We start from the raw sequence: 115,343 nt of genomic DNA on the forward strand, positions 1-115,343 counted from the left end.
AAATCTTACCCCTATTCAGGGAAGAACTTAATTACAGATTAAATGTAAGAAAAATAGCCTTGAAGCCAGTGGTGGTAAGGGTTTGGGGGAGTTGAGGGGGAGGGAAGAACTTAATAACAGAAACACAACGTTGAAAGTCGTTGCATCAGATTTAACAAATGGTCGGATGATTGTGCTTCCCGATGATCTGCATTTGTATGGAAAAGATTGGAGAGAATTTTCGGTCGCCAAGGCATTAAGAATGAGCTGCGGAATACCATTTTTCTTTGAACCTGTAAGATTAAACAATGGGAATGGGGATTCCGTTTTTGTCGACGGAGGCGTGTTAAGCAATTTCCCTTTGTGGATCTATGATAATGGGAAAAGGATCCGTCCTTTATTGGGGCTGAAGCTCAGCAGTCCAGCCGCGGAAATTCCTCCCCAAAAGATAAATAACGGATTGAATTTATTTGAGGCATTGTTTAAAGCCATGATGAACGCCCACGATAACCGCTACATTTCCAGAAGACACGAAAAGAACATCATATTCATTCCGGTGGAGCACGTCCATGCAACCCAATTCGACTTGGATGAAGAAGCGAAGGAACATTTGATCCAATTAGGCAGATCAAAAACGGAACAATTTTTAAAAAGTTGGCTGCCAGTTGTATGACATTCACATAAAACAATCATTTTTTGAAATACTAAAAAATAAAAAAACGGATGGAGTGGTTGTTATGCCAAAAACAGATCGAGAAATCGCAGAAAAAATATTGAATGATAATCTGGTGGGGACAATGGCGACCATCGAGGGAGATAAGCCCCATTCCCGGTATATGGCGTTTTATAATGATAATTTTACATTGTACACAGTTACCAAAAAAGACACGCATAAAGTGGAGGAACTTTCAAAAAATCCTTATACCCACATTTTAATCGGTTATGACGGCAAAGGATTTGGAGATTCCTACTTGGAAATTGAAGGCAGGGTGGAAGTGTCTTCCGATGAAGGAATGAAGGAGAAAGTTTGGAATAAAGTGTTAAGATTTTGGTTTGATGGACCGGATGATCCGAACATGGTGGTATTAAAAATCGTCCCTTCACAAATAAAAATAATGAATTCAAAAGGGAAAGACCCAAAAATTATTCAATTATAATTTTTTTGAATAATGTTATATATGAATCATGATTTAATAGCCATGGTATATCATGAAAACAAATTATCATCCAAATATGGATGGTAATTTATTTTTTCTAATTTTTAATAAGCGAAGGTTCACAAAAATGCCATTGATTTTCAATAAAAAATGAATTTTTTGGGAAAAATAATAAAAAAATTTTTTGTAGTTTTTTTATAAAATATTATCATCTAATCTGCTTTTGTAATTTATTTTTGTTATTTTTCAAAGTTTTGTTCCGCTTTTTCTTTTATTTGAAGAAAAATCACTTACTAAAAAGTAGCTTTTTTTTCATATTTTTCTATAATATATAGGTGGAGGTGTAATTGGAAGGGGGACATCGAGTGCTAGAAACGAAATTGGAAAAAGAGAATTTATTTTTTTGGCTTTGCAGAATCGGCGAACAGTTCCAAACGGCCTTCCTCGTTTTAGATACTGTTAATCATCGTATTTTATATGCCAATAACATATTTACGGAATTAACAGGATACATAACAGATGATGTGAAAAATCAAACCTTTGAATCTATTTTACAGTTTGGCTCCACGGATTGGAACAGTAAAAGGGAAGTGTTGTGCCGGAGGAAAGATGGAAGTGCTTTGTTGATTGATGTATTGCGTCAACCGTTTTTTGATGATGAAGGAAACCACATATTTGATGTAATGATCTTTCATGAAAAGAATCATAAGATTCCAAATCAACTGGAATACATAGATCCAATTTCCGGATTAACCGACTACGAATTTTTCTTAAATCAATTGCAGAAGAAAATCGGGAAGAATACAACGGGCTTTGTGTTGTTGATACAGCCGACAAATTACCTTCAAATCATCCATTTTTTAAAGAATGCCCAGCTCTCTTTATTGCAAAAGGAAATCGAAAAGAGGATACGCAGCGAATTATCCGATATCGAAATCATCATTTCCAAAACTTCCGAAGCATCTTTAATTGTTTTCGGAATTTGCCATGAGGATAAAATTGAGCATTATACAAAAAAATTGTCAGAAATAAAGAACCAATCATTTATTATTAATCAAATGGAGTTATTTATCTCTTTCAATATTGGCGTGGTCTCATTAAGTTATTTCACAGGGAATATCCATGAATTGGTGCATTTTGCGGATATTGCCTTGAATGTGGCCAAAAAATCCCCCGGCAATACCATTGTATCTTACAAAGAAGAGTTTGGAATCGAAATTGAAAAAACAATGGAACTTCAAAACGAGTTGATTCGGGCAATTCAAAATAGGGAAATCGCTGTGCATTTGCAGCCAAAAGTGAAAATTGGAACCGGTGAAGTGGAAGGCTTCGAAGCGCTTGCCAGATGGCATTCCAAACTGTTGGGGGTTGTTTCACCCACCGTATTTATTGAAGTGGCGGAATCTCTTGGGCAAATCAAAGAGCTCGATTCCCTTATCATTGAACAAGTTCTTCAATGGCTCAGAAAGAGAAAAGAGAGAAATCAGCGTTTATATCAAGTGGCGGTCAATATTTCACCTTCCCATTTTTACACACCGACATTTGTTGAAGATTTAATCGGGTTGACAAATCTATATGGTATTGACCCGAAATATTTGAAACTGGAAATTACAGAAAGCATTTGTTTGGTTGATATTGAACGGGCAAACTCGATATTGCAAAGTTTGCAGAAGTTTGGTTTTGAAAATTCTGTCGATGATTTCGGAGTCGGGTTTTCATCATTAAGCTATTTGATGAATCTTCCCATTTCCGAAATTAAAATTGCCCGGAACTTTGTGAATAAAGTGCATGATGATAAAGGAAGAATCATTGTCCAGTCAATCATCCAAATGGCAAAAAATATGGGGCTGCATACAGTAGCTGAAGGAATAGAAACAAGGGAACAACTCCAATTAATACATAAAATGGAATGTCCGACAGCCCAAGGTTTTTATTTCTATAAACCGATGCCAATTGAGAATGTGGATCAATTAATAAAATAAGCCAAAGGGTTTATGCGGAGAGGAGAAAAACTCCTCTCTTTTTGTTTGAAATGAAACCTTTAAAAAATAGGAACCGTCACAAATGCTGAAGGAATTTTCTTTTTAATCAAAAGGTAAAGTGCTATACTAAAGAGCATGGATGAGCTTCGTTGAAAAGGAGGGTGCCGATGCGGAAGCTGTTAAAGAAATCAAACAACAAAGGAGATTCTCGTACGAGCCTTTCATTTCGAATGAACGTTCTGTTTATTTCGATTTTTATTTTGTTCTCGATTTTAATATTGCGTTTAGGTTATTTGCAAATTGTTAAAGGGGAAGAATACGTTCTGGAAGTGCAAAGAACGGAGGAAGTATCGGTTAATACGAGTTCACCCCGTGGAAGAATTTACGATCGGTACGGAAGAATTCTGGTCGATAATGAGCCCCAAAATGCCATTACATATACAAAATTTCCAAACACCAAACAAGAAGAAATGATTGAAGTGGCTGAGAAATTGGCGAAGTTGATCGACCAACCGACCAATCGGGTAACCCTTCGCGACAAAAAAGATTTCTGGATTATGAAAAATAAAGAAAAAGCCTATAAGAAAGTATCCAAAGAGGAAGAAAAGAAAATAAGGGAAAAATTTGAGGACGATAAAGAAGCGCAAGCTGAAATAGATCAGCTGGTGAGAGACCGTATCACGGACGAAGAATTGGCGGAGCTTTCCGATTTTGATTTGGAAGTGTTGGCGATTTACCGTGAAATGTCTTCAGGATATAATTTATCGCCACAGATTATCAAAAGCGAAAATGTATCCGATGAAGAATTTGCCCGCGTTTCTGAACGGTTATTCGAATTGCCGGGAGTCAATACGACAACCGATTGGAAAAGGGTTAAATTGAGCTCGTTGGCGGTTTTGGGCAGAACAACAGTTCCAAGCAAAGGGATTCCGAAATCCCAATTATATCATTATTTGGCCCGTGATTATTCCCGTAATGACCGGGTAGGGGAAAGTTATTTTGAATCCCAATATGAAGAATTGCTGCAAGGCCGAAAATCTGTCGTGAAAAATATTACGAACAGAAAAGGCGAAGTGATTGATACGGTTACAACCTTCGATGGTGAACCAGGAAAGGATTTAGTCACAACCATCGATATTGAATTGCAGGCAGCAGCGGAAAAAATTGTGGAACAAAAATTGCTTGAAGCGAAATCGAAAGGCGGCTCTTCCCTTTTAGATCGCGCTTTCTATGTCATGATGAATCCGAAGACCGGTGAAATCCTTGCAATGGTCGGCAAAAAAATTGAGAAGGACCCTGATACAGGAAAAACATATGTAGCAGATTATTCCTACGGCACATTTACAACGGCTTATGAAGTGGGGTCGACTGTAAAAGCAGCCACTTTATTGATGGGGTATAAAGAAGGGGTCGTTAAACCGGGTACGAGATTAATCGACCAACCGATCAAACTTGCCGGAACAGATCCCAAAAGTTCCATCTTTAACAGATCGGGAAGTATTCCAATGAATGATTTGACAGCATTGGAACGTTCTTCAAACTCCTATATGTTCCAAGTTGCCATGAAAATCGGCGGACTTAATTACCGGTATAATATGTCGTTGAAATCATTAAGAGACGATACTTTGCAAAGAATGAGAAACGGCTATGCCGAATTTGGTCTTGGCGTTAGAACAGGAATCGATTTGCCAAATGAATTCGCAGGATTCCAAGGAGAGATGGATACGCCAGGTAAAATATTGGACTTGGCAATCGGACAGTTTGATACGTATACGCCTTTGCAATTGGCCCAATATATTTCAACGATTGCCAATGGCGGATATCGGGTACAGCCAAGACTATTGAAAGAAGTCCGGGAGCCATCTGAAGATGGAAAAACGTTGGGTCCCCTTGTTGAAGAAGTTCAACCGAAAATCTTGAACCGGATTTCAAATCCCGAAGATGAAGTCAATTATGTGAAACAAGGGCTACGCAGAGTATATGTCGGCAATCAAGGGACAGCCCGCACTGCATTTGCCAATGCTCCTTATACAGCAGCGGGGAAAACAGGTACAGCGGAGGTTGTTTACTATGGACCTTTGCGGGAAAAATGGAGAACTCGTACAATAACGTTGACCCATGTTGGCTTTGCGCCTTATGAAAATCCGGAAGTTGCTTATGCCGTAGTGATTCCATGGGTGACGACAGGCGATACTTATACATCCTACAATAACCAAATTGCCCGTGAAATATTGGATAAGTATTTCGAATTAAAATATAAATATGAAAGTAACAAAATCACTGATCAAACAGTCAACAAAGAAATATTACCTCCAACAACGGACGAAAAAATTGATGAAGATACAGAAGAAAAAGTTGTCAATGAATAATTGGCCGCAGCACGATTGCTGCGGTTTTTTTATTTGCCATGTTTCCCCGGATTCCTACCGCTTTATTCTTTTATTAAAGTTTCGAAATTTACAATTTCTTAACATTGGGTTTATATCCTTTCAATAAACGGACGATAAAGTGGGAAATGTAAGGAAAACTGGATGAAAGATGGGGGAGATCGAGGATGAAAAAATGGAAATACGTATCATTGACGGCCGTTTTAGGTTCGGCTCTATTATTGGGAGCTTGTGCAGGGACTTCCAATGAAGAAGCTGAAAACTCAGGCAATTCGGCACAACAAAAGGAAAACGGAGAAGGACAAATCACAGGTTCCGTGATGGGGGATGGATCATCGACAGTCGCCCCGATTACAGAAGCGCTGGTGGAAGAATATGCTGCTGTGCAACCGAATGTACAAGTCTCTGTCGGTGTATCAGGAACCGGCGGAGGTTTTGAAAAATTCATTGCCGGTGAAACGGATTTTTCGAACGCGTCACGGGATATTAAAGAGGAAGAAGCGGCGGCTTTGAAGGATGCGGGCATTGAATATACGAAATTTGAGATTGCTTATGACGGGATTACAGTTGTCGTGAATTCGGAGAACGACTGGGCCACTGATTTGACGATCGATCAATTGAAAAAAATTTGGATTGAAGACGGAACTAAGAAAAAGTGGTCAGATATCGATCCATCATGGCCGGATGAAGAAATCGTATACTATGCGCCGGGAACAGACTCAGGCACCTTTGACTACTTTGATGAAATCATTTTGGATGGAGAAGATTTGGTCCGCTCAGCACAATTATCGGAAGACGACAATGTGATTGTTCAAGGCGTTGTTTCTGATAAAAATGCGATTGGATTTTTTGGCTATGCTTACTACCTGGAAAATAAAGACAAACTAAAAGCCGTTAGTGTCAATGGTGTGGAACCAACCAACGAAACCATCGAAAATGGGGAATACATTCCGCTTTCGCGTTCATTATATGTTTTTGTCAATGATGGGAAAGTCAAAGAAAATAAAGCTTTCTTTGATTTTATGAAATTTTCATTGGAAAACGCGGGGGATATGGCAGAAGCGGTCGGTTATGTTCGATTGCCGGATGAGAAATACGAAGAAGGGCTAAAAAGGTTGGAAGAATTAAAATGATTCTTTGGAATGTTTCGGGTGGAAGGAATCCCGCACTTTTCCTGCGCAAACAAAAAGGGGGGATGAATGGTGCAAAGGTCAGGAAACGGACAATCAATCCAACAATTGATAGCGAAGAACCAAAAAAGAACGTTCAAAAACATCATTGAAAAAGGGATGCCTTTATTCTTTATCATGGCGGCACTCATTTCAGTGATCACCACATTGGGAATTGTATTCACATTGATCTTTGAAACGATAGAATTTTTCAAAAGGGTTTCCATCGTTGAGTATTTATCCGGTACGGAATGGTACCCATTTTCCGGAAGCAACCCAACTTTCGGTGTTTTGCCGCTCGTTTTGGGAACGTTAAAAGTCACTATCATCGCAATTGCTGTGGCAGTCCCCCTTGGATTGGCGGTCGCCATTTATTTAACTGAATATGCGACGGACCGGACCCGTCGGATCATAAAACCGATTTTGGAAGTGCTGGCAGGGGTTCCAACCATCGTCTATGGTTTCTTTGCATTAACCTTTGTCACGCCGGTATTGCAGACCATCATTCCGTCGTTGAAGTTATTCAATGCGCTCAGTCCGGGGATTGTGGTGGGGATTATGATATTGCCGAGCATCATTTCTTTGTCAGAAGATGCCATGAGTTCCGTGCCCAATGGCATTCGGGAAGGAGCACTTGCACTTGGGGCGACAAAGCTCGAAGTCTCATTAAAAGTCGTCCTGCCTGCAGCGTTATCCGGTATTATGGCATCCATCGTATTGGGAATATCCAGGGCAATCGGCGAAACCATGATTGTCTCCCTTGCAGGGGGTGCTACACCGACTTTCGATTTTAACATCACCGGTTCCATCCAGACCATGACGGCCTATATCGTGCAAGTTTCTTCAGGGGATGCCGGTTTTGGAACAACGATCTATTATTCGATGTATGCGGTTGGATTTACCTTATTTATTTTCACATTAATGATGAATCTGGTCGCCCACTATATTTCGAAACGCTTCAGGGAGGAATATTGACATGGTGAAATATACCGATGAGACAATCGTAATGAAGCGTATACAAACCCGTTTGAAATGGAATAAAGTTTGGAAAAGGATTTTTTTCCTTGCGACGATGTTTGCCTTATTCATCCTTGTCGTATTAGTAGGAAGAATAGTTTTCCAAGGAATCGGATACTTCGATTGGGATTTCTTTAATCAGTATGCTTCCCGTTTCCCTGAAAAAGCGGGAGTAAAAGCTGCCTTCATCGGTTCGATCTTGTTGATGCTCGTTGTGGCTCCAACTTCCATTATTCTCGGAGTGGCTACAGCAATTTATCTGGAAGAATATGCGAAGAAAAATAAATTAAATGATTTGATTCGTACCAATATTTCCAACTTGGCTGGTGTACCTTCCATTGTTTTCGGTTTATTGGGTTTAACGATTTTTGTACGGATGTTCGGTTTAGGAAAAAGTGTCCTGGCAGCAGGATTAACGATGAGTTTATTGATTCTGCCCATCATTATCGTTGCTGCACAGGAAGCGATCCGGGCCGTTCCGAATGAGCAGCGGGAAGCTTCTTATGCGATGGGGGCGACGAAATGGCAGACCATCAGCCGTGTGGTGCTGCCGGCTGCCATCCCCGGAATTCTGACGGGAAGCATTTTGGCGTTATCCCGTGCTATCGGGGAAACAGCTCCATTGGTCGTCATTGGAATCCCGGTAATTGTACATTTCTTGCCAGACAGCTTATTGAGTGAATTTACCGCTTTGCCGTTGCAAATTTACGATTGGGCAAAGCGCCCCCAAGAAGAGTTTCAGCATGTGGCCGCCGCAGGAATCATCGTTTTGATGATGGTCCTCATCTTGATGAATTCAATTGCGGTGTATATCCGAAATAAATTCCAAAAACGATATTGAGGATGTGGGAAAATATGGTGCAAACGGTAATCAAAATGGAAAAGAAGACTGGCGGTATCGGAATAATGGAGAATCCGGGTGAGCGTCAAAATTTACATTCCATCGAGCGGATTTCGGTATTCCGTACGAACCATTTTAATCTATGGTACGGCAAACATCATGCGTTAAAAGAAATCAATTTGGCCATCAATGAAAATGAAGTGACGGCCATCATCGGTCCGTCCGGCTGCGGGAAATCCACCTTTATTAAATCATTGAACCGCATGGTGGAGCTTGTTCCGGCAGTGAAAACGGGTGGTGAAATATTTTATCGGGGGCGCAATATTTTTGATGAAGGGTTTGAAGTGGAAGAACTGCGCACAAAAGTCGGGATGGTCTTTCAAAAGCCAAATCCTTTCCCGAAATCCATTTACGATAACATTGCATACGGTCCAAGAATCCATGGAATAAAAAACAAAAAAATACTGGATGAGATTGTGGAAAAGTCGTTGCGCAAAGCAGCGATTTGGGAGGAAGTAAAAGATCGGCTTCACCACAACGCTTATGGATTATCCGGTGGGCAGCAGCAGCGTCTATGTATTGCGAGATGCCTGGCGATCGAACCGGATGTGATTTTGATGGATGAGCCGACATCTGCTCTCGACCCGATTTCCACATTAAAAATCGAGCAACTGATACTGGAATTAAAGAAGAATTATTCCATCATCATTGTGACCCATAATATGCAACAAGCGGCCCGCATTTCCGACAAAACCGCCTTTTTCTTAAATGGGGAAGTGGTGGAATATGGCCGTACGGAACAAATATTTTCAACACCAAAAGACCAGCGTACGCAAGATTATATCTCCGGCCGTTTCGGTTAAAGGTGAATCGGCCTTTGAATCACTGAAGTTATGTGCAAATAATATAGTGAACGATAATTTTTCAAAAGAGTTTTATTGAATAATCAAAAAATTTATAATAAAATATTTTCAACATAATAGAGAAGCAATGATGAAAAAGAGTAGTATTACGGATTTGCTAAAAGAGAGCTAGCGGTTGGTGCGAGCTAGCGCAAGCCGTAATACGAATGGGTTTTCTAGCTCCAGTGCTGAACCTTCAGTAGGTGCTGGCGTGTCGTTGGCGTTACCAACATGAGTGGACATAAGGTCTCTTATGTCAATAAAGGTGGTACCACGGCTTCCCGTCCTTTAACGTCGGGAAGCCTTTATTATTTTAAGTATAGATGAGTCGAGAGGAGAAAGTTGAGATGACAGTGGAGACAGTCAATTATGTAATGAAAACTTTGCAAGGGGATATGGTTACCCCAATTTCTGCTTTTCTCAGCATAAAGGGCAGAAATAAAGTGTTGTTTGAATCAGCCGCCAAACATGAAGAAAGCGGAAGATATTCCTTTATCGCCTTTGATCCGATTGCGGAACTGATCGGTGATAACCAACATTATTTGTTTAAGAAAAATGGGGAGGAAGAGAAGGTGGAAGGCACCGTCTTCCAAAAATTAAGAGAATTACTCCCGGTTTCAAAGGAACCATTTCCTTTTTCCTTTTTTGGCGGCGCAATCGGATACATTAGTTACGACACGGCTTTTTATAATGAAAAGATCGGTGATGTATTGCCGGATGAACTAAATATGCCGGATGTGCATCTGCTCTTCTATGATCGTTTTATTGTGATCGATCATTTACTGCAAAAAGTCGCTATCGTGGCCATTGATCTTTTTTCTGAAGGCAAAACGGAAGAAGAGTTGAATGGATACATCAGCGACATTGAAGAACAGCTGAAAAATGGTCCTAGTTTGATGGATGTTGAAAAATGCGAAATTCAGTTTCAGCCATCCATCGATAAAGAGACCTTCGTAAAAATGGTGAATCAGGCCAAAAAATATATTGAACGGGGCGATATTTTCCAAGTTGTACCATCCCAACGGTTTACGTCCAATTTTGAGGGAAATCCATTTTCTCTATATCGCCGTTTGCGCACTTCCAATCCTTCGCCTTATATGTATTATTTGGAATTTGATGACTATACGATTCTTGGAACTTCTCCTGAAAGCTTAGTGAAAATTACGGATGGCATCATCAAAACCAATCCAATCGCTGGAACGAAACCTCGAGGAAAAACGAAGGAAGAAGATGAAAGACTTGAACAAATCCTGTTGAACGATGAAAAAGAATTGGCAGAACACCGGATGCTTGTGGATTTAGGAAGAAACGATCTCGGCCGTGTATCCAAAATAGGCACTGTGCAAGTTTCGAAATATATGAAAATTGAACGGTATAAGTATGTGATGCATATCGTTTCAGAAGTGATTGGCGAATTAAGGGATGATGTTCATGTGGTGGATGTGGTGACGAGCTGTTTGCCTGCAGGAACGGTTTCCGGCGCCCCAAAAATCCGGGCCATGCAAATCATCAATGAGCTGGAGCAACAGAAACGGGGGATTTATGCAGGAGCGATTGGATATATTTCCATAAACGGCAATCTGGACTTGGCCATTGCCATCCGCACGATGATTGTGAAAGACGGCAAAGCCTACGTTCAAGCTGGAGCAGGCATTGTGTATGATTCCATTCCTGAGTCTGAATATGAGGAAACGATCAATAAAATGAAGGCGTTGTTGGAGGTAGAGCGATGATTTTATTAATCGATCATTATGATTCATTCACATACAACTTATATCAGCAAATTGCCGCTTTGGGAAAAGCGGTCAAAGTCGTCCGCTATGATGACATCACCATTGAGGAAATCCGTTCTTTACATCCTGAAGCGATTGTATTATCACCGGGCCCGGGAAATCCGGATGAGATTCCCCAAAGCGTGCAGCTTGTGAAAGAACTTTACAAGGATATTCCGATGATTGGCGTATGTTTGGGCCACCAAATCATCGGGGCCGCATTTGGCGGGGAAATTGTGCAGGCCAATCGGATCATGCATGGAAAAACTTCCTTATTAAATTATGAACGTAAAGGTTTGTTCAAAGAGTTTGATAACGAGGTGGAAGTGATGCGTTATCATTCATTGGTGATTGAACCATCGTCATTGAGTGAAGAGTTTGAGGTTGTTGCCACATCAAAAGACGACGGGGAAATCATGGCCATCCAACATAAACAGTATCCGGTTTACGGGGTGCAATTCCATCCCGAGTCGATAGGGACACCTGAGGGAACAAAATTGATGGAAGCTTTCTTGGCGGGTGTATGATATGAAAAAAGGGGACGCATTCAGATGGCGTCCCTTTCTTATTTATAAATATTTTTCAATTTCCTTTTCGAACTTGGAAGGTTTATCGATCGGCGCAAATCGGGCAACAACGTTTCCGTTCCGATCCACCAAAAATTTTGTAAAATTCCATTTCACTTTGGAACCTAAAACCCCTTTGCTTTGGCTTGTCAAAAATTGAAACAGTGGGTGGGCATTTTCCCCATTGACCTTAACGATTTCATGGATGGGGAAAGTGACACCGTAATTCAGGCGGCAAGCCTCCTCCGCATCTTTTGCCGATGATAGTTCCTGCTTGAATTGATTGGAAGGAAAACCTAAAACGACAAATCCCCGGTCCTTATATTTTTGATAAAGTTTTTCCAACTCTTCAAATTGAGGAGTAAAGCCGCAATGGGTTGCTGTGTTGACGATTAACATGACCTGCCCTTTGTAACGACTTAAAGGATACGTTTCTCCTCCTGCTGTTGTCACTTCAATATCGTAAATTTCCATAAGCTGCCCCCGCTTTCACTGTTCATTGTTGGATCTGCGACTTGTTAAGTTAAGTATAACAGCTAGCAGCAGAGAAAGGGTGATAAACGCACTGATAAATGCGATGACGCCATTCCATCCGAATAACGACCAGAAAACGCCCCCGGTTGTACCGCCCACGCTTGAACCGAAATAATAGGCGAACAAGTAAAGGGAGGAGGCTTGGGCTTTATTTTTCTTCGCCCGATGGCTGACCCAGGAACTGGCTATGGAATGGGAACCGAAAAAGCCGAATGTAAAAACAATGAGTCCCAAAATTTTTATGAGTAATGGAACCGGTAATGTTAATAGGGCACCTGACAGCATGATGAGGATGCCGGCAAAAAGCACTTTTCCGCGGCCGAATTGATCGGATAAACTGCCAAACCAGGCGGAGCTGAAGGTGCCCACCAAATAGACGATAAAAATCCAGCCGACGATGGTTGTGCTCAAATTGTACGGTTCGCCTAACAGTTTATAACTGATATAGTTGTATAATGTGACGAAACCGCCCATCAAGGTGAAGGCGATGCCAAAAAGGCAAAGCAGGCCCGGATCTTTTAAATGAGTGAATAATGATTTCGTTAAAGATTTCAATTGCAACGGTTTGGGTTCAAAATGCCTTGATGCCGGCAATGCCCATACGAAATAGATGCTGACCAATAAACTTAAAATGCCCAAAGAAAGCATGCCAATTTTCCAAGAAAACAAATCGGTCACCGTTCCCATAATGATCCGTCCACTCAGGCCGCCTACGGAATTTCCGCTGATATATAGCCCCATGGCAACACCGAGACTGGAAGGATCCATTTCCTCCCCCAAATAGGCCATGGCGATGGCAGGAATCCCTGCAAACACAATGCCTTGAATGATCCTTAATAATAGTAGGATTTCAAAGGAAGGGGAGAAAGCAAGCGCGATTGTAAGCAGTGATGCCGCAAAGATGGAAAAGGTCATCAGCCGTTTGCGCCCCCAGGCTTCCGATAAGGAACCAAAAAAGATCAGGCTGATGGACAGGGCAACAGTGGCAGTGGATAAGGAAAGGCTCGCCACAGCCGGTGAAACATGAAATTCCTCGGAAAATTGAGGAAAGACGGGTTGGGTAATATAAAGGTTGGCAAAAATGATAAATCCAGCCGCAAATAATGCCAGATTCGCCAATCGAAACTCCCGGGTTCCTTTTTGAATATACATGGTTCTTCGCCTCTTTAAATTTTGACATTTATTTGAACAAACGTTTTTATGTTCATTATAAAGGGGATTTCCTCAAATCGTAATTTTATAGTTTTTATCTTTTTTATAACTTTTGGTTATAAGAAAGTTTGGATGAATTTCAAGGTACCGTGAAAGGGATGATCCATTCTTTCGTGAATGATTAAAAAGCTAGCGTTTCATTCCTCATAGGAAAGCAAAAAAAGGTAGGGACTATGAAAAGGATGGAAAATCCTAAGCGCCGGATTTTGGAAAAAGCATAACGGACTTAGAGATGAATCCTTAAAAAGATTGCAGAGGAAGGGTTTTGATGAATTGGGAGATAACGAGTCACTGCAGAATGGGAAAATGATTTGACTTTGGTTGATTTATTTTTGGCGCTTTGATTCATTTTTATATTGTTGAGGAATGCACAGCGTCCACGATTTTTCGTGGGCGCTTTTTTCATTTTCATGCTATATTTTTACTAGGAAGTATGAAAAAAAGTTATAAGGGGATTGGAGCATTGGATATTCATTCACTCATTTATTTTCAAACCGTGGCAAAGTACGAAAATATGTCCCGGGCAGCTGAAATATTGCATGTCAGCCAGCCCGCTTTAAGCAAATCGATTTCCATGTTGGAAGAATATTTAGGGGTGGAATTATTCGACCGAAATGGGCGTTCCATTAAATTAAACCGTTACGGGAAGTTTTTCCTTGAACGGACCAACATTATTTTAAAAGAAATCGAGCGGGCGAAGGAAGACTTGGCGAATCTTGTTTCACCGAATTATGGAGAGGTCTCTTTAGGCTTTATGCATACATTGGGGCTAGAAGTGATCCCTTCTTTGATGACAAAAGCGAAGAAGCAATTCCCTCATATGCGTTTTCAGTTGACCCAAAGCAATTCGAGCGCCATCATGAAAAGATTGGAGATGGGGGAGCTGGATCTTTGTCTGGTTTCTTCTCTGGAAACGAGCAAAGACGTTCATTGGGAAAAATTATGGGAGGAAGAGTTGTATCTGATTGTGCCCAAACAGCATCCCCTAAAATCGCGAAAAAAGGTGAAAATTGCCGAATTTGCTGAAGAGCCGTTCATTTCCATCAAAAAAGGGAATTCATTGCGCAAATATGTGGATGAAGTGTTTCGGAGAGAAGGGTTTCAATTGAATGTGGCCTTCGAAGGGGAGGAAGTGCACACCATCGCCGGATTGGTTGAAAGCGGTTTGGGGGTTTCTTTGATTCCGCTGATCAAAGGGCTTGACCAATATGATGTACATATTATCAAAGTGGATGCAAAAGATTGCAAAAGGGAAATCGGCCTAAGTTATTTGAATAATCGGTATATGAGCGGAGCGGTCATCCAGTTTGCGGAATTCATCCGTGATTTTTTCAAAAATAAACCCCAAACAGATTCAACTTCATCTGTTCAGGGTTAATGCGTCATGAATCCGATTTTCGGGTGATCAAATTCGCGATTTCTTCAATGGACATGGACGAATTCACTTGATATTGCCCGATCTGAATGGAACGGGCGTATTCCGGCTGGGCCAAAAACAGTTCCATCTCAACGGCATTTTTGATAATGCCCATATCCTTCAATTTTTTTGCGATTTCATATGGTGTTTGTCCGGCATATATGTATAAAGTCCCCTCTTTTACATCTTTCTGTTCATTTTCAGGTGCACTTTCTTGCGAAGGGGTTTGATCCTTACCGCCTGATTCGTTTGTTTCATTGGAAGAGGTTTGCTTTTCATATTGTTTCAGTTGCTGTTTCGCTTCTTTTAATTGCGACTCCAGCTGGGCGATTTTTTCCTCATATTGTTCCATTTCGCCTGATGTGGATTCGGCCGGGTGCAAACGGTCCATTCCGGTATAAAGGATGCCGATCAAAATGCAAGCAATGCCGAACCCGCGCAAAGTCGACCGTTTCATGATTGACCTCCAGATTTAAGAATGTGAAGTACTTGTTCTTTCGATAATGTGGACAATTTGCATATTTCCTCAATTGGGTAACCTTGCTTATTCAGCTCGATCACCTGTTGCACCAGAATTTGATTAATCGGTTTATTCGACGTTTGCTTTTGTATATTTTGCTGTTGCGCCGGTACAGGTTTTTTTGCCGGCTTCACTTGGAATGAAGGTTCAAGCAGCAGTTCTTCTTCAACCGCCTTTAATCTTCTTTTGATTCCATTCATTTCTTGATAAAATTGAATCGACAATTCTTCGACATCCCGTTCTAATTTTTTGGATGTATCTTTTAGGAAAAAGGATGCAATAATAGAAATAATACCAATGATGATCAGTATTGTTGACAGTTCCACAGTCGTTCCTCCGAACTAATCCGTTTTTCAATTATTTTAACATAAGGCTGTTAATTAATAAATGATGCTAGATTTTTTTTCAATTTATGATATAATGACTTAGTCGTATAAATCATTGCATATATTACAATTCATGATATAGAGTGGGAGGGTTAATCATGCGTGTAAATATTACTTTAGCTTGCACAGAATGCGGAGAACGTAATTATATTACAACAAAAAATAAACGCAACAATCCAGAACGTCTTGAACTTAAAAAATATTGCTCTCGCGAGAAGAAAGTCACTCTTCACCGTGAAACGAAGTAATTTTTTTGCCAAAACCATTTACGGTTTTGGCTTTTTATGTATACGAAAAGGATTGATGATGTTTGAACAAAAAAGAATGGCGAAAAACGATAAAATCGGCTTTGAGCGAATTGTCCAATGAAACTTATCATAAATATTCATCGATGATTAAAGAACGATTGATGAACGAACCCTTCCTCAAGCAATGCGGAACGGTTGCGATTACGATTTCAAAGCCGCCTGAAGTCGAAACCCGCAAGATTATTGAAGAATTATGGCGTTTGGAAAAGCGGGTGGCTGTACCGAAATGCAATCCGGAAAGCCGCACGATGGATTTTTATGAAATTACAAGTTTCAGCCAACTGGAAACGGTTTATATGGATTTGGAGGAGCCGATCCCTTCCCAGACGGTTTACGTCTCTCCCGAAGAAATCGATTTGATGATTGTTCCGGGAATCGTATTCGATGCAAAAGGGTATCGAATCGGATATGGAGGGGGTTATTATGACCGCTATTTGCCAAAATGTAGCGGGCGTTTTATCTCACTGGCCTTTCATTTGCAGATTGTTGACGAATTGCCAAAGGAATCACATGATATACCGGTCGATATAATCATTACTGAAAAATCGGTTATAAATTGCGAACACAATCGGAGGGAGCAAAATGAAGACAATCCTTGATATTCGGAATTTGTTGAGACAATATGGATCGTTCATTTATACAGGGGATCGTATTGGCGACCTGATGATGATGGAAGATGAGATTCGTGAGTTATATAAGTCGCAAATTTTGGATGTAAAGGAATACCAATCCGCCTTATTGATCATCCGAAATGAAATTAAATTGGAAGAAGAGAGAAAAATGAACGTGAAATATTAAGAATTGCTAAAAATAGAAGAAAATCATGATTGACTATTATGGTTAAAAGACTTAGACTTGTTAAGTCGTTCTTCCAATGTGGCAGTGGAAAATCCACTGTGTTTTCTTTTTGGGAACCTTTTTGTAAAAAATACGTAAATATTTATGGATAAAAGCGGAAGGAAGGTAATATATAATTTTCATAACACATATTCTTTAATTTTAGGTATTGCTTTTCATTGATTAATAGTAAAAAAAGGATTAAGATATTATTTGTTTAAATTGGAATATATGAAGATTATGTAAATTTTGTTCTGGGGTTCTTTAAACCATCAAAAGGGGGATATAACATGAAGTCATGGAAATGGCCGAAACATTCAATTTTAATCATTGCCATTTTAGCGACTTGGATTAAAACTGCAATCGTTTATCGAACCAGCTTTGAATTTGATTTGGAAAATGGAATGCAAAAATTCATTTTATTTATAAATCCACTCAGCTTTTTATTATTTGCTTACGGATTATCTTTATTTTTCAAAACGGAAAAAGCCCGGAATCGATGGATTATCGGCACAAGCATCCTGTTAAGCATTGTGTTATTCGGAAACGTTGCCTTTTATCGATTCTTCAACGATTTCATCACGTTGCCGGTGCTATTCCAAACAAGCAACTTTGGGGAATTGGGAACATCCGTTGCTGAAATCCTTAACTTGAAGGATTTGTTATATTTCATCGACGTATTTATTATCCTGATTGCCGTGAAATATATACCGAAACTCGGAAGTTCTTATAGTGTGCGTAAAAATGTCCGTCGAGCTTATTTCGTTTTGGCTTTGGCAGTGCTGTTTTTAAATTTGGGACTTGCCGAAACAGAGCGTCCGCAACTATTGACTCGAAGCTTCGACCGTGAATTGCTTGTGAAAAACATCGGAACTTATAATTACCATTTGTATGATATTTATATTCAATCCAAATCTTCCGCTCAACGCGCTCTTGCCGATGGAAGCGAATTGGTGGAAGTGGACAACTATGTTCAAGCCAACCAGGCTGCTGTGAACGAAGATATGTTTGGCAAATACAAAGGTCGAAATTTGATTGTGATCCAGCTTGAATCATTGCAAAACTTTGTGTTGCAAAATGACATGAATGGTTATGAAGTGACACCGTTCTTGAATTCTTTGATTCACGATAAAGATACGTATTATTTCAGCAATTTCTATCATCAAACAGGGCTGGGAAAAACGAGTGATGCCGAGTTCATTTTGGAAAACTCATTGTTCGGGTTGGACCGCGGTGCCGTATTCTTTACACACAGCGGAAACACATTCAACTCCATGTCTGAAAAACTCGGGAAAAATGGTTATTACACTAGCGTCATGCACGCCAACAACAAATCCTTCTGGAACCGTGACATGATGTACCAATCATTGAAAATGCAAAAATTCTATGATATTACTTACTATGATGTCAACGATGAAAACTCAGTGAACTGGGGATTAAAAGATATTCCGTTCTTTGAACAATCTGTGGAATTATTGGCTGAACAACCACAGCCATTCTATACACGGATGATTACTTTAACAAACCACTTCCCATTCACTTTGGATGAAGAAGATAAAATGATTCCTGAATACAATTCAAATTCAGGTACATTGAACCGTTATTTCCAAACAGTTCGTTACATGGATGAAGCATTGAAATCTTTCTTTGAAGAATTGAAAGAAAAAGGTCTGTACGACAATTCCATCATTGTCATGTATGGCGACCACTATGGTATTTCAGAAAACCATAATAAAGCGATGGCCATGTATTTGGGCAAAGATGAAATTACGCCATATGATACGGCTTTATTGCAATCTGTTCCGTTGTTTATCCATATTCCTGGATCAGGGGATGGAAAAGTCATCGATAAAGTCGGAGGCCAAATGGACTTAAGACCAACCATTTTACACTTGTTGGGCATCGATACTTCAAACGACATGCAATTGGGCGCCGATTTGTTCTCTGACGAACATGAAGACTTTGTCATCTTCCGTGACGGCCGATTTGTAACAGATAAATACGTATATGCGGATGAAACATGTTTCGATCGTGCAACAGGGGAAGAAACGGATATTCAAGGTTGTAAGCCATATATTGAGCGGGCACAGAAAGAACTTGAGTATTCTGACAAGATTATCAATGGCGACTTGTTAAGATTCTATGATGAAGAAACAGGAAATTTATTATCAGATGCTGTGAAATAATAAAAAGGGATAGCTTGGTACATTCCAGGTTATCCCTTTTTTATTTTGGCCAAATAAAAAACGAGATACTTTATGTACCTCGTTTTTTATACTTTCATTATATTGCTGGTGGATAGCCTTGGTGAACGATAGTCATGATTACAAACCAACCAAAAACTATACCAGAAGCAAGTCCAAAAATGATAGCGAGTACATTTTTCGCTTTGATTGCGCGGAATGCAGCAACTAATGAAAGAATTGCAATTAAACCAAATAAAACCATTAATAAGTTCATTAAAATATTACACTCCTTTCGACATCCACAGAGTATGTCGGTAAAAGAATATTCCTACTCTATTTTATAGCAACGGTCATAAAATGTCGAGGTTAAAAAGTGACGTTTATTTGAACAACATAAATTATTTCATCAATGGAATTCAAATGGTTTCGGAATGTTCATTTTTTCCAAACCATTGTATAATACGCTAGAGGTGATGAAATTGTTGGATGTGAAAATATTGACTGTCGGACCTGTGCAGGCGAATTGCTACATCGTGAGCAATGAAGCGAAAGATTGCATCATTTTTGATCCCGGTGAAGAGGGGGATAGAATCATTTCGGCCATACAAGCCCAACAGTTGCGACCAAAGGCGGTCTTTTTGACTCACGCCCATTTTGACCATATTGGCGCTGTGGATGAAGTAAGGGAAGCTTTCAATATCCCTGTATACATCCATAAAGAAGAAGAGGATTGGTTGATGGATCCAAATAAAAACGGGTCCGGAAAATATGCGGCATTGCCAACCTATCGTTTGCAACCGGCTGATGTAATCATCGACAAAGAACAATCGTTTGAAGTGGCCGGCATGAGGTTTTCAGCCGTATTTACCCCTGGCCATTCACCAGGAAGCATTTCCTATATTTTTAAGGAAGATGGATTTGCCATTGTGGGCGACACACTGTTTCAAGGAAGCATCGGCCGGACGGATCTCCTCGGCGGTTCCATGGAAGTGTTGCTTTCATCCATTCATGAGAAATTGCTTGTGCTGCCTGATGACTTTATTATTTATCCAGGCCATGGCCCTTATACAACACCTGCCCATGAGATGGATTCAAATCCGTTTCTGCATGGATTTTAATTTGGGCAAAATAAAAAAGCATCGGATATCTCCGATGCTTTTTTGCTGTCCATTATTAATGTCCCGCACCAGGTACGTGTATAAATGTCGTGTAATAAGTGAAACCAGCAAAGAATATTGTCAAATATGCTCCGAAAATGTACATGTACATGCGTTCTGAAAGGTTTAAGAAGCCTAATAATAAGAATAATACCGAATTACCAACAAATAATAGCGAAACCTCGACCATATCGCCAAGGTAGAACATTACGGCGAAAATACCTGTCCAGAATGCTAAAACTTTATACATATTAGCCATGTCGATTCCCTCCTTTTTGTAGCGACACAATATTTCAATGTTTATTATAAATGATAATTGACAATATTGTAAACTGAATACTTCAATAGATTTGTGACAATCAAGTGTAAAATTTTACAACGCTATATTTGGCACATTGATTTCATACTTGCAAAACTCGCAATCATGAATCATGCTTTCAAATTGAACAAAACTGTTTTCTTCAAATAACGCATCGATTTGCCCTTTAATATAGGATTTATGAAGATCGCATATAATATCGCTATGTTCTGTGAGCTGGCTTCTGAAAGGGCAATTGTAGATTGTCAAAATGACTTTTTTTCCTTTTTCAGTATCCACGATTTTCGGAATGTACCCGACAAGTAAAGCCGCTTCGGACAACATTTCCACTCTGTCTTCAAAATTGATTGGCGAATTCATTTTTACAAGACGGGACCGCATTTCGCTGTATCCATCTTCATAACTGATTTTCTTCGCTTTTTCCAACCCTTCTTGGCCAAATTCATAAACAAGTTCAATCGCCCATTTGATCAAATGTTTGTCTTCCCGTTTTGGAAAACTCAAGTCGACTCCTTGTTCAGACACTTTGTAAATACGGCCGGGTCTTCCGCCTTTCCCTGATTTTAGAAAATCAGCGGTGATCAGGTTGATTTCCGCGAGTTTTGTTAAATGCAATCTTGCCACGTTCGGGTGGATGTTGAATTTATCTGCAATATCTTGAACGGTAAAAGATCTTTTTTGTTGCAACATGTATTCATATATTTGGAAACGAGTTTCATCTGCCAAAGTACTCGCAATTTTTAATGGATGCAACATTCTGTTATCCCACCTTTAGTAATATTATGCTACTACAATTGTATCTTTATTTTTAATGAAATGATAGTGAAAATGCATGTCCAATGAGGAAGAGTAGGAAAATATTCAAAATTTGTAATAAAATTTGTCAAAAACTTTTCGAAAACAAAGATTTCAGCAGGAAATTGGTCTGAAATAAAAATTTTCTGAAAAAGACTTTTCGGAATGGAGTCTTCATTTTATACTATATTAAAAACAGCGGTCACAATTTAGGTGCGGGAAGCAGGTGATCTGTTTGGATGTAGAGTCTGTCGTTGAGACAAAATCCAACCAGCTTTTGTTGAAGGCTTTGCATTTTGGAGCCAGCGACATTTATATTGAACCGGCTCCAAACCAATACATCATTCATTTTCGGAAATATGGAAAGCTGTTCCCTGCAGGCCATTACCCCATCCATTTAGGTGAACGAATCATCTCCTATTTCAAATTCAAATCTTCTTTGGATATCAGTGAAAAAAGAAAACCCCAAAGCGGGTCCTTTGAAGAATCGTTGAGTGACCATTTGTATGCCTTTCGGGTATCCACATTGCCTTCCGTTTATAAAAGAGAAAGCCTCGTGATTCGATTATTTCTTCAAAATGCCTCATATCCCATTTCTTCTTTATGTTATTTTCGCCATTCAGCAGAAAACTTATTACGATTGGTTTCAAATCATCAAGGGCTGATTTTGTTTTGCGGGGCGACCGGAACCGGCAAAACGACCACTCTGTATTCTTTGGCCAAATATTGCAGCGAAACATTGGGCAGGCATGTGATTTCGCTGGAAGATCCGGTGGAAAACAGCCAGTCCCATATGCTTCAAATTCAGGTGAATGAACGGGCGGGAATTACCTATGCCAGCGGATTGAAAGCGATTCTGCGGCATTCCCCCGATGTGATCCTGATAGGTGAAATCAGGGATGAAGAGACCGCTCAAATTGCCGTCCGCGCCTCATTGTCGGGTCATTTGGTGTTGTCCACCATCCATGCAAAAGATACGGTGAATTGCATCTACCGGCTACGGGATTTGAATGTTTCTTTGGAAGAAATTCGGCAAGCCGTGATAGCGATTATTGCGCAATGTTTAATACCAACTCAAGATAGCGATGGCCGAAAAGCCATATATGAAATTTTGGCCGGTGATTTTTTAAATGAAGCGATTAAAGCCGCCATGGAGGGAAAGGAGTACCGATTGCCTGTTGAACAAACGCTGGAGTATCAAATTACGTGGATTGATTCAGGAGAACACCATGCTACATCAAATAGGTAAAAGTGTCGATTTCCCTTTTTTCAAAAACAGGAAGGACAAAGTGCGCAACGTTCCATCCCTTTTAAAACGGATTGGGACATTAATGAAAGAAGGGTACACCTTTTCGGATGCTTTGTTCATGCTGCTTCCGTATCACGTGGATGATCCGGAAAAATGGAATGGCATGATGCAGCAACAATTCAACAGTGGTTCACGGGTTTCGGATATATTGAAATATTTTCCCATCCCCAAACATTTTCTGCTATTAACAAATATTGCGGAAGAGAAAGGGGAGTTGGCGGAATCGTTGCACCACATCAGCGGACAAATGGAATTTCAGCGGGAGATGGCAAGAAAAGTGGCCAAGCTGTTGGCATATCCGGTTTTTTTGATAACGATATTGGCAATCGTTTTTGTTATATTTCGGAACTATTTTTTGCCGAATATGCAACAAATTGCAACGTCCACCAATTCAGCGGGGATTGCCAGCTTAAAATTGGCCATGGTATTGCTTCATTTTCCGGATTTTCTGATTGCGGCCACAGTTGTCGGCGTGGTGTCAACAATTGGCATGATTCACTATATACGTAAACGTGATATTGCAGAGCAGTTGAACATGCTGCTTAAAATCCCTGTTGTCAATTATGTTTATAAATTGCATTTGACAAGACAATTTTCCCATTTGCTTGGAAGTTTATTGTTATCCGGTATTTCTCTTCAACATGCATTGTCGATCCTGGAAGAACAAGAAATGAGCCGGCATGTGTCTTATGTCGCCGCATTATTGAAACATAGGGTTATTTTCGGCGATTCATTGGGGGAAGCGGTGAAAATCCTCGGATTGTTTACACCCAAGTTTGATGAATTTATAAAGCATGGTGAAAGAAGCGGCCACCTGGGACGTGAAATGCTCATTTTCAGCGAATTGCTTGATGGGAAAATCCAATCGATGCTCAAAACTTGCATGGCAACCATTCAGCCGCTTTTCTTCATACTGATCGCCCTTTGCATTGTTGCGGCTTATATCAGCATGCTGCTTCCGGTATACGACCTGGTGGAAATCATGTGAAAGGGGTGCTGGAATGAAAAATCAGAAAGGTTTCACATTGATCGAGATGCTGATCGTGCTGTTTATCATTTCCATCCTGATTTTGATCACTGTTCCAAACATCATGAAACACATGAATACGATTGATGACAAAGGTTGCAAGGCGTACGTGCAGATGGTGCAGGGCCAGGTGGAATCTTACCGAATGGAACACAAAACCATTCCCACATTGGACGATTTGGTAGAAAAAGAATATTTGAAAGAAGGGATGGAGAAATGTCCAAATGGAATGGATATTGAAATTCAATCGGACGGAACGGTTAATGTGGCCAAAAATTGACGGGGAAGAATGGGAATGAAAGATGAGAAAGGCTTTACTTTGCTGGAAATGCTGTTAGTGTTGATGATTGTGTCATTGATTGGCATGATCGGTGTGACAATCCCGGTCAAAATGACGGAAAAAATGATTGTGGAACAGTTCTTCCACCAATTGAAACTGGACATCCAAATGGCTCAAATGTGGGCGCTCGAAAATGAGAAGGGCTGTTATGTTTCTTTTTCATCCTCGAACAGTTACCGGATATATCATCAAATGAATGACGTCCTCATCGAGAGAAAAATTCCGGATATGATTTCGATTAATGATTTCAGCAATTTGTCCACTCTATCCATCAATACAAGGGGCGGGGTAAAAAACTTCGGGACGATCACTTTTCAGACCCCGTACGGAGAAAAAAGCATCATCATCAACATCGATAAAGGAAGAATCCGTTATGTGGAATGAAAAAGGGGCCTCCCTGATTGAATCGCTGTTTGTCATCAGCATCCTCTTTGTTTTGATGGGTTTTCTTCCTTTTGTATATCAGCTCCAACATTCCCTTTACAATAAGACCCTGGAATTGCACGCTTCCGAAGTGGCTTATGAGGGAGTGCGTATTGCAAAGACAACCGGGATTAGTGAAGGGACAAAATGGATTGATCATGTGGAATTTCGTTGGACTTTCCAAAAAGATACGATTTGTGTTCATTTCACCAATCTGGATAAGGAACGATTGAAATGCATCGATGCCAATGGAGAGTACGAAACAATAGAAACGGCTTTACACTGATTGAGGCGCTTTTTCATCTGCTGACTTTCACCCTGCTCGCCCAGCTCATATTGGCCATATATTTATTGATACAACAATGGAACGATACCTTTCTTGCGGACGAACAGATAAAATGGGAAATTTTTATACAGGATTTTCAACAATATTTGATTGATATCGAGGATGTTTATTGGATGGCAAATTCTTTATACATAGTCGAATCACCATCGAAAACCCTCAAAATTAACAAGATTTCAGATGTCATCCGGCTGCAAGTAAACGGGCAGGGATATGTGCCGTTGCTCATTGGAATTCAAAATGCCGAGTTTGTCATCTCGGACAACCTGTTGACAGTGAAAGTCAGGTTTTTGAATGGAATAGAGAAGGAGAGAACGTTATTTGTCCAATATAAAAAATGAAAAAGGAGTTATGTATCCCATCGCCATCCTGCTGCTATTTTTTGTAATGTCTTTTGTAATGTTTTACAGCACATCCTATTTAACGCAATTTTCAATCATTAATTCATTGGAAAACGTCAATGTTCGTGCTACGATTAACTTATTGAATCGATAACTGGGAGTTTTGTGTAGAAAGGTGTCAAAAATGAGAAAAATATATTTGGTAGGATTCATGGGATGCGGAAAGAGTGCAATTGGACGCCAATTAAGCTATGTATTGCGGATGCCCTTTTATGATATGGATAAAGAGATTGTAAGGCAACAGGGGATGCCGATTCCTGAAATTTTTGAAAAATACGGAGAGGAGCATTTTCGGAATCTCGAAACGGAATTTTTGAGAAATTTCCGGGATGAAGCTTGTATTATTGCCACTGGCGGCGGGGTTGCGATGAGACCGGAAAACCGGGAAATCATGAGAAGGACAGGCCTCGTTTTCTTTCTGGATGCTCCTTTTGAAGATATTTACAACCGGATCAAAAATGATAAAAATCGCCCGATCGCCCAACGTTCGACAAAAAAAGAGCTGGAACGACTATTTTATTACAGAAGAAAATTTTATAAAAGAGCAGCCCATATCCGCGTCTTTACGCATAATCGAACAATCCGTCAAGTGGTAAATTACATGGCATTCCAAGTGAACCGTTTGAAAGGCGAATGAACATAAATTATATTTGAAAAATGTTCGCTTTTTATACAGGATTTTAAAAAAATGTTGCCTTACATCCTGTTCAATGTTAGGATATTGGCAAAGATATAATGATTGTTCAACTTGATAATGGCGGATGATTGTGCGGGGAGAGAACGTGTTTACGTCGCCGAAGGAGCAAGTAGGGGAACTATGAATCTCTCAGGCAAAAAGACTCGTACGGGACGCAACTCTGGAGAGCGCTGATTTTTCAGCCACCCAAGGGGAAAGCCTGCTTTTACAGTAGGTGTAACTTTCAGGTGAAAGGACAGAGAATTCCTAAAACAAGGGGATTTTCTGTCCTTTTTTACCTATATTAATTAATGAGCTTTTAAAGAGGATCCAGTAAAGGGAGGTTTCTTGATGGGAGAATTAAAAAGAACACCATTATTTGACGAGTATGCCAAATATGGTGCGAAAACCATTGACTTTGGAGGATGGGAACTGCCTGTCCAATTTTCATCGATCAAAGAAGAACATGAAGCTGTAAGAAAACGAGCAGGACTATTTGACGTATCCCATATGGGAGAAATCATTGTCGAAGGGAAAGATGCGCTCGGGTTCCTGCAAAAAATATTATCCAATGACATCTCAAAAATTCCTGTAGGTGGCGCACAATACAATGTAATGTGCTATGAAAATGGCGGGGTTGTTGATGATTTAATCGTATACAACCTTGGAAATGATCAGTATCTGCTTGTAGTGAATGCTGCGAATATTGAGAAAGATTTTGAATGGCTGAAAAAGCATGCCCAAGGCGAAGTGGATATTACAAACAAATCCGATGAATATGCCATGATTGCTCTTCAAGGGCCGCTTTCAGAAAAAATATTGCAAACATTGACGGAGGAAGAGTTGAAAGAAATAAAACCATTCCATTTCAAAGCTTCCGCAACGGTTGGCGGCTATCCGGTATTGCTTTCCCGCAGCGGTTATACAGGAGAAGACGGGTTTGAACTATATGGGGAGCCGAAAGCGATTGTGGCACTGTGGCATAAAATTTTAGGGGCCGGAAAAGAGGATGGACTCATTCCGTGTGGTCTTGGCGCCCGTGACACATTGCGCTTTGAAGCATGTCTGCCGCTTTATGGGCAAGAATTATCTGAATCCATCTCACCTCTTGAAGCAGGCATCGGCTTTGCGGTGAAACTTCAAAAAGAGTCGGATTTTATCGGCAAGGAAGCGCTGATCAAACAAAAGGAACAAGGGCTTTCAAGAAAACTTGTCGGCATTGAAATGATTGAAAAAGGAATTCCTCGCCATGGCTATAAAGTCTTTAAAGGTGACGCAGAAATCGGCGTTGTAACAACCGGAACACAAGTACCTTCCACAAAACGGAATTTGGGATTAGCCCTGTTGGATAGCCAATATGCTGATGTGGGCACAGAAGTGGATGTGGAAATCCGGAATAAGAAGGTAAAAGCGCAAGTGGTGCCGAAACCTTTTTATAAACGGGAAAAATAATTAATGGAGGTCAAAAAATGAAGCATCGATATCTTCCAATGACGGAACAGGACAAACAGGAAATGCTCGCTACCATTGGAGTGGAAAGCATTGACGATTTATTTGCGGACATTCCAGAAGAGGTGCGTTTTAAAGGGCTTTACAATATTAAAGAGGCAGTATCTGAATCTGAATTATTGAAAGAACTGAAAGCATTAGCAGATAAAAATACGAATACGGAATCAGCTGTTTCATTTTTGGGCGCAGGTGTATACAATCACTATAAACCTGCCATTGTTGATCATGTCATTTCCCGTTCGGAATTCTATACCGCTTATACGCCATATCAACCGGAAATTTCACAAGGGGAATTACAGGCAATTTTTGAATTCCAGACAATGATTGCGGAATTGACGGGAATGGATTTGGCCAACTCGTCCATGTATGATGGGGGAACGGCTCTTGCAGAGGCGGGAATGCTTGCCGCCGGTTCCACTAGACGGAAAAAACTTTTAGTGTCTGAAGCTATTCATCCGGAATACCGTGAAGTCGTGAAAACTTATGCCTATGGCCAATCCATTGAAGTGGTGACAGTGCCAACCAAGGATGGCGTCACAGATATTGAAGCGTTGAAAGAATTGATCGATGAACAAACAGCCGCGATTATGGTGCAATATCCAAACTTCTTCGGCCAAATTGAAGACATTAAAAAAATTGGCGAAATGGCCCATGAAGCGAAAGGATTATTCATTGTATCAGCCAACCCGCTGGCATTAGGCGTTTTAACACCTCCTGGAAAATTGGGTGCGGATATTACGGTTGGAGATGTGCAACCGTTCGGAATTCCTGAAAGTTTCGGAGGGCCGCATTGCGGTTATTTTGCCACAACGTCAAAATTAATGCGCAAAGTTCCTGGACGTTTGGTCGGACAAACGGTGGACCAGGACGGACGGCGCGGTTTCGTGTTGACGTTGCAAGCCCGTGAACAACATATTCGCCGGGAAAAAGCGACTTCAAATATCTGTTCCAACCAAGCCTTGCTTGCCCTTGCCGCTTCTGTTGCCATGACGGCTTTAGGCAAACGCGGCATCCAAGAGATGGCGAAGCAAAATATTGTAAAAACTCGTTATGCAAAAACGGCATTTGAGAAAGCAGGATTCACGGTTCCGTTCCAAGGGGCTCATTTTAACGAAATCGTTGTGAAAGTGAATAAGCCGGTGAGTGAGATCAATCAAAAATTATTGGAAAAAGGCATCATTGGCGGCTATGATTTGGGCCGCGACTATCCGCATCTTGAGAACCATGTACTGATTGCCGTAACAGAATTGCGTACGAAAGAAGAAATTGACCAACTCGTGCAAGAAATGGGGGCTTACAATGCATAACGAAAATCAACCGCTCATTTTTGAATTATCAAAAGAAGGCCGCATCGGTTACAGCTTGCCGGAATTGGATGTGCCCGAAGTGGAATTATCCGAATTGATTCCGCAAGAATATTTGCGTGAAGAGCCGGCCGAGCTTCCGGAAGTGTCTGAATTGGATATTATGCGCCACTACACTGCGCTGTCCCGCCGCAATCATGGTGTGGATTCCGGGTTTTATCCGCTGGGCTCATGCACAATGAAATACAATCCGAAAATAAACGAAGAAGTTGCCCGTTTCTCCGGATTTGCAAACATTCATCCATTGCAGGATGAATCTACAGTGCAAGGGGCAATGGAATTGATGTATGAACTGCAAACGGCTTTAAAAGAAATTACCGGCATGGATGAAGTGACATTGCAACCTGCTGCCGGCGCCCATGGTGAATGGACGGCGTTGATGTTGATCCGTGCCTATCATGAAGCGAATGGGGAAGGGCACCGGAACAAAGTGATTGTACCGGACTCTGCCCATGGTACGAACCCTGCCAGCGCTGCAGTTGCCGGATTCGAAATCATTACGGTGAAATCCGATGAAAACGGATTGGTCGATTTGGAAGATTTGCGCCGTGTCGTCAGGGAAGATACAGCGGCTCTCATGTTGACAAATCCGAACACGCTCGGTTTGTTTGAAGAACATATTGTCGAGATTGCCGAAATTGTTCATAGCGTCGGCGGGAAAGTATACTATGATGGAGCCAACTTGAATGCGGTTATGTCCAAAGCGCGCCCTGGCGATATGGGATTTGACTGCGTTCACTTGAACTTGCATAAAACCTTTACTGGCCCGCACGGCGGGGGAGGTCCAGGCTCCGGTCCGGTTGGCGTGAAAAAAGATCTAATCCCATTCTTGCCAAAACCGGTGCTTGTGAAAAAAGAAGATGGCACGTTCCATTTCGATTACGACCGTCCGCAATCCATCGGCCGGGTTAAACCATTCTACGGCAACTTCGGCATCAATGTGCGTGCCTATGCGTATATTCGCTCCATGGGTCCGGAAGGATTAAAATTGGTGACAGAGTATGCCGTATTAAATGCGAATTACATGATGAGAAGACTTTCGCCATATTTCGACCTGCCATATGATCGCCATTGCAAACATGAATTCGTTCTATCCGGACGCCGTCAGAAAAAACTGGGTGTCCGCACGTTGGATATTGCGAAACGTCTTCTTGATTTCGGCTACCATCCACCGACAATCTACTTCCCGTTGATTGTGGAAGAAGGAATGATGATTGAGCCGACGGAAACCGAATCAAAGGAAACGTTGGATGCTTTCTGTGATGCGCTGATTCAAATTGCAAAAGAAGCGGAGGAGAATCCTTCGATCGTTCAAGAAGCACCGCATACAACGGTTGTAAGCCGCCTGGATGAAACGCAGGCTGCAAGACATCCGGTTTTGCGTTATCAAAAGCAATAATAAAAAAATATCCATGAGGGCTTGACCTCATGGATATTTTTATTGAGAGATTTTGAAAAATAAAAATGGCAAAAAGTTATCATTAAAAATTTTTAAAAGTTAAACGAAATAGAAATTAAGTACAAAATTTTAATTTTTCGTTTTCACTTTTCCTGTCCAAGTTTTAAAACCGCCTTGAAGTTGATAAAGCTGGTTATAGCCCTTTTTCTTCAGGAAAAGCGCTGCCCGTGAACTTCTCGTCATATTTTGGCAATATAAATATACAGGAAGATCCGGACGAATTTCTTTGTAACGTTGACGCAATTGGGTGAAAGGAATGTTGCGTGCTCCCAGGATATGTCCCGATTCGAATTCCTTCGCTTCCCGAACATCAATCAGTTGGGCTTTGCGGTATCCTTTGATGAATTCCTCCTGCGTCAAATTTGTGACAGCCTTTTTCAAACGGAATGAGCTGACAACCACATAGATAATGATGACTCCTAGAATGATTGCAATTGTATATAATACTGTCGCCACTTCAAAATTTCTCCTTTCTATTTACATAGAACATTATAAATAAGAAAGTGGCATTCGTCCATTCAGTTTGATACAATGAGAAAGTTGTGAGGTGGGAAACGAATGAAAACGAAATGGTATTTTATTAATTCAGGACCATGCAGTCCGTCTTATAATATGGCATTGGACGAAGCGTTGCTTGATTTTCACAGCAAAAATGAAATCCCGCCGGTGATCCGGTTTTATCAATGGAATCCGCCGACACTTTCCATCGGTTATTTCCAAAAAGCGAAGGACATCAATTTGGAAGCGTTGGAAGAACAGAATATCGGGTTTGTCCGAAGACCGACTGGCGGACGGGCCGTATTGCACGACAGCGAATTGACGTACAGCATCATCGTGACGGAGCAATATCCGAACCTGCCTGAAACCGTAACAGAAGCTTACCGTTTTTTGAGCGAAGGTTTGTTGAAAGGGTTCCACAATTTGGGATTGGATGCTTATTTCAGCATCCCTGATACGGAAGAAAAACAAGATGCATTGAAAAAGCCGAAAAGTGCCGTTTGTTTCGATGCGCCTAGTTGGTATGAACTTGTTGTGGAAGGGAAAAAAGTCGCCGGAAGTGCGCAAACTAGACAAAAGGGCGTCGTTTTGCAGCACGGTGCGATTTTATTGGATCTCGATGAGGACAAGCTGTTGTCCCTGTTCAATTTCCCTTCCGAAGAGGCAAAAGAGCGGATGCGCAAACAATTGCCGGAAAGAGCCGTTGCAATCAACCGTTTAACAACACGGCGCATCACCATTGAGGAATGCATCCATGCCTTCAAAAAAGGTTTTGAAGAAGCTTTGCAAATAGAATTGATCCCATATGAACTGACTGAAGAACAAAAGGGATATGTGAGAAAATTGGAAGAAGAAAAGTATGCAAATGATGAATGGAATTTTAGAAAGTAATCAAAAATTATCCTTCAAAAAATGTGATTAAAATTTAATATTCCGCTACAAACATAGAAATTTCTAGGATTCATAGAAATTATTATTTGTCAACCCCTTGAATCGATTTTGGTTATGAGGTAATCTTTTCTAAGTAGCAGAACGAAACAATATATTGTATGTTCGTTTTGTTGGACATACAATATATTGTGTTTTATTGTTTTTATATAGGGTAATGATAGTTAAATTATATATGTGCTAAGGGAGGCTGGCAGATGGTAATGATAGATTCGTATACGACCATCCTCATTGATCAATTGAACAAAGATATTGAACAATTCCCGCAAGTTCACCCGATTACGCCGGACATGCATGTGACGCATAAAGGTGTTTCGAGACTTGTCATGATTGACCGATATTCCTTCAAGGATACGGAAAAAAAGACGTTAAAACCAGGCGATTTTGTTGTATTAACCATTAAGGAAGATCCAAAATTTCCAGCCCGCGGTTTAGGTTATATCCAATCAATCGATTGGAAAGAAAATAAAGCGGAAATTTTGATTGAAGAAGAGTACCGAAATGTGCTCGATGATCCGAAAGAACAAGAAACGGGCATCATTGTTCGATCCCTTGATATCATAGAAAAACCCCTTGAAATTTTTTATGAACAAATCGCGAAACGAAACGCAACCGGTTTGGCTGCCGTTGAGGAAACAGAAGAAAAACGCAGCGAATGGTTCCAAAAATTTTATGAGCAATTGGCTTCTTTAAAATTTGTGCCAGCTGGACGTGTTCTTTACGGTGCAGGATCCGGAAAACAAGTTACATATTTCAACTGCTATGTGATGCCTTTCGTTCCTGACAGCCGTGAAGGAATCAGCGAACATCGCAAAAAAGTTATGGAAATTATGAGCCGGGGCGGCGGTGTCGGTACGAACGGTTCAACACTAAGACCGCGCAACACACTTGCAAGAGGGGTTAACGGAAGATCGAGCGGTTCTGTATCATGGCTTGATGACATTGCGAAATTGACCCATCTTGTTGAACAAGGTGGATCCCGTTAAGACCATGGCGGGATTAAAATCTCGTGAATTGCTGGAACACCCTTAGAGCCTTGCACACCACAACGTAGCTGGCAACGGCAAGCGTGATGGTTTGAAAAGGGCAAGGATTGGGCAATCAGCAGCGAAGCATCTCTGGAAACGGAGATGAACGTTCAACGACTATTGAAATTTCCTACGGCACTCCAAACAATAATAAAAAGTATCTAATACAAGGTGGTACTTATAATGGGTGCTATGGAAAGAGTAAACCATAATCGACGGCAACGTGGTTATGGGGCACGAGACAAAGAGGAAAAAATCATACGGCTATGCTAAAAATGTCAATGCAATAACACCAAAACAAGGTTGTTATGAATTATGCATTAGTAGTATCAAGGATCTCAAAGCAATTTATAAAAAACTTTATGAATATGGAGACCTGAAACTTTATCGTAAATATGAAGAATTTTCCTCTTTGATGATATAGTCTGATCTCATGCGAAAGCATGAGAGGATGGCAGAAATGACCATCCCCGTTCATGATGAACGAGTAACAACCAGCGTGGAGCCCAAATGATTATGCTTGCCGACTGGCATCCGGATATTGTGGAATTCATCATTTCCAAAATGCAAAATCCGCGCATTTTGCGTTATTTGATTGAAAACATGGAAGATGAATCCATCATTCGCCATGCAAAAGAAAAATTGAAATTCACGCCATTGACTCCTCTTGAAGAAGCAATGTACCAAGGAATTGTCAACTACAAAAACATCCCCGGCTTGGGAGGATTCAGCGAGGCGGTCATCAAAGAAGCGGAAGCGAAATTGCGCGATGGCGGAACATACAGCGTACACAATCCGGACTTCTTAACAGGAGCGAACATCTCCGTCACAATTACCAATGATTTTATGGAAGCGGTGGAAAAAGACGAAGAATATCCGCTTCGATTCCCGGATGTGGAAACATATACGCCGGAAGAAATGGCCATCTACAATGAAAAATGGCATAAAATCGGGGACGTGAGAGAGTGGGAAGCTCTCGGTTACCGGGTGCGCACTTACCGGAAAATCCGCGCGAGAGAGCTTTGGAAACTCATCAACATTTGTGCGACTTATGCAGCTGAGCCTGGCATTTTCTTCATTGATAATGCAAATGAAATGACGAATGCCCGCGCTTACGGCCAAAAAGTGGTGGCAACAAATCCATGCGGTGAACAGCCACTGGCGCCATATTCCGTATGTAACTTGGCGGCCATCAATTTGGCGAACTTTGCATTGAAAGACCAAAAAACAGTCGATTTTGAAGCGTTGAAAGAAACGGTGCGTGTCGGCGTCCGCATGCAAGACAACGTCATCGATGCAACGCCGTATTTCCTTGAAGAAAACCGCAAACAGGCTCTTGGAGAGCGACGTGTCGGTCTGGGTGTAATGGGACTCGCTGATTTGCTCATTTACTGTGAAAAAGAATACGGTTCAAAAGAAGGAAATGAGCTGGTTGATAAAGTGTTCGAAACGATTGCAACAACCGCTTATGAAACCTCCATTGAACTGGCAAAAGAACGTGGCAGCTTCCCATTCTTGGTAGGAGAGACGGAAGAAGAAACAAAACGTTTACGAGAAGCTTTCATCAATACAGGCTACATGAAACGCATGCCTGAACATATTCGTCAAGGGGTGCTCGAACACGGCATCCGCAATTCCCACCTGCTTACGGTTGCGCCAACCGGATCAACAGGTACAATGGTGGGAGTGGCAACCGGTTTGGAACCTTACTTCTCCTTCACTTACTATCGTTCCGGCCGTTTAGGAAAATTCATCGAAGTGAAGGCGGAAATCGTCCAAGAATACTTGAGAGCGCATCCTGAAGTAGATGAACACAATTTGCCGCATTGGTTTGTGACGGCAATGGATTTGACACCGGAAGCTCACGCGGATGTGCAATGCATCATCCAACGTTGGGTGGATTCGTCCATCTCCAAAACGGTGAACGCGCCAAAAGGATATACGGTGGAACAAGTGCAAAAAGTGTACGAACGCCTATACAAAGGTGGAGCCAAAGGCGGAACGGTTTACGTGGATGGCAGCCGTGATTCCCAAGTATTGACATTAAAAGCGGAAATGACGCATGAAGAACAGTTAACATTTGAGGAATTGGAAGACGAAAAAATTGAAAAACCGGTTGTGCTAGTTGAAACGATTGCGCCGCTTCAACAAACAAATGTGAATATCGGTTCGGAAGTGGGCGATACATGCCCTGTCTGCCGTCAAGGTACGGTGGAAGAAATTGGTGGATGCAACACATGTACCGTTTGTGGCGCCCAATTGAAATGTGGATTGTAATAACTTGAATCATTAGAAAAAACTCCAAGATATAAATCCCCCTTTAGATTTCAATGGTCTAAAGGTGGATTTTTATGTTTAAAAAACAAAAGCAAAGATGGACTTTTTAGACAAGCCCTTTTTTTATTGAAAACTTCTCCAATCATCACGACTTGGTCCGGTTTTGTAATAGCTTTTACCTGGTTTATCGTTTGCAGGAATCCAAGTGTACTGATTGAGTATATTTTTCTTCCTTATCCTCCAATTATTTGCTGATCATAAGGGGTTTTTCGGCAAAAATTTTTTTAAAAAAGTTTTTAATTTTTTCATATCATTTTATTTCCACAAAAAGTTTATTTGTGATAAAACTAGTTTACAAGGGAGGAAATAATATGAAAGATTATAAAGAAATCGAACGGCAACTGCTCACCTTTTTATCGAAAGAACAAGTGACGACCAATGAAACGGTTCGGCAACTCCATGGTCAAGATGAGTCTTACCACACCCCGGCTTTGCCTGACATTGTAGTGTTTCCTCATACGACGGAAGAAGTGAGCAAAATTTTAAAAATCGCCAATGCATACGAGGTGCCTGTGACACCTTTTGGGGCAGGTTCCAGTTTGGAAGGACATGTGATTCCGTATGAAGGCGGCATTTCCATCGACTTCAATGAAATGAACCAAATACTTGAAATTGATCCGGAGAGCTTCATTGTCCGGGTGCAACCAGGTGTTCGGCGTTTGCAATTGAATAAGGAATTGAAAAAGTACGGTTTATTTTTCTCCGTGGATCCGGGTGCGGATGCAACATTGGGCGGAATGGCCGCAACGAATGCCAGCGGAACAACGGCCGTAAAATACGGGGTCATGCGTGATCAAGTCTTGGATTTGGAAGTGGTGCTGGCAAACGGCGACATCATCCACACAGGCAGCAAAGCGAGAAAATCCTCTTCCGGCTTACATTTGAATGGTCTCTTTGTGGGCTCGGAAGGAACTTTGGGTTGCATTACGGAACTTACATTAAAAGTGTACGGCATCCCTGAGTTTGAAGTGGCTGGCCGGGCGGTGTTCAAATCCACTCATGAAGCGGTGCAAGCAGTGACAGCTCTCAAACAGGCAGGCATTCCAATTGGACGGGTGGAATTCGTCGATGCGGAATCCATCCAAGTGGTGAATAAACACAGCGAAACCAATTATGTAGAAGCGCCGACTCTATTTTTAGAGTTCCAAGGTAATGAAGCGGGCCTTCAAAGCGATATCGAATTTGCCAAAGAAGTGTTGAAAGAATATGACTGCGAAGAGATTCAATTTGAAAAGGATACGGCGGCACGGAACACGTTGTGGCATGCACGGCATAATTTGGCTTATGCTTACAAACATGCCTTTCCTGGCCGCAAGCTCATGACGACGGACGTTTGCGTGCCGATCAATGAACTCGCAAACAGCATCGATTACGCCCGTTCTTTATTAAAAGAGTTGAACATTCACGGCGGTTTATTGGGCCATGTGGGCGATGGCAACTATCATGCATGCATTATGATTGATCTTGATGATGAAGAAGAAGTAGCCCGGGCGAAACAATTCAATGAATTGATTGTAACGGATGCCATCAAACGCGGCGGTACATGCACGGGGGAACATGGTGTTGGGGTTGGCAAAAAAATTTATCAGGAGATGGAACATAAAAATGCGTTGCAAGTGATGCGCGCGATCAAACAGGCGCTCGATCCGAAAGGCATTTTGAATCCAGGAAAACTTTTATAAAGTTTTTCATCTGATAAGCAGCAAATCACTTGATATATTAAAAGGCTTAGAAGCGGAGGAATTTCAGCTTCTAAGCCTTTTTTATCAATCATGATGCAACTGCATCGCGATTTCCGGATTTTTTTCTATTTCGTGGAGTTTTTTGAATGAAGCGATGGATACTTCCACCATTTCATCTTCCGGTTCTTTCGTCGTCAATAACTGCAACCATAATCCAGGGTAGCCCAAATAGCGCAATACCGGAATTTCCCTTAAAGAATTCGTAAATTGCAATACTTCATAAGAAACGCCCAAAACGACAGGGATCAACAAGATTCGGATGACCACCCGGAACCATAATGGGTCGACAGGGAAGAACAAATAAATGAACATCCCGATAATGACCGTAAATAAAATGAAGCTGGAGCCGCAACGGTAATGCAGTCTGGATTGTTTTTGGACGTTTTCAACCGTCAATTCAAGCCCGTTTTCATAACAATTGATGACTTTGTGTTCCGCTCCATGGTATTGGAACACCCGGCGAATAATCGGCGTTAATGAGATCAAATATAAATAAAGGAGAAGCAAAACGAGTTTAATGCCCGTTTCCAAAAAGATTTGCGGATATTTTCCCGAAATCCATGGCGAAAACAATTCAGCCAGAAATACTGGAACTAATGTAAAAACAAATTTGCCGAATAAAAATGAGAGAACTCCGACAATGGCTACGCCAAAAATCATTTCCAGTTTTGAAAATTCCTGGCCTTCCTGCTCTTCCCCCGGTTCCACATCATAACGGTCACTGGAGAATTGCAAATGTTTCGAACCGATTCCTGCCGATTCAATGATGGCGATATTCCCCCGAATTAACGGGATTTTTTTCAATTTTTGCATCCAAGGTTTTGACACTTTTTTCGCATAATAATATTCAATGGATTGATCGTTCCGGCGAATGGCGGAAACGGTATGTTCTTTTCCCCCGAACATGACACCCTCCAAGAGTGCTTGTCCTCCATAAACAGGTGTTTGATTGCTCAATGCTGACACCACTCTCTAACAATATTTCTTCTACTAACTTTTTTATTGTACTAAATTTTCAGCAAATGTACTACGGTTACGCATATGTTAATTTCATATTGGCAAAAATGTATAAAAAAAGGAGTGGATAACGTGCTGTTTTTAGCATTCATTACAAGTTTATTCGGATCGATCTTTCTGACATTGAGTTTAAAGATGTTATCCTTATTCAAATTCATTGAATGGAACCCGATCGGTTTTTCGAAAAAGTATCAACTTTTTGAAGAAAGCCACCCGTTCATCAGCTGGCTTTTTCTGGCGGTGGTTATTTTCGTCGTCAATTTCATCCTGTATTTGATTATGCAATATGTTCATAATGTGCCACCGTTTATCACTTCCCTTGTCATTGGCAGCCTTTTTGCCATCATTGTGGAATGGATCATATACGATTTGCCGGCTGAATTATATTCGTTTAAAAAATTGTCCATTCCTTTCATTGTAATGGTCGTAATGACAGCAAGGTTTTTATTTGAAACAGCTTCTTTCCACCATCAAGCCCAATTGGAACGAAATAGGTTGCCGTACAAGGAGTCTATGATAAAATAAAAGTGGGATTTTTCTCTAAAAAAGGGGAAGTGTACATGAAACTATTAGTGTTAAACGGACCAAATCTGAACCGTTTGGGGAAAAGGGAGCCTGAAATATACGGAACTGAAACATTGGATGATGTAAAAGAGCGTTGTGTGAAATTGGCAAAAGAATTTGATGCGGAGATTGAGTTCAAACAGTCCAATCATGAAGGGGATCTGATTGATTGGATTCATGAAGCAGAAGATACAGGCATCGAAGGAATCGTGTTTAACCCGGGCGCTTACACCCATACGAGCATCGCATTGCGGGATGCCATTGCAAGCGTGAAGGTTCCGGTTATTGAAGTTCATATTTCCAATATACATAAAAGGGAAGAATTTCGTCACAAATCCCTGCTTGCGGCCGAATGTGTCGGCCAAATCTGTGGACTTGGAACATTCGGATATGAACTCGCATTGCGCAAGTTTCTACAAGGATAAGGAAGGATAATGTTATGAACAGGCTCGAAAAATTGAGAAAAGAACTGGAAAACCATCAAGTGGATGCATTGCTTATCACCAATCCGTACAACCGGCGTTATATGACGGGGTTTACCGGAACGAGCGGAGCAGCCATCGTATCTAAAAATGATGCGGTGTTCATTACGGATTTCCGCTATACGGAACAGGCAAAAAAACAAGTGAAAAATTTCCGCATTATTCAACAGGAAGCTTCCATACTAAAGGAAGTAGCGAAAATTGTGGATGAGTGGAAAATCAAAACATTAGCTTTTGAAAAAGATCACGTCACTTACGGAGAATATGAAGCATATCAAAAACAGCTGAATGTGGAACTTGTTCCATTATCCGGTTTAATTGAAAAAATCCGCTTGATTAAGACCGATGAAGAGATTAAGATTATAAAGGTTGCATGTGAAATTGCCGATGCCGCATTTTCACACATTTTAACATTCATTAAACCTGGCGTAACCGAGCTGGAAGTATCGAATGAGTTGGAATTTTTCATGCGCAAACAGGGTGCAACATCTTCCTCTTTCGATACCATCGTGGCGAGTGGTCTTCGAAGCGCTTTGCCTCATGGAGTAGCGACGGACAAAGTCATTGAGAAAGGTGATTTTGTCACGCTGGATTTCGGTGCCGTATATAATGGATATGTTTCAGACATCACCCGGACCATTGCCGTTGGTCAACCAAGTGCGAAATTAGTAGAAATGTATAATGTTGTATTGGAAGCACAGTTGCTGGCGCTGGAAAAAATTGGGCCGGGCATGACCGGAATTGAAGCGGACAAAATTGCGAGGGATTTCTTGACAGAGAAAGGATATGGCGAAGCTTTCGGCCATTCCACTGGTCATGGAATCGGTTTGGAGGTCCATGAAGGTCCAGCTTTGTCTTTCCGTTCGGAACAAGTATTGGAGCCGAACATGGTTGTGACCGTTGAACCGGGGGTATATTTGCCTGGCATCGGTGGAGTGCGCATAGAAGACGACATTGTCATCACCGGGACTGGTAATGAAAGATTGACTCATTCGGACAAAGAACTAATTATTTTATAATGATGGAGGAATATTCATGATTTCAGTGAACGATTTTCGTACAGGATTAACAATCATTGTAGATGGAGAATTATACCGTGTACTTGACTTCCAACACGTAAAACCTGGTAAAGGTGCCGCTTTTGTTCGCTCCAAATTGCGCAACTTACGTAATGGTAACGTAGTGGAAAAAACATTCCGCGCTGGTGAAAAAGTGGAAAAAGCGATGATTGAAAACCGCAAAATGCAATATCTATATGCCAATGGGGATGCCCATGTATTCATGGATATGGAGTCCTATGAGCAAATTGAATTAAATGCAAAACAAATCGATTATGAATTAAAATTCTTGAAAGAAAACATGGAAGTGTTCATTATGACTTATCAAGGTGAAGTCCTTGGGGTTGAACTTCCAAATACAGTTGAATTAAAAGTGGTTGAAACAGAACCGGGCATCAAAGGCGACACTGCTTCAGGCGGTTCTAAACCTGCGACTCTTGAAACGGGTCTTGTGGTGCAAGTGCCATTCTTCGTGAACGAAGGCGATATTTTAGTGATCAACACTTCTGATGGCTCTTATGTATCCCGTGCCAACTAATTGGAATTCAATCTTCTGAATGGACGCGTTGTTTGCGTCCTTTTTTTATAAATGGGTGAACGATTTTTGGACGTGTTAAATGCACGTCCATTTTTTTATGTTCATTGGTCTATTTGATTGAACAAGCTCATATATTGCTTTCACAAGGAGGAGTCAAATGGAATTACAGGATGTATTAAGGGTGGCAGGAGTAGGACTCATCATCGCACTGTTGCATGTTTTTTTTGACCAGGTAGGGAAGAAGGAATTTACATTCTATATATTTTTCATCGCATATTTATATATGGCTGCAGAACTGATCAGATTCTTACGGCTTTTCTTTGGCGAAATCATGTTATTCTTCCAGTGGTTGACAAATTGACATATGACGATTCTCATATATGCCGTAATTCTGCTACTGATTTTGCTACTGATCAAAGAAACGGTTCCGAAACTTCATTCGCTCGTTGCCATCATTTTCTTTTTTATCATCTTGCATTTTCTAATATCCAAATCTGTACTTCCATTAATTGGACAAATCCTGTCATATGTGAATTCAGTGCCCTACGTTCCTCAACTCGTCTATTCCGCCTTGTTTTATCAATTAGGGATCTTTTTTAAAATGCTCTTTGATGAACAAGAGCATGAGACGATGGGGGAATTTGTGATGTTTTCGGTCCGGATCGTACTGCTCACATATTGGGTCAGTGAATTTGCCAAAGTGTTGTCAAGCTTTTCCTCAATATTAGATAAGCTTCAATAAGGGGCTTTCACATGGATGAACTATTAAATATTTTTATCGATCCATTAAAAATTGCAGGTAAATCCATCATACTTGTCATCACTTATACCATCTTATTTCTGATTTTAGAAGCTTTTGTACCGCAATTTAAAAAATGGGGAGATACATTATTCATTGTCGTCCTCGTGTTGACACTTGGACAAACTGTGATGGAAGCGTTCAGTTTAATGGGAGATATTGTGAATATTGCGAGTGACTTCTTTTTGTCAATCACTCCAATTCTTATGTCCATCATCGTTGTGTTGAATGCGGTCTTTTCCTTCATCGCCTGGAGTCCCATTGTCGTTGCGATTTTTGATTTTTTGATTGTGTTATGTCAAAAAGTGTTGATTCCAGGAATCGTCATCGCCATGCTGCTTGATTTTTGTACGAGATTTATCGGGGAAATGTCTTTCTCCAAAGCTTCCGATTTAATCCGGGGCACGGTCATGACATTGATCACCGCATCGTTATTGTTGATGGTCGCCTTTTTATCCTTTGCAGGAGTTGCCTTTTTTACAGTGGATAAAGCGATTGCGAGTCCTGTGAAAAAAGTCATAGAACAGACGATTCCAATTGTCGGGTCATTGATTGTGGAAGGTTTTTCGATATTCCAAAAATATCAATCTGCTGCTACAACTTTCGCTGGATTCAGTGCCATGACGGCCTTTTGGATCGCCGCTTTCTATCCTGCCGGGAAGCTTTTGATTCACGCGATGACTTTTAAAATTTTGGCTGCCATTGTTGAGCCGTTTTCAGGAGGCAACATCAGCGGGTTTCTCGATGACATTGGAAAGTCGCTGCTTGTCTTGTGCGCGACAGCGATTCTGTTGGGGATTGCTTTCGTCTTCATGTGGCTCATCTTAATGATCATCTTGCAGCTAGGAGTGGGTAAAAACTTTTGATCAAAATAATCTCCATTATATTAATCGGAAAATGTTTGCTGTTACTCGCTGAAGAAAGTGAGTTTATGGTTTATGTCAAACTGGCAACCTTCTTAATAGTCATCACAACTTTGTTGGAATTTCTGAAGCTGTAAAGCATAGAGCTTGTACTTCGTTCATACAATGTTTTGAGACGTTAGGGAAAGGGGGCGCTAAGAACGTGAGGTGGAAAAGAAATGGACAAAGTTAAACATCATACTGATTCCCATTGCAGTTCTGGCGTTCATTGCGTACATTTCTGTAACGAGTGATGCATCCAGCGAGCGATATGATACTGTAACCGCAGAAGGTAGACTTGAACAAGCTTTAAGTGAGATAGAAGGCGTTGGAAAAGTAAAAGTGTATTTTCATTACGATGAAAACCCTTCAAATTCGGAGGAGACATTAAGCAACTATTTCCGTTCAAGTAACAATACCAAAACTGTATCAGGATTGCTCATTGTTTCGGAAGGAGCAAAGGATCCAAAGGTCCAAAGGCAGCTTCTTGAAACGATCAGTAAAGTCATGCAAATGCCTGCCCACAGAATTATGATTGTACCGATGGAAAGTAAAGGAGATGAAAAATGAAGGTAAAAAGAAGAACTGTATGGCTATTGACATTATTAAGTTTAGCTGCTGTGATTTCAGTGTACTACGTATTTGAACCAAATCGTAATGTGGATTTATTGACAATCTTCACTGACGACACCCTTGAAGAAACGACATTAACAAGTGTAGATGAAGAATTAACAACGCCTACAGTATCAGAAAGTCATTTGTTTGAAGATTTAAGAATGGAAATCGCCAATGAACGGAGCCAATTAAGAGAGCAGTTGACACAAAAAATCGCCTCTGATGATTTAAGTGCGGAGGAGAAAAATGAAGCCTTTAACGAAATGAACGAACTGATCAAAAAAGAATCCGCGGAAGCGATGCTTGAAATGTTGATTGAATCCCTCGGCTATTCCGATGCATTGGTGCATGTAAAAGACGATAAAGTGCAAGTGACGGTATTATCCGATGAAATCTCAAAAGCGCAAGCAGATGAAATTATTTATCTCGTTCGACAAAAAGTGGATGATATTGACAATGTTTCCGTAAGTGTCCAATCCAATTATTATTAAAAGAAAATAATGTTAATAGAATTAATGTTGTATAACAGAAGGCGCACAGTGCTTCGTTTACGTAACGAAAGCACTGTTTTTTGCGCATTTTATAGAAAAATTAAAAATATTGTTTCAAATTTTGTCGAAAGGATATAAAATGTTTATTGTACTGAAAAAAAAAGAAGGGGTGTCTATCTTGTTTAAGGTACAAGAACTTCGTGAGATTATTAAACTAGTTGACTCATCATCTCTTGACGAATTCACTTATGAAGTAGATGGTGCAAAATTGAAATTAAAGAAAAATAAAGGTGTTGTGACAGAAGTCATCGCTCCACAAGCGCCGGCTGTTGTACAACAAGCTCAAGCTCAAGCAGCACCACAACCAAAAGAAGAACCAAAAGCTGAAGCAAAAGTGGAACCTAAAAAAGAAGAAGAAAAAGCTTCTGCTCCAGCAGCAAAATCAAGCAATTTAGATGATCCAACTCTTGTTAAAATCACATCTCCAATGGTAGGTACATTCTACCGCGCTCCATCTCCGGATTCACCTCCATATGTTCAAGTAGGTGACAAAGTAGAGCCGGATACAGTGGTATGTATCGTTGAAGCCATGAAACTATTCAACGAAATCGAAGCCGAAATCAAAGGTGAAATCGTTGAAATTTTAGCGGAAAACGAACAACTTGTTGAATTCGGTCAACCACTATTCCTAGTGAAACCTGCTGAGTAAGGGGTGCCCAAATGTTAAAAAAAGTATTAATCGCTAACCGTGGTGAGATCGCGGTTCGGGTTATTCGCGCTTGTAAAGAATTAGGGATTCAAACAGTAGCTGTTTATTCCGAAGCCGATCGTGACGCTTTACACGTAAAACTTGCGGATGAAGCATATTGCATCGGTCCAAAACTATCAAAAGATTCTTATTTAAGTTTCCCGGCCATTTTAAGTGTTGCTGAAAAAACAGGTGCCGATGGAATTCACCCAGGTTATGGATTCCTTGCTGAAAACGCTGACTTTGCGGAAGCCTGTGAAAATGCGGGAATTAAATTCATCGGACCTTCATCCAAATCCATCCGCATCATGGGTATTAAAGACGTTGCCCGTGCGGAAATGCAAAAAGCCGGAGTGCCGCTCGTTCCTGGTACAGGCATTGTGCCTGATATTGAAACAGGTAAAAAATGGGCAGCTGAAATCGGCTATCCAGTCATCATTAAAGCGACTGCCGGCGGTGGCGGTAAAGGTATCCGCGTTGCCCGTACGGAAGAAGAGCTTGTAAAAGGTATTGAAATCACTCAAAAAGAAGCGCAAGCAGCTTTCGGAAACCCTGGTGTATATTTGGAAAAATACATCGAGTTCTTCCGTCACTGCGAAATCCAAGTGTTGGCGGATGCCTATGGAAACGTGATCCATCTTGGTGAACGTGACTGTACGGTACAACGCCGCATGCAAAAATTGGTTGAGGAAGCGCCATCACCTGCCCTATCTGCGGAAAGACGCGCTGAGATGGGTGAAGCGGCTGTAAAAGCGGCAATTGCCTGCAACTATGAAGGTGCCGGAACAATCGAATTTATTTACGATTATAAAGAGGACAAGTTCTACTTCATGGAAATGAATACGCGTATCCAAGTAGAACACCCGGTTACTGAATGGGTTACTGGCGTCGATTTAGTACAACAACAATTAAAAATCGCTTCCGGCGAAAAATTGGCATTAAAACAAGAGGATATTCAATTAAAAGGATGGGCAATTGAATGCCGCATCAACGCGGAAAATGCTTATAAAAACTTCATGCCATCTGCAGGGACGGTTGAAACTTATATCACTCCTGGCGGCCCTGGAGTTCGCATTGACTCTGCGGTTTATCCTGGATATACAATTCCGCCATATTATGATTCAATGGTGGCAAAATTGATCGTGCATGCGGATACACGTGAAGAAGCGATTGCCCGCATGAAACGCGCATTAAGCGAATTTGTTGTAGAAGGTCCTGGTATCAACACAACAATTCCTTTCCATTTAGCACTTATGGATAACGAAGTATTCAAATCAGGAAAATTCAATACAAAATTCCTTGAAGAGAACGATGTATTGAATGCTAAAAAAGAAACTGTGAAAAATTAATTGATTAGTGGAGCCTTCCATCGCGAAGGCTCTTTTTATTATTTGAAATATTATTTCGACAAAATTCTTCGTTTATTATCCCCACAATCCCGAGCATTCCGGTTCCGCCCGCGTAAATGATTTGGATTCCCTCGCCATCATGCATGATTTTCGATTCCTTGTTCAAGATTTTCTATTAGGTTTTTCCCTTTTTTTCGTACTATACTTAGTTTAGTGAGAAAGGAGTGGAAACATGCTGCCAAAACTATCTGTCCTTGATTTGGCCCCCGTATTGGAAGGGGAAACGCCGGCCGATGCATTTCGCCATAGTCGCGATTTGATTCAGGTTGCGGAAAAAAGCGGATATCATCGTTATTGGGTTGCGGAGCATCATAATATGGAAGGGATTGCCAGTTCTGCAACGGCCGTACTGATCTGTTATTTGGCAAGCGCAACGAATAAAATACGCGTCGGTGCCGGGGGGATCATGTTACCCAACCATGCGCCGTTAGTCATTGCAGAACAATTCGGAACATTGGAATCCATGTTTCCCGGAAGAATTGATTTGGGGTTGGGCCGGGCACCCGGAACGGACATGTTGACCGCAAGAGCATTAAGAAGGGATGAAGCGGGTGCCTACCAATTTGATCAGTTGGTCGATGAGCTCATGAGCTATTTCGACGATGAACATCGTGCAGTCATCGCCGTTCCGGGCAAAGGAATACAAATTCCCGTTTGGCTATTGGGATCAAGTTTGTACAGTGCAAGACTTGCAGGAATTTTAGGTCTTCCTTTCGCCTTTGCCAGCCACTTTGCCCCGGATCTATTGGACGATGCCATCGATACATATCATCGCCACTTTACACCTTCCGAACATTTGGAATCTCCATATACCATGGTCAGCATCAACGCATTTGTAGGAGAATCTGATGAAGAAGGGGAATTTTTGGCAAGCACCCTATATCAACAATTCTTAGGCATGATCCGGGGGAAAAGAGGGAAAACGCCGCCTCCAACGGATATGGAAAGCTTATGGAGCGAGGATGAGAAAAAACATGTAATGCAAACATTGAAATATACCTTTGCCGGATCCAAAGAAACCGTATTTCGTCAAATAGGGGAATTTTTATCCCAGCGGAACAAACCCGTTGACGAAATCATGGTGAACAGTTCGATATACGACCAGGGAAAAAGAAGAAAATCTTATGAGCTGCTCGCCCAAATTTTCAAAGAACATTCATAGAATCTTTCGGAATTTCTTTGTTTAAGTACAGGAGAATAAAAAAATTTTGTATAATAATAAATACATCGGTTTGTGAAACTTGCATGGACAGTTTTGAAATGAAAAGAGAGGATGAAGAAGATGGCTGAGAAGACTGCAAAAGCGTTTGTACAACCAGCTCCTTCCGGAAAAGAGGAACTTGGAACGATTGAGGTTGCCCCTGAAGTGATCGAAGTAATTGCAGGTATTGCGACAAATGAAGTGGAAGGCGTTGCATCAACCCGCGGAAATTTCGCTTCCGGAGTCGCTGAACGCTTTGGAAAAAAAGTGCATTCCAAAGGTGTGAAAGCAACGATTACGGATGAAGGTGAAATCATTATCGACGTCTATTGCTCGGTGAAATTCGGCTTTTCGATTCCAAAAGTGGCAAAAGATATTCAGACAGCCATTCGCCAGGCAATTTATAATATGACATCCATTGAAACAAGCGAAGTCAATGTGCACATCACTGCCATTCAATTCGAAAGCAATGCCGATGAGGAATCTTCCTTATAGAATCAATATCAAACAACATCAAGGATGACCGGTTTTGGAATCCTTTGATGTTTTTTTATTGTCTTTTTTGAATGATTTTCGCCAATGGAAGTAAAATTTCCGCTGTTGAAAGGATTATGGAAGTTCATCGAGAATAAATTAGTAAATGAAAGAGGGAAATGCGGAAGGAGTAGACTTGTATGGAGAAATATATACTGGCTCTTGACCAGGGAACGACCAGCACAAGAGCCATTTTATTCAATCAAAATGGGGAAGTTGTCCATATTGCCCAAAAAGAATTTAACCAATATTTTCCGAATCCTGGATGGGTGGAACATGATGCGAATGAAATCTGGAGTTCCGTTTTATCGGTCATTGCACAAGTATTGACGGAAAAAAACATCCAGCCTGAGCAAATTGCATCCATCGGGATTACCAATCAACGGGAAACGACGGTCCTTTGGGATAAAAAAAGCGGAAATCCGATCTATAACGCCATCGTCTGGCAATCCAGACAAACGGCGGATATTTGCGACGAGTTGAATGAAAAAGGATATGGAGAGTTGTTCCGCGATAAAACCGGATTATTGATTGATCCATATTTTTCAGGAACGAAAGTGAAATGGATATTGGATCATGTGGATGGGGCAAGGGATAAGGCGGAAAAAGGTGAATTGCTGTTCGGAACCATTGATACTTGGGTAATCTGGAAATTGACGGAAGGCCTTGTACATGTAACGGACTATTCCAATGCCTCCAGGACATTGATGTATAATATTTACGAATTAAAATGGGATGAACAATTGCTTGACATATTGGATGTTCCTCTCTCCATGCTTCCGGAGGTCCGCCCGTCTTCGGAAATCTATGGATATGTTTCGAAAAAGAATTTCTTTGGTGTGGAGGTGCCGATATCAGGCATTGCCGGTGACCAACAGGCAGCACTTTTTGGCCAAGCATGTTTCATGCCGGGAATGGTGAAAAATACATATGGAACAGGCTGCTTTATGTTGATGAATACCGGCGAAAAAGCGGTCAAATCAAAGCATGGCCTTTTGACAACCATTGCTTGGGGCATCGATGGAAAAGTGGAATACGCATTGGAAGGCAGCGTTTTCGTTGCAGGTTCGGCGATCCAGTGGCTCAGGGATGGACTCCGCATGTTCCAGCATTCCAGTGAAAGCGAACGGTATGCGGAAAAGGTCGATTCCACGGAAGGGGTATATGTTGTCCCGGCATTTGTCGGATTGGGAACCCCTTATTGGGATAGTGAAGTGAGGGGGGCGATTTTTGGCTTGACGCGGGGCACGACGAAGGAACATTTTATTCGCGCCACTCTTGAATCGTTGGCCTATCAAACGAAAGATGTCTGCAGTGCCATGGAAACGGATTCGGAAATCCAGTTAAAATCATTGCGGGTGGATGGCGGAGCGGTGAAAAACAACCTGCTCATGCAGTTCCAGTCCGACATCTTAAATGTGCCTGTTGAACGCCCGTCCGTGAATGAAACAACCGCTTTGGGCGCGGCTTATCTTGCCGGTTTGGCTGTCGGTTTCTGGAAAAACAAAGAAGGGATTTCCAATCACTGGAATTTGGAACAGAGATTTGAACCCAATATGAGCGATGAAAAACGGGAAGCGTTGTATGATGGATGGAAAAAAGCTGTAAATGCAGCAAGAAGTTTTAAATAATATCTCTCCGAATAAAGCTCAAACTATGAAAGAAAACATTTGAGAGGAGAGAGAGACGATGAAAAAACCGATCCATGAAAGACTCACCGAGAAAAACAACGGGCTGACGAAAACCCAGGAAGTGCTTTACAGAAGGGATTTTAAACAGGCAAAAGAGACGGCGAAAAATATAGAAAATGAAAACAAAGTCAATATGTAATGTTGATGAAGCTCCATTTGTCGTTAGAGACGGATGGAGCTTTAAACTTCCAAATAATAAAATTTCAAAACCTGTTGAGCCCTTTTTTTGAAGTAATGTTATAATAGAAAATGTTGTATTTATAAGAAATTACGATTTGCTAATGTATTTTTTGCAAACAATAGTTATAATATGTACGAATGTTAGAAATAAAGGAGTTATTTTATGAAGCGGCACGAAATTCGTGAGAAAGCGTTGCAAGTTTTATTTCAATTGGATAATACGGATTTGACATTGGAAGAAGCCATCAGCCATGTTTTTGAAGAAAATCAGGAATTGGATCCTTTTTTCAAAAAGCTGGTTTTTGGGGTTCATGAAAATCTGCGAGAACTTGATGAAAAGCTGAAGGAAAAATTGGAGAATTGGTCGTTATATCGTTTGCCAAAAATCGAACGGACCGTTTTACGGATGGCATTATTTGAATTGTTATATATGGATGAAACACCTCCAGCGGTTGTGCTGGATGAAGCCATTGAACTTGCGAAAACCTTTGGGGAAGAAAAATCAAGCAAATTTGTCAATGGTGTGCTCTCTAAATTTGTAGAACAATCATGAGATAAACATAAAAATTTTCTTGCTGAAATGACGAAAGCATATATCGATTTTGGGGAGGAAAATAGAATGGCTCAACTAATCAACGGGAAAGAAATCGGAGAAAAAATACGTAAAGAGATTGCAGAACAGGTGTCTCAGTTGAAAGAGAAGGGAGTAACACCAGGATTGGCAGTGATTTTGGTCGGCGAAGACCCTGCATCCCAAACTTATGTCCGCAACAAACACCGTTCTTGTGAAGCGATCGGCATTTATTCTGAAGTCATTAAATTGCCTGAAAGTACAACGGAAGATGAATTGTTGGAAAAAATCCATGCATTAAATGAACGTCAAGATATCCACGGGATTTTAGTGCAATTGCCATTGCCAAAACATATCAATGAAGACAATGTCATCGCCGCAATTTCACCGGAAAAGGATGTGGACGGTTTTTCACCGATCAGTGTTGGGAAAATGATGTTGGGACAAGACACTTTCTTGCCATGCACGCCTTTTGGGGTAATGAAGCTGTTAGAATATTCAGGAATTGATATTGCCGGAAAACATGCGGTGGTTGTCGGACGCAGCCACATCGTCGGCAAACCGATGGGACAATTGCTTTTGCAAAAAGATGCAACGGTTACTTATACCCATTCAAAAACGAAAGACTTGCCTTCTATAACAAAACAAGCGGACATTTTGGTTGCCGCTGTCGGCCGTCCAAAATTTATTACGAAAGACCATGTGAAACCAGGGGCAGTGGTGATCGACGTGGGAATCAACCGCGATGAAAACAACAAATTGGTTGGAGATGTGGATTTTGAAGCGGTGGAACCGATTTGTTCCTATATCACGCCTGTACCTGGCGGAGTAGGGCCAATGACCATTACAATGTTATTGTATAATACTGTAAAATCAGCTGAAAAAACATTAGGCGACAAATAACGACGAAACAGGTACAATAAATGTGAAGCTGTTTTTCTAGGAAAACAGCTTTTCTAATGGTTGCATTGTTTGTACTATAACAGCTGGACAGAGGAGAGATTCTTGATGCCATCTTCCTATTTGACGGTGAAAGCTTTAACGAAATATATCAAAAGAAAATTCGATGCAGATCCGCATTTGCGGGATGTTTATGTGAAAGGCGAATTATCGAATGTCAAAATACATCCATCCGGACATATTTATTTTACGCTGAAAGATGATGCCGCACGGATCAACGCGCTCATGTTTCGTTCCCAGGCAAGTCTATTAAAGTTTAAACCGGAAGATGGCATGCAAGTGTTTATACGCGGAGATGTCAATGTTTACGAAGCCCTGGGTTCCTATCAATTGTACGTGCAATCGATGGAACCGGATGGTATTGGAAGCCTTTTCATCGCCTTTAACCAATTAAAAGAAAAACTATATAAAGAAGGGTTGTTTGACCCGAAATTCAAACAGCCGATTCCGAAATTCCCAAAGACCATCGGAGTTTGTACAGCCACATCGGGAGCAGCGATACGCGATATTTGTACAACGATCAAAAGAAGATATCCCCTGGCGGAAATCATCATTTATCCAACCCTCGTTCAGGGGATTGGTGCGGCGGAATCCATTGCGAAGAATATTCAGCTGGCGAACAGCCATGGATTTGCGGATATTTTGATTGTCGGCCGTGGTGGAGGCTCCATCGAAGATTTATGGGCCTTTAATGAGGAGATTGTCGCCAGGGCCATTTTTGAAAGCCGGATTCCGATCATCAGTGCGGTCGGCCATGAAACGGATACGACGATTGCGGATTATGTGGCGGATCTTCGTGCCCCGACACCAACAGCCGCTGCGGAGCTGGCTGTTCCGAACATTCAAGAGCTGTATCAAAGGATTTTGAGCTATCAATCCCAAATGCATCAAATTGTCAGAAGCAGAGTCGTTTATGAGCGGAACCGGCTGACGAAGTTGCAACAATCCTATCCTTTATCCCATCCGGAGAGATTATATCGGCCATTTACGGAACGGCTGATTCAGGCGGATCTGAATTTGCAAAGGGCCAGCCAAATGTATTTGATGAAAAAGAAAAATGAATTATCCCAGATGGAAGGCGCGCTAAAAGTCCATTCACCGCAAAATTCCATCGTCTATTATAAAAAGCAGGTGGAACAGCTTTCCAATATACTGACCCGGACGGTTTTTCAAGTATTGAACCGGAAAAAGGACAATTTCTTATTTACGGTTAGAACCCTTCAGGCTTTAAATCCATTGACAATTATGGAGAGAGGGTTTAGCGTAACATACAAAGACGGAAGGGTCGTTAAATCGATCTCTCAAGTAAAGATGGAAGATCATGTTTCAATTCAATTCCATGACGGGTTCGTGGAAGCCAAAGTGATGGAAATTCGAAAAAAAGTTGGTGAAAATAATGACTAAACAGACTTTTGCCGAGGCAATGACTGAATTAGAAGAGATTGTGCGAAAATTAGAACAGGGAGATGTGCCTTTGGAAGAAGCGATTGATTTATACAAAAAGGGCATGGAGTTATCGAAATTTTGTCATGAAAAATTGCAAAATGCGGAGGAACAATTGATTTCAATTGTGAATGAAAACGGTGACAAAAAGCCTTTCGAACCAACAAATGGAGAGGAATAATCTGATGAGCAATCGATTAAAAGATTTTATCAATGAACATTTGGAGAATATTAACCGCGAGATCGTCTATCAAGTGGAGCGGCTCGAAGCACCGCAAGCTTTGAAAGATTCTATGTTATACTCATTAAAAGCGGGAGGAAAAAGAATACGTCCCCTGTTTGTCGTAGCGGTTTCCGAAATGTTTCAGAACAAACAGAAGGAAGTCTATACGGTCGGGGCAGCCGTGGAAATGATTCATACATATTCCCTGATCCATGACGATCTTCCAAGCATGGATAATGATGAATTAAGACGCGGCAAACCGACAAATCATGTCGTATTTGGCGAAGCTATGGCCACTCTAGCAGGAGATGCATTAAATACGCTGGCATTTGGCGTTTTGGCGCGGATGGAAAATGTTTCTCCCGAGAAAAAGGTGGAACTGATCAATTTATTAAGCATTGCAAGCGGTGCGGAAGGCATGGTGGGTGGACAAGTTTTGGATTTGGACGGGGAGAACCGCCGACTGAATTTATCGGAACTTGAACACGTCCATCGGAATAAAACGGGTGCCATTCTGAGATTCAGCATCGAATCGGGAGCGGTGTTGTCCGATGCAACAATGGATGCGAGAAAAGCGTTAATAGAATATGCACATCATATCGGCCTCGCTTTCCAGATTCAGGATGATATTCTTGATGTGGAAGGCACATCCGAACAGTTGGGAAAAACGGCCGGAAAGGATGAGGAAAGCAACAAAAGCACATATCCGGCATTGCTAACATTGGAAGGTGCGAAACAGAAATTGCAGGAACATTATCAGTCCGCATTGAAGGCTTTGGACAACCTATCAGAAGATACGACTCTACTTAAAGAATTCGCAAATTATATTGTTTCACGGAATAATTAGAAGAAATTCAATTTGCTTTTGCCTGTGAATTTGCCTTGCTATAATGATGGAAACTTCCAAAGTGAATAAACTGAAGAAAAGGTGTGTGAGAGATGGATTTAACGAAAATTACCGGTCCATCCTTTTTAAAAAAGCTGAATAAACAGCAATTGGAAGAACTTGCCCAAGATATCCGGGATTTTTTAATCGAAAAATGCTCAAAAACCGGTGGACATATTGGACCAAATTTAGGTGTTGTAGAATTGACCATTGCTTTGCATCGTTCTTTTAACAGTCCTTTTGATAAATTTTTATGGGATGTGGGGCACCAGGCTTATGTGCACAAAATATTGACAGGGCGTGCCGGTCAATTTGATACCCTTCGTCAATATAAAGGGTTGAGCGGTTTCCCGAAACGGGCGGAAAGCGTCCACGATGAATGGGAAACGGGCCATAGCTCCACTTCCCTCTCCGCGGCAATGGGGATGGCCATCGCACGGGATATAAAAAAGGAAAATAATTATATTGTACCGATCATCGGCGACGGTGCTTTGACTGGCGGGATGGCGCTTGAGGCATTGAACCATATTGGACATGAAAAAAGAAGAATGATCGTCATTCTGAATGACAATGAAATGTCCATCGCGCCCAATGTAGGTGCATTGCACAATATTTTGGGCCGCCTGAGAACGGCGAAGGAATATTCCAAAGCGAAAGAAGAATTGGAATCATTGATGAAACGGGTGCCGGTGTTTGGAGGAAAACTGGCCCAAGCTGCTGACCGCGTGAAAGACAGCTTAAAATATTTGGTGATTTCCGGCGTATTCTTTGAGGAAATGGGCTTTAAATATTTAGGACCGATTGATGGCCACGACTTCGACGCTTTGGAAAAAACGTTGGAGTATGCAAAAAAAGTGGAAGATCGTCCGGTTCTCGTCCATGTGGTGACAAAAAAAGGAAAAGGATATAAACCGGCGGAAGAAGACCGGATTGGAACTTGGCATGGTACAGGTCCTTATAAAATTGAAACCGGAGCTTTTGTAAAAAACAATGCAAAAGGTCCTTCCTGGTCCAGCTTGGTTTCCGAAACGGTCCGGAAATTAATGAAAGAGGATAAGCGGATTGTTGCCATTACACCTGCAATGCCAGTGGGTTCAAAAATGGAAGGCATACAAAAAGATTTCCCTGAACGATTCTTCGATGTAGGGATTGCGGAACAGCATGCCGCAACAATGGCGGCAGGACTGGCAACGCAAAATATGAAACCGTTTTTGGCGATTTATTCAACTTTCTTGCAACGGGCTTATGATCAAGTTCTGCACGATATTGCGAGACAAAAATTGAACGTTTTCATCGGCATTGACCGTGCCGGGCTTGTCGGTGCGGACGGGGATACCCATCAAGGGGTCTTTGATATTGCCTTCCTGCGCCACATCCCGAATTTGGTCATCATGATGCCGAAAGATGAAAATGAAGGACAACATATGGTCAAAACGGCGGCTGAATATAACGACGGTCCGATTGTACTTCGCTACCCTCGCGGAAATGGTCTTGGAGTGCCGCTCGATGAAGAACTGCACTCGATTCCAATCGGTACATGGGAAGTGCTCAGAGATGGAAAAGATGCGGTGATCTTAACTTTCGGTACGACGATTCCAATGGCAATGGAGGCGGCAGAGGAACTTGCGAAACGGAATATCCATGTAAAAGTGGTCAATGCCCGTTTCATTAAGCCGTTGGACGATGAAATGTTGCATGAAATCATGAGCAAAAATATGCCAATCTTGACCATTGAAGAAGGGGTATTAAAAGGCGGTTTTGGAAGCGCCATTTTGGAATTCGCCAGCGACAATAAATATAACCATATTGAAATCGAACGGATGGGCATTCCGGATCGTTTTGTCGATCACGGCAGTGTAGATTTATTGTTGGAAGAATTGCACATCACGAAAGAAGAAACAATTGCCCGCATTGAATCATTAGTGAAAAATCAAAAACGATTAGGTAAAAAAACCGTATGACGAAAACGCCGAAAGAACGGGCGGATGTTCTGCTCGTGGAACGGGGATTGTTCGAAACCCGGGAAAAAGCAAAAAGGGCAATTATGGCGGGCATTGTTTATTCAAAAGAAGTGCGGATCGATAAGCCGGGGGAAAAAATCCCGGTGGATGCGCCGTTGGAAGTCAAAGGTGAACAGCTAAAATACGTAAGCCGCGGCGGATTAAAATTGGAGAAAGCTTTAAAGGAATTCGATTTAAACGTGGAAGGGAAATTGGTGTTGGACATCGGTGCTTCCACCGGCGGCTTTACAGACTGTGCCCTCCAAAACGGGGCAAAACATTGCTATGCGTTGGATGTAGGTTCCAATCAGTTGGCTTGGAAATTGCGCAAGGATGAACGGGTCACTGTGATGGAAAAAACGAATTTCCGTTATTCCAAACCTGAGGATTTTACAAAAGGATTGCCGGAATTTGCGACAATTGACGTATCCTTTATTTCCCTTTCACTCATCTTGCCGGTTTTATTTAATATTCTGATTCCAAATGGAGATGTGGTGGCTCTTGTAAAACCGCAATTTGAGGCAGGCAAAGAAAAAGTGGGCAAGAAAGGGATCGTCCGCGATCCGAAAACCCATCTGGAAGTGTTGGAAAACACGGCGAAGATGGCAACGGAGGTCGGTTTTATTGTAAAAAATGCGACCTACTCTCCGATTACCGGTGGGGAAGGAAATATTGAATTTTTATTCCATCTGCATAAACCGCAGGAAGGACAGGAAGCGACTCCATTTACCGATTTTAAGAAGGTTGTGGAATCGGCCCATCAAGAACTTGATTAAGAAAAATCAGGGAATGGCAAAGGTCATTCCCTATTTTTACTTGATGAATAATAACTTATAATGATAGTATAAATATACATTTATATTCATTAAGAGGTGCTATACATGAGTAAAGGTCAAAGGCATATGAAAATTCGGGAAATCATTGCGAATAATGAAATCGAAACACAGGATGAACTGGTGGCCGCTTTGAAGGAAGCAGGTTTCAATGTGACTCAGGCAACGGTTTCAAGAGATATTAAAGAACTTCATTTGGTGAAGGTTCCACTTCCGGACGGACGTTATAAATACAGTTTACCTGCAGATCAACGTTTCAACCCGCTGCAAAAACTGCAAAGAGCGCTGACAGACTCTTTTGTCAGCATTGATGGAGTGGACCATTTTTTAATGCTGAAAACACTTCCGGGAAATGGGAATGCTGTCGCGGTATTGATCGACCATTTGGAATGGCCTGAAGTATTGGGCACACTATCCGGGGATGACACGATTTTGATCATTGTACGGGAAGCGGGTTATCGGGAAATAATTAAAAAACGAATTTTAGATTTACTGTAATTCGAGGTGGTCCGTTTGTTAAAAGAGCTGAATATACGAAATTTCGCCATTATCGAAGAACTATCCGTAAATTTCGAAAATGGGCTGACAGTCTTGACTGGTGAAACAGGTGCGGGGAAATCGATCATCATCGATGCCGTCCATTTGCTCTGCGGCGGCCGGGCAAGCCAGGAATTTGTCCGCCATGGCGCAAAGAAAGCGGAATTGACGGGACTCTTCTTTGTACCAGACCGGCATCCCGCATTTGATAAATTGATGGAAGCAGGCATTGATCAAGAGGACGGGATAATCATTTTGCGTCGGGATATTAATGAAAATGGAAAAAGCATCTGCCGGGTGAACGGAAAACTTGTGCCTCTATCCGTTTTGCGGGAGATCGGTTCCACTTTGGTGGATATTCATGGCCAACATGAAAACCAGGAATTGATGGACGAGAAGCGCCATATTGATTTGCTCGATCAATTTGCAGAAAAACAATTGCGGCCGATCAAACAAAAATATCAGCAAATGTATGATAAATACCGGTCATTAAAAAGAGAAGTGGATGCAATCAATATCAATGAACAGCAAATCGCCCAACGCATCGATTTATATCAATTCCAAATCCAGGAATTAGAAGAGGCCAAATTGTCCGTCAAGGAAGAAGAAGAATTGCTCGAAGAACGAAAGCGATTGCAAAACTTCCATAAAATTTACGAACATGCCGTCCAAGCTTATGAAGCGATTTCAGGCGAAATGAAAGGACTGGATTGCATCGGTGAAGCGATGGGGGCATTGGAAGATATTGTTCCGCTGGACGAGCAATTCAATGATTCCTTTGAAGCTGTATCCTCTTCCTTTTATTCGCTCCAAGACGCTTCTTACCAAATCAAAAATATCATCGACGAGCTCGAATTTGATCCCGAGCGTTTGAATGAAGTGGAATCGCGGCTTGCCCAATATCAAATGCTGAAAAGAAAATATGGAAGCACAGTGGAAGAGATTATTACATATTATGAGAAAATTAAGGAAGAATTAAACACCCTTTTGAATCGGGATGAAGCCATCCAGCAAAAAGAGCAGCAGTTGAGAAAAATGGAAGCGGAATTGGAACATTTATGCGATGAATTGACGAAAGTGCGAAAAAAATGTGCGGCCACATTAAGTGAAGCCATCATGAACGAACTTCGGGATTTACATATGGAGAAGGCAAAATTTATCGTTCAGTTTGAGCGTTTAAATAATTTCGACAGTAATGGGAAAGACTATATATCATTCTATATATCCACCAATGTTGGCGAACCGCCGAAATCTTTGCCAAAAATTGCTTCTGGCGGCGAGCTGTCGAGAATCATGCTTGCATTAAAAACCATTTTTTCGTCGAAATCCCAAATTACATCCATCATTTTTGATGAAGTGGATACTGGTGTGAGCGGTCGGGTAGCACAAGCGATCGCTGAAAAAATTTCAAATATCTCATTGAATTCCCAAGTTTTATGTATTTCCCATTTGCCACAAGTCGCCGCAATGGCGGACCAACATTATTTAATATTGAAACAAGTGGAAAAAAACCGGACCTATACAACGGTCAAAAAAATTGAAGATGAAAAACGGGTGGAAGAAATCAGCCGCATGATGAGCGGTGCAGAGATTACCGAATTGACCCTCCAACATGCCCGGGAATTATTAAAATTGGCCAATGAAAAGAAAAACGAAATCCGTAAATCCGCATCAAAAAATCCAATATCCACCTGAAAATGACGAAAAAAGCGGGAATGCTGCATTTGCAAATTTTGAAAGTACCTATGCGACAAATATTTACCTCACATTATTAAAAGGGCAGCTACACATAGTAATGTTACAAACATTTTAGGAGGTGGATTATGAAATGCCGTTTGCGTAATTTGCTGGCGTATCTTGTGCTCATCATCGCCCTTTTATCACCTTCTGCTGTAGCCGAAGCGAAAAAATTGATACCGATGGGCGAATCGATCGGAATTCAGTTGGAGCTGCCTTTTATATATGTCGCTCATGATGTATTGTTACCGAATGGTCAATGGTTGAAAAAAGGGGATATGATAACGGAAGTCAATGGAAAGCAGGTTGATTCCATCGAAGAGTTGAAGGAATCGTTTACAGAAGGGGAAATCACTCTTTCCATTGAAAAAGGGTCGAATCAAAAAAGAAGCATTACGTTGACCAATGAACAGGCCAATAATATTCTCCCCTTTTTAAAGGATGAAACGGACGGCATTGGCACATTGACCTTTTTGGATCCCGAGTCGAAAGAATATGGGGCATTGGGGCATCAAATCATTGACGGGGTTTTAAACAGACCACCTGAATTTACAGATGGTTCTATTTTTTTAGCCTCCATTGAGCAAATAAAAAAGTCCAGTCCCGGGAATCCCGGATATAAAATATCTGTCATCAATACGGATGATATCCGGTTGGGGGATATTTCCTCCAATGACATATACGGCATTTTTGGACATTGGGAATCTGACATAAAACAAAATATGCGTAAACCGATTGAAATTATGCATGATGATGAAATTCAATTGGGGAAGGCGGAACTTCTTACGGCCATTGAAGGTTCAAAAGTCGAATCATTTGCAATTGAAATCGTGAAAATCGAAGACAACTTTTTGCAATTTAAAATAACGGACGAGAAACTGTTATCAAAAACCGGCGGCATTCTACAAGGAATGAGCGGAAGCCCGATTATACAGAAAGGCAAATTTGTCGGCGCTGTAACGCATATGTTTGTCGAACAACCGGACCGTGGTGCGGCCATCACCCTATCTGAAATGTTAAAAAAGAAGCCGGACTGATACGAAAAGACTATACCGATGGAGTCGGTGTAGTCTTTTTTTGATTTTTTAATTAATAAATTGTATTCCGATAATTTTACTTGGCTCAGAATTTGTCAAATCCAATAGAAACATTACGACCACATGCTTATTTTTCTTGATATGAAAGGTTTTTCTAAAAAAATGTCGAAAAGAATATTGTCAAGTAAACGAAAACTATGACATATTTATTGTAATATAAAATGGAAAATGGTTTTTGGGAAAAGGTTATTAAGGGGGAATTGGTTCAATGTCAAAAATTAAAGTGGCAATTGCCGATGATAATCGAGATTTAGTGAAAACAATGGAACAATACTTCGAAAATCATTCGGATATTGAAATAGTTGCTACTGCTTCTAATGGAAAATTGTGTCTGAATATGTTAGAAGAATGCAAACCGGATATATTGTTGCTGGATATCATCATGCCTCATTTGGATGGGTTGGGCGTGCTTCAGGAGATGCATAAGGACGATCGTTTCCGCGATACACAAGTCATCATGTTGACGGCATTTGGACAAGAAGATGTGATGAAACAGGCCGTTACATACGGAGCTTCCTACTTCATGTTAAAACCGTTCGAATTTGATCAACTTGTTCAGAAAATTATGCATTGTGCAGGTCAAAAAAGGGAATCCATCAAAAGACATAGCGTACTGCAGCCTGAAACAAGCAGTAAAGTCAATCAGCGTCAATTGGATACAACCATCACATCCATTATCAAGGAAATTGGAGTTCCTGCACATATCAAGGGGTATGCATATTTGAGGGAAGCCATTCAAATGGTATATCACGATATAGATTTGCTCGGTTCTGTGACAAAAATTTTGTATCCTGAAATTGCGAAGAAGTTTGGCACTACTCCTTCCCGGGTGGAGAGGGCAATCCGCCATGCAATTGAAGTGGCATGGAACCGGGGAAATTACGAATCGATTTCACAAATGTTCGGATACACAGTGCATCATTTGAAATCAAAACCGACGAACAGCGAATTCATCGCCATGATTGCGGACAAAATCCGCATTGAGCTTGTGGCGTCATAACGAAAGTTTTGATCAAGGTTTTGGATGTCTTTGCATCCGACTAAAGAATGATTTTCAATGAACGGATTTATAGTAAATTTTTTATATTTATATAATAGAATCATTCCTTTTTAACGGGTCACCTCTTTATGGGGTGACTTTTTATTTTTCAAATGATAATAAAGAAAAAATGAGAAATTTATATTATACTAGAATCAAGGAATAGAGGTGAATATTGGTGCGAATTTTTTCCAATGATTATTTCGAACTAATTTTGGAAAATGAAAAAGTGTTCATAAAAACGTTTAAAAAAGGATTCCCGTTGAAGGAACTTGATAAAATTGTTCGGGCCATTAATCGTCTAAAACTAACAAATTTTGTAAATTTAAAGAATGCTCTGGAAGAAGAAACTCCTGTACCGGTCGAAATTGGCCTTTGGCTTCCCCCGATGGAAATCGATGTTTCGAAAGATAAAATGACGGCCCAACTGATAGTGCACGATTCATCAATATTGGAAGATATGGTTCTTTTTTATAAGGAACTGAAAGACTTATTGGAAAAAAAGAAAATCGTTCACGGGATCAAGCCGGTTGATATACATACAATAAGAATCGGGAAACCGACAGTTGTGGCTGAAGGGACGGCGCCGATCAAAGGCGAAGATGCCAAGGTGACCTATTTGCAACTGCCTGAGAGGAAACCGGTAATCCGTGAAGATGGGCGGGCCGATTACTTTGATATGAATTTCATTTTTGAAATCAATGAAAATGATTGGTTGGGGGAAAAAATTCCACCAAAACCCGGCATTGACGGGAAAAATATTTTTGGCGAAGAAGTTCCTGCTCCACCGGGAATGGACAAGCCATTGAAATATGATCGAAAGTCGGCTTACGAAAGGGAAGAAGACGGAAAGATCGTCATTCGCGCTTTAAGCAAAGGTGTCGTTGAAGAAAGGCAAGGCATATTGATTATTAATAATCATTTGCCGATCAATGGGGATGTGGGATTGGAAACGGGAAATATCGATTTTGACGGTTCGATCACCATTTCCGGCACCATCCAAAAAGGTTTTACGGTCATTGCCACCGGAGACATTTCCATTGAGGGGTTGGAAGGAGTGACGGGGGCAAAACTCATCCAATCGCGAGAGGGAGATATTTATATCAAAGGAGGCATCTTCGGCTTAGGCCAAACGACGGTAAAAGCGGGTGGCAGCATCTACGTCAAGCATGTCAATGAAGCCAATTTATTTGCAAAGAAGGAAATTGTCATCGGGTTTTATTCGTTGAACTCTTTTTTGCAAGCGGATTCAATTTTATTGGACGAACGCAAAGGGAAAATTATTGGAGGAAAAGCGATTGCGCGGAACAAAATTGTGACGGCCATATCCGGAAACCGGGTTGAACGGCGTACCGAGTTGATCATACAGTCACTCGACCGTCAAGAAGGCTATAAAACCATCCAACAAAAAGCGGCATTATTAAAATCGATGCAGGAAGAAATTTTAAAGTTATCGGAAAAAGTCGAAAAGCTTTCGGCGCTCAGGGACAGAATGAACCCGGCCCAATTACAATCCGTCAAGGAATTGAAAGAAGTGTTGGAAGACAAGAAGCAGCAGATGATCCAAATTGATCATGAAATCCAGGAACTGATGGAAAACCTGAAGTCGATGGGCAAAGGGGAAATTATTGTAAGGAAAGAAGCGTACCCGGGTACTTTTATTCAAATCGGCAATAAATCATCATTGTTAACGAATTTGACAAAAGGGCGGTTTGTCCTGGAATTGGGCGAACTGAATGTATAAAGCGTTCATTGAAGGATGATCCTTTCATTGAACGCTTTTTTCTATAATTTCTATAATAAATATTTCATTGTTTCATTTCCTTTGTATCCCCATTTTTTTGAAACCTTGGGGCCACTCTTCCTCTTTTTCGATCTCTATGCAATAAATAGCCGGCGAAAAAGCCGATTCCTATGATGCTGAAAATAAGACCTGTCAAAAATTGAAGCCATAGCCACGGAAAAGGGGAAATTAAATTCCCGTACAGCGTATCCCTCATAAATTTGATTCCGGCGCCGGCAATCAATGCGGGGATCAGTAATACGATAAATGCAATTATTCGGGCCATGCCATTTACCTCCTTCGCAATTAATTCAATTGTACATTGTAAAAAAAACATGTCAAGATTCGACAAAGAAATGCCAATATTTCAGGGAATACTTTCATATAAATTATATTAATAATATATTTTTTCGAAAAGAATGAAAAATCAGAAAATTGGGAATTCAAGTTTTCTCAATGTTTCTAGTTGATAAATGTAAAAATAAAAAGTATTGTAAAGTAAAATAGTGTTTTTAAATAGAAAATTTTTAATTAAGTGAGAGAATTCATTCATTTCCGATTAGGAGGGGAAAACGATGGAAATCTTCAAGTACATGGAAAAATACGATTATGAACAATTGATTTTTTGCCATGATAAAAATTCAGGATTGAAAGCGATCATAGCCATACATGATACAACATTGGGTCCTGCTTTGGGCGGGGCACGCATGTGGCCTTACAAATCAGAAGAAGAAGCGATTGAAGATGCTTTGCGCCTTGCAAGAGGCATGACATATAAAAATGCGATCAGCGGCTTGAATCTTGGCGGCGGAAAGACGGTCATCATCGGGGATCCGGCAAAGGATAAAAACGAAGAAATGTTCCGTGCTTTGGGCCGTTTTATTCAAAGTTTGAACGGCCGCTATATTACAGCGGAAGATGTAGGAACAACGGTGGAGGATATGGATCTCATTTATGAAGAAACCGACTACGTTACTGGGATTTCACCGACTTATGGTTCATCCGGAAACCCTTCCCCTGTAACTGCTTACGGTGTCTATTTAGGAATGAAAGCCAGTGCGAAGGAAGCATTCGGTGATGATAGTTTGAGAGGAAAGCGCATCGCTGTGCAAGGCTTGGGGAATGTTGCTTATCACTTATGTAAGCACTTACATGAAGAAGGGGCAAAGTTGATTGTGACAGATATCAATCAAGATCGGGTGAAACGGGCGGTCGATGAATTTGGTGCGGAAGCGGTGGAACCGGAAGACATCTATAAACAAGAGGTGGATATCTTCTCCCCATGCGCTCTTGGGGCCATCATCAACGACGAAACCATTCCGCAATTGAAAGCGAAAGTCATTGCCGGTTCAGCCAACAATCAGCTGAAAGAATCCCGACATGGCCAAATTCTCCATGAGAAGGGCATCGTTTATGCTCCTGATTATGTCATCAATGCCGGTGGTGTCATCAATGTTGCGGATGAATTATACGGTTATAACAGGGAACGGGCGATGAAAAGGGTGGAAATGATCTATGATTCGCTGACGAAAATTTTTAGAATGTCGAAGGAGGAGAACATCCCGACTTATTTGGCCGCCAACCGCCTGGCGGAAGAACGCATCAACAGCGTATTTAAGTCAAGAAAGCAATTTATGCAAAGAGAGAAAAACATTTTAAGCAAAAGACAATCTTAATCTATTACTCATGAATCTTACTTTCATTGGAGGGATGGCATTGGCTCGAGAATATGATTTAGTCGTTATCGGTGGAGGAACTGGGGGATATGTCGCAGCGATAAGGGCGGCCCAGCTTGGTTTAAAAACGGCCGTAGTGGAAAAAGAAAATCTTGGAGGAACATGCCTTCATAAAGGATGTATCCCGACAAAAACTTTCTTACGAAGTGCGGAAATGTTTCGGGAAGCGAAAAATGCAAGTCAATTTGGAGTGGAAATTTCAAACATCCATTTCAATCTTCAGCAGTTGCATGATCGGAAAAGAAAAGTTGTGGAGCAGCTGCATCAAGGAATCAAAGGGTTGATGAAAAAGGGGAAAATCGATTGTTATTACGGAACAGCGAGGCTATTGGGGCCATCCATTTTTTCTCCTATGGCAGGAGGGACGGTCTCTGTAGAAATGAATGATGGCTCAGAAAACGAAATGTTATTGCCGAAACATATCATCCTTGCAACCGGAGCCAAGCCGCGTCCTTTCCAAGGAATTGAATTTGACGGCAAGTCCGTGTTGAATTCCGATCAAATGCTGGAAATAGAACATCTTCCAAAATCTTTCCTCATTGTTGGTGGTGGCGTCATCGGCATTGAATGGGCATCCTGTTTGAACGATTTTGGCGTGGACGTCACAGTGTTGGAATATGGGGAACGCATTTTGCCTCAAGAAGATGTTTCCATATCGAGGGAAATGACGAAGCAGCTGGAGAAACGAGGCATTAAGATCGTGACGAATGCGGAGGTACTCCCTTCAACAATTGAAAGGAATGAAAAGGCCGTAAAGCTGAAAGCGAAAGTAAATGGCGAAGAAAAGCAATACGAAGGAGAGAAAATGTTAATTTCAATCGGCCGGATGGGAAATATTGATAATCTGGGGATTGAAAATACGGAGATTGAAATTGAATCTTCCTTCATCAAAGTCAACGATGTTTATCAGACAAAAGAAAAGCATATTTACGCAATAGGGGATTGTATTGGTGGCGCGCAGCTTGCCCATGTCGCCACGAGCGAGGCTCTTGCAGCGGTGGAACATATCGCCAATGGGAAGAAGAAAACGGTGAATTATCGAAACATTCCACGCTGTGTCTATTCCTTCCCGGAAGTCGCAAGCATTGGATTGACGGAAGAAGAGGCAAAATCAATGGATTACGATGTGAAGATAGGGACTTTTCCGTTCAAAGGGATCGGAAAGGCTGTTGTTCATGGGGAAACAGAAGGGTTTGTGAAAATCATTGCCGACAGCCAAACGGATGATTTGCTTGGCGTGCACATGATTGGACCTCAAGTGACGAATTTGATTTCGGAAGCCTCATTGGCATTCTTGTTAGACGCAACTCCATGGGAGATGGGGGAAACGATTCACCCGCATCCATCCTTAAGTGAAGTTTTATATGAAGCGGCCTTAGCGGTGGATGGGAAAGCGATTCACTTTTAACTTGTGTTCTAAGAAAGGGGAGAGTTTCAATGACAGATTTACATCATGCAGAGCTCGGCTTATCTGACAGCGATGTGTTGAAAATGTACGAAACAATGCTGCTTGCCAGAAGATTGGATGAGCGGATGTGGCTATTAAACCGCGCAGGAAAAATTCCCTTCGTCATTTCTTGCCAGGGCCACGAAGCGGCTCAGGTTGGAGCGGCATTTGCATTAGATCCGACAAGGGATTATATTGCCCCGTATTACCGGGATATGGGGGTTGTGTTGCACTTTGGCATGACACCGAGGGAATTGATGCTGTCAGCCTTTGCAAAGGCGGAAGATCCGAATTCAGGCGGCAGACAGATGCCGGGGCATTTTGGGTATAAAAAGAAACGGATTTTGACGGGTTCCTCGCCGGTTGCAACCCAAGTTCCCCATGCAGTCGGGGTGGCGCTTGCGGGTCGATTGCAAAATCAACATTATGTTTCCTTTGTGACCTTGGGAGAAGGTTCTACCAACCAGGGAGATTTCCATGAAGGAGCCAACTTTGCCGGCGTTCATAAATTGCCTGTCATTATAATGGTAGAAAACAATCAATATGCCATTTCAGTGCCGATCGATAAGCAGTTGGGGGGAAATGTGGCTGACAGGGCCCTCGGTTACGGAATGCATGGAGAATCGGTTGATGGAAAAAATCCTTTAGCCGTTTATAAAGTAATGAAGGAGGCAGTGGACAGGGCGTTACGGGGAGAAGGTCCGAGCCTGATTGAAGCGGTGACTTACCGCTTGACGAGCCATTCCTCCGATGATGATGACAAATATCGTTCCAGTGAAGAAGTTGCCCAAGGAAAAGCGAATGATCCATTGTTGCTATTCGGGAAATACTTAGTGGATGCCAATGTGGCGACAAAAGAAACCCTTGAGGAAATGAACGGCAAGGTGATGGAAATTGTAAATGATGCCACAGAATATGCGGAAAAAGCACCGTATGCTCCCCCGGAACATGCGTTGAAATATGTTTATTGGGAAGGGGATGAATAAAGATGGCGGTATTATCTTTCATTGAAGCGATACACTTGGCGATGAAGGAAGAAATGGAAAGAGATGAGAAAGTTTTCATTTTGGGCGAAGATGTCGGAAAAAAAGGCGGAGTGTTTAAAGCGACCCAGGGATTGTACGAACAATTTGGTGAATGGCGGGTGTTGGATACTCCCCTTTCTGAGAGTGCCATCGCCGGTGTGGCGATTGGGGCTGCAATGGTGGGAATGCGCCCGATTGCGGAAATGCAATTTGCCGATTTCATCCTTCCGGCGGTAAACCAGATTGTATCGGAAGCGGCGAAAATCCGTTATCGTTCCAATAATGATTGGAATTGCCCGATTGTCGTTCGCGCCCCGTACGGTGGAGGGATCCACGGCGCATTATATCATTCCCAATCTGTGGAAGCATTATTTGCCAATACACCCGGTCTGAAAATTGTCATCCCTTCGACTCCTTATGACGCAAAAGGATTGCTAAAAGCAAGCATCCGGGATGAAGATCCGGTTTTATTCTTTGAACATAAGCGGGCCTACCGGTTAATTAAAGGGGAAGTGCCGCTCGATGACTACGTGATTCCGATCGGGAAGGCGGATGTAAAAAGGGAGGGGGACGATATTACCGTTATAACGTATGGCCTTTGCGTCAATTATGCCCTCCAGGCAGCCGAACGACTGCAGGATGACGGAATCAGCGTCCATCTTTTGGATTTGCGGACTGTCTATCCTTTAGATAAGGAAGCGATTATTGAAGCGGCAACCAGAACCGGGAAAGTGCTCCTTGTGACGGAAGACAATAAAGAAGGCAGCGTCATGAGCGAAGTGGCAGCCATCATTGCGGAACATTGTTTATTTGATTTGGATGCACCTATTATGAGACTCGCTGGGCCGGATGTTCCAGCAATGCCTTATGCACCAACCATGGAAAGATATTTCATGATCAGTCCTGAAAAAATCGAACGGGCGATGCGGGAATTGGCCGCTTTTTAAAGGGGGGGAATCCATATGTCAGTAGAAAAAGTCATCATGCCCCAATTGGGGGAAAGTGTTACAGAAGGAACAATTGAAAAATGGCTAGTGAAGCCAGGAGATTTTGTAAAAAAATACGACCCATTGGCGGAAGTATTGACAGATAAAGTGAATGCGGAAGTGCCTTCCTCATTCACCGGTATTGTGAAAGAACTGATCGGAAACGAAGGGGAAACATATCCTGTCGGAACCGTCATCTGTACGATTGAAGTTGTGGAAGAAAAACAATCAAACATCAGCCAGGCCATTCGCAATGCGACGATTTCCGATGCAAAAGTGAAAATCAATGAGCCGGATTATGGCGAACTCATTCCGAAGCAGAAAAACCGTTATTCTCCAGCCGTATTGAAACTGGCGGGCGAATATAACATTGATTTGGAACAAGTGACGGGAACCGGATTAAACGGCCGCATTACGAGAAAAGATATACTCAAGTTTATCGAGTCCCGGAAAGATGGAAGCCAATTTTCCGTCGCAAAGGAAACGGAAGCGGCAGCTGCAGAGTCCCATAAAACGATTCCGGCCAAAGCGGAAGCGGCATCAAAACCAATTCAAATTGAAAAGAATGCCGGAGATGTGGAAATTCCTGTCTCAGCCATTCGACGCTCCATTGCCAATAACATGGTGAGAAGCAAACAGGAAATTCCACACGCCTGGTTGATGATGGAAGTGGACGTGACAAATTTAGTCCGGTACCGTGACTCCATCAAGCAGCAATTCAAAGAAAAAGAAGGTTTCAATCTTACTTATTTCGCCTTTTTTGTCAATGCCGTTGCACAAGCGTTAAAAGAGTTTCCGATGCTCAATTCCGTTTGGGCCGGAGATAAAATTATCCAGAAGAAGGATATTAATATTTCCATTGCCGTTGCAACTGAAGATGCCCTTTATGTGCCGGTCATTAAAAATGCGGACGATAAATCCATCAAAGGAATTGCCAAGGAAATCAATGAACTATCCCAACACGTGCGGAATGGCACATTAAAGAGCGAACATATCCAAGGCGGAACTTTTACGGTCAATAATACAGGGTCTTTCGGTTCTGTCCAATCCATGGGCATTATCAACTATCCGCAAGCCGCCATTTTGCAAGTGGAAGCCATTGTAAAAAGGCCGGTCATCATCGATAATATGATAGCCATCCGGGATATGGTGAATTTATGCTTATCGATCGACCATCGAATTTTAGATGGATACGTTTGTGGCAAATTTCTTAATAGAGTAAAAAATATTCTCGAAAAAACGAATTATTTTGAAAAAACAGTTTATTAATAATTCCTGGAAGCCTTGCAAATCAAGGCTTTCTTTTATTTTTGTACTTTATTGGACAAGGTTTCTAATGTATTATAAGAATTATAAAAATTATAATAAAAGAAAAAAGGGGGAAGCTGTTTAGCGACAACTATGTCAAACAACATGAATGAAATTGAATTTCCTGCTGTTAGTTATGACGAGTGGAAAGAAACAGCAATAAAGTCATTAAAGGGGAAGCCATTTGAATCACTTTTCACGAAGACAATCGAGGGAATCACTTTACAACCGTTGTATACACAAGAAATGTTAATAGAAAAATTGGGGGATGAATTGGAAAAACAAGTTTCCACAATCCGTTCTTTAAAAGCATCCGATTCTGTACAAGCGGCTCAAACTATTTACGGGGATAATGAAGAACAATTTTTTGACCGTTTGAAAGACAGTGTCAAAAGAGGAAACGGCATCATTACAATCGATAGCAGAGTGCTTGAGTGGAATGATGAAAATTTAAACGAACTTGCGAAATACTTGGTGGAAACTCCATTTAAATTGCTTGTCGAAAGTGACCGCATTTTAGATGTATTCTCAAAAATTCCTGAAGCGGATCGGGAAAAAGTAAAAGGTTATGTTATTGCAAAAGATGCAGTTGAACTTGAAGGTTATCCGAATGTGCGCACATTTGCGGCTGACACGGTTCCATACCATTATGAAGGCGCGCATGTTGTGCAGGAATTGGCTCTTAGTTTAGCTCAGGCTGCAAAGTATGCGGAGAAGTCTGAATCCTTTGAATCCTTTGCCAATAAATTTTTCGTTCATTTCGCCATTGATACGCACTTTTTCCAAGAAATCGCAAAATTGAGAGCCTTTAAAGTTTTATGGAAAGCTTTTGAAAAGGCTTACAACGTAGAGGCCGTTCCGGTTCCGGTACTTGCTGAAACGTCTCTACGCAGTTTCTCAAAATACGATATTTACGTGAATTTATTGCGTGCCGGCAACGAGGCATTTGCCGCATTGATTGGCGGTGCGGATGCAATTACTGTTTACCCATATGATGTATTGACTAAACCTACGGATCAATCCATCCGTATTGCCAGAAACGTTGTATTGGTGTTAAAAGAAGAATCTTTTGTGGATGATGTATTGGATCCTGCAGGCGGTTCTTATTTCATTGAAACATTGACGAGAGAATATGTGGAAAAAGCTTGGGAATTATTCCTTCAAATTCAAGAAGCAGGCGGCATCGACGAGTTCGAAAAATCCGGAAAACTTCAATCAGCATTAGAAGAAGTTTACAAAACACGTATCCAACAAGTGGAAACGAGAAAACATTCATTAATTGGTACAAACATTTATGCAAACCCTGCGGATGAACTGCAAACGGAAACAAATCCGCTTTATGCCGACATTAAGCGACTTGCTGTGCCGTTTGAAACACTCCGTGAACAATACGCAAAAGCGAATCCAAAAATCGGCATCTTAACTTTCGGAAAATTAAAAGACTTCAAACCTCGTGCCGATTTTGTGGAAGGATTCTTTGCGACTGCCGGAGTTGTGCCAGTGGAATCCGGAGAAATCGAATCCATTGAAGAAGCAAAAAATTGGTTGCAACAAACGGATGCTGATTATGTAGTCATCGCCGCAACAAATGACCAAACAAAAGAAATCGTGCCTGCTTTATTGGAAGGCAAAAAAGAAAGTGTCATTTTGGATGTTGCAGGCAAATTCCCTGAAGAGGAACAAGAATGGCTATCTAAAGGATTAAACGGATTTATCTATCTCGGCCAAAATATTGTGGAGAAGCTCACTGCACTTCTTGAAAGCTTGAAGGAGGTACAACGATGAAAGCCAACTTTGAATCAGTGAATATACATGAAATATTGGACAATGAACAACTTCAACCTTCCCATACCTTCACAACAAACGAAGGAATTGAAGTGAAAGAATTTTATTCTAATGATGACATCAAAGAAGCGAAACATTTGAAAGATTTCCCTGGTATCGCTCCGAATACGCGCGGACCATATCCGACAATGTATGTAGCCCGTCCTTGGACAGTCCGCCAATATGCCGGATTCTCTACAGCGGAAGAATCCAATGCTTTCTATCGCAGAAATCTGGCGATGGGGCAAAAAGGTCTATCTGTTGCCTTTGACTTGCCTACTCACCGCGGTTACGACTCCGATCATCCCCGCGTAAAAGGGGACGTTGGGAAAGCGGGCGTTGCAATCGACTCCGTTGAAGATATGAAAATTTTATTTGACGGTATTCCATTGGATCAAATGTCCGTTTCCATGACAATGAACGGGGCGGTTATTCCGATTATGGCCTTCTACATTGTAGCGGCCGAAGAGCAGGGAGTCACACCGGAAAAACTTGCCGGTACAATCCAAAACGACATTTTGAAAGAGTATATGGTGCGTAATACGTACATATATCCTCCTGAAATGTCAATGAAAATCATTGCGGATATTTTCGAGTATACTAGTAAATTTATGCCAAAATTCAACTCAATATCCATTTCCGGATATCATATCCAAGAAGCCGGGGCTACAGCAGATATCGAGTTGGCTTACACGTTGGCAGACGGACTTGAATATGTTCGAACTGGTTTAAAAGCTGGCATTGATATCGATTCCTTCGCACCAAGACTATCTTTCTTCTGGGGAATCGGTATGAACTACTTCATGGAAGTGGCGAAAATGCGTGCCGCTCGCCGCATTTGGGCCCAAATGATGAGCACATTCAATCCGAAAAATCCAAAAAGTTTGGCACTTAGAACTCACTCCCAAACTTCCGGCTGGTCTTTGACAGAACAAGATCCATTCAACAACGTGACACGTACGTTAATTGAAGCGAATGCTGCGGCAATGGGCCATACGCAAAGCTTGCATACAAACGCCCTTGATGAAGCTATTGCGCTTCCAACAGACTTCTCAGCTCGCATTGCCCGCAATACGCAATTATTCTTGCAAGAAGAAACATTGATGACAAAAGTTATCGATCCATGGGGCGGATCTTATTATGTAGAAAAATTAACAGATGAGTTAACGAAACGCGCTTGGGAATTAATTAAAGAAATCGAAGACCTTGGCGGCATGGCAAAAGCCATTGAAACAGGCTTGCCAAAAATGAAAGTAGAAGAATCTGCTGCTAAACGCCAGGCAAAAATTGATTCAAAAGAGGAAACAATTGTCGGCGTAAACAAATATACATTAGACTATGAAGAACCAATCGATATTTTGGATATCGATAATACTCTCGTACGCCAAAAACAAATTGAACGTATTCAAAAAATTAAAGCAGAACGCAATGAAGAAGAAGTGCAAAGACATCTTGAGCGCTTAACGAAAGCGGCTGCCACTGGAGAAGAAAATATGCTTGCGGTTGCAGTAGATGCAGCTAGAGCCCGTGCAACCCTTGGAGAAATTTCCGACGCCATCGAAAAAGTATGCGGACGCCACCAAGCAGTGATTCGCTCCATTTCTGGCGTATATTCATCCAACTTCTCCGACAATGAATTAATTGAACAAGTGAAACAAATGACAGATGAATTCTTAGAAAACGAAGGTCGTCGTCCACGTATTTTAATTGCGAAAATGGGTCAAGACGGACATGACCGCGGTGCGAAAGTAGTTGCTACGGGTTATGCAGACCTTGGCTTTGACGTGGATATTTCGCCATTGTTCTTAACACCTCAAGAAGCGGCTCAAATGGCAGTAGAAAACGACGTTCATTGCGTCGGCGTTTCTTCCTTGGCTGCGGGTCATAAAACTTTAGTGCCTGAATTAATTGAAGAATTGAAAAAATTAGGAAGAGAAGACATTATTGTCGTAGTTGGCGGGGTTATCCCTGCACAAGATTATCAATTCTTATATGACAATGGCGTATCAGCAATCTTTGGACCAGGAACAGTAATTCCTGTTGCTGCAATTAAAATCATTGAAGAAATTTATCGACGCTTAGGATATGAGGAAGTGTCCGAATGATGGAGGAAAAGAACGCTGAAGAGACTGCTTTGAATGTCATGAAAGGCGTTGAAAGCAAACATGACGGGATGACTTATGTCGCCCCAAAAAAGTTTCGTAAAAAGCAAAAACAGCAAATTGATATACAACAATTAGCGGGTGAAGTGCGCGAAGCAAAGCGCACTTCTCTTTCCAAAGCGATCACATTGATCGAAAGCTCCAATCCGGAACATAAAATTATGGCCCAACAACTGTTGCAAGAGCTGCTCCCCTATACAGGCAATAGTGTACGGATCGGCATCACCGGCGTTCCAGGAGCAGGAAAAAGCACTTTTATTGAAGCTTTCGGCACAATGCTCTGCAACATGGGAAAAAGGGTCGCAGTCCTTGCCATTGACCCGAGTTCCAGCATCTCCGGCGGAAGCGTTTTAGGGGATAAAACGCGGATGGAAAATTTGAGCCGGCATGAAAATGCTTTCGTTCGCCCATCTCCAAGCGCCGGCACTCTTGGCGGTGTGCATAAGAAAACGAGAGAAACGATGCTGCTATGCGAAGCGGCAGGATATGACGTGATCCTCATTGAAACGGTCGGAGTAGGGCAAAGTGAGACCTATGTGCGCGGAATGGTGGACTTTTTCCTTCTGCTTGTTTTGACCGGAGCAGGGGACGAACTGCAAGGAATGAAAAAAGGGATTATGGAATTGGCGGATGGAATTGTTGTCCATAAAGCGGATGGAGACAATGTGGAGAAAGCGAAAAATACGGTTCGGGAATACCGGAAAATTTTGCATTTCTTGCAACCATCCACTCCTGGTTGGGAATCCCAGGCCCTTGCCGTCTCTTCCTATGAAAAAACCGGATTAAAAGAAGTTTGGGAAATGATATTATCCTTCGAAAAACAAATGAAGGAATCCGGTTATTGGTATACGAGAAGAAGGGAACAGACTAGCGATTGGTTCTATTCCATGATTCATGACCATTTAATCGATTCGTTTTTCGGAAAGAAAGAAAACAAAGAATTGGTCAAGCAATTGGAAGAAGAAATTTTGCAAGGAAAACTGACGGTTACTCAAGGAATTCATCAATTATTTCCGGATTTTGGGTGATATTAAACCGTAATCCATGGAAAGATCATTTCAGTTCTTCCTTTTCTTATTTGCAATGACCTCTTTAGTCCTCTATGCTAAAATGTATAGTTGAAAGGAGAATGAATGACATGATGGATTACGATTTATTTATGCAGGAAATTATCAGAACAGCCCGTGCGGAAATAGAGAGTGCGGGATATGAGCAATTAAGAACGCCTGAAGAGGTGGAAAAAGCCTTTGCGCGTCCTGGAACAACCCTTGTCATGATCAACTCTGTATGCGGTTGCGCGGGTGGCATCGCCCGTCCAGCGGCAGCAAATGCAATTCATTACGATAAACGCCCTGATCATCTAGTGACCGTTTTCGCGGGACAAGATAAAGAAGCGACAGCAGCGGCACGTGCGCATTTCGGTGAAGAGCATATCCCTTCATCCCCGGCTTTTGTTCTATTAAAAGACGGCAAAGTGGTGGCGGATATCGGCCGTCATGAGATTGAAGGGCATGATGTAATGTCTGTCATTACCAATTTGCAGGCTTATTTTGAGGAATATTGCGACGAAGTCTAATGTAACAATTAAAGAATCCGCATACTAAATGTTCTTAATAATAGTATTGCGGATTCTGCATTTTGTAATTTTTCTTGAAAAAGCGTCCTCTATTTTCAGAAATCATATAATTTTATTATTTTACGGAAAATTTTTAAATAGATCTGTTGTGATACAGTATAAAGATGGTTGAGGAAAATTTTTTTGAAATAAAAAATAGCGATTACTGACTTGTAATCGCTACCGGTTATTAGAAAAATGACAATCCGAATGCCAATGTTGAGAGTAACATAATTGCAATCATCGCATATACGACCACTTTTTGAATTTTTTTATTGCTCATTTTCTCGCTCTCTCCTTTTTTTCATATTTTTAGTTTATCAAATTTGAAAAATTTCTCAAGTACGTAGCGTAATTTTCGCAAATTCGTTACAATAGGTTATGTACTATAACAGAAGGGGTGTCATCATGGAAAATATCGATCATATAGGTATAGCCGTCAAAAACCTAGACGAATCAGTGAAATATTATACTGAAGTGTTAGGTTTAAAACTAGAAAGAATTGAAGAAGTTCCAACTCAAAATGTGCGTGTGGCATTCATTGATGCCGGTAACGTCCATATTGAATTGTTGCAACCGTTAAGCGAAAAAGGAGCAATTTATAATCATATTGAAAAACGCGGCGAAGGAATTCAGCACATTTGTTTCAAAGTTGATAATATTCGCGAAAAAATGGCGGAATTAAAAGAAAAGGGAGTACGTCTTCTTTCTGAAGAACCAATTCCAGCTGCCGGTGGGGCAGAAGCATGTTTCATTCATCCAAAAGACAGTTTTGGAGTTTTATATGAACTATATGAAAAAAGTGGAAAAGGGGTTAATGAATAATGGACATGTTAGACAAAATTGATGAAATGTATGACCGAAAAAGAGAGATTTATTTAGGCGGTGGCGACAAACGTATTGCCAAACAGCATGAAAAAGGAAAACTTACTGCCCGCGAACGTATTGAATTATTGCTGGATGAAGGCACATTCGTGGAAATTAATCCTTTCATCGAGCACCGTGTAACGGATTTCGGCTTGGGCGAACAAAAAGGACCTGGTGACGGGGTTGTAACAGGTTATGGTAAAGTCAATGGACGCCCTGTATACTTATTTGCTCAGGATTTCACAGTGTTTGGTGGAGCACTAGGTGAAATGCATGCGAAAAAAATTGCGATAGTGATGGATTTGGCTGCTAAAAACGGTGCGCCATTCATCGGTATCAACGACTCTGGTGGTGCCCGCATCCAAGAAGGGGTACTTTCATTGGACGGATATGGTCATATTTTCTATCGCAACTCCATTTATTCCGGAGTGATTCCGCAAATTTCCGTCATCATGGGTCCTTGTGCTGGTGGGGCAGTATATTCTCCAGCGATTACAGACTTTATTTTAATGGTGGATAAAACATCCCAAATGTTCATTACAGGACCAAAAGTAATTGAAGCGGTAACAGGAGAAAAAATTTCGTCAGAAGATTTAGGCGGTTCAAAAGTGCATAACTCCATCAGCGGTAACGCTCATTTCCGTGCACCATCCGAAGAAGAAGCAATCCAACAAATCAGAAGATTGTTAAGCTACTTACCGCAAAGCTATAAAGAAAAAGCACCTCGCTTGCCACGTCCGGAAGGCGATGATTGGCGTCCTGAATTAATTGACGTTGTGCCAATCGAACCAACTCGTCCATATGATGTGCGTAAAGTGGTGGAACAAGTGGTGGATGAAGGTTCCTTCATGGAAGTGCATTCAGAATTTGCGAAAAACATCGTTGTTGGATTTGCACGCATTGGAGGTTATTCAGTAGGGCTTGTATGTAACCAGCCTAAAGCTTTAGCTGGAGGACTTGATATCGATTCATCCGACAAAGCGTCCAGATTCATTCGCACTTGCGATGCATTCAATATTCCAATCATTACATTTGAAGACGTGTCAGGATTCTTCCCAGGCGTTAAACAAGAACATGGCGGTATCATCCGTCACGGTGCAAAAATCTTGTATGCTTATTCTGAAGCAACAGTGCCAAAAATTACGGTCATTTTACGTAAAGCATACGGCGGTGCATACGTGGCATTGAACTCTAAATCCATCGGTGCCGACCTTGTATTTGCTTGGCCAAATGCAGAAATCGCTGTAATGGGTGCTGCTGGTGCGGCAAATATCATTTTTGCAAACGAAATTGCCAATTCCCCAGATCCAGAAAAAACACGCCAAGAAAAAATTGAAGAATATAAAGAAAAATTCGCAAATCCTTACGTTGCTGCTTCACTTGGAATGGTGGATGACGTCATCGATCCAAGAGAAACGCGCATTAAGTTAATTCAAGGATTAGAAATGCTTGAAAATAAAGAAGAATCAAGACCTAAGAAAAAACACGGAAATATTCCGCTATAATCCAATGAATACGAACATTTGTAGTACAGGCCAATCCCGGTTTGTACTACTTTTTTCTAAAAATTTTAAATAGGCTATCTATTTTGATACAAAAGAAAGCAAAAATCTTAATTTTGTAATGGCTGAAAGAAAAAATGAGTTGTCAAATTTTTAATTCTATTTAGAAAGATATAGAAATTTTTGAATCTATATGCTACAATACTATTAAATTTCAACAATTGAATATTCCATACGGTGCTAATGAAAATTAGCTTAATAGGGAAACTAGTGAAAATCTAGTGCGGTCCCGCCACTGTGAAGAGGAGCTCAAAATCAAATGCCACTGTGAAAATGGGAAGGCGATTTTGGAGCGATGAATCTAAGCCAGGAGACCTGCCGTATGGAGTGGATGGTAGTGTCCTACGAGGATAGGTACACGAATAGGCATCATACTAGCATTATGCGTATCGTTATGCCTTATTGTGGGACACTGCTAATTTAGCAGTGTTTTTTTATTATTCATATATTTTTTTAGGAGGGTTTTTATGAACATTTCGTTTAAAAAGCCAATTTATTTTTTAGCATTATTGTTGTTGGTTCCTAAGCCTGCCTTTGCTATGCACATCATGGAAGGTTTTTTGCCGGCAGAATGGGCTGTCTTTTGGTGGCTCGTAACATTACCTTTTCTAATAATAGGGTTAAAGAATATAAGCAATCTTATAAAGGTTCATTCTGAGACAAAATTATTGCTGGGTTTATCCGGAGCATTCGCATTCGTTTTATCCGCTTTAAAAATTCCTTCCGTTACAGGGAGTTGTTCTCATCCTACCGGGGTGGGTTTAGGAACGATTTTATTTGGACCTTTTGTAATGAGTGTTCTAGGTAGTATTGTTTTGCTGTTTCAATCATTGCTATTGGCGCATGGGGGGTTAACGACGCTTGGTGCCAATGCATTTTCTATGGCTGTTGCCGGTCCTTTTATTGCATATGGAGTATTTAAGGGGGCGCAAAAGATCGGTCTAACGTTTACATTTGCAGTCTTTTTGGCTGCCTCATTAGCTGATTTAGGCACTTACGTTATTACATCTATTCAACTTGCACTTGCTTTTCCCTCTGAAGTGGGTGGTATATTTGCTTCATTTGTCAAATTCGCTAGCGTCTTTGCAATTACTCAAATTCCTTTAGCGATTGTAGAAGGGTTGCTTTCAGTCATGGTGATGAATTTCTTGGTGAAATATAACGTAAATGAATTAAAGTTGCTTCAAGTGTTAAACAAAACTCAGGAGGCGAAATAGATGTTAAAAAATAACGCATTTATCTTATTTATTACGATAGCTTTGATTTGCATTCCGCTGATTTTCAATGGAAATGCAGAATACGGCGGTGCAGACGGGGAAGCGGAAGAATTGATCACAGAGCTGAACGAATCCTATAAACCTTGGTTTTCTAGTATATGGGAACCTCCTAGTGGTGAAATCGAAAGTTTATTATTCGTCTTGCAAGGAGCTGCCGGTGCTGGGTTTATCGGTTATTTTATAGGATATATGAGAGGCCGGAATAGGGGCGGAAATGCTGAGATACCGAAATGAGAATGCTGGAATTTTACGCTTATCATTCACCATTAAGAAACATACATCCGATTGAAAAAATCGTATTTGCATTGATTCCTTTAATACTTAATATCCTGTTTCAAAATATATACACGTCTTTATTCATATTTTTCATCATGGTTGTGATTACCATAATTTTTGGCAAAATTCCTGTTCGTATATATTGGAAGTTATTGTTAATTCCTGTCGCTTTTTTATTATCAAGTATACTGGTTATTTTACTCAGCTTTACCGAAAGCCCTTTAGAAGGAGCAATTTTTCAATCCATCATTGGTCCCGTTGTTATTTCAATCATGAAGGAAAGTATTGAAAAGGCCTTGACTTTATTTTCTGTTTCCTTATCGAGTATCAGTTGCTTGTACTTCTTAATCTTAACGACAACCATTCAGGATGTTCTGTTTGGTTTACAGTGCTTGAAAGTTCCGCAGGTTTTGTTGGATTTAATCGCATTAATCTATCGATTTATATTTTTATTTCTGGATTCAAGCAGGACAATATTTCTTGCACAAAAAGCAAGGTTGGGACATGGTTCATTTATCAAAACGATCAAGTCGATTGGACTTATTATTAGCGCTTTATTTGTTAAGGTATTCCATGAAATGAAAGATTTAAACAACGCAGTCAATGCAAGAAGTTTAAATGGTTATATGGCTGTTATTGCAAGAACAATTCGATTTTCAAGAAGCCGTTGGATATTCATTATGTTAATCAGTATATTGATTATCGCTTTTAATTTCACCGTTGGGAGAGCTGGTTGAATGAGTACTACTATTTTCGAACTGAGCGAAGTGTACTACCGTTATGAAGATGGGACTGAGGCTTTAAAAAATATCAATCTACGAATTGAACGAGGGAAAAAAATTGCTCTTTTAGGCAGCAATGGTGCAGGAAAGTCCACATTATTATTGCATTTAAATGGGTTGTTAAAACCAACATCCGGCACAATTTGCATCGATGGACAACCATTAACCTATTCGAGGAAAGAGTTGATCAATTTAAGACGTCGGGTAGGAATCGTTTTTCAAAACCCTGAAACCCAGTTGTTTAATGGGACGGTTCGAGATGACATATGTTATGGACCATATAATTTAAAGTTGCCGGAACGGGAACGAAAGACGTTAATTGAGAAAGCAATTGTTCTGACAGACGTAGGTGAGTTGTTAGATAAACCGATTCATTTTTTAAGCGGTGGACAAAAAAAGCGGGTTTCCATCGCAGGTGTGCTTGCTATGGATCCTGAAGTCATCCTTTTTGATGAGCCAACTGCATCTTTGGATATTTATTACACAAAGAAAATAAGGAAACTATTAGATGAACTTCATCGTGATGGGAGAACGCTTATTCTTTCTACTCACGATATTGATTTTGCCTATGAATGGGCTGACGAAGTAATTGTGATGCATCAAAGTGAAGTGTTATTTCAAGGTAATTTCTCTCAACTGTTTGAAGAACACAAAGATATTATTACTAAAGCAAATCTGGAAACATCAATAATATTCGAAATAGCGCAAATATTGAAAAATAGAGGGGTGAATTTACATACAATTGATTACCGTTCAAAAGAACAATTATTGGAAATTCTTAAAGATTATTTATTGAAGGTAACAATATAAATGGGGTGATGTCTTTGAGAGGAAAGCTATACATTGTCGGTTTTGGTCCAGGGGACGCTAATCACATTACATTTCGGGCAGTGGAAGCGATAAAAGCAAGTGATTATATCATTGGATACAAAACTTATGTGGAATTAATAAAAAATTTATTAAACGTCAAACAAAAAATTATAAGTACTGGGATGACGGAAGAAGTTTCACGTGCACAGGCTGCGGTAAAACTTGCGGAAGAAGGGCACCAGGTAGCGGTCATTTCTAGTGGAGATTCCGGTGTATATGGCATGGCCGGTCTCATTTATGAAGTACTCGTTGAACAAGGTTGGCATAAAGAGTCAGGGGTTGAAGTGGAAGTCATTCCTGGAATTTCTGCCATCAATTCTTGTAGTTCCCTACTCGGTGCCCCGATTATGCATGATTCATGCACAATCAGCTTAAGTGATCATTTAACACCATGGACAATTATCGAAAAAAGGCTTGAAGCAGCGGCAGCAGCTGATTTTGTGATTGCTCTATACAATCCGAAAAGCGGAAGAAGAACAAAACAAATCGTGGAAGCAAGACGGATATTACTAAAATATCGGTCACCGAATACACCGGTTGGACTTGTAAAAAGTGCTTATCGTGAAAGACAATCGATTGTGATTACGACGTTGGATAATATGCTGGAACACGAGATTGGTATGCTCACAACAGTGATTATTGGAAACACCTCCACATTTGTATATGATGACTTAATGATTACGCCGAGGGGGTATCAACGAAAATATACGCTTGATCGCGAGGTACAACCATTGAAACCTCATGAACGATTGAAAAAAGAAGCAGAACCTTGGTCTTTGGAAAATTTGGAATCGAAGAAAAGAGAGTCAAAAAAAACCCCTTTTCAACTAGCATGCGAAGCAATTGCAATGCTGGACCGAAAGCCAAATTTCGTTGTGGAAAAAACAGACTATAAACCAGTTTTTGAGTTTGCCATAAGTCCTGGAGTGGCAAATAAACGATTCACCCCTGAGCAATTTAAGCTATTGGCTGAAGTTGTTGGTCATGAGGGAAGGATGGACTATTCAAGGGATCATCAGTTGCGGATCAGTATTCCAACTAATCATCCAGAACAAATTGTAGAACAACTAACAAATGTTGGTTTGCTGGTGATGCCTGTAGGAAATGTCATTACGGTGAAGGCTTGTGATTTTTGTGATGGTGAAAAAACGGATTCGATACCGTACGCTGAAAAGCTGCAACAGAGATTTGGAGGAAAAGCTGTGCCGAAAGAATTAAAAATCGGCATCAATGGATGTGGGATGGCATGTTACAACGCCGTTATGGAAGATATTGGAATCGTATATCGAAAAGGAAAATTTGATGTGTTTTTAGGTGCAAAACCGGTAGGACGCACCGCACATCCGGGTCAATTGATTGAAGAGGGGTTGGAAGCTGAAAAATTGGTCGAATTAATTGAAAAACTGATTGTTGAATATAAAGAAAATGCTCATCCAAATGAACGATTATTTAAATATTTTAAACGGAAAAAAGTGCTGGCAGGGTACAAATATCAAGATAATGAGCCAAAGCTCAATTTGCAGCCGATCCCTTGTGCAGATTAGGAGGATAACATGACGAAAGCTATTTTATTTGTAGGACATGGAAGTAAGCTTGAAGCAGGAAATGAAGAAGTAAGAGAATTTGTAAAGCAAACAAGAGAATTAATTGATTCAAGTCTACTAGTAGAAACATGTTTTTTAGAATTTGCTGAACCAACGATTTCTCAAGGAATTAAGATTTGCATCGAAAAAGGTGCCAGTGAAATCTATGTAATGCCGATCATCTTGCTCCATGCAGGACATTCTAAAATTCATATTCCCGCAGAAATTGTAGAGGCGCAAGAAAAATATCCCCATGTGAAATTCACTTATGGTGAAGTTGTGGGAATTCATGAAGATATTTTTCAAATTTTACTGGAACGTTTAGAAGAAATCGGTTTTGATACCCAGGCAAAACATGAAGATACAGCCATTTTATTAATTGCCCGGGGAGGAAGCGATGAATATGCCAATGGTGATTTTTTCAAGATTACAAGACTGCTATGGGAAAAGTTAAATGTTCAAGTAGTGGAAGGAGCTTTTATGGGAGTGACAGAACCATTGGTTGAAGAAGGGATTGAACGATGTATAAAGCTTGGTGCTAAAAAAATCATCATGCTTCCATATTTTCTATTTACGGGCATATTAATGGAGCGGATGAAATCCTATTGTGAACGCTTCAAAGAACAATATCCCGAAATAAACATTGAAATTGCCCATTATTTTGGATACCATCCCCGATTAAAATCTGTCATTATTGAACGAATGGTACAAGCATTATCAGGGCATTCGAACGGTGATAAAGATATACAAAATGTTCAAAAGTTAATGGAAAAGGGGCTCATTTCCCACCATCACCATGAGCACGAGCATGAACATGAACATCACCATGGTCATAAACATCATCATGATTACAAAGGTCGTAACGTCCAACTTGATGAAAAAATGGAAGTGAAACCATGATTTTATTTCTTGCTGGGACAAGTGATGCACGTGAATTGGCTGTTTTGTTAAAAAAGGAAGGCTTCCCCCTAATGGCCACCGTAGTAACAGAATCTGCAGCCAAAAGTCTTGTTGATAAAGGCATAGAAGTAAAAGTTGGTAGATTAAATTATGAAAAAATGTACGAATTTTCAAGGGAAACCGGGGTGACAATGATTGTAGATGCCAGTCATCCCTTTGCGGAAGAAGCACATAAAACGGCAAAATGGGTAGCCGAACAATTAAATATCCCCTATATCCGCTATGAGAGGGAAAAATTGCAGCTTGAACAGGATTTTATCAAATTTGTTTCATCCTATGAAGAGGCAGCGGAACTTGCAGCAAAGAAAAAAGGAGTTGTCATGCTCACAACAGGCAGTAAAACGCTGGAAATCTTCGCAAATAAATTATTGCCGCTGAATGATGTTCGCGTGATTTGCAGAATGCTTCCCCGAATCGATAATATGCAAAAATGCGAGCAGCTCGGCTTCCCCCAAAAAAATATAGTGGCAATGCAAGGCCCTTTTTCAAAAGAGTTGAATATTGCCTTATTTAAGCATTTCGGTGTGACACTCATGATTACAAAAGAAAGCGGCAAAGTTGGTGCGGTCGATGAAAAAATAGAAGCTGCAAAGGAACTTGGGATTGAAACGATTGTCATTAAAAGGCCAATTATACAATTTGGTCATGTATTTAGTGAAATGGAGGAAATTGTAAATTGGATAAAAAATCAAAGAAATGAGGGTGCATTATGAATTTTAAACCGATTACGGTAGATCCGGATAAGATTTATGATTATAGTTTTGCCATTATCGAAGAAGAAATGGGAGAACATCACTTTTCAGACATGGAATGGCAAGTTGTTCGCCGAATCATCCATGCTTCGGCTGACTTTGAATTAGGAAGAAGTGTTGTATTTTCACATGGTGCTGTTGAAGCGGGCGTTAAAGCAATCCGGGAAGGAAAACATGTAATTGCCGATGTCCAAATGATTGTCAGCGGCTCAGGACGGAAACGATTCCAAAAATATGGCGGAGATCTGCATTGTTATATCAGTGATGAAGATGTGTCACAAGAAGCGAAAGAAGAGGGAGTTACTCGGGCTATTATGTCAATGAGAAAAGCCGCTCGTGAACATGAAGGAGGTATATATGCAATAGGCAATGCACCGACTGCATTGTTGGAATTAATTCGTCTTGTTAAGGAAGGCATTGCAAAACCTGACTTAATCATCGGGATGCCTGTTGGCTTTGTTTCAGCAGCTGAGTCGAAGGAGGAGCTGTTGAAACTCGAAGGGATTCCATATATTACGAATATCGGCCGTAAAGGCGGCAGCACTGTAACCGTAGCTGCTTTAAATGCTATTTCAATATTAGCTGATCAGGTGTAAGGGAAATGCAGAAAACAAAGAGAAAGAGTACATCTGAACTACGGGAAGGTTATACAACGGGTTCTTGTGCAACAGCTTGTGCAAAAGCGGCACTAATTGCTTTAATCACAAAACAAGTACAAAAGAGGGTAATGATACATCTGCCAATTGGAAAAGATGTTGAATTTCTAATAGAAGATTGCAACATGGGAGACTTTGAAGTGACGTGTTCAACAATTAAAGACGGCGGGGACGATCCTGATGCAACCCATGGCGCTATTATTCAAGCAACAGTTTCTTGGAGAGAGGACGGGGAAATTTTTATCGATGGCGGCAAAGGAGTAGGCAGGGTCACAAAACCCGGATTGCCGATTGAAGTGGGACTTGCAGCCATTAATCCCGTTCCACGGAAAATGATTCAAACGGAAATTGAAAACGTATTAAAACATTTTGAGATTGAAAAAGGGGTAAATATTATCATTTCTGTTCCCGATGGTGAAGAAATTGCCAAAAAAACATTAAATAGCCGTCTCGGAATCATTGGAGGAATTTCAATATTGGGAACAAGAGGAACAGTTGTTCCTTTTTCTAATGCTGCTTATATGGCAAGTATTGTACAAGCTATATCAGTGGCCAAAGCATCCGGTTGTGAGCATCTTGTTTTTACAACAGGTGGACGAAGCGAAAAATTTGCTATGAGCATGTTTTCCGATCTTCCTGAAGTTGCTTTTATTGAAATGGGCGATTTTGTGGGTTTTGCAATGAAACATTGCAAAAAAATCGGCATTCCAAAAGTTTCTTTGGTTGGAATGATGGGAAAATTTTCAAAACTTGCCAAAGGTTCGATGATGCTCCACTCAAAAGGTTCTCAAGTAAGTTTTGAATTTCTTGCTTCCATTGCTAAAGAATGTGGAGCTGCAAATGAAAGCATCGTAAAAATTCTTCAAGCGAACACAGCGAATGAAGTTGGGGAAATCATGAGAGAACTAGGATGCAAGACCTTTTTTGACAAAATATCGGAACATTGCTGTAAAGAAGTAATTAAACATGTGGAAGGCGGATTGATTGTTTCGACTGCGATTTATTCAATGAATGGAGAATTATTAGGAAAGGCGGAAAATATTGATGCCTATTAAATTGATTGGAATTGGAGACAACGGTGTACATGGACTTCATCCCCAATTAATTGAGTGGATTGAAAATGCGGAAGTTCTTGTTGGAGGAGAAAGACTCTTATCATTTTTCCCAAATTTTAAAGGTGAAAAAATCGTATTAAAAACCAAAATAATGAGGATAGTTGAACAACTTGGAAAAAGGAATCAGAACATTGTGATTCTAGCTTCCGGAGATCCCTTGTTTTATGGTATAGGCGGACTTTTATCAAAAAAAATCCCGGTTGAAATCTATCCCTATATCAGTTCAATACAACTTGCAGCGGCAAAATTTGGAATCAGTTGGCAAGATGCCTATTTTGTCAGCATACATGGACGCCCAATAAAAGGCCTTGCTCAAAAAATCGATGGAAAAAAGAAAGTGTTTATATTAACAGATGAAAATAATTCTCCAAATACTCTAGCAAAATATTTGCTAGAGTTTGGTATGACTGAGTATGAAGCTTATATTGCTGAAAACTTGCAAGGGGAAGAGGAGCGTTGCAGAAAAATGACGTTGGAAGAAATGGAGAAATCCAGTTTCTCTCCATTAAATGTTGTGATTTTAGTTCAAACTCAAGAAGCAAAAAAATGGCCGCTTGGCATTGAAGATGAAGAGTTTTATCAACGAAAGCCGGAAAAAGGATTAATAACGAAAAAGGAAGTTCGTGTATTATCCGTTAGCGCTTTGAATTTAAACCCACAAAGCGTTGTGTGGGATATCGGGACATGCACCGGTTCTGTCGCGATTGAAGCTGGGAAAATTGCAAAAGAAGGAAAGATATATGCCATTGAAAAAAATGAAGAAGACATCGCAAACTGTCTCCGTAATCAAAAAAAATTTCGGGTGGATTTCACGGTAGTACACGGAAAAGCGCCGGGAGGCCTTGATGAGTTTCCCGATCCGGATGCCATTTTCATTGGTGGTACAGGCGGCAACATGGAGGAATTATTAACTGTATGTTGTCAAAGGTTGAAAAATGATGGACGCATCGTGTTAAATCTAGCAACAATCGAAAACTTATATGAATCAATCAAGATATTGAACAGATTAGGATTCCATACAGAAGTTACCCAAGTACAAATCGCAAGAAGTAAACCGATTTTATCATTGACCCGGTTAGCTCCATTAAATCCCGTGTTTATTGTAAGTGCAAAACGAAAGGAAGATGGAAATGAATAAAGGGACTCTATACGGAATAGGTGTTGGACCTGGAGATCCTGAATTAATTACTTTAAAAGCTTTTCGCACACTTCAAGAATGTCCAGTCATTGCTTATCCAAAAAAAATGCGAGGTTCAAAAAGTTATGCATACAAAATTGCAGAAGTTTTTATACGGCCTGAAGAAAAGGAAATGTTGGGCCTAATATTTCCAATGACGAAAGATGAAGAAGTATTAAAAAGGGAATGGAATAAAGCCGTTGATGAAATCTATGGGAAAATTGCCAATGGAAAAGATGTGGCGTTTGTTACGGAAGGGGATCCGCTATTATATAGCACTTTTATTCATTTAATGAAGTTAATGAGCGAAAAATATCCAGATGTCAAAATTCAAGCAGTTCCTGGCATTTCCTCTATTAACGGTGCAGCTTCCTGTCTAAACATTCCTCTGGCTGATGGTGATGAACAAGTCGCGATTATACCTGCAAATGATGATGTCGATAAAATGAGAAAAGCGATTGAAACCCATGATGCTGTTGTATTTCTTAAAGTTGCAAAGGTCATAGATTTGATGCTGGAAATTCTTCGGGATTTGGGCTTGGAAAACAAAGCGCACGTAGTGACAAAAGTAACATCTGAAGAAGAAATAATCTGGAGCATCGATGAATTGGACGGTGCGGATTTAAATTATTTAACGTTAATGGTGGTGCGAAAATGAAAAAAATATGGATTATTGGAGCTGGTCCGGGCGATCCCGATTTAATCACGGTGAAGGGTTTACATATTTTGCAACAATCAGATTGTATTCTCTATACAGACTCTCTTGTGAATGAAGAGTTAATTGCCAAAGCAAAGAAAGAAGCAGAAATAATAAAAACGAGCGGAATGCATTTGGAAGAAATTGTATCAATCATTGTAGATCGGGTGGACCGTGGAAAAAAAGTTGCACGTGTTCATACCGGAGATTCATCGATGTATGGTGCTATTGCAGAACAAATCGCATTACTAAAAAAAGAAGGCATTGAAGTTGAAATCATTCCGGGTGTGAGTTCAGTTTTTGCTTCAGCAGCAGCAGTACAAGCAGAACTGACAATTCCCGAATTAACTCAAACCCTGATTTTAACCCGAGCAGAAGGACGAACGCCTGTGCCGGAAAAAGAAAAATTAAAAGATTTGGCAAGCCATCATTGTACAATCGCTCTTTTCCTCAGTGCCACTTTAACGAAAAAAATCATGAAGGAATTGAAAGAAGCAGGCTGGCAAGATGATACGCCTGTAGCAGTTATTCAAAAAGCTACTTGGCCAGATCAAAAAATCGTTCGAACGACACTTGCTCAACTTGATGAAGCAATGAAAGAAAATGGCATTCGCAAACATGCCATGATATTGGCTGGATGGGCACTAGATCCAAACATTTATGAAAAGAATTCTTATCGTTCGAAACTTTACGATGCCGAGTTTACCCACGGCTATAGGAAAGGAGTTTCAAAGTGATTCAACTAGCGGAGGAGGAAATTCCGAAAATCAATCAAAAGAATGATTATGCGATTGTAGCGATTACAAAACATAGCGCAGAAATTGCGAGAAAATTAAGAGGACTTTTTCCAAATGGCGACTTGTATTATCCGCATAAGTTTGCCAAAGGTGATGAAGAGGGTCTGGGAATTCAGTTATATGATGGCAATGTTCGGATTCTGCTTTCAGCCATTTTTTATAAATATAAAGGTCTCATTTTGTTTATTTCTCTTGGTGCAGTTGTTCGCATGATTGCACCACTATTAAAAGATAAAAAAATCGATCCGGCAGTCGTTGTCATCGATGATCGGGGTAAAAATGTAATCAGTGTGCTTTCAGGCCATTTAGGAGGTGCGAATGAATTAACGAGAGAAATCGCCGCATTGCTTCACGCAAATCCCGTTATTACCACAGCATCTGATGTTCAACAAACCATCGCCGTAGATTTATTTGGCTCCAGATTCGGATGGGTTTGGGATTCCGAAGAGCATTTGACCAAGGTAAGTGCGGCTGTCGTCAACGAAGAACCAGTTGCCATAGTGCAGGAAAGTGGAGAGCGTTCTTGGTGGTTATATGATCATCCATTACCGAAAAATATCATGTTATATCCGACAATTTTGGACGCAATCGATGCGAAGCCAAGCGGTGCTTTAATAATCACGCATCGCTTACTTGCCCCAGAAGAAAAATCAATATTGCAATGCGGTATTATTTTTAGACCAAAAGTGATCGTAATAGGCATCGGTTGTAATCGCGGAACAAGCGGGGAGGAGATTCAGTCAGTCATTGAAGAGACGTTGCTTGAGTTGGGATTTTCTTCAAAAAGTATAAAAGCGATATGCACCATTGACTTAAAGAAAGATGAAGAAGGTTTATTAAAAGTGGTGGAAGAACGAAAAGTGGAATTTTGTACGTATACAGCCAAGGAACTTAATGAAATGCATATCGAAGAACCATCAGAAACGGTTTATAAATATACAGGGGCATATTCCGTGAGTGAAGCAGCAGCGAAACGGTATTTACAATCGGATTCCCTTGTCCTTGTCAAAAAGAAAAGCGGCAATGTAACGATTTCTGTAGGGGTTCTAGAACATAAGGAGGATTATCCGTGGCAAAAAGAGTAATGATTGCAGGTACATCGAGCGGTGTTGGAAAAACAACTTTAACAATCGGAATTATGGCTGCACTGAAAAAGAGAAATTTAGTCGTCCAAGGTTTTAAATGCGGTCCTGATTATATCGATCCATCTTATCATACTGCCGTTACAAAACGAGTTTCCCGAAATATCGATAGCTGGATGTTAAGCCGCGAAGTAATCCGTGATATTGTAGAACGGTCTGGCCGCGATGCAGATATTTCAATTATCGAAGGGGTGATGGGGTATTTTGATGGCAAAAGTCCATTGGAAAATACCGGATCCGCTGCTGAAATCGCTGTCATTACTGAAAGTCCAGTTCTGCTGGTGGTGGATTGCTCAAGCATGGCAAGAAGTGCAGCAGCAATTGTCAAAGGTTTTCAAACTCTGCATGAACCATCGCGAATCGTTGGTGTAATTGCCAACAGAGTTGGAAGCGAGGGCCATTTTAACATTGTAAAAACAGCCATTGAACAAGAATGTAAAATTCCGGTAATCGGCTATATGAAGAAAAACAATGATCTCCATTTGCCAAGCAGGCATCTCGGATTAATTCCGGCTATTGAAAGGGGAGAATTGGATTCTTATTTTGATTCGCTGGCACAAGAAGTAGAAAAAACCATTGATCTCAACCGGCTATTAAGCATTTCTGAAACGAACAATTTACAAGAAGTTGAAAATTCTATTTTTCACGAAGATCCAAAGGTAAATGTAATAATCGCCGTTGCAAAGGATGCGGCCTTTAATTTTTATTACGAAGAAAATATACAATTACTTAAATCGCGCGGGGCTGAAATTCAATATTTTTCCCCATTAGCGAACGAACCGGTACCTGAAGATGCAGATGGATTATATATTGGCGGGGGCTTTCCCGAAGAATTCGCAGAACAGCTTGCAAATAATGAAGTTTCAAAACAATCCATTAAAGAACTGATTGAAAACGGGCTTCCAACAGTGGCTGAATGTGGAGGGTTCATGTACTTGACAAAATCCATCCAGTCAACTGAAGGTATAAGCTATCCAATGGTTGGGATCATTGATGGAAACGTTATAATGCAACCTAAACTTGCAGCTCTTGGTTACCGGGAAATTGTTGGAGTAAACAACAATTTCCTCATGGGAGAAGGAGAGACGGCAAAAGGCCATGAATTCCATTATTCCACTTTTATACCAAATACAGAGCAGGTGCCGGCTTATGCATTGAAAAGTCGATTTGGACAAAAACAGGATGGTTGTGTTGTCCATTCATTAATTGCAGGATATGTCCATTTCCATTTCGCATCCAATCCGAAGCTGATCGATAACTGGTTGAATGCTTGTTTAAAATATCAACAACAGAAACGGAAATAAAACTATTATACTATTAAATAATTTTCAATTCAGTAAACAACAATGCAACTTTGTTCTGGGAGGGAAATATGAGCAAAGGAAAAGTATATTTAGTAGGAGCTGGACCTGGAGATGAAAAATTGATCACAGTCAAGGGGCTCGAATGCATACAGCAATCAGACTGCATTGTGTATGATCGGCTTATAAATCCATCATTGCTAGAGTATGCTCCCAAAAATGCAGAACGCATTTATTGCGGTAAATTGCCTGGAAAACATATGCTCATTCAAGAGGAAATTCATGAAATTCTTGTACAAAAAGCATTGGAAGGAAAGATTGTTACGAGATTAAAGGGAGGGGATCCCGGTGTTTTTGGAAGAGTAGGAGAAGAAGCCAGTATCCTCAAGCAGCATGGGATTCCCTTTGAAATTGTGCCTGGCGTTACTGCAAGTGTTGCAGCAGCCGAGTATGCCGGGATTCCATTAACCCATCGCGAATATGCATCCAGTGTTGCCCTTGTTACAGGACACGGATGTAAAGAAAATGGTCCTGATCATTTAAATTGGAGAGCACTCTCTGGAATCGATACGATTGCTTTTTATATGGGAGTTGGGAATTTACAGAATATTTGCCGTCAATTAATGCAAAATGGCAAAGCCCCCGGTACTCCGGTCGCGATTATCGAAAATGGTACGACGAAGGTACAACGAACCATTTCTGGAACATTAGATACGATTTCCCAATTGGCTGCGAGCGAAAAGATTACAAATCCTGCCATGATTATTGTGGGTGAAGTTGTAAAGGTAAGAGAACAAGCAATGTGGTTTGAAGATACCTTATATAAAACAAAAAACAATACCAATACACAATAATGGAAGGAGGAGAATGACAATGAAACATAAAGGACTCACTTTAATATATACTGGTGATGGTAAAGGGAAAACGACTGCAGCGTTGGGACTAACATTGCGTGCAATTGGCCGTGGAATGAATGTCTGTTTTTTACAGTTCATTAAATCGAAACAACGTATTTACGGTGAAGCCATTGCCTTAGAAAAATTAGGAGTTGCAATGGAACAATTAGGCCTCGGTTGCATTAGCCAAGGCGAAGAAGGGAAAGGCTCCGTTAAGGTTGAACAATTAGGAATCGGATTTACATGGACGAAGACACCGGAAGAGCATCGGGAAGCTTTGAAAAAAGGGTGGGAAATTGCAAAACAAGCCCTCCAAGATCCAACGATTGATTTATTAGTGTTGGATGAACTAAACAATGCTCTCAGTATTACAAACTTTCCGGTTGATGACGTAATTCCTCTTGATGAAGTGATCACAGCACTTCAAAATCGTCCAAAACATATGAATGTCGTGATTACAGGCCGTAATGCGAAACAAGAATTGATCGACATTGCAGATTTGGTTTCGACTATCGATTGTACGAAACATTATTATAATGAAGGAATTTCGGCGGTAAAAGGCCTGGAATTTTAAAGGAGAGAAAATATTTGCGTGCAAGTTCAATTATGATACAAGGAACGTCTTCTGATGTGGGGAAAAGTGTTCTTTGTACGGCACTTTGCCGCATCTTCTCCAATGCAGGATACAAAGTTGCCCCTTTTAAGTCTCAAAATATGGCATTGAATTCCTATGTTACCCAGAATGGGGAAGAAATCGGCCGAGCTCAAGGGGTGCAGGCAGAAGCTGCCAGGATAATCCCTAATTCAAAAATGAATCCGATTTTGCTCAAACCGAAACAAGATATGGTTTCGGAAGTCATCGTTCATGGGAAGCATTTTATGGATATGGGTGCAACAAATTATCGAGAGAACTTTACGCTGCAAGCAATGCCAATTGTGGAAAAAGCCATCCATGACTTGGAACAATCCTACGATATTATTGTGGCAGAAGGTGCCGGCAGCCCTGCGGAGATTAATTTAAAAGACCGCGACATTGCGAATATGCGGGTAGCAAAAATGCTGGATGCCGATGTGTTCCTCGTTGCAGACATCGACCGGGGCGGAGTTTTTGCTTCAATTGTCGGCACGCTTGCATTGTTGGATGAAGAAGAACGGAAACTTGTAAAAGGTATCATCATTAATAAATTTAGAGGGATGATTGAATTACTTCAGGATGGCATACAATGGCTTGAAAACTATACCGGAATTCCCGTTATTGGGGTTATCCCTTATTTAGACTGCCAGATTGAAGCTGAAGATTCTTTAGCCCTCGATACTTTAAAACTAAAAAACCCTAAAAAGAAATGCCCTATTGATGTGGCTTGTATTCAATTGCCGAGAATATCTAATTTTACAGACTTAGATCCGTTGTTTGAGGAGCCTGACGTAGGGGTACGCTTAGTTAGAGATGTGAAGGAGTTAGGAAATCCAGATTGCATCATCATACCTGGTACAAAAAATACAACGGGCGACTTAATGTGGTTAAAAGAAACGAAATTATTTGAAGCTATTCAACAATGTTATTCAAAGGGCAGCAGAGTTTTCGGAATTTGTGGCGGTTATCAAATATTAGGCGAGAAACTTCTCGATCCTGATGGTGTAGAAGGAAATTTGAAGGAAGTCTCAGGCCTTTCTCTACTGCCGATACAAACGATCTTTGAAAAAAATAAAAGAACGACCCAAACAAAAGGCAAAATTCATTCAACGCTTTTCCAAAAAGAAATTGAAGTGGAAGGATACGAGATTCATTTAGGCCAAACAAAGGTAAAGGAAAATGCATTACCTTTTTTACAATTAAATGATGGAACAACGGATGGTATTATTGTTCATAATGGGAAAGCCATTGGCACATATTTACATGGCATCTTCCAAAATCGCTATTTTACAAGGGCGTATTTTAATGAAATAAGAAAAAGTAAGGGGTTGAATCCATTACCAATGGAAGTACAAACGGATAAAGAGCGCCGTGAACAGGCATATGAAATACTGGCAGAACAAGTGCAAAGCTGTTTAAATATGGAATATATATATGCTTTATTAGAAAAACAAAAATTAATGAAAAATGGGAAGTAAATGTCGAATTACAAATAGCCTTCAATCCAAAGTATTTTTCGGATTGGGGGCTATTTTGCATTGCTTAGGATTCACCAATTTATGCTAGACTCCGCACTTATTTTCCTATCTGTGCTATAGAAACATCCCCTAACGCCATAATCAACAACACCCTTTCTGCTGGAAAATTAATAAGTTGAAAAGAAGAATTAACCTTTCAAACAATAAAACCTTTGTAATTGTATTCTGAAACAGTAAAGCGTAGAATGAGGATGAATAGTGGAAAAAAGGGGTTTTGAACATGGAAAATAGTCGTTTAGTGAATGAATTTATCGAGTTAGTCCAAATTGATTCAGAAACAAAACATGAGGAAAAAATAGCACCAATTCTTGTAAATAAATTGGAAGATTTAGGTTTTTCCGTTTATCAAGATGATGCTCATACACGCAATGGTCATGCGGCGGGAAATATTATCGCCACTTTGGAAGGATCATTGGATGTTGAACCGATTTATTTTACCGTACATATGGATACGGTTGTTCCTGGGAAGGGCATTAAACCACAAATAAAAGAAGATGGCTATATATATTCTGACGGCACAACCATTTTAGGCGCCGATGATAAAGCTGGAATTGCTGCACTTTTGGAAATGGTTCGCCGTCTTAAAGAACAGTCCATTGAACACGGTACAATACAATTCATTATTACAGCAGGCGAAGAAGATGGTCTTGCCGGCTCTAAGGAGTTGGATCGGGATAAAATTATTGCCAAGTACGGCTATGCGGTTGACAGCGATGGAAAAGTGGGAGGAATCGTTGTTGCGGCTCCTTATCAAGCAAAATTAAATGTAAAAATCTTTGGAAAAACAGCCCATGCAGGAGTGGAACCGGAAAAAGGGATTTCTGCTATTACATTGGCAGCGAAAGCCATTGCGGAAATGAAATTAGGGCGCATCGACCATGAAACAACAGCGAATATTGGGCGTTTTGAAGGCGGCAAAGCGACAAATATCGTTTGTGATGAAGTATTCATCCTAGCAGAAGCCCGCTCCATCCAAAAAGAGAAATTAGATAAGCAAACAGCTCATATGAAAGAAACTTTTGAAAAAGTGGCTGAAAAATTTGGAGGCCGCGCTGAAGTGGATGTACAGTTGATGTATCCGGGATTTTCAGTAGGTGAAACGGATAAAGTAGTACAAGTGGCAGTGGAAGCAGTAAAAAATGTTGGCAGAACACCTCAAATTGGGGTCTCTGGTGGGGGAAGCGACGCCAATGTCATTTCAAGTTTTGGCATTCCTACAGTCAATTTGTCAGTAGGCTATGAAAATATTCATACAACAAATGAACGAATGCCTATTGAAGAACTAGAAAAATTAGCCGATTTATTAGTAGAAATCGTTAAATGCGCAAGCAAGAAATAGTACAATTTGAGGTGATTTATTTGAAATCAGTCATTTTTCGCTGTGAGAATGAAGAATATGGAATCGCCATTGACCAAGTAGTTTCCATAGAAAAAATCGGCAAAATTACACCAATTCCCCATTTGCCCAAATATTTGATCGGTTTTACGCGCATTCGGGAAGAACTGATTCCGGTGCTTGATTTTAATATTATCTTATACAATAAACCAACTTCCGATCCGATGTCTCGAATAATTGTATTAAATACGGATATTGTGAATTTTGGTTTAGTGGTAAGCGAAGCAAAAGAGATTTTAGATATACGAGAAGACGATATTCAACAAGTAGGACTTGTGAATTATTCTCAAACGAAATATTTTACAGCAGTAGCGAATCTCGATAATCGGATGATTACCATTGTCAGTCCGAAAGTTTTAGTGAATTCGCTGGAAGGGATTCGGGAAATTATCGATTATTTACATCAATTGCTGGCGGAAGAAAAAGAAAGCAATGCTTGACAGACTTTATGGCTAGAAAAAGGTGTAGACCCTTTTCTAGCTTCATTTTTATAAAAGGTGGGATGAGGAGAAATGAAATATCCATATCGGCCAATACTGCACATTCCGAAAACGAAAACCGAAAAAATCTTTGACATCATCGGCATTGGCTGTTTTCTTGTATCGATTCTTTATATCGTTCTTCAATGGAACCATCTCCCTGATCAAATTCCGGGTCATTTTAATGGAAAAGGAGAAGTGGACCGTTGGGGGTCAAAATATGAACTATTTATTTTGCCTGTTATTGGTTTGTTTATTCTGTTGTTGAACACCGCTTTTGAAAAAGCGCCCCACATGCATAATTATCCAAAGCGGCTGAATGAATCGAATGTGGAAGCGTTTTATTTGAACAGCCGAAAAATGCTCAATGCGATGAAAAATTTATGCATGGTGTTCTTTGCCTATTTGAATTTTGAAATGGTTCAAATCGGATTGAAGCAGAAAGAATCCCTCGATCCATGGTTTATACCGGCATTTATCGTCATCGTTTTCATACCATTGGCCATCGGTATCTATAAACAATCGAAAATCAAATAATCCCCCATGGAGTGATATAATGAACGTCCGTCAAAAACTCATGGAATTGTCTGAAGAAAAATACCGGCTTTTTCAAAAAACATTAATTCCAAATCATGAAAACATTTTAGGGGTGCGTCTTCCGATTTTAAGAACGTTGGCAAAAGAGATTTCGGAAGAGGATTGGGAAGGTTTTCTGCGGAATGGGAAAGAGGAATTTTTTGAAGAAATCATGCTGAAAGGGATGGTCATCGGGCAGGTGAAACTGCCCTTGAAAGAAAGGCTGGATTGGATTCGATGGTTTGTGCCGAAAATCGATAATTGGGCTGTCTGTGACAGTTTTTGCAGTGGTTTGAAGTTTGCAAAAAAGCATCCGGATGAAGTTTGGCAATTTATTCTGCCATATTTTCGTTCCGACAAAGAATTCGAAATCCGCTTTGCGGTGGTCATGTGTTTGAGCTATTTTATTGAAGAATCTTATCTTCAAGAAATTTTCCGAATATTCAATGGAATTCATCATGACGGCTATTATGTAAAGATGGCCACAGCTTGGGCGATTTGTGAAGCCTATTTGAAATATCCGGAAGAATCAACAAACTTTCTTCGTTCGAATTCATTGGACGATTTTACACATAATAAAGCGCTGCAAAAAATCACAGAATCCCGTCGCATCAGCAAAGAAGAGAAAGAAATGATCCGGAAGTGGAAACGATCATGACATTAATAGGGAAATCCCTTCCATGTCCAACAAACGTTTTTTCACATCCAGCCCTCCGCTATATCCCGTAAGGCTTCCATTTTTTCCAATGACCCGATGGCAAGGGATGACGATCGATAACGGATTGCTGCCAATGGCGCCCCCGACGGCTCGGACGGCTTTAGGATTTCCGATTTGTCTGGCCACTTCACCATAAGTTGTCGTCTTCCCGTATGGAATATCGCATAACGCTTTCCATACTTCTTGTTGAAAAGGGGTGCCATGAAGATCGAAAGGCAATGAAAATTCTTTGCGTTGCCCGTTTAAATATTCAATGAGCTGTGAAATATACGGTTTCATAAATGATCCTTCTTCAATCACTTCACAATGGGGAAATCGTCTTCGGCAATATTGGGTCAATTCCTCCATGGAAGAATGGTCTGTGCCAACAAAAACCAACCCCTTTTCGGAAGAAGCGATATATAAGTGCATATATGGATGTTTGACATGTGCGGCATAAATGACTTTCTTTTCCAATCTGATCCCCCCGATTCATGCAATCCCTATTTGCTTTATGATAACGTAAAACTCATTTTTTATGGATATTTGTTCTATTCTAATTTTTATCACTTTTCTCAAAAAAACGATTTATTGTAATATTATATTATTATATATCATGGTAAGATGGGGGAAGAAAGTTGATACACTTAAAAGATGTAACGGTCATTCGGAATGGTAAATATCTATTAAAAGGGATCAATTGGGATGTAAATAAAGGTGAACATTGGGCCATTCTGGGATTGAACGGCTCCGGCAAAACTTCATTGTTGAACGTCATTAACGGATATTTATACCCGACTTCAGGAAAGGTTGAGGTGTTGGACCAGGAATTTGGGAAAACAAACATTCCGGAATTGCGGAAAGAGATCGGTTTTATCAGTTCTTCATTAAAGCAGCAATTAAAAGATTATGATATCGTGTTGAGCGTTGTGCTCAGCGGAATATTTGCATCCATTGGCTTGTATGAAGCGGTTGAGAAAAAAGATGTGGAAATGGCCCGCACACTCATGGAACAATTGGGAATTGAACATTTGGAAAATACCCGATACGGTATATTATCTGAAGGCGAGAAGCAACGGGTGCTGATTGCAAGGGCGCTTATGGCCAAACCGAAAATATTGATTTTGGACGAGCCTTGCAACGGATTGGATTTGATCGCCCGTGAAGAGTTCCTGGAATTTATCGATCGGCTAGCCAAACAAGAGTTTTGCCCAACATTGATTTACGTTACCCATCACGTGGAAGAAATTTTGCCTTGTTTTTCCCATGTTCTGTTAATGAAAGATGGGGAAGTATATGAAAAAGGATTGGCAAGTGATTTATTGACAGAGGAAACATTGACCCGGTTCTTCGGCCGCGAAGTATCCGTACAAGAACAGCAAAACCGTACTTGGATTGCAATCAAATCATGAAATACCCATTTCAATTAGAGGAGCAATGCGGATGAAAGAAAACAAAATCGTGAAAGAACTTGCATCTTGGTTTTTGGTAATTTTGATGGGGTATGCTATTGCATTCATATGCAGAGAGTATATCTTTTCCCCCGTCGTGGTGGATGGTGCCTCGATGTCTCCGACTTACGAAAATGAGGATATCATTCTGGTAAGCAAAATAAGCAAAATAGAACGATTTGATCATATTGTTTTTAAAGCTCCTTATGAAGACGAATATTATATTAAAAGGGTCATTGGCTTGCCCGGAGATACGATTGAAATGAAAGACGATGTTTTGATCATCAATGGAAAAGAGTATGAAGAGCCCTATGTGAATCGCAATTCAGTCTCGCAAATGCGCACGACGGAAAACTTTACTCTGGAAGAATTGACAGGGGAAAAGACTGTTCCGGAGGGCTATATTTTTGTATTGGGCGATAATCGTTTGAGAAGTTACGATAGCCGGCATTTTGGATTGATTCCATTGGATGATGTGTACGGAGAATCAAAAATGCGGATTTATCCATTGAAGAACATGAAAATTTTTTATAAACCTGTTGAGTGACACTTTTGAATGGATATTGGTACATATAAAAATTGTCATTTTGGGATTCCTGGGAACACCATTTTTCAATCGGGAAAAATGGTGTATTTTTTTATTAAGTTTTTTGTATTCACATCTAAAGCTTATCGAAGAAGGTGTTTGGCATGTATTATCCTATGATGATGAAATTGGAAGGAAAAAAGGTTGTCATCATTGGCGGCGGACGGGTTGCTTTTCAAAAACTGAAGGGGCTCGAAAATACGAAGGCGAAGATTACGGTTGTGAGTCCAACCATCATTCCGGAAATGGAAGAATGGCTGAACGAGCATGATGCCATATGGATTCAAAAGGAGTTTGAACCATCGGATATCGAACAGGCTGATCTCATTTTTGCAACAACAAATGATCCGAAAGTAAATCAAGCAATAGGGCTGCATAAAAAAGGGCATCAATTATTGCTTCGTGCGGATCATCCAAAGGAAAGCGATTTTATTACTCCAGCCGTGGTCCAGAGAGGAAAACTTACCATTTCGATTTCTACGGATGGGGCGAGTCCGGGTTTATCCAAAAAAATTAAAAAAGAGTTGGAACAACAATTTGATGAAAATTTTGGGGAATATGTGCAATTTCTGGAAGATGCAAGAAGGGTTGTTTTGAAACAAATCGGTGATGCATCCTTGAGAAAATCCATTTTGACCCGTTTATTGGATCCTGTTTTTTATGAGTTGACAATGGAAAGGAAATTGAAAAAAAGGGATCATTTGTTGATGGATTTGATAAAGCCGGCCATTAACGACGATAAAAATATTATGTAAACAAAAATGGTTGATTTGATCAATGTTTGTATCACGGATTTTAATTTTCCGGATGAATGGGAGTTCAGGCGGATATAAATGGGCTTGCTATAAATAAAAAAGGGGATGCCGCCCACACAGCCAATTGTAAACAAGTTTGCATACAATGCAGTAAGGAAGGGGGCAGACAATGTTTGAAAAAATCAAATATTTAATTGGAAAGCCCATTGGTGTTTATCTGAAAAACGGATTAAGCGTTTCCGGTGTATTGTGTGATGCAAACGAACACGAAATTTCCATCATGGAATATTTATACCAGGAAAAATTTGTACAGCGTCATTACGATTTTCATATGATTCAAGGTATTTATATGTTTCCAAGCTGCTCGGATGAATATTTAAACTGACGTCCTCTGGATTATATTCTGGAGGATTTATTTTGTTTCCCATTTTTGAATGAAATGAATCGGTTGAAAAAGGGAAATGTAGCGGTGTCTCAGTGCATCGCTACATTTTTTATTACTAGTTTATAAGGTGGATTAATTAATTTTATAAAAATATGAATAATAAATGAAACATTTGGGCATTACTTAGTACGAATTGACATTCAATAAGCAAGTTTGTTTGTTAAGGAGGACTAAGTATGCTAAGGAAAATCAGTTTATTATTATTATTGGCAATGACATTGTTTACTACATCGTTGACATATGCGGAAGAATTATCATTGGAAGAGTCTAGAATTGGAATATTAAAGAATCTGTTGGGAAACAGAGTGGTGGAAGATGCCATCACCCGTCAATTGGCTTTTGAAAAAGAAGATGAAGACTATATCATATACACTGTGAAAGAAGGGGACAACTTATTCCGGATTGCATATAATCATAGCGTCCCATTGGATTTGTTGATGGAATGGAATGACTTGGATGATACTTTGATCCATCCGGGAAAAGAATTGATCATTAAAACCGATGGAAAGTACAAAAAAGAATATAAACCGATTTCCGTTGTGGCTGACGCCACTCAACAAATCGCTCCAAAAAAAGAAAAAAATACAGCCAATCATGACGCTGCACAACAGGTTGTTGCCAGCGTTGAACCGGCATCTTCCGGGAAAGAATTGATGGTTACTGCGACAGCTTACACTGCATATTGCAAAGGTTGCTCGGGAACGACGGCCTATGGAATTAATTTACGTGAAAATCCCCATTTAAAAGTGATTGCCGTTGATCCGAACGTCATTCCACTTGGCACAAGAGTATGGGTGGAAGGATATGGGTATGCCATTGCCGGCGATACAGGCGGGGCCATCAAAGGAAATAAAATCGATGTTTTCATTCCTTCCTATGATGAAGCAATGCAATGGGGAGTAAAAAAGGTAAAAGTGAAAATCCTGGATTAATGAACTGAAAAATTGGTGCTAAATATCACTTCATTTTCAATCCCTTGAAAATGAAGTGTTTTTTTATTGAAAGGGTTTCCGAATGAAAGAATCAATTTTCAAACAGATATTACCACATAATGTAAACTGACTTGGAAAACACTTCTTTTGATTTTTGCAGTTATTTCAGATATATTTAAAAAAGCAACTATAATTCCTATTAAAAACATAGGATTTTTTTATAGATTCGTTGAATTTAGGTGATGAAAATGAAAAACTTGTTAATGAATAAAAACGATATTTTGCTGAAAAAAATGCAATTGATTCCATATAAAGATCATGAACAAATTTGCCTCGTCGGTCCTGTGAAATTGCCTGTGAAACAGGGGGATTTCGAGGCCACATTCCAATGGTATACGTGGTTGAAATTGGATCAACCCATCTCGACAAAAGAACAAGTGCTGGATTATATTTTAAGTGCAAACTTGCAAGAGTCCCAGCAATCTTCCGTATTGATTTACGGGGACTTCCAAAATGAAAAGGAAGCCCTGATTCGCATGCATAGCATCTGCCATACAGGAGATATTTTCGGCAGCCAGCGCTGTGATTGCGGCTATCAACTGCATGAATCCATGAAAATGATTGTGGAACATGGATGTGGGGCGATTTTTTACTTGGCCAATCACGAAGGGCGTGGAATCGGGTTATTTTCCAAATCGTTGGCCTACCTGTTGCAGGAAGAAGGCTACGACACGGTGGAAGCCAATCATGCATTAGGTTTTGAAGATGATTCGAGATCTTACGAAGAAGCGATTAAAGTGCTCGAAACATTGCGGGATAAACCGGTAACATTGATTACGAATAATCCAAGAAAACTGGAAGCCCTCAAACGCCATGGATTGCTTGCGGATAAACATATTCCAATATGGGGTGGATTAACGGAAACAAACCGGCGCTATTTGGAAACGAAAATCAAGAAGGCAGGACATATCCCGGAAAAGCAATTGTTTTAGGAGGGGTCAACGTGTTCACAGATCGGGATTTTATGGAATTGGCATTAACTATGGCGAAAACTGCAAAGGGAAAAACGAACCCCAATCCGCTTGTCGGAGCGGTGATTGTGAAAGACGGGGTGATTGTTGGAACCGGAGTCCATCGGAAAGCGGGGGAACCCCATGCGGAAGTCCATGCATTTAACATGGCCGGTGAACATGCAAAAGGGGCCACTTTATATGTAACCCTCGAGCCATGTTCCCATTACGGCAAAACCCCTCCTTGCGCAGATTTGGTAAAAAATTCTGGTGTTCAAAGGGTGGTGGTCGCAACCCTCGATCCAAATCCTAAAGTCTCTGGAAGAGGTGTTCAAATTCTTCGGGAAGCCGGTATTGAAGTTGAAGTAGGTTTATTGGAAAAAGAAGCTCAAAAGCTGAATGAACGCTTCTTCCATAATATGATCGCAAACCGCCCTTTTGTGACGTTAAAATATGCCATGACTTTGGACGGGAAAATAGCCACTCATTCAGGACATTCAAAATGGATTTCCGGAGAAGAATCAAGGTTGCAAGTTCATCAACTCCGCAACGAATCCGATGCGATTCTGGTTGGAATCGGTACGGTCTTAAAAGATAATCCTTTATTGACAACAAGACTTCCAAATCAGAAAGGGAAAAATCCGGTTCGTGTCGTTTTGGACAGCCGTTTGCAGATTCCGTTGGATGCGAATGTATTAAATGATGAAGCGAAAACGATCATTGTTACGACAACCGACGCCAATCCAAAGAAAATCGCGGAACTGGAAAAGAAAAATGTCACTTTTATCTATTGTTCAAAAGTTCAAAACGGCATCAATCTGGAAGAAATGTTGGAGCAATTATATAAACATGGAATAACCGATCTAATAGTGGAAGGCGGAGGAGAAGTGAATGCCTCCTTTGTTAGGGCGGGACTTGTCAATAAATATATTCTTTATATTGCGCCTAAAATTTTAGGAGGCCGAAATTCCATTTCCCCGGTTTCCGGTGAGGATGTGGATACGATGGATATGGCATCGAAAGTTGAAATTGACTCCATTGAACGGATCGGTGAAGATTTATGCATCATTGCCTATCCAAAGCCAGGTGAACTTCATGCCCAGTACTGATGTTTTGATTGTGGGAGCAGGTCCGGCAAGCTCCCTTCTTTCACTTTCTGCTCGCCAAAAAGGGTGTTTCAGTCATTCTCATCGAACAACATAAAGACATTGCCAAAGAATTCCGGGGAGAACATTTGAATGAAGAGGGGGAAAAAGTCCTCAGAAAACACAATCTATATTCAAAAATTGAAAAACTCGGCTTATTAAAAATGGAAGTCGTTGAATATTGGAAAAATGGGAAACTTTTCAAAATGATTCAGCCGGAAGAAAAAATTGGGCATTTGGGCATCCATGTGCCACAAGCCCATTTATTATCAGTGATCATTGACGAAGCCGGTAAATATGAAAATTTTTCGTTAATGACAAGCACGAAAGTCATCGATTTATTGAAAGATGAGGATGGACATTTTATCGGAATTAAAGCGAAGAAACACGGAGAAGAAATGAATATTTATAGCTCAATCATTATTGGAGCGGATGGAAGATATTCCATTGTCCGGAAAAAAGCGGGCATTGAAACGGCGATAAGGAAACACGGCTATGATTTGCTTTGGGCAAAAGTCCCTGCACCCCATGATTGGAAGCCTTCCATTAAAATGGCGGAAATCGATGGTTATCAATTGGCATTGTTTACCCAAACAAAAGGTTTTGTCCAAATTGGATGGAATATAGAACAAGGTTCATTTCCGAAAATTCGCAAACAGCCCTTAGAGGAGTTTTTGCTCAAATTCATTCAGGCGTTTCCGGAATTGGAAGAAACGGTTCGAAAACATATTACGTCCTGGGAAGATTTTGTTTTGCTCGATGTACATAGCAATTTTACGGAAGTTTGGAAAAAGGACAATGTACTGTTGATTGGGGATGCATGCCACACCATGACGCCGACCGGGGCCTTTGGGTTGAACAGTGCATTGGTGGATGCGGATCGGTTGGCGGAATGCATTGAACCGGGCAATATCAATGAATCAAAGTTAATACAATGTGAAAAGCAAAGAAAAGAGGAAGTAAAAAAACTGCTCGATTTACAAATCGAAAAGGAAAAAAACTTCGCAAATCAATTTATTATCATAGAATAGACAGAAAGTGGGTTTATGGTGAATATCGGATTTGATATTGATGATACGTTAATCAATCTGAGGGAACACGCTTTCCATATATATAATACAAAATTGGGAAAACAGGTGGATATCGCCCTTTTTCATCAGTTAAAAAGGGTTGAAATCCATGAACTTTTTGGGTTGAACGATGAACAGGGGCATCATTTGTGGAATTCCTTGGTGGAAGAAATTTATTTTTCCGATTGCCCTGCTTTCGAGGGGGCGATTGAATTTGTCAACCGGCTCGAAAGGGAAGGGCATGCCATTTTTTATATCACATCGAGACCGAAACAGTATTGTCAAAAAACGAGAAATTGGTTGAAAGAAAAAGGCTTTCCGGTCGTTGATCGACAATTTTATTGCGGAATGAAAGATCATGAGAAAGTGGAAATCATTAAGAAATTGGAATTGGATGTTTATTTTGATGATAAGCCCGCCGTTCTTGAAACGTTAAAAAGTTCGAACATTCATGTGTATGTGAAAAATCAATCCTATAATGAGCAAGTGCTTTTCCCGAGGGTTTATGAATGGAACAATTTCCAATTATTTTAAGGATGTACGAAAAAACCGAATGGCCGAAATAAATGGCCATTCGGTTTTCGTATGGATAGAAGGGGTATCTATTCATAAGCTTAATAAATAAGCAAATTAAACGTATTTTAATAAATTTGCGCTCAATAATCGTTGTCTTACAAGAATTCCTGCCCAAGCGGCGATGACACCTTTGATGATTTCCAATAGGATGAACGGTGCCGCACCGGCCATGAATGCCGCAAGAAATGACATGTCTGCGACCACTTTGAGCCAAAGGGTGCCAAAGGCCAGTGTCAGCATCATTCCTGCCACATTGGCGATCAATCCATGAAGATAAGTATAACCGAATTTATTTAAATACCAGCCCATGAATAATGCGGTAGGAATAAAGCCGATAATATAGCCGCCAGTTGGCCCGACAATAATGGAAAGTCCGCCAGACATTCCTGTAAATACCGGTAAACCGATCGCTCCAAGCAAACAATAAACAAGCACGCTTAAAGTGCCGTATTTTAAACCTAAAATAGTAACAATAAGTCCGATGGCGAGTGTTTGTCCGGTAATCGGAATGAGCGGAAGCGGGATTGTTATTTGAGCTAAAACGGAAATAATCGCTGCTCCAAATGCAATCAATACAAGTCCATATGTTTTTGAAGACGTCACAATTCTTATCCCCCTTTGTTAACCTTTCTCTATATTTGGTTTACAAAAAGGATATCGAACATTTTTTTAAAAGTCAATATGATGTTGATAGTAAATTTGAATCATCATGGGTTTTTTACAGGGCGAATCGAAAAAGGTGGTTTTTTTCGGTTTATGATAAAATAATGTGTAAAGAAACCGGGGAGGAAAAGAGATGGCAAGGGTCATTTTTCATGTCGACATGAACAGTTTCTATGCTTCTGTGGAACAGGCCTATCATCCCGAATTGAAAGGGAAGCCGATCGCGATTGCCGGAAATCCGAAAGAACGCCGCGGCATCATCGTCACAAGTTCCTATGAAGCAAGGGCAAAAGGCGTTTATACGACGATGATTGTTCAAGAAGCATTGAAAAAATGTCCGGAATTGATCCTCCTTCCTCCCGATTTTCAAAAGTACCGTGAAGCCTCAAAAGCGATGTTTACCATTTTGAGAAGCTATACCAAACTGGTTGAACCGGTATCCATAGACGAAGGTTATATGGATGTGACCGAAGTGGCCAAAGAGCGCCATCCTTTGGAACTTGCAAAAGAGATACAGCTTAGAATCTACAATGAATTGGATTTGCCATGTTCCATCGGCATTGCCCCCAACAAATTTTTGGCAAAAACGGCCTCTGACATGAAAAAACCGATGGGCATCACTGTGCTCAGAAAGAGGGAAGTGCCGGAAAAACTGTGGCCACTCCCGGTGATAAAAATGCATGGAGTCGGAGAGAGCACCGCTAAAAAACTGGAATCTTTAGGTATTTATACCATCGGCGATTTGGCCAATGCCCATGAAGGACTATTAAAAGAAGCCTTTGGAAAAATCGGGGTCCGGCTAAAAAGGAGAGCCAACGGAATTGATTCAAGGGAAGTGGATCCGGAATCCATTTACGAAACGAAAAGCGTCGGAAATTCCACCACCCTTCCCTATGACATAACAGAAATGAAGGACATTGAAAGCACGTTTTTAAAACTATCCGGAAAAGTGGCGGAAAGGCTGGAGGCTAAAAATTTATGCGGTTCCACCATCACGATCCAAATCCGGGATTGCCATTGGAATAACCATACGAAAAGCAAAACGGTGCAAAATCCGATTTATTTGAAAAAGGATCTTTATCATGAGGCCATGGAATTATTTTCTAAGGCATGGGATGGTACGCCGATTCGGCTTTTGGGTGTCACCGTTTCCAATGTGATGGATAAAAAACATCTGGCCGAACAACTTACGATTTTCAATTATGAGCAATTCGCAAAAGAAGAACCGATTTATGAAATCATTTATGAAATGGAAAAGAAGTTTGGTAAAGGAATCATTCAAAAAGGAATCGATGTAAAGAAAAAGAGCTATGCATCAAAAACAAGTTTTAGTAAAGACTTCCTGGAAGATTTAAAAGAAGAATTGTAAGAATGGAGATTCAACATGGAACTGGAATTTTTAGGCACAGGAGCAGGAATGCCTTCAAAAGAACGAAATACAAGTTCCCTTGCAATGAAATTGTATGAGGAAAGGGGAACGATTTGGCTATTCGACTGTGGGGAGGCGGCCCAGCATCAAATTTTGCATACCGCCATCAAACCGAGAAAAATAGAAAAAGTGTTTATCACCCATTTACATGGTGACCATATTTTCGGCCTCCCTGGACTGCTCAGCTCCCGTTCTTTTTTGGGCGGAGAGGAGCAAACGCCACTGACCCTTTACGGTCCTTCCGGATTAAAGGAATGGGTTCAATTCACATTGGAACTGACAAAAACCCATTTAAACTATCCGATCCAATATGTAGATGTAAAAGAAGGGGTCATCTTTGAAGACGATCAATTCATTGTCACCGCAAAAGAGCTGGAACATGTGATTCCTTGCTACGGTTACCGGATTGAACAAAAGCCCCTTCCCGGCGAATTGTATATCGAAAAGGCAATGAAACTGGGGGTTCCGAAAGGGCCATTACTGGGAAAACTGAAAAATGGGGAAGATGTGGAGCTTGATGATGGAACGATAGTTTATAGCAAAGAGGTGACGGGCCCCCCAAAAAAAGGATTTGTCATAACCGTATTGGGAGATACCCGATATTGCAAGCAATCCATTGAATTGAGCCAAAATGCCGATATTGTCATTCATGAAGCAACATTCGACCATGCAACATCCCATCTTGCAAAAGATTACGGACACTCAACGAATGTGGAAGCCGCAAAGGTGGCAAAAGAAGCCAATGCCAAACATTTGATCCTCAACCATATCAGTGCACGGTTTTTGCCCCATGAAACCGGCAAGCTGATCAAAGAAGCAAAAACTATTTTCCCCAACATTTTTGTGGCCAATGATTTTTCTGCGTTCCAGTGGAAAAATGGAAAGTTGAATGAACTTCATCCATAAATAGCCTATTATATAGGAAAGGATACAGAAAACAGAAAATAATGGAATATCCGATTGATTTTATTGTATGATAGGGGTGGGGAGGGGAAAATATGAATCAACCGAAATTGAATCCTGGATTATTGCGATTATTTGTCGTGTTTCCCAATATAATGGCCTGGTGTTTAATGATTGGGATTATATTTTTTGTCGTAACAAATTATGCAGAATTAAAAGCGGCCGATGCTTTGACATTTTGGATTGTTCTATTGGTCATTTTCATACCGCTTACCCTGTATACGACCATTTCCATCATCAAAAGGATCAGAAACGGTACATTATAAAAAGTTCGGCTATCCAGAAAGCGGAGGACTTTCCGGATAGCTTTTTTTCTGGTCAAATTTTTGATTATAAACCGGGTAAGGTTGCCATTAGATATATAAACGGCTACAAAATCCTCAACAAATAGTCAAAAACGCGCCTTTCGACAGCAAAAAATAGCAAAAAATTACATTTCCTAGGAAATAATTGAAATAATGATAATTTCAAATTTTCCGATAAATGAAAAATGCTCCTTATCCGGAGCTTTTCCATCAGGGTGTTTGATGCAATTGATTTTGACTTTCTTCTGTGGAATAGGAAATAAAGGCGGGAAATTGATACAATTTCCAATGCATGAAAGTTTCCTTCATTTCGACAATTGCATCGGGAAGGATTTACTCACCTTTTGCAAGTTCACGGGATCTTGCTTCCGCACTTTTAATACAAGCAAAAATGGCTTCGGTGAACCGGTAGTTTTCCAATGCTCTGATGCCCGCTTCCGTAGTTCCCCCAGGGCTTGTGACTTTTTTGCGGAGCACTTCCGGTTCTTCTTTGATTTGTTGGAGCATCATGGCGGAACCTGCAATGGTTTGAACCATCAATTTTCTTACGGTTTCTTTGGATAAACCAAATTCCGTCCCGATTTTTTCCCATGCTTCCAGCAAATAATAGAGATAAGCTGGCCCGCTTCCGGAAAGGGCGGTGATGGCATGGAGTTTATCTTCTTCCACTTCGATGACAATGCCGATCGCTTCCAACAATTGCAAGTAAATCTTTTTCTGGCTTTCTGTCACCTGTTCATTAAATGAAATGCCGCTTGCTGCCATGCCGATTGCAGCGGAAGTGTTTGGCATGACTCTGGCGATTGGACGGGCGCCCAAAGCCTTCTCGATCGTTTCAATGCTTATTCCGGCCAAAACGGAGAGGATGGCCGTTTTTTCGGAAAGATAAGGCGCGATTGCTCTAAAAGCGTCTTTCGCATCCTTTGGTTTCATGGCCAAAATCACCAAATCGGCATCTCTCAGCTCTTCCAAGTTTTCAAGTATATGAACTCCAAACCGTTCGTTCAATTCTTTCAATCTTTGAACATTGGAACGATTTTTCACATAAATATGGTCTGCAGGTACAACTTCATTTTTGATCCATCCATGAATCAATGCTTCAGCAATGGATCCTGCTCCTAAAAATACAAGTTTTTGCAAAACTTTTCCCTCCTGTCAATTCGATCTTTTATCAATAAAAAATGCGTTTTCATCCTTTAAAGAAAGGACGAAAACGCATGTTTCCGCGGTACCACCTTTGTTTGCTTATAAAAGCACACCTCAGGCCCTTATTATCGCTAAGGGAAACGGTCATGTTTGCATGACTGCTCAGAAGTAGGTTCAATGAATTGAGAGGACTGTGCTGCTCCCACCAAATGCAGCACTCTCTGGAGTCGTCAATCCATTTACTTGGCTTCGTCATCGCGAACCGTTATGTTCAATTATTACAGAAATTATATTCATTTCATAAAAATCTGTCAACTCAGTGACGTGACGAATTGGAAAAAAAGCAGTAAAATGAAATGAATGAAGATTCATTTGGTAGATATAGAGAACAAGGGGGAACAAGTATGGAAATTGTGAAAATTGTGATGCCTACTCCCTATGATGTAGGAGATGTGAATGCATTCTTAATAAAAGGGGACGCATTATCCATTGTTGATGTTGGACCGAAGACAAAAGAAGCATACGAGGCCCTTGAGTTTGGAATAAAACGAGCAGGGTACCGTTTCAATGATATCGAGCAAGTCATCTTGACCCATCATCATCCGGATCATGCCGGTTGGGTGGATGCATTCCCGAATGCTGAAATACTGGGCCATGAATACATCGATCATTGGATGAAAAAAACGGAAGAGTTTTTAAACTACCGTGAAGAATTTTATAAAATGTATTTAATAAAACAGGCTGTTCCAGAAGGGTATATTCAAAAAATTCTCCGTATCCGCAGAGATATGGAATTATACGGAAGTACCCCGTTGACAAAATACATCAAGGACGGAGACGAAGTGCCGGGGCATCCCGGGTTAATGGTTTATTATACACCCGGCCATGCCCAAAGCCATTTCATTTTCCATCATCAACGTACGAAGGAAGTGATCGGAGGGGATATTTTGTTGGAAAAAATCGCTTCCAATCCCCTTATTGAACCGCCTGTGGATTTATCGTTCGATCGGCCAAAAAGCCTTGTCCAATATCAGGAATCTTTGCAATTTTTGACCACATTGGAGATTTCAAAGCTTTATACAGGTCATGGAAATGAAATTGTGAATGTAAAAGAGCTGGTGGACATGAGATTGGAAAAAGATTCGCAAAGAACAAACCAAGTATATGAAATCTTGTCTGAACCAAAAACCGTTTATGAAGTAACGAAAGAATTGTATCCGGCCGTTTATGAAAGCCAATTGGGGTTAACATTATCCAAAACGCAAGGGTACCTGGATGTTTTGGTTAAAGAGGAAAGAATACGTTTCGAACTCGTAGGCGGTCATGAAATTTATTCGAGAATTTAATGGTTTGATAACAAAAAATCCCACAATAGAAGGTTTCGCCTTTATTGTGGGATTTTGCATGAATCGGTTATGTTCTTAGGGAGGTCAGTGTACGAGTGAATCGATTATGCTTTAAAGGATAGACCAGGTCCGAAGAATTCAAAGTGGATTCGTTCATCCGGCACACCAAGTTCCCTGATTGTCGGAATAAGCGCTTCCATAAATGCTTCTGGTCCGCAAATATAAACTTCCGTGTTTTCTTGGATGAATTTTGACAGGTCTTCTTTTGTAAGATGGCCTTCCGTATCGGAATATTTCACAAGATAAGTGCCGTTTAATTCATTGATTTTCTTTTGGATTTGTTCCTGGAATACGGCCAATTTTTCGTTGCGTACAGATTGAATAAACGCGGCTTCACGTCCCGGTTCCATTGAATCAAGCATTGCATAAAGAGGAGTTACACCGATTCCCCCTCCAATAAACAATACAGGGTTGCTGTTTTGTTGCAATGTGAATAGACCGGCCGGAGCACTAACTTCAACAGTGCTGCCTTCTTCCACAAAATCATGCAAATAATTGGATACGACACCTTTTGGATTATTTTCCGCTTCACGTTTTACAGAAATACGGTAAACATTTCCGTTAGGCGCATGTGATATAGTGTAATGACGCAAAGCGGTATATTCTTCACCAGGAGCTTTCACTTTCACAGTGATGTATTGGCCCGGTTGATAAGGTGGAAGCGCTTTCCCGTCTTCCGGCGCTAAGTAAAATGATGTTACAAGATCGTTTTCCTGTTCTTTTTTAACGACTTTAAACGGCTTAAATAACCGCCAGCCCCCGTTAGCTTCCGCTTGTTGATAAAGTTCTTCCTCCACTTGGATAAAGACGTCGGCAATTACTCCGTAAGCATCCGCCCAAGCTTCGATGATTTCATCCGTTGCCGCATCTCCCAATACTTCTTTGATTGCCGCAAGCAAGTTTTCTCCAACGATCGGATAATGTTCAGGCAAAATGCCAAGGGCTCTATGTTTATGGGCGATTAAATGCACCACCGGCAAGATGGATTCCAAATGGTCGATGTTTGCAGCAGCGGCATAAACAGAGGCGGCCAATGCCTGTGGTTGTCTGCCTTCCCGTTGATTTGTCTGGTTGAATATGTTTTTTAGTTCGGGATGATTTGTAAACATTCTTTTATAGAAATGTTTTGTGATATCCACCCCGTGTTTTTCCAATACAGGAACTGTTGATTTAACGATGTCGATTGTTTTTTGTGATAACATTTCTGTCACGTCCTTTCAAAAACACTATAAACATTGTGGATATATAAAGCAATATTTTATATACATCTTTAACATTTTTGCCACAATTGATGCATAAAAAATACTACTTTTTAAATTGAATATTTTGTGTAATCATCTACTTGAATATTGAAAAATGATATAATAAATACAGATTAAAAAGGATAAAGCGTGGTGGAGGACTTTGCGATTAACTTTATATACGGATTATTCCTTAAGGGTTTTAATATATTTAGGTCTCAAAGGAGACAATCAGTTATCAACCATCCAGGAAATTGCCGATCGATATCATATATCGAAAAATCATTTAATGAAAGTGACCTATGATTTGGCTCAAATCGGTTTAATCGAAACGGTCCGTGGCCGTGGCGGAGGAATACGCCTGAAAGTGGAGCCGAAAGATATCAATATTGGAAAATTGGTAAGGCATACGGAAGAAGATTTTCATATCGTCGAGTGTTTTGATCGAAATAATAATCATTGTAAAATATCTCCCTCATGTCAATTGAGACATGTATTGTATGAAGCCTTGCAAGCGTTCCTGCAAGTTTTGGACCAATACACGCTGGCAGATTTTCTCCACTCGAAAGAAGATATGGCGGAACTGCTTCAAATGAAAATTGAGTATTAGGGATGTTCCATTCCACGGATATCCCTTTTTGTTTTGCATAATCATTGGATGGGGAAGGATAATAAATAGAATGAACCGGAAGAGAATTTTTATTACTGGAGCTACAAGCGGAATCGGAAAAATTATCGCGGAATTGAGTTTAAAAAGAGGATATGAAGTTTTTGCAACGGGTAGGAATGAGGAAGCGCTGCTTTCTCTTTCAAAACTCGGGGCAAAAGTGATGCAAGGGGATTTATGCCAAAAAGCGGATATACATCGATTATGCAATGAACTTCCTGAAATTGATGTGGCGATCATCAACGCGGGTGTTGGTGCGTTTGATAATGCTTTTGACCTCTCGGAAGAGGAAATCGATCGGATGATCGACGTGAATATTCGAGCGCCGATTTATATGGCAAAATATTTGGCTCCCAACATGATTCAAAAACGTTCAGGCCATTTTATTTTCATCGGTTCCCAAGCGGGTAAGGTGGCAACAAAAAAGGCCAGTGTCTATGCCGCGTCGAAACATGCCATCACCGGATTTGTCAACGGTTTGAGATTGGAGCTGGCCCCATACAATATTAAAGTGTCAGCCGTATATCCCGGACCGATTGATACGCCTTTTTTGGATAAAGCGGATTCGACTTCCTCATACAGAAATTCTGTGAAAGGCGTTCTGCTTCAGCCTGAAAAAGTCGCAATGGAAGTCATCCGCCTGATCGATCATCCAAAAAGGGAGATCAATTTGCCGCGCATCATGGGTGCCACGAGCAAGATTTATGCAGCAGCTCCAGCTTTGGTTGAGAAATTGGGGAAAAGGTTTTTTACTAAAAAATAATGCAAAAATGGAATCAACAATGAATGCGCAATTTTTATAAAAAATCTTTCAATTACTTATAAAAATACACTTGTATTTATTTTTATAATCTGTTAACATTCATGTATAAACTTTTAATGAATTGTATAAAAATACATTCCAATTATTGAAGGAGTTCATGTAGTTATGGCAAATAAAAAAGTAGTTTTAGCATATTCAGGCGGTCTTGACACATCTGTTGCTATTCCTTGGCTAAAAGAACAAGGGTACGACGTTGTAGCAGTTTGTTTAGACGTCGGCGAAGGAAAAGACCTTGATTTTATTCAAAAGAAAGCTCTTCAAGTTGGAGCTGTTGAATCATATATCATTGATGCAAAAGATGAATTTGCGGAAGAATATGCCCTTGTGGCGCTTCAAGCACATACTTGGTATGAACAAAAATATCCGTTAGTATCTGCCTTATCCCGTCCATTAATTGCAAAAAAATTAGTGGAAATTGCCAACAAAACAAACGCAGATGCCGTAGCGCACGGTTGTACGGGTAAAGGAAACGACCAAGTGCGTTTTGAAGTATCCATCAAAGCGTTAAATCCAAATCTAGAAGTGTTGGCGCCAGTGCGTGAATGGGCTTGGAGCCGCGATGAAGAAATCGAATACGCGAAAAAACATAATGTTCCAGTACCTGCAACTATCGATTCCCCATTCTCCATCGACCAAAATCTTTGGGGACGTGCCAATGAAGCAGGGGTAATGGAAGATCCGTGGGTGGCTCCACCGGAAGAAGCTTACGGTTTAACAGTATCCATTGAAAATGCGCCAGACACTCCAGAATACGTGGAAATTGAATTCGTGGAAGGTAAACCGGTCGCATTAAACGGCAAAGAAATGAAACTTGCTGATTTGATTCTTGAATTAAATCAAATCGCTGGCCGCCACGGTGTTGGACGCATCGACCACGTGGAAAACCGCCTGGTTGGTATTAAGTCCCGTGAAGTATATGAAATTCCAGGAGCGAAAGTTCTTTTAACTGCCCATAAAGAACTTGAAGATATTACGCTTGTGAAAGAACTCGCACACTTCAAACCAATCGTGGAACAAAAACTTTCCGAAGTGATTTATGATGGTTTATGGTTCAACCCGATTCGGGAAGCGCTTTATGCCTTCATCAAAGAAACGCAAAAATATGTGAACGGAACGGTTCGCGTCAAATTGTTCAAAGGCCATTCCATTGTGGAAGGAAGAAAATCTCCAAACTCTTTATACAATGAAAAATTGGCGACTTACTCAAAAGAAGACGCATTTAACCATGCATCCGCAGTTGGATTCATCGAACTTTGGGGTCTTCCAACTGTTGTTGCTTCACAAGTGAACAATAAATCAATCAACACAAAATAATGAATTTGAGTGCGAAGAGGTCTAGGGAAGATTATTTTAAGACAGGATGAGGAGGAGAATAGCTTGTTCTTAAAATAATGCGCTTGGGAAGGGGAGTTTCCCGAGCACTTAGACTCCTTCGCTATTCTTATGCATTGGAAACAATATTGTTATAAGGATAGGTGGAAACAATGACAAAATTATGGGGAGGACGTTTCCAAAAATCAGCGGAAAGCTGGGTGGATGAATTCGGAGCGTCCATTGGTTTCGATCAGCAATTGGTCATGGAAGATATCGAAGGCAGTCTGGCCCATGTCACAATGCTTGGAGCCCAAGGCATTTTGCCGGAAGAAGATGTGGAAAAAATCAAATGGGGCCTCAATGAGTTAAAAAAGAAAGCGGAAAATGGGGAACTTGAATACAAAGTCGAAAATGAAGACATTCATTTGAACATTGAAAAAATGCTCATTGATTTAATTGGCCCTGTCGGTGGAAAATTACATACGGGCCGCAGCCGGAATGACCAAGTGGCGACAGATGTCCACTTGTTTTTAAAGAAACGGGTTAAAGAAGTCATTGAATTGATTGGAGCCTTCCAAAAAACGATTTTGGAAAAAGCGGAGCAGCATGTGGAAACGATTGCTCCAGGCTATACCCATATGCAGCGGGCGCAGCCGATCAGCTTTGCCCATCATTTAATGGCGTATTTTTGGATGCTTGAACGGGATAAAGAACGTTTTACGGAATCTTTAAAACGAATCGACATCTCTCCATTGGGTGCCGGTGCTATGGCAGGGACGACATTCCCAATTGACCGGGAAATGACGGCAAAACTTTTGGGATTTGGAAAAATTTACGAAAATTCAATGGATGCCGTAAGTGACCGTGATTTTATCGTGGAATTTTTATCCAATTCTTCATTGCTCATGACCCATTTATCCCGCTTTGCCGAAGAAATTATTCTTTGGTCAACGGATGAATTTAAATTTATCGAATTGGACGATTCTTTCTCAACCGGTTCATCCATCATGCCGCAAAAGAAAAATCCGGATATGGCGGAACTCATCCGCGGGAAAACGGGACGCGTGTATGGCAATTTAATCGGCCTGCTTACGGTAT

Annotated in this window: 118 protein-coding genes, 4 pseudogenes, 3 riboswitches and 2 other annotated features (1 of these 127 running past the window's edge); of the genes and pseudogenes, 107 read left to right on the plus strand and 15 right to left on the minus strand. The window is 40.7% G+C overall.

All coding sequences use genetic code 11. The features are described from left to right. Positions 1 to 127 precede the first annotated feature (127 nt). The 10 genes and pseudogenes from ACFPOH_RS00250 to ACFPOH_RS00295 form a co-directional block, all read left to right on the plus strand. Positions 128 to 652 (plus strand): annotated as a pseudogene (locus ACFPOH_RS00250) (patatin-like phospholipase family protein); the annotation flags it as partial. A 64-nt stretch (positions 653 to 716) separates the two neighbouring features. Further along, positions 717 to 1,136, plus strand: coding sequence for a pyridoxamine 5'-phosphate oxidase family protein (locus ACFPOH_RS00255; RefSeq protein ID WP_342469585.1), 420 nt, complete (start codon positions 717 to 719; stop codon positions 1,134 to 1,136). 365 nt (positions 1,137 to 1,501) lie between these two features. Then, positions 1,502 to 3,118, plus strand: coding sequence for an EAL domain-containing protein (locus ACFPOH_RS00260; RefSeq protein WP_390308545.1), 1,617 nt, complete (start codon positions 1,502 to 1,504; stop codon positions 3,116 to 3,118). Between the two features lie 167 nt (positions 3,119 to 3,285). Further along, the gene (locus tag ACFPOH_RS00265; RefSeq protein ID WP_342469583.1) at positions 3,286 to 5,487 is read left to right on the plus strand and encodes a peptidoglycan D,D-transpeptidase FtsI family protein; all 2,202 of its coding nucleotides are present in this window, start codon (positions 3,286 to 3,288) and stop codon (positions 5,485 to 5,487) included. Positions 5,488 to 5,672: 185 nt separating this feature from the next. Further along, positions 5,673 to 6,638 (plus strand): PstS family phosphate ABC transporter substrate-binding protein, encoded by a 966-nt coding sequence (locus tag ACFPOH_RS00270; protein ID WP_342581313.1) that lies wholly within the window; start codon positions 5,673 to 5,675, stop codon positions 6,636 to 6,638. A gap of 66 nt (positions 6,639 to 6,704) precedes the next feature. Further along, positions 6,705 to 7,649: a phosphate ABC transporter permease subunit PstC gene (gene pstC / locus ACFPOH_RS00275; RefSeq protein ID WP_342469581.1), complete on the plus strand. Its 945-nt coding sequence runs from the start codon at positions 6,705 to 6,707 to the stop codon at positions 7,647 to 7,649. A gap of 1 nt (position 7,650) precedes the next feature. Continuing rightward, on the plus strand, positions 7,651 to 8,532 hold the full coding sequence (pstA, locus tag ACFPOH_RS00280; protein ID WP_390308546.1) for a phosphate ABC transporter permease PstA: 882 nt from the start codon (positions 7,651 to 7,653) through the stop codon (positions 8,530 to 8,532). Positions 8,533 to 8,597: 65 nt separating this feature from the next. Then, entirely contained in the window at positions 8,598 to 9,395 is a 798-nt protein-coding gene (gene pstB / locus ACFPOH_RS00285) for a phosphate ABC transporter ATP-binding protein PstB (RefSeq protein ID WP_342471308.1), read from the plus strand. 118 nt (positions 9,396 to 9,513) lie between these two features. Further along, positions 9,514 to 9,726, plus strand: a binding site (T-box leader). 55 nt (positions 9,727 to 9,781) lie between these two features. Continuing rightward, positions 9,782 to 11,167, plus strand: a complete 1,386-nt coding sequence (trpE, locus tag ACFPOH_RS00290) for an anthranilate synthase component I (protein WP_342581315.1) — start codon at positions 9,782 to 9,784, stop codon at positions 11,165 to 11,167. Further along, entirely contained in the window at positions 11,164 to 11,733 is a 570-nt protein-coding gene (locus ACFPOH_RS00295) for an anthranilate synthase component II (RefSeq protein WP_342469578.1), read from the plus strand. The genes trpE and ACFPOH_RS00295 overlap by 4 nt, the downstream gene beginning before the upstream one ends. Before the next feature lie 42 nt (positions 11,734 to 11,775). Here the strand turns inward: ACFPOH_RS00295 and ACFPOH_RS00300 are convergent, their stop codons facing one another. Beyond that, a complete protein-coding gene (locus tag ACFPOH_RS00300) occupies positions 11,776 to 12,246 on the minus strand; it encodes a glutathione peroxidase (protein WP_390308547.1) in 471 nt (156 codons plus the stop codon). Positions 12,247 to 12,261: 15 nt separating this feature from the next. Then, positions 12,262 to 13,458 (minus strand): MFS transporter, encoded by a 1,197-nt coding sequence (locus ACFPOH_RS00305; protein WP_342469576.1) that lies wholly within the window; start codon positions 13,456 to 13,458, stop codon positions 12,262 to 12,264. A gap of 493 nt (positions 13,459 to 13,951) precedes the next feature. Here ACFPOH_RS00305 and ACFPOH_RS00310 point away from each other — a divergent pair, with 493 nt between their 5' ends. Further along, complete coding sequence (locus ACFPOH_RS00310) at positions 13,952 to 14,896, plus strand: LysR family transcriptional regulator (RefSeq protein ID WP_342469575.1); 945 nt, start codon at positions 13,952 to 13,954, stop codon at positions 14,894 to 14,896. Between the two features lie 4 nt (positions 14,897 to 14,900). On the opposite strand, the gene ACFPOH_RS00315 is transcribed toward ACFPOH_RS00310, so the two are convergent. Both ACFPOH_RS00315 and ACFPOH_RS00320 read right to left on the minus strand, forming a co-directional pair. Then, positions 14,901 to 15,392, minus strand: coding sequence for a hypothetical protein (locus ACFPOH_RS00315; RefSeq protein WP_342581318.1), 492 nt, complete (start codon positions 15,390 to 15,392; stop codon positions 14,901 to 14,903). Continuing rightward, the gene (locus ACFPOH_RS00320) at positions 15,389 to 15,781 is read right to left on the minus strand and encodes a hypothetical protein (protein ID WP_342469573.1); all 393 of its coding nucleotides are present in this window, start codon (positions 15,779 to 15,781) and stop codon (positions 15,389 to 15,391) included. The genes ACFPOH_RS00315 and ACFPOH_RS00320 overlap by 4 nt, the downstream gene beginning before the upstream one ends. A 158-nt stretch (positions 15,782 to 15,939) precedes the next feature. Between ACFPOH_RS00320 and rpmG the strand changes: the two genes are divergently transcribed. The 4 genes from rpmG to ACFPOH_RS00340 all read left to right on the plus strand — a co-directional run bounded on the left by rpmG (position 15,940) and on the right by ACFPOH_RS00340 (position 19,172). Beyond that, positions 15,940 to 16,089: a 50S ribosomal protein L33 gene (gene rpmG, locus ACFPOH_RS00325; protein ID WP_208649926.1), complete on the plus strand. Its 150-nt coding sequence runs from the start codon at positions 15,940 to 15,942 to the stop codon at positions 16,087 to 16,089. A gap of 62 nt (positions 16,090 to 16,151) precedes the next feature. Further along, the gene (locus ACFPOH_RS00330; protein ID WP_342469572.1) at positions 16,152 to 16,748 is read left to right on the plus strand and encodes a 5-formyltetrahydrofolate cyclo-ligase; all 597 of its coding nucleotides are present in this window, start codon (positions 16,152 to 16,154) and stop codon (positions 16,746 to 16,748) included. After that, positions 16,732 to 16,947: a YqgQ family protein gene (locus tag ACFPOH_RS00335; protein WP_342581319.1), complete on the plus strand. Its 216-nt coding sequence runs from the start codon at positions 16,732 to 16,734 to the stop codon at positions 16,945 to 16,947. Before ACFPOH_RS00330 ends, ACFPOH_RS00335 begins: the two co-directional genes overlap by 17 nt. Positions 16,948 to 17,276: 329 nt before the next feature. Then, entirely contained in the window at positions 17,277 to 19,172 is a 1,896-nt protein-coding gene (locus ACFPOH_RS00340; protein ID WP_390308548.1) for an LTA synthase family protein, read from the plus strand. Between the two features lie 97 nt (positions 19,173 to 19,269). On the opposite strand, the gene ACFPOH_RS00345 is transcribed toward ACFPOH_RS00340, so the two are convergent. Beyond that, complete coding sequence (locus ACFPOH_RS00345; RefSeq protein ID WP_342581321.1) at positions 19,270 to 19,446, minus strand: DUF2759 domain-containing protein; 177 nt, start codon at positions 19,444 to 19,446, stop codon at positions 19,270 to 19,272. Positions 19,447 to 19,645: 199 nt separating this feature from the next. Between ACFPOH_RS00345 and ACFPOH_RS00350 the strand changes: the two genes are divergently transcribed. Continuing rightward, complete coding sequence (locus ACFPOH_RS00350) at positions 19,646 to 20,290, plus strand: MBL fold metallo-hydrolase (protein WP_390308549.1); 645 nt, start codon at positions 19,646 to 19,648, stop codon at positions 20,288 to 20,290. A gap of 55 nt (positions 20,291 to 20,345) precedes the next feature. Here ACFPOH_RS00350 and ACFPOH_RS00355 read toward each other — a convergent pair whose 3' ends face one another. Continuing rightward, positions 20,346 to 20,588 (minus strand): DUF2626 family protein, encoded by a 243-nt coding sequence (locus tag ACFPOH_RS00355; RefSeq protein WP_342469568.1) that lies wholly within the window; start codon positions 20,586 to 20,588, stop codon positions 20,346 to 20,348. A 114-nt stretch (positions 20,589 to 20,702) separates the two neighbouring features. Continuing rightward, a complete protein-coding gene (locus tag ACFPOH_RS00360) occupies positions 20,703 to 21,404 on the minus strand; it encodes a helix-turn-helix transcriptional regulator (RefSeq protein ID WP_342469567.1) in 702 nt (233 codons plus the stop codon). 268 nt (positions 21,405 to 21,672) lie between these two features. Here ACFPOH_RS00360 and comGA point away from each other — a divergent pair, with 268 nt between their 5' ends. The 10 genes from comGA (at position 21,673) to gcvPB (ending at position 30,234) form a co-directional block, all read left to right on the plus strand. Next, positions 21,673 to 22,692, plus strand: coding sequence for a competence type IV pilus ATPase ComGA (gene comGA / locus ACFPOH_RS00365; protein WP_390308608.1), 1,020 nt, complete (start codon positions 21,673 to 21,675; stop codon positions 22,690 to 22,692). After that, positions 22,673 to 23,740 carry a competence type IV pilus assembly protein ComGB gene (gene comGB / locus ACFPOH_RS00370; protein WP_342469565.1) on the plus strand — a complete coding sequence of 356 codons (1,068 nt, stop codon included), beginning with the start codon at positions 22,673 to 22,675 and terminating at the stop codon, positions 23,738 to 23,740. The genes comGA and comGB overlap by 20 nt, the downstream gene beginning before the upstream one ends. Before the next feature lie 13 nt (positions 23,741 to 23,753). After that, positions 23,754 to 24,059, plus strand: a complete 306-nt coding sequence (comGC, locus tag ACFPOH_RS00375; protein ID WP_342469564.1) for a competence type IV pilus major pilin ComGC — start codon at positions 23,754 to 23,756, stop codon at positions 24,057 to 24,059. A 15-nt stretch (positions 24,060 to 24,074) separates the two neighbouring features. Continuing rightward, a complete protein-coding gene (comGD, locus tag ACFPOH_RS00380; RefSeq protein ID WP_342469563.1) occupies positions 24,075 to 24,503 on the plus strand; it encodes a competence type IV pilus minor pilin ComGD in 429 nt (142 codons plus the stop codon). Next, on the plus strand, positions 24,493 to 24,828 hold the full coding sequence (locus tag ACFPOH_RS00385) for a hypothetical protein (protein WP_342469562.1): 336 nt from the start codon (positions 24,493 to 24,495) through the stop codon (positions 24,826 to 24,828). Before comGD ends, ACFPOH_RS00385 begins: the two co-directional genes overlap by 11 nt. Continuing rightward, positions 24,777 to 25,226, plus strand: a complete 450-nt coding sequence (gene comGF / locus ACFPOH_RS00390; RefSeq protein ID WP_342469561.1) for a competence type IV pilus minor pilin ComGF — start codon at positions 24,777 to 24,779, stop codon at positions 25,224 to 25,226. Before ACFPOH_RS00385 ends, comGF begins: the two co-directional genes overlap by 52 nt. A gap of 184 nt (positions 25,227 to 25,410) precedes the next feature. Then, positions 25,411 to 25,923: a shikimate kinase gene (locus ACFPOH_RS00395; RefSeq protein ID WP_342581326.1), complete on the plus strand. Its 513-nt coding sequence runs from the start codon at positions 25,411 to 25,413 to the stop codon at positions 25,921 to 25,923. Between the two features lie 124 nt (positions 25,924 to 26,047). Next, positions 26,048 to 26,138: riboswitch (glycine riboswitch) on the plus strand. A gap of 3 nt (positions 26,139 to 26,141) precedes the next feature. After that, positions 26,142 to 26,224: riboswitch (glycine riboswitch) on the plus strand. 86 nt (positions 26,225 to 26,310) lie between these two features. Further along, a complete protein-coding gene (gcvT, locus tag ACFPOH_RS00400) occupies positions 26,311 to 27,414 on the plus strand; it encodes a glycine cleavage system aminomethyltransferase GcvT (RefSeq protein ID WP_390308551.1) in 1,104 nt (367 codons plus the stop codon). A 17-nt stretch (positions 27,415 to 27,431) separates the two neighbouring features. Then, complete coding sequence (gcvPA, locus tag ACFPOH_RS00405) at positions 27,432 to 28,778, plus strand: aminomethyl-transferring glycine dehydrogenase subunit GcvPA (protein ID WP_342469558.1); 1,347 nt, start codon at positions 27,432 to 27,434, stop codon at positions 28,776 to 28,778. Beyond that, positions 28,771 to 30,234, plus strand: a complete 1,464-nt coding sequence (gene gcvPB / locus ACFPOH_RS00410) for an aminomethyl-transferring glycine dehydrogenase subunit GcvPB (RefSeq protein ID WP_342469557.1) — start codon at positions 28,771 to 28,773, stop codon at positions 30,232 to 30,234. The genes gcvPA and gcvPB overlap by 8 nt, the downstream gene beginning before the upstream one ends. A gap of 129 nt (positions 30,235 to 30,363) precedes the next feature. On the opposite strand, the gene ACFPOH_RS00415 is transcribed toward gcvPB, so the two are convergent. Then, complete coding sequence (locus ACFPOH_RS00415) at positions 30,364 to 30,750, minus strand: rhodanese-like domain-containing protein (RefSeq protein WP_342469556.1); 387 nt, start codon at positions 30,748 to 30,750, stop codon at positions 30,364 to 30,366. Positions 30,751 to 30,852: 102 nt separating this feature from the next. On the opposite strand from ACFPOH_RS00415, the gene ACFPOH_RS00420 reads away from it, so the two are divergent. The 4 genes and pseudogenes from ACFPOH_RS00420 to ACFPOH_RS00435 all read left to right on the plus strand — a co-directional run bounded on the left by ACFPOH_RS00420 (position 30,853) and on the right by ACFPOH_RS00435 (position 36,787). Next, positions 30,853 to 31,683, plus strand: coding sequence for a lipoate--protein ligase family protein (locus ACFPOH_RS00420; RefSeq protein ID WP_342469555.1), 831 nt, complete (start codon positions 30,853 to 30,855; stop codon positions 31,681 to 31,683). A 254-nt stretch (positions 31,684 to 31,937) separates the two neighbouring features. Further along, positions 31,938 to 32,723 (plus strand): annotated as a pseudogene (locus tag ACFPOH_RS00425) (ribonucleotide reductase N-terminal alpha domain-containing protein); the annotation flags it as partial. Positions 32,724 to 33,260: 537 nt separating this feature from the next. Then, a pseudogene (locus ACFPOH_RS00430) lies at positions 33,261 to 35,045 on the plus strand (vitamin B12-dependent ribonucleotide reductase); the annotation flags it as partial. A 371-nt stretch (positions 35,046 to 35,416) separates the two neighbouring features. Beyond that, entirely contained in the window at positions 35,417 to 36,787 is a 1,371-nt protein-coding gene (locus ACFPOH_RS00435) for an FAD-binding oxidoreductase (RefSeq protein WP_342581328.1), read from the plus strand. A gap of 84 nt (positions 36,788 to 36,871) precedes the next feature. Here ACFPOH_RS00435 and ACFPOH_RS00440 read toward each other — a convergent pair whose 3' ends face one another. After that, positions 36,872 to 37,804, minus strand: a complete 933-nt coding sequence (locus ACFPOH_RS00440) for a DUF1385 domain-containing protein (protein ID WP_342581329.1) — start codon at positions 37,802 to 37,804, stop codon at positions 36,872 to 36,874. A gap of 132 nt (positions 37,805 to 37,936) precedes the next feature. On the opposite strand from ACFPOH_RS00440, the gene ACFPOH_RS00445 reads away from it, so the two are divergent. The 27 genes from ACFPOH_RS00445 (at position 37,937) to ACFPOH_RS00575 (ending at position 62,146) form a co-directional block, all read left to right on the plus strand. Further along, positions 37,937 to 38,389 carry a hypothetical protein gene (locus tag ACFPOH_RS00445; protein WP_342469551.1) on the plus strand — a complete coding sequence of 151 codons (453 nt, stop codon included), beginning with the start codon at positions 37,937 to 37,939 and terminating at the stop codon, positions 38,387 to 38,389. Positions 38,390 to 38,424: 35 nt separating this feature from the next. Beyond that, a complete protein-coding gene (gene aroQ, locus ACFPOH_RS00450; protein ID WP_342469550.1) occupies positions 38,425 to 38,853 on the plus strand; it encodes a type II 3-dehydroquinate dehydratase in 429 nt (142 codons plus the stop codon). A gap of 14 nt (positions 38,854 to 38,867) precedes the next feature. Next, positions 38,868 to 39,929 carry a M24 family metallopeptidase gene (locus ACFPOH_RS00455; protein ID WP_390308552.1) on the plus strand — a complete coding sequence of 354 codons (1,062 nt, stop codon included), beginning with the start codon at positions 38,868 to 38,870 and terminating at the stop codon, positions 39,927 to 39,929. 16 nt (positions 39,930 to 39,945) lie between these two features. Beyond that, positions 39,946 to 40,506 carry an elongation factor P gene (gene efp / locus ACFPOH_RS00460; RefSeq protein ID WP_342469548.1) on the plus strand — a complete coding sequence of 187 codons (561 nt, stop codon included), beginning with the start codon at positions 39,946 to 39,948 and terminating at the stop codon, positions 40,504 to 40,506. A 157-nt stretch (positions 40,507 to 40,663) separates the two neighbouring features. After that, the gene (locus ACFPOH_RS00465; protein WP_016837737.1) at positions 40,664 to 40,867 is read left to right on the plus strand and encodes a hypothetical protein; all 204 of its coding nucleotides are present in this window, start codon (positions 40,664 to 40,666) and stop codon (positions 40,865 to 40,867) included. A 3-nt stretch (positions 40,868 to 40,870) separates the two neighbouring features. Then, positions 40,871 to 41,248, plus strand: coding sequence for a hypothetical protein (locus ACFPOH_RS00470; protein WP_342469547.1), 378 nt, complete (start codon positions 40,871 to 40,873; stop codon positions 41,246 to 41,248). Positions 41,249 to 41,259: 11 nt separating this feature from the next. Further along, complete coding sequence (locus ACFPOH_RS00475) at positions 41,260 to 42,171, plus strand: stage III sporulation protein AE (RefSeq protein WP_342581333.1); 912 nt, start codon at positions 41,260 to 41,262, stop codon at positions 42,169 to 42,171. A gap of 204 nt (positions 42,172 to 42,375) precedes the next feature. Continuing rightward, positions 42,376 to 42,777, plus strand: a complete 402-nt coding sequence (locus tag ACFPOH_RS00480; protein WP_342581334.1) for a hypothetical protein — start codon at positions 42,376 to 42,378, stop codon at positions 42,775 to 42,777. Beyond that, the gene (locus ACFPOH_RS00485) at positions 42,774 to 43,313 is read left to right on the plus strand and encodes a SpoIIIAH-like family protein (protein WP_342469543.1); all 540 of its coding nucleotides are present in this window, start codon (positions 42,774 to 42,776) and stop codon (positions 43,311 to 43,313) included. Before ACFPOH_RS00480 ends, ACFPOH_RS00485 begins: the two co-directional genes overlap by 4 nt. Before the next feature lie 178 nt (positions 43,314 to 43,491). Further along, positions 43,492 to 44,022 carry an acetyl-CoA carboxylase biotin carboxyl carrier protein gene (accB, locus tag ACFPOH_RS00490; protein WP_390308554.1) on the plus strand — a complete coding sequence of 177 codons (531 nt, stop codon included), beginning with the start codon at positions 43,492 to 43,494 and terminating at the stop codon, positions 44,020 to 44,022. An 11-nt stretch (positions 44,023 to 44,033) separates the two neighbouring features. After that, entirely contained in the window at positions 44,034 to 45,410 is a 1,377-nt protein-coding gene (accC, locus tag ACFPOH_RS00495; RefSeq protein ID WP_342469541.1) for an acetyl-CoA carboxylase biotin carboxylase subunit, read from the plus strand. A gap of 232 nt (positions 45,411 to 45,642) precedes the next feature. Next, positions 45,643 to 46,632, plus strand: a complete 990-nt coding sequence (locus ACFPOH_RS00500; RefSeq protein ID WP_342469540.1) for an LLM class flavin-dependent oxidoreductase — start codon at positions 45,643 to 45,645, stop codon at positions 46,630 to 46,632. 120 nt (positions 46,633 to 46,752) lie between these two features. Continuing rightward, a complete protein-coding gene (locus ACFPOH_RS00505; RefSeq protein ID WP_342469539.1) occupies positions 46,753 to 47,166 on the plus strand; it encodes an Asp23/Gls24 family envelope stress response protein in 414 nt (137 codons plus the stop codon). Between the two features lie 179 nt (positions 47,167 to 47,345). Further along, positions 47,346 to 48,836, plus strand: coding sequence for a glycerol kinase GlpK (gene glpK / locus ACFPOH_RS00510; RefSeq protein WP_390308556.1), 1,491 nt, complete (start codon positions 47,346 to 47,348; stop codon positions 48,834 to 48,836). Positions 48,837 to 48,894: 58 nt separating this feature from the next. Continuing rightward, the gene (locus tag ACFPOH_RS00515) at positions 48,895 to 49,035 is read left to right on the plus strand and encodes a YfhE family protein (RefSeq protein ID WP_342469537.1); all 141 of its coding nucleotides are present in this window, start codon (positions 48,895 to 48,897) and stop codon (positions 49,033 to 49,035) included. A gap of 204 nt (positions 49,036 to 49,239) precedes the next feature. After that, a complete protein-coding gene (nusB, locus tag ACFPOH_RS00520; RefSeq protein WP_342581340.1) occupies positions 49,240 to 49,629 on the plus strand; it encodes a transcription antitermination factor NusB in 390 nt (129 codons plus the stop codon). 66 nt (positions 49,630 to 49,695) lie between these two features. Then, complete coding sequence (folD, locus tag ACFPOH_RS00525; RefSeq protein ID WP_342581341.1) at positions 49,696 to 50,550, plus strand: bifunctional methylenetetrahydrofolate dehydrogenase/methenyltetrahydrofolate cyclohydrolase FolD; 855 nt, start codon at positions 49,696 to 49,698, stop codon at positions 50,548 to 50,550. Between the two features lie 105 nt (positions 50,551 to 50,655). Beyond that, positions 50,656 to 52,011, plus strand: coding sequence for an exodeoxyribonuclease VII large subunit (gene xseA / locus ACFPOH_RS00530; RefSeq protein ID WP_390308557.1), 1,356 nt, complete (start codon positions 50,656 to 50,658; stop codon positions 52,009 to 52,011). After that, the gene (locus ACFPOH_RS00535) at positions 52,004 to 52,231 is read left to right on the plus strand and encodes an exodeoxyribonuclease VII small subunit (RefSeq protein ID WP_342469533.1); all 228 of its coding nucleotides are present in this window, start codon (positions 52,004 to 52,006) and stop codon (positions 52,229 to 52,231) included. Before xseA ends, ACFPOH_RS00535 begins: the two co-directional genes overlap by 8 nt. A 4-nt stretch (positions 52,232 to 52,235) precedes the next feature. Continuing rightward, positions 52,236 to 53,120 carry a polyprenyl synthetase family protein gene (locus ACFPOH_RS00540; protein ID WP_342469532.1) on the plus strand — a complete coding sequence of 295 codons (885 nt, stop codon included), beginning with the start codon at positions 52,236 to 52,238 and terminating at the stop codon, positions 53,118 to 53,120. A gap of 92 nt (positions 53,121 to 53,212) precedes the next feature. Beyond that, a complete protein-coding gene (dxs, locus tag ACFPOH_RS00545) occupies positions 53,213 to 55,120 on the plus strand; it encodes a 1-deoxy-D-xylulose-5-phosphate synthase (RefSeq protein WP_342581344.1) in 1,908 nt (635 codons plus the stop codon). Then, positions 55,117 to 55,935, plus strand: a complete 819-nt coding sequence (locus ACFPOH_RS00550; protein WP_342581345.1) for a TlyA family RNA methyltransferase — start codon at positions 55,117 to 55,119, stop codon at positions 55,933 to 55,935. The genes dxs and ACFPOH_RS00550 overlap by 4 nt, the downstream gene beginning before the upstream one ends. Positions 55,936 to 56,040: 105 nt before the next feature. Further along, entirely contained in the window at positions 56,041 to 56,490 is a 450-nt protein-coding gene (gene ahrC / locus ACFPOH_RS00555; RefSeq protein ID WP_390308558.1) for a transcriptional regulator AhrC/ArgR, read from the plus strand. A 15-nt stretch (positions 56,491 to 56,505) separates the two neighbouring features. Further along, positions 56,506 to 58,224: a DNA repair protein RecN gene (gene recN, locus ACFPOH_RS00560; RefSeq protein ID WP_390308559.1), complete on the plus strand. Its 1,719-nt coding sequence runs from the start codon at positions 56,506 to 56,508 to the stop codon at positions 58,222 to 58,224. A 128-nt stretch (positions 58,225 to 58,352) separates the two neighbouring features. Next, positions 58,353 to 59,303, plus strand: a complete 951-nt coding sequence (locus tag ACFPOH_RS00565) for a SpoIVB peptidase S55 domain-containing protein (protein WP_342581347.1) — start codon at positions 58,353 to 58,355, stop codon at positions 59,301 to 59,303. Positions 59,304 to 59,571: 268 nt separating this feature from the next. Next, positions 59,572 to 60,363: a sporulation transcription factor Spo0A gene (gene spo0A, locus ACFPOH_RS00570; RefSeq protein ID WP_342469526.1), complete on the plus strand. Its 792-nt coding sequence runs from the start codon at positions 59,572 to 59,574 to the stop codon at positions 60,361 to 60,363. A gap of 217 nt (positions 60,364 to 60,580) precedes the next feature. Continuing rightward, the gene (locus ACFPOH_RS00575) at positions 60,581 to 62,146 is read left to right on the plus strand and encodes a DUF342 domain-containing protein (RefSeq protein ID WP_390308610.1); all 1,566 of its coding nucleotides are present in this window, start codon (positions 60,581 to 60,583) and stop codon (positions 62,144 to 62,146) included. Between the two features lie 64 nt (positions 62,147 to 62,210). On the opposite strand, the gene ACFPOH_RS00580 is transcribed toward ACFPOH_RS00575, so the two are convergent. Then, complete coding sequence (locus ACFPOH_RS00580) at positions 62,211 to 62,471, minus strand: DUF2627 domain-containing protein (RefSeq protein ID WP_342581348.1); 261 nt, start codon at positions 62,469 to 62,471, stop codon at positions 62,211 to 62,213. Positions 62,472 to 62,760: 289 nt separating this feature from the next. Here ACFPOH_RS00580 and ACFPOH_RS00585 point away from each other — a divergent pair, with 289 nt between their 5' ends. The 10 genes and pseudogenes from ACFPOH_RS00585 to ACFPOH_RS00630 all read left to right on the plus strand — a co-directional run bounded on the left by ACFPOH_RS00585 (position 62,761) and on the right by ACFPOH_RS00630 (position 74,249). Beyond that, positions 62,761 to 63,861, plus strand: a complete 1,101-nt coding sequence (locus tag ACFPOH_RS00585) for a Glu/Leu/Phe/Val dehydrogenase dimerization domain-containing protein (RefSeq protein ID WP_390308560.1) — start codon at positions 62,761 to 62,763, stop codon at positions 63,859 to 63,861. 40 nt (positions 63,862 to 63,901) lie between these two features. Then, on the plus strand, positions 63,902 to 65,329 hold the full coding sequence (lpdA, locus tag ACFPOH_RS00590) for a dihydrolipoyl dehydrogenase (protein WP_390308561.1): 1,428 nt from the start codon (positions 63,902 to 63,904) through the stop codon (positions 65,327 to 65,329). 29 nt (positions 65,330 to 65,358) lie between these two features. Beyond that, positions 65,359 to 66,354, plus strand: a complete 996-nt coding sequence (locus ACFPOH_RS00595; RefSeq protein ID WP_342469522.1) for a thiamine pyrophosphate-dependent dehydrogenase E1 component subunit alpha — start codon at positions 65,359 to 65,361, stop codon at positions 66,352 to 66,354. 2 nt (positions 66,355 to 66,356) lie between these two features. Continuing rightward, the gene (locus ACFPOH_RS00600; protein WP_342469521.1) at positions 66,357 to 67,340 is read left to right on the plus strand and encodes an alpha-ketoacid dehydrogenase subunit beta; all 984 of its coding nucleotides are present in this window, start codon (positions 66,357 to 66,359) and stop codon (positions 67,338 to 67,340) included. A 15-nt stretch (positions 67,341 to 67,355) separates the two neighbouring features. Next, positions 67,356 to 67,826 (plus strand): annotated as a pseudogene (locus tag ACFPOH_RS00605) (biotin/lipoyl-containing protein); the annotation flags it as partial. Continuing rightward, the gene (locus tag ACFPOH_RS00610; RefSeq protein ID WP_390308612.1) at positions 67,818 to 68,648 is read left to right on the plus strand and encodes a dihydrolipoamide acetyltransferase family protein; all 831 of its coding nucleotides are present in this window, start codon (positions 67,818 to 67,820) and stop codon (positions 68,646 to 68,648) included. The pseudogene ACFPOH_RS00605 and the gene ACFPOH_RS00610, both read left to right, overlap by 9 nt. Before the next feature lie 132 nt (positions 68,649 to 68,780). Further along, on the plus strand, positions 68,781 to 70,472 hold the full coding sequence (locus ACFPOH_RS00615; protein ID WP_390308562.1) for a methylmalonyl-CoA mutase family protein: 1,692 nt from the start codon (positions 68,781 to 68,783) through the stop codon (positions 70,470 to 70,472). Then, complete coding sequence (gene scpA, locus ACFPOH_RS00620; protein ID WP_390308563.1) at positions 70,469 to 72,616, plus strand: methylmalonyl-CoA mutase; 2,148 nt, start codon at positions 70,469 to 70,471, stop codon at positions 72,614 to 72,616. Before ACFPOH_RS00615 ends, scpA begins: the two co-directional genes overlap by 4 nt. Beyond that, positions 72,613 to 73,701 (plus strand): methylmalonyl Co-A mutase-associated GTPase MeaB, encoded by a 1,089-nt coding sequence (gene meaB / locus ACFPOH_RS00625; protein ID WP_342581354.1) that lies wholly within the window; start codon positions 72,613 to 72,615, stop codon positions 73,699 to 73,701. Before scpA ends, meaB begins: the two co-directional genes overlap by 4 nt. A 110-nt stretch (positions 73,702 to 73,811) precedes the next feature. After that, positions 73,812 to 74,249, plus strand: coding sequence for a BrxA/BrxB family bacilliredoxin (locus ACFPOH_RS00630; protein ID WP_390308564.1), 438 nt, complete (start codon positions 73,812 to 73,814; stop codon positions 74,247 to 74,249). A gap of 229 nt (positions 74,250 to 74,478) precedes the next feature. Here the strand turns inward: ACFPOH_RS00630 and prli42 are convergent, their stop codons facing one another. Beyond that, positions 74,479 to 74,571, minus strand: a complete 93-nt coding sequence (gene prli42 / locus ACFPOH_RS00635; protein ID WP_342469515.1) for a stressosome-associated protein Prli42 — start codon at positions 74,569 to 74,571, stop codon at positions 74,479 to 74,481. Between the two features lie 125 nt (positions 74,572 to 74,696). On the opposite strand from prli42, the gene mce reads away from it, so the two are divergent. The 23 genes from mce to ACFPOH_RS00750 all read left to right on the plus strand — a co-directional run bounded on the left by mce (position 74,697) and on the right by ACFPOH_RS00750 (position 96,279). Continuing rightward, entirely contained in the window at positions 74,697 to 75,113 is a 417-nt protein-coding gene (gene mce / locus ACFPOH_RS00640; RefSeq protein WP_342469514.1) for a methylmalonyl-CoA epimerase, read from the plus strand. Then, on the plus strand, positions 75,113 to 76,660 hold the full coding sequence (locus ACFPOH_RS00645) for an acyl-CoA carboxylase subunit beta (RefSeq protein ID WP_390308565.1): 1,548 nt from the start codon (positions 75,113 to 75,115) through the stop codon (positions 76,658 to 76,660). The genes mce and ACFPOH_RS00645 overlap by 1 nt, the downstream gene beginning before the upstream one ends. A 215-nt stretch (positions 76,661 to 76,875) precedes the next feature. Further along, positions 76,876 to 77,054: riboswitch (cobalamin riboswitch) on the plus strand. A gap of 130 nt (positions 77,055 to 77,184) precedes the next feature. Further along, a complete protein-coding gene (locus tag ACFPOH_RS00650) occupies positions 77,185 to 77,934 on the plus strand; it encodes an energy-coupling factor ABC transporter permease (RefSeq protein WP_141600772.1) in 750 nt (249 codons plus the stop codon). Then, on the plus strand, positions 77,935 to 78,228 hold the full coding sequence (locus tag ACFPOH_RS00655; RefSeq protein WP_141600771.1) for an energy-coupling factor ABC transporter substrate-binding protein: 294 nt from the start codon (positions 77,935 to 77,937) through the stop codon (positions 78,226 to 78,228). After that, positions 78,225 to 79,007, plus strand: a complete 783-nt coding sequence (gene cbiQ / locus ACFPOH_RS00660) for a cobalt ECF transporter T component CbiQ (protein ID WP_390308566.1) — start codon at positions 78,225 to 78,227, stop codon at positions 79,005 to 79,007. Before ACFPOH_RS00655 ends, cbiQ begins: the two co-directional genes overlap by 4 nt. Beyond that, positions 79,008 to 79,862 (plus strand): energy-coupling factor ABC transporter ATP-binding protein, encoded by an 855-nt coding sequence (locus ACFPOH_RS00665; protein WP_390308567.1) that lies wholly within the window; start codon positions 79,008 to 79,010, stop codon positions 79,860 to 79,862. A gap of 8 nt (positions 79,863 to 79,870) precedes the next feature. Then, a complete protein-coding gene (gene cobJ / locus ACFPOH_RS00670) occupies positions 79,871 to 81,466 on the plus strand; it encodes a precorrin-3B C(17)-methyltransferase (RefSeq protein ID WP_390308568.1) in 1,596 nt (531 codons plus the stop codon). A 9-nt stretch (positions 81,467 to 81,475) separates the two neighbouring features. Then, a complete protein-coding gene (locus ACFPOH_RS00675) occupies positions 81,476 to 82,405 on the plus strand; it encodes a sirohydrochlorin chelatase (RefSeq protein ID WP_390308569.1) in 930 nt (309 codons plus the stop codon). Beyond that, positions 82,402 to 83,178, plus strand: coding sequence for a precorrin-6A reductase (cobK, locus tag ACFPOH_RS00680; RefSeq protein ID WP_390308570.1), 777 nt, complete (start codon positions 82,402 to 82,404; stop codon positions 83,176 to 83,178). Before ACFPOH_RS00675 ends, cobK begins: the two co-directional genes overlap by 4 nt. Beyond that, the gene (locus ACFPOH_RS00685; protein WP_342469506.1) at positions 83,175 to 83,813 is read left to right on the plus strand and encodes a precorrin-8X methylmutase; all 639 of its coding nucleotides are present in this window, start codon (positions 83,175 to 83,177) and stop codon (positions 83,811 to 83,813) included. Before cobK ends, ACFPOH_RS00685 begins: the two co-directional genes overlap by 4 nt. A gap of 5 nt (positions 83,814 to 83,818) precedes the next feature. Further along, a complete protein-coding gene (locus ACFPOH_RS00690; protein WP_390308571.1) occupies positions 83,819 to 84,928 on the plus strand; it encodes a cobalt-precorrin-5B (C(1))-methyltransferase in 1,110 nt (369 codons plus the stop codon). Beyond that, positions 84,918 to 86,126, plus strand: a complete 1,209-nt coding sequence (cbiE, locus tag ACFPOH_RS00695) for a precorrin-6y C5,15-methyltransferase (decarboxylating) subunit CbiE (protein WP_342469504.1) — start codon at positions 84,918 to 84,920, stop codon at positions 86,124 to 86,126. The genes ACFPOH_RS00690 and cbiE overlap by 11 nt, the downstream gene beginning before the upstream one ends. After that, positions 86,119 to 86,823: a precorrin-2 C(20)-methyltransferase gene (gene cobI / locus ACFPOH_RS00700; RefSeq protein WP_342469503.1), complete on the plus strand. Its 705-nt coding sequence runs from the start codon at positions 86,119 to 86,121 to the stop codon at positions 86,821 to 86,823. Before cbiE ends, cobI begins: the two co-directional genes overlap by 8 nt. Beyond that, positions 86,820 to 87,599, plus strand: a complete 780-nt coding sequence (gene cobM / locus ACFPOH_RS00705) for a precorrin-4 C(11)-methyltransferase (RefSeq protein ID WP_342469502.1) — start codon at positions 86,820 to 86,822, stop codon at positions 87,597 to 87,599. Before cobI ends, cobM begins: the two co-directional genes overlap by 4 nt. Continuing rightward, positions 87,596 to 88,744 carry a cobalt-precorrin 5A hydrolase gene (locus tag ACFPOH_RS00710; RefSeq protein WP_141600760.1) on the plus strand — a complete coding sequence of 383 codons (1,149 nt, stop codon included), beginning with the start codon at positions 87,596 to 87,598 and terminating at the stop codon, positions 88,742 to 88,744. The genes cobM and ACFPOH_RS00710 overlap by 4 nt, the downstream gene beginning before the upstream one ends. After that, on the plus strand, positions 88,744 to 90,105 hold the full coding sequence (locus ACFPOH_RS00715) for a cobyrinate a,c-diamide synthase (RefSeq protein WP_342581809.1): 1,362 nt from the start codon (positions 88,744 to 88,746) through the stop codon (positions 90,103 to 90,105). The genes ACFPOH_RS00710 and ACFPOH_RS00715 overlap by 1 nt, the downstream gene beginning before the upstream one ends. Before the next feature lie 68 nt (positions 90,106 to 90,173). After that, on the plus strand, positions 90,174 to 90,956 hold the full coding sequence (gene cobA, locus ACFPOH_RS00720; RefSeq protein ID WP_390308572.1) for a uroporphyrinogen-III C-methyltransferase: 783 nt from the start codon (positions 90,174 to 90,176) through the stop codon (positions 90,954 to 90,956). Between the two features lie 19 nt (positions 90,957 to 90,975). Next, complete coding sequence (locus ACFPOH_RS00725) at positions 90,976 to 91,572, plus strand: cob(I)yrinic acid a,c-diamide adenosyltransferase (RefSeq protein ID WP_342469500.1); 597 nt, start codon at positions 90,976 to 90,978, stop codon at positions 91,570 to 91,572. A gap of 14 nt (positions 91,573 to 91,586) precedes the next feature. Beyond that, a complete protein-coding gene (locus ACFPOH_RS00730) occupies positions 91,587 to 93,110 on the plus strand; it encodes a cobyric acid synthase (protein WP_342469499.1) in 1,524 nt (507 codons plus the stop codon). A gap of 280 nt (positions 93,111 to 93,390) precedes the next feature. After that, complete coding sequence (locus ACFPOH_RS00735) at positions 93,391 to 94,509, plus strand: M20/M25/M40 family metallo-hydrolase (protein ID WP_208649817.1); 1,119 nt, start codon at positions 93,391 to 93,393, stop codon at positions 94,507 to 94,509. A gap of 20 nt (positions 94,510 to 94,529) precedes the next feature. Further along, a complete protein-coding gene (locus ACFPOH_RS00740; RefSeq protein ID WP_390308573.1) occupies positions 94,530 to 95,006 on the plus strand; it encodes a chemotaxis protein CheW in 477 nt (158 codons plus the stop codon). A gap of 72 nt (positions 95,007 to 95,078) precedes the next feature. Beyond that, the gene (locus ACFPOH_RS00745; protein ID WP_342469496.1) at positions 95,079 to 95,582 is read left to right on the plus strand and encodes a DUF1648 domain-containing protein; all 504 of its coding nucleotides are present in this window, start codon (positions 95,079 to 95,081) and stop codon (positions 95,580 to 95,582) included. Positions 95,583 to 95,601: 19 nt separating this feature from the next. Further along, positions 95,602 to 96,279 carry a DNA alkylation repair protein gene (locus tag ACFPOH_RS00750; protein WP_390308574.1) on the plus strand — a complete coding sequence of 226 codons (678 nt, stop codon included), beginning with the start codon at positions 95,602 to 95,604 and terminating at the stop codon, positions 96,277 to 96,279. On the opposite strand, the gene ACFPOH_RS00755 is transcribed toward ACFPOH_RS00750, so the two are convergent. After that, positions 96,274 to 96,795, minus strand: coding sequence for a methylated-DNA--[protein]-cysteine S-methyltransferase (locus ACFPOH_RS00755; RefSeq protein WP_390308575.1), 522 nt, complete (start codon positions 96,793 to 96,795; stop codon positions 96,274 to 96,276). The two genes, ACFPOH_RS00750 and ACFPOH_RS00755, sit on opposite strands and share 6 nt — an antisense overlap. A gap of 161 nt (positions 96,796 to 96,956) precedes the next feature. Between ACFPOH_RS00755 and ACFPOH_RS00760 the strand changes: the two genes are divergently transcribed. The 9 genes from ACFPOH_RS00760 to ACFPOH_RS00800 all read left to right on the plus strand — a co-directional run bounded on the left by ACFPOH_RS00760 (position 96,957) and on the right by ACFPOH_RS00800 (position 104,246). After that, positions 96,957 to 97,730: an ABC transporter ATP-binding protein gene (locus tag ACFPOH_RS00760; RefSeq protein WP_342581367.1), complete on the plus strand. Its 774-nt coding sequence runs from the start codon at positions 96,957 to 96,959 to the stop codon at positions 97,728 to 97,730. Positions 97,731 to 97,761: 31 nt separating this feature from the next. Beyond that, a complete protein-coding gene (lepB, locus tag ACFPOH_RS00765) occupies positions 97,762 to 98,316 on the plus strand; it encodes a signal peptidase I (protein WP_342469492.1) in 555 nt (184 codons plus the stop codon). A gap of 143 nt (positions 98,317 to 98,459) precedes the next feature. Further along, on the plus strand, positions 98,460 to 99,110 hold the full coding sequence (locus ACFPOH_RS00770) for a precorrin-2 dehydrogenase/sirohydrochlorin ferrochelatase family protein (RefSeq protein WP_390308577.1): 651 nt from the start codon (positions 98,460 to 98,462) through the stop codon (positions 99,108 to 99,110). Positions 99,111 to 99,279: 169 nt separating this feature from the next. Further along, positions 99,280 to 99,495 carry a hypothetical protein gene (locus tag ACFPOH_RS00775; protein WP_342469490.1) on the plus strand — a complete coding sequence of 72 codons (216 nt, stop codon included), beginning with the start codon at positions 99,280 to 99,282 and terminating at the stop codon, positions 99,493 to 99,495. A gap of 236 nt (positions 99,496 to 99,731) precedes the next feature. Continuing rightward, the gene (locus ACFPOH_RS00780) at positions 99,732 to 100,487 is read left to right on the plus strand and encodes a 3D domain-containing protein (protein ID WP_342469489.1); all 756 of its coding nucleotides are present in this window, start codon (positions 99,732 to 99,734) and stop codon (positions 100,485 to 100,487) included. 248 nt (positions 100,488 to 100,735) lie between these two features. Beyond that, the gene (locus tag ACFPOH_RS00785) at positions 100,736 to 101,479 is read left to right on the plus strand and encodes a GTP cyclohydrolase II (RefSeq protein WP_342469488.1); all 744 of its coding nucleotides are present in this window, start codon (positions 100,736 to 100,738) and stop codon (positions 101,477 to 101,479) included. A gap of 32 nt (positions 101,480 to 101,511) precedes the next feature. Next, on the plus strand, positions 101,512 to 102,606 hold the full coding sequence (ribD, locus tag ACFPOH_RS00790; RefSeq protein WP_390308613.1) for a bifunctional diaminohydroxyphosphoribosylaminopyrimidine deaminase/5-amino-6-(5-phosphoribosylamino)uracil reductase RibD: 1,095 nt from the start codon (positions 101,512 to 101,514) through the stop codon (positions 102,604 to 102,606). A gap of 8 nt (positions 102,607 to 102,614) precedes the next feature. Beyond that, complete coding sequence (locus tag ACFPOH_RS00795) at positions 102,615 to 103,673, plus strand: FAD-dependent monooxygenase (protein WP_390308578.1); 1,059 nt, start codon at positions 102,615 to 102,617, stop codon at positions 103,671 to 103,673. 18 nt (positions 103,674 to 103,691) lie between these two features. Beyond that, the gene (locus ACFPOH_RS00800; RefSeq protein WP_342471304.1) at positions 103,692 to 104,246 is read left to right on the plus strand and encodes a 5' nucleotidase, NT5C type; all 555 of its coding nucleotides are present in this window, start codon (positions 103,692 to 103,694) and stop codon (positions 104,244 to 104,246) included. Positions 104,247 to 104,342: 96 nt separating this feature from the next. On the opposite strand, the gene ACFPOH_RS00805 is transcribed toward ACFPOH_RS00800, so the two are convergent. Further along, on the minus strand, positions 104,343 to 104,891 hold the full coding sequence (locus ACFPOH_RS00805) for a biotin transporter BioY (RefSeq protein WP_342469485.1): 549 nt from the start codon (positions 104,889 to 104,891) through the stop codon (positions 104,343 to 104,345). A 193-nt stretch (positions 104,892 to 105,084) separates the two neighbouring features. Between ACFPOH_RS00805 and ACFPOH_RS00810 the strand changes: the two genes are divergently transcribed. The 3 genes from ACFPOH_RS00810 to ACFPOH_RS00820 all read left to right on the plus strand — a co-directional run bounded on the left by ACFPOH_RS00810 (position 105,085) and on the right by ACFPOH_RS00820 (position 107,609). Further along, positions 105,085 to 106,320: a DNA polymerase IV gene (locus ACFPOH_RS00810; RefSeq protein ID WP_342469484.1), complete on the plus strand. Its 1,236-nt coding sequence runs from the start codon at positions 105,085 to 105,087 to the stop codon at positions 106,318 to 106,320. 15 nt (positions 106,321 to 106,335) lie between these two features. Beyond that, complete coding sequence (rnz, locus tag ACFPOH_RS00815) at positions 106,336 to 107,286, plus strand: ribonuclease Z (RefSeq protein ID WP_342581371.1); 951 nt, start codon at positions 106,336 to 106,338, stop codon at positions 107,284 to 107,286. Positions 107,287 to 107,378: 92 nt separating this feature from the next. Then, positions 107,379 to 107,609: an acyl-phosphate glycerol 3-phosphate acyltransferase gene (locus tag ACFPOH_RS00820; RefSeq protein WP_342581372.1), complete on the plus strand. Its 231-nt coding sequence runs from the start codon at positions 107,379 to 107,381 to the stop codon at positions 107,607 to 107,609. 372 nt (positions 107,610 to 107,981) lie between these two features. On the opposite strand, the gene proC is transcribed toward ACFPOH_RS00820, so the two are convergent. After that, positions 107,982 to 108,788 carry a pyrroline-5-carboxylate reductase gene (proC, locus tag ACFPOH_RS00825; protein ID WP_342469481.1) on the minus strand — a complete coding sequence of 269 codons (807 nt, stop codon included), beginning with the start codon at positions 108,786 to 108,788 and terminating at the stop codon, positions 107,982 to 107,984. 60 nt (positions 108,789 to 108,848) lie between these two features. After that, positions 108,849 to 109,059: a binding site (T-box leader), on the minus strand. Positions 109,060 to 109,198: 139 nt separating this feature from the next. Here proC and ACFPOH_RS00830 point away from each other — a divergent pair. Beyond that, a complete protein-coding gene (locus ACFPOH_RS00830; RefSeq protein ID WP_342469480.1) occupies positions 109,199 to 110,140 on the plus strand; it encodes an MBL fold metallo-hydrolase in 942 nt (313 codons plus the stop codon). A gap of 104 nt (positions 110,141 to 110,244) precedes the next feature. Here the strand turns inward: ACFPOH_RS00830 and hmpA are convergent, their stop codons facing one another. Then, positions 110,245 to 111,402: an NO-inducible flavohemoprotein gene (hmpA, locus tag ACFPOH_RS00835; RefSeq protein WP_342469479.1), complete on the minus strand. Its 1,158-nt coding sequence runs from the start codon at positions 111,400 to 111,402 to the stop codon at positions 110,245 to 110,247. A 202-nt stretch (positions 111,403 to 111,604) separates the two neighbouring features. On the opposite strand from hmpA, the gene ACFPOH_RS00840 reads away from it, so the two are divergent. The 4 genes from ACFPOH_RS00840 to argH form a co-directional block, all read left to right on the plus strand. Next, positions 111,605 to 112,051, plus strand: coding sequence for an RrF2 family transcriptional regulator (locus ACFPOH_RS00840; protein WP_342469478.1), 447 nt, complete (start codon positions 111,605 to 111,607; stop codon positions 112,049 to 112,051). Between the two features lie 70 nt (positions 112,052 to 112,121). Then, on the plus strand, positions 112,122 to 112,871 hold the full coding sequence (locus ACFPOH_RS00845; protein ID WP_342469477.1) for an SDR family NAD(P)-dependent oxidoreductase: 750 nt from the start codon (positions 112,122 to 112,124) through the stop codon (positions 112,869 to 112,871). Between the two features lie 165 nt (positions 112,872 to 113,036). After that, complete coding sequence (locus ACFPOH_RS00850; protein ID WP_390308580.1) at positions 113,037 to 114,245, plus strand: argininosuccinate synthase; 1,209 nt, start codon at positions 113,037 to 113,039, stop codon at positions 114,243 to 114,245. 170 nt (positions 114,246 to 114,415) lie between these two features. After that, positions 114,416 to 115,343, plus strand: partial view of an argininosuccinate lyase gene (gene argH / locus ACFPOH_RS00855; protein ID WP_390308582.1) — the 5' portion only. Its footprint extends 446 nt past the window's final position; only the first 928 of its 1,374 coding nucleotides appear in the window; the start codon lies at positions 114,416 to 114,418; its stop codon lies beyond the right edge, outside the window.

It is taken from the genome of Ureibacillus suwonensis, from assembly GCF_042655065.1.
GTDB lineage: Bacteria > Bacillota > Bacilli > Bacillales_A > Planococcaceae > Ureibacillus > Ureibacillus suwonensis.

Excerpts from the sequence above, each read along its gene's own strand:
- ACFPOH_RS00255 (WP_342469585.1), top strand. The coding sequence starts at position 717 with ATGCCAAAAACAGATCGAGAAATCGCAGAAAAAATATTGAATGATAAT.
- ACFPOH_RS00265 (WP_342469583.1), top strand. The coding sequence starts at position 3,286 with ATGCGGAAGCTGTTAAAGAAATCAAACAACAAAGGAGATTCTCGTACG.
- ACFPOH_RS00270 (WP_342581313.1), top strand. The coding sequence starts at position 5,673 with ATGAAAAAATGGAAATACGTATCATTGACGGCCGTTTTAGGTTCGGCT.
- pstC (WP_342469581.1), top strand. The coding sequence starts at position 6,705 with ATGGTGCAAAGGTCAGGAAACGGACAATCAATCCAACAATTGATAGCG.
- pstA (WP_390308546.1), top strand. The coding sequence starts at position 7,651 with ATGGTGAAATATACCGATGAGACAATCGTAATGAAGCGTATACAAACC.
- pstB (WP_342471308.1), top strand. The coding sequence starts at position 8,598 with ATGGAGAATCCGGGTGAGCGTCAAAATTTACATTCCATCGAGCGGATT.
- trpE (WP_342581315.1), top strand. The coding sequence starts at position 9,782 with ATGACAGTGGAGACAGTCAATTATGTAATGAAAACTTTGCAAGGGGAT.
- ACFPOH_RS00295 (WP_342469578.1), top strand. The coding sequence starts at position 11,164 with ATGATTTTATTAATCGATCATTATGATTCATTCACATACAACTTATAT.
- ACFPOH_RS00300 (WP_390308547.1), bottom strand. The coding sequence starts at position 12,246 with ATGGAAATTTACGATATTGAAGTGACAACAGCAGGAGGAGAAACGTAT.
- ACFPOH_RS00305 (WP_342469576.1), bottom strand. The coding sequence starts at position 13,458 with ATGTATATTCAAAAAGGAACCCGGGAGTTTCGATTGGCGAATCTGGCA.
- ACFPOH_RS00310 (WP_342469575.1), top strand. The coding sequence starts at position 13,952 with ATGAAAAAAAGTTATAAGGGGATTGGAGCATTGGATATTCATTCACTC.
- ACFPOH_RS00315 (WP_342581318.1), bottom strand. The coding sequence starts at position 15,392 with ATGAAACGGTCGACTTTGCGCGGGTTCGGCATTGCTTGCATTTTGATC.
- rpmG (WP_208649926.1), top strand. The coding sequence starts at position 15,940 with ATGCGTGTAAATATTACTTTAGCTTGCACAGAATGCGGAGAACGTAAT.
- ACFPOH_RS00335 (WP_342581319.1), top strand. The coding sequence starts at position 16,732 with ATGAAGACAATCCTTGATATTCGGAATTTGTTGAGACAATATGGATCG.
- ACFPOH_RS00340 (WP_390308548.1), top strand. The coding sequence starts at position 17,277 with ATGAAGTCATGGAAATGGCCGAAACATTCAATTTTAATCATTGCCATT.
- ACFPOH_RS00345 (WP_342581321.1), bottom strand. The coding sequence starts at position 19,446 with ATGAACTTATTAATGGTTTTATTTGGTTTAATTGCAATTCTTTCATTA.
- ACFPOH_RS00350 (WP_390308549.1), top strand. The coding sequence starts at position 19,646 with ATGAAATTGTTGGATGTGAAAATATTGACTGTCGGACCTGTGCAGGCG.
- ACFPOH_RS00355 (WP_342469568.1), bottom strand. The coding sequence starts at position 20,588 with ATGGCTAATATGTATAAAGTTTTAGCATTCTGGACAGGTATTTTCGCC.
- ACFPOH_RS00360 (WP_342469567.1), bottom strand. The coding sequence starts at position 21,404 with ATGTTGCATCCATTAAAAATTGCGAGTACTTTGGCAGATGAAACTCGT.
- comGB (WP_342469565.1), top strand. The coding sequence starts at position 22,673 with ATGCTACATCAAATAGGTAAAAGTGTCGATTTCCCTTTTTTCAAAAAC.
- comGC (WP_342469564.1), top strand. The coding sequence starts at position 23,754 with ATGAAAAATCAGAAAGGTTTCACATTGATCGAGATGCTGATCGTGCTG.
- comGD (WP_342469563.1), top strand. The coding sequence starts at position 24,075 with ATGAAAGATGAGAAAGGCTTTACTTTGCTGGAAATGCTGTTAGTGTTG.
- ACFPOH_RS00385 (WP_342469562.1), top strand. The coding sequence starts at position 24,493 with ATGTGGAATGAAAAAGGGGCCTCCCTGATTGAATCGCTGTTTGTCATC.
- comGF (WP_342469561.1), top strand. The coding sequence starts at position 24,777 with ATGCATCGATGCCAATGGAGAGTACGAAACAATAGAAACGGCTTTACA.
- ACFPOH_RS00395 (WP_342581326.1), top strand. The coding sequence starts at position 25,411 with ATGAGAAAAATATATTTGGTAGGATTCATGGGATGCGGAAAGAGTGCA.
- gcvPA (WP_342469558.1), top strand. The coding sequence starts at position 27,432 with ATGAAGCATCGATATCTTCCAATGACGGAACAGGACAAACAGGAAATG.
- gcvPB (WP_342469557.1), top strand. The coding sequence starts at position 28,771 with ATGCATAACGAAAATCAACCGCTCATTTTTGAATTATCAAAAGAAGGC.
- ACFPOH_RS00420 (WP_342469555.1), top strand. The coding sequence starts at position 30,853 with ATGAAAACGAAATGGTATTTTATTAATTCAGGACCATGCAGTCCGTCT.
- ACFPOH_RS00435 (WP_342581328.1), top strand. The coding sequence starts at position 35,417 with ATGAAAGATTATAAAGAAATCGAACGGCAACTGCTCACCTTTTTATCG.
- aroQ (WP_342469550.1), top strand. The coding sequence starts at position 38,425 with ATGAAACTATTAGTGTTAAACGGACCAAATCTGAACCGTTTGGGGAAA.
- ACFPOH_RS00455 (WP_390308552.1), top strand. The coding sequence starts at position 38,868 with ATGAACAGGCTCGAAAAATTGAGAAAAGAACTGGAAAACCATCAAGTG.
- efp (WP_342469548.1), top strand. The coding sequence starts at position 39,946 with ATGATTTCAGTGAACGATTTTCGTACAGGATTAACAATCATTGTAGAT.
- ACFPOH_RS00465 (WP_016837737.1), top strand. The coding sequence starts at position 40,664 with ATGGAATTACAGGATGTATTAAGGGTGGCAGGAGTAGGACTCATCATC.
- ACFPOH_RS00470 (WP_342469547.1), top strand. The coding sequence starts at position 40,871 with ATGACGATTCTCATATATGCCGTAATTCTGCTACTGATTTTGCTACTG.
- ACFPOH_RS00475 (WP_342581333.1), top strand. The coding sequence starts at position 41,260 with ATGGATGAACTATTAAATATTTTTATCGATCCATTAAAAATTGCAGGT.
- ACFPOH_RS00485 (WP_342469543.1), top strand. The coding sequence starts at position 42,774 with ATGAAGGTAAAAAGAAGAACTGTATGGCTATTGACATTATTAAGTTTA.
- accC (WP_342469541.1), top strand. The coding sequence starts at position 44,034 with ATGTTAAAAAAAGTATTAATCGCTAACCGTGGTGAGATCGCGGTTCGG.
- ACFPOH_RS00500 (WP_342469540.1), top strand. The coding sequence starts at position 45,643 with ATGCTGCCAAAACTATCTGTCCTTGATTTGGCCCCCGTATTGGAAGGG.
- ACFPOH_RS00505 (WP_342469539.1), top strand. The coding sequence starts at position 46,753 with ATGGCTGAGAAGACTGCAAAAGCGTTTGTACAACCAGCTCCTTCCGGA.
- glpK (WP_390308556.1), top strand. The coding sequence starts at position 47,346 with ATGGAGAAATATATACTGGCTCTTGACCAGGGAACGACCAGCACAAGA.
- ACFPOH_RS00515 (WP_342469537.1), top strand. The coding sequence starts at position 48,895 with ATGAAAAAACCGATCCATGAAAGACTCACCGAGAAAAACAACGGGCTG.
- nusB (WP_342581340.1), top strand. The coding sequence starts at position 49,240 with ATGAAGCGGCACGAAATTCGTGAGAAAGCGTTGCAAGTTTTATTTCAA.
- folD (WP_342581341.1), top strand. The coding sequence starts at position 49,696 with ATGGCTCAACTAATCAACGGGAAAGAAATCGGAGAAAAAATACGTAAA.
- xseA (WP_390308557.1), top strand. The coding sequence starts at position 50,656 with ATGCCATCTTCCTATTTGACGGTGAAAGCTTTAACGAAATATATCAAA.
- ACFPOH_RS00535 (WP_342469533.1), top strand. The coding sequence starts at position 52,004 with ATGACTAAACAGACTTTTGCCGAGGCAATGACTGAATTAGAAGAGATT.
- ACFPOH_RS00540 (WP_342469532.1), top strand. The coding sequence starts at position 52,236 with ATGAGCAATCGATTAAAAGATTTTATCAATGAACATTTGGAGAATATT.
- dxs (WP_342581344.1), top strand. The coding sequence starts at position 53,213 with ATGGATTTAACGAAAATTACCGGTCCATCCTTTTTAAAAAAGCTGAAT.
- ACFPOH_RS00550 (WP_342581345.1), top strand. The coding sequence starts at position 55,117 with ATGACGAAAACGCCGAAAGAACGGGCGGATGTTCTGCTCGTGGAACGG.
- ahrC (WP_390308558.1), top strand. The coding sequence starts at position 56,041 with ATGAGTAAAGGTCAAAGGCATATGAAAATTCGGGAAATCATTGCGAAT.
- ACFPOH_RS00565 (WP_342581347.1), top strand. The coding sequence starts at position 58,353 with ATGAAATGCCGTTTGCGTAATTTGCTGGCGTATCTTGTGCTCATCATC.
- spo0A (WP_342469526.1), top strand. The coding sequence starts at position 59,572 with ATGTCAAAAATTAAAGTGGCAATTGCCGATGATAATCGAGATTTAGTG.
- ACFPOH_RS00580 (WP_342581348.1), bottom strand. The coding sequence starts at position 62,471 with ATGGCCCGAATAATTGCATTTATCGTATTACTGATCCCCGCATTGATT.
- ACFPOH_RS00585 (WP_390308560.1), top strand. The coding sequence starts at position 62,761 with ATGGAAATCTTCAAGTACATGGAAAAATACGATTATGAACAATTGATT.
- ACFPOH_RS00595 (WP_342469522.1), top strand. The coding sequence starts at position 65,359 with ATGACAGATTTACATCATGCAGAGCTCGGCTTATCTGACAGCGATGTG.
- ACFPOH_RS00600 (WP_342469521.1), top strand. The coding sequence starts at position 66,357 with ATGGCGGTATTATCTTTCATTGAAGCGATACACTTGGCGATGAAGGAA.
- ACFPOH_RS00615 (WP_390308562.1), top strand. The coding sequence starts at position 68,781 with ATGTCAAACAACATGAATGAAATTGAATTTCCTGCTGTTAGTTATGAC.
- scpA (WP_390308563.1), top strand. The coding sequence starts at position 70,469 with ATGAAAGCCAACTTTGAATCAGTGAATATACATGAAATATTGGACAAT.
- meaB (WP_342581354.1), top strand. The coding sequence starts at position 72,613 with ATGATGGAGGAAAAGAACGCTGAAGAGACTGCTTTGAATGTCATGAAA.
- ACFPOH_RS00630 (WP_390308564.1), top strand. The coding sequence starts at position 73,812 with ATGATGGATTACGATTTATTTATGCAGGAAATTATCAGAACAGCCCGT.
- prli42 (WP_342469515.1), bottom strand. The coding sequence starts at position 74,571 with ATGAGCAATAAAAAAATTCAAAAAGTGGTCGTATATGCGATGATTGCA.
- mce (WP_342469514.1), top strand. The coding sequence starts at position 74,697 with ATGGAAAATATCGATCATATAGGTATAGCCGTCAAAAACCTAGACGAA.
- ACFPOH_RS00645 (WP_390308565.1), top strand. The coding sequence starts at position 75,113 with ATGGACATGTTAGACAAAATTGATGAAATGTATGACCGAAAAAGAGAG.
- ACFPOH_RS00650 (WP_141600772.1), top strand. The coding sequence starts at position 77,185 with ATGAACATTTCGTTTAAAAAGCCAATTTATTTTTTAGCATTATTGTTG.
- ACFPOH_RS00655 (WP_141600771.1), top strand. The coding sequence starts at position 77,935 with ATGTTAAAAAATAACGCATTTATCTTATTTATTACGATAGCTTTGATT.
- cbiQ (WP_390308566.1), top strand. The coding sequence starts at position 78,225 with ATGAGAATGCTGGAATTTTACGCTTATCATTCACCATTAAGAAACATA.
- ACFPOH_RS00665 (WP_390308567.1), top strand. The coding sequence starts at position 79,008 with ATGAGTACTACTATTTTCGAACTGAGCGAAGTGTACTACCGTTATGAA.
- cobJ (WP_390308568.1), top strand. The coding sequence starts at position 79,871 with ATGTCTTTGAGAGGAAAGCTATACATTGTCGGTTTTGGTCCAGGGGAC.
- ACFPOH_RS00675 (WP_390308569.1), top strand. The coding sequence starts at position 81,476 with ATGACGAAAGCTATTTTATTTGTAGGACATGGAAGTAAGCTTGAAGCA.
- cobK (WP_390308570.1), top strand. The coding sequence starts at position 82,402 with ATGATTTTATTTCTTGCTGGGACAAGTGATGCACGTGAATTGGCTGTT.
- ACFPOH_RS00685 (WP_342469506.1), top strand. The coding sequence starts at position 83,175 with ATGAATTTTAAACCGATTACGGTAGATCCGGATAAGATTTATGATTAT.
- ACFPOH_RS00690 (WP_390308571.1), top strand. The coding sequence starts at position 83,819 with ATGCAGAAAACAAAGAGAAAGAGTACATCTGAACTACGGGAAGGTTAT.
- cbiE (WP_342469504.1), top strand. The coding sequence starts at position 84,918 with ATGCCTATTAAATTGATTGGAATTGGAGACAACGGTGTACATGGACTT.
- cobI (WP_342469503.1), top strand. The coding sequence starts at position 86,119 with ATGAATAAAGGGACTCTATACGGAATAGGTGTTGGACCTGGAGATCCT.
- cobM (WP_342469502.1), top strand. The coding sequence starts at position 86,820 with ATGAAAAAAATATGGATTATTGGAGCTGGTCCGGGCGATCCCGATTTA.
- ACFPOH_RS00715 (WP_342581809.1), top strand. The coding sequence starts at position 88,744 with ATGATTGCAGGTACATCGAGCGGTGTTGGAAAAACAACTTTAACAATC.
- cobA (WP_390308572.1), top strand. The coding sequence starts at position 90,174 with ATGAGCAAAGGAAAAGTATATTTAGTAGGAGCTGGACCTGGAGATGAA.
- ACFPOH_RS00725 (WP_342469500.1), top strand. The coding sequence starts at position 90,976 with ATGAAACATAAAGGACTCACTTTAATATATACTGGTGATGGTAAAGGG.
- ACFPOH_RS00735 (WP_208649817.1), top strand. The coding sequence starts at position 93,391 with ATGGAAAATAGTCGTTTAGTGAATGAATTTATCGAGTTAGTCCAAATT.
- ACFPOH_RS00745 (WP_342469496.1), top strand. The coding sequence starts at position 95,079 with ATGAAATATCCATATCGGCCAATACTGCACATTCCGAAAACGAAAACC.
- ACFPOH_RS00750 (WP_390308574.1), top strand. The coding sequence starts at position 95,602 with ATGAACGTCCGTCAAAAACTCATGGAATTGTCTGAAGAAAAATACCGG.
- lepB (WP_342469492.1), top strand. The coding sequence starts at position 97,762 with ATGAAAGAAAACAAAATCGTGAAAGAACTTGCATCTTGGTTTTTGGTA.
- ACFPOH_RS00770 (WP_390308577.1), top strand. The coding sequence starts at position 98,460 with ATGTATTATCCTATGATGATGAAATTGGAAGGAAAAAAGGTTGTCATC.
- ACFPOH_RS00775 (WP_342469490.1), top strand. The coding sequence starts at position 99,280 with ATGTTTGAAAAAATCAAATATTTAATTGGAAAGCCCATTGGTGTTTAT.
- ACFPOH_RS00780 (WP_342469489.1), top strand. The coding sequence starts at position 99,732 with ATGCTAAGGAAAATCAGTTTATTATTATTATTGGCAATGACATTGTTT.
- ACFPOH_RS00785 (WP_342469488.1), top strand. The coding sequence starts at position 100,736 with ATGAAAAACTTGTTAATGAATAAAAACGATATTTTGCTGAAAAAAATG.
- ribD (WP_390308613.1), top strand. The coding sequence starts at position 101,512 with ATGGAATTGGCATTAACTATGGCGAAAACTGCAAAGGGAAAAACGAAC.
- ACFPOH_RS00810 (WP_342469484.1), top strand. The coding sequence starts at position 105,085 with ATGGCAAGGGTCATTTTTCATGTCGACATGAACAGTTTCTATGCTTCT.
- rnz (WP_342581371.1), top strand. The coding sequence starts at position 106,336 with ATGGAACTGGAATTTTTAGGCACAGGAGCAGGAATGCCTTCAAAAGAA.
- ACFPOH_RS00820 (WP_342581372.1), top strand. The coding sequence starts at position 107,379 with ATGAATCAACCGAAATTGAATCCTGGATTATTGCGATTATTTGTCGTG.
- ACFPOH_RS00830 (WP_342469480.1), top strand. The coding sequence starts at position 109,199 with ATGGAAATTGTGAAAATTGTGATGCCTACTCCCTATGATGTAGGAGAT.
- hmpA (WP_342469479.1), bottom strand. The coding sequence starts at position 111,402 with ATGTTATCACAAAAAACAATCGACATCGTTAAATCAACAGTTCCTGTA.
- ACFPOH_RS00845 (WP_342469477.1), top strand. The coding sequence starts at position 112,122 with ATGAACCGGAAGAGAATTTTTATTACTGGAGCTACAAGCGGAATCGGA.
- ACFPOH_RS00850 (WP_390308580.1), top strand. The coding sequence starts at position 113,037 with ATGGCAAATAAAAAAGTAGTTTTAGCATATTCAGGCGGTCTTGACACA.